116 protein-coding genes, 7 tRNA genes and 3 CRISPR repeat arrays (2 of these 126 running past the window's edge) are annotated in these 112,223 nt (G+C 52.7%); of the genes, 66 read left to right on the top strand and 57 right to left on the bottom strand.

Features of this window, described 5'->3' with window-relative positions:
- The 3 genes from J9253_RS12595 to erpA all read left to right on the top strand — a co-directional run.
- Window positions 1-127, top strand: the final stretch of a protein-coding gene (locus J9253_RS12595; protein ID WP_210221302.1) for a DUF6776 family protein. The gene continues 716 nt to the left of window position 1, outside the view; the window shows 127 of its 843 coding nt (coding positions 717-843); its start codon lies beyond the left edge, outside the window; the stop codon is at window positions 125-127.
- Window positions 128-133: 6 nt separating this feature from the next.
- Window positions 134-616 (top strand): bactofilin family protein, encoded by a 483-nt coding sequence (locus J9253_RS12590; RefSeq protein WP_210221301.1) that lies wholly within the window; start codon window positions 134-136, stop codon window positions 614-616.
- Window positions 617-685: 69 nt separating this feature from the next.
- Window positions 686-1,036: an iron-sulfur cluster insertion protein ErpA gene (gene erpA, locus J9253_RS12585; protein WP_210221300.1), complete on the top strand. Its 351-nt coding sequence runs from the start codon at window positions 686-688 to the stop codon at window positions 1,034-1,036.
- A gap of 59 nt (window positions 1,037-1,095) precedes the next feature.
- Here the strand turns inward: erpA and ppc are convergent, their stop codons facing one another.
- A complete protein-coding gene (gene ppc, locus J9253_RS12580; RefSeq protein ID WP_210221299.1) occupies window positions 1,096-3,918 on the bottom strand; it encodes a phosphoenolpyruvate carboxylase in 2,823 nt (940 codons plus the stop codon).
- 236 nt (window positions 3,919-4,154) lie between these two features.
- On the opposite strand from ppc, the gene J9253_RS12575 reads away from it, so the two are divergent.
- Window positions 4,155-4,658 carry a phasin family protein gene (locus J9253_RS12575; protein WP_210221298.1) on the top strand — a complete coding sequence of 168 codons (504 nt, stop codon included), beginning with the start codon at window positions 4,155-4,157 and terminating at the stop codon, window positions 4,656-4,658.
- Between the two features lie 158 nt (window positions 4,659-4,816).
- On the opposite strand, the gene J9253_RS12570 is transcribed toward J9253_RS12575, so the two are convergent.
- The 4 genes from J9253_RS12570 to J9253_RS12555 all read right to left on the bottom strand — a co-directional run bounded on the left by J9253_RS12570 (window position 4,817) and on the right by J9253_RS12555 (window position 7,878).
- Window positions 4,817-5,107 carry a hypothetical protein gene (locus J9253_RS12570; RefSeq protein ID WP_210221297.1) on the bottom strand — a complete coding sequence of 97 codons (291 nt, stop codon included), beginning with the start codon at window positions 5,105-5,107 and terminating at the stop codon, window positions 4,817-4,819.
- 93 nt (window positions 5,108-5,200) lie between these two features.
- Window positions 5,201-5,422 (bottom strand): hypothetical protein, encoded by a 222-nt coding sequence (locus tag J9253_RS12565; RefSeq protein ID WP_210221296.1) that lies wholly within the window; start codon window positions 5,420-5,422, stop codon window positions 5,201-5,203.
- Between the two features lie 155 nt (window positions 5,423-5,577).
- Window positions 5,578-5,829 carry a hypothetical protein gene (locus tag J9253_RS12560; protein ID WP_210221295.1) on the bottom strand — a complete coding sequence of 84 codons (252 nt, stop codon included), beginning with the start codon at window positions 5,827-5,829 and terminating at the stop codon, window positions 5,578-5,580.
- A gap of 341 nt (window positions 5,830-6,170) precedes the next feature.
- A CRISPR array of direct repeats spans window positions 6,171-7,045; the repeat unit is 36 nt.
- A gap of 230 nt (window positions 7,046-7,275) precedes the next feature.
- Entirely contained in the window at window positions 7,276-7,878 is a 603-nt protein-coding gene (locus tag J9253_RS12555) for a Uma2 family endonuclease (protein ID WP_228291367.1), read from the bottom strand.
- Window positions 7,879-7,928: 50 nt separating this feature from the next.
- On the opposite strand from J9253_RS12555, the gene J9253_RS12550 reads away from it, so the two are divergent.
- A complete protein-coding gene (locus J9253_RS12550) occupies window positions 7,929-8,126 on the top strand; it encodes a hypothetical protein (protein ID WP_210221294.1) in 198 nt (65 codons plus the stop codon).
- A 123-nt stretch (window positions 8,127-8,249) separates the two neighbouring features.
- A CRISPR array of direct repeats spans window positions 8,250-8,837; the repeat unit is 36 nt; unit sequence GTCTTAATCCCTTTTAAATCAGGGCGGTCTTCAGAG.
- Window positions 8,838-9,196: 359 nt separating this feature from the next.
- On the opposite strand, the gene cas2 is transcribed toward J9253_RS12550, so the two are convergent.
- The 7 genes from cas2 to csx16 form a co-directional block, all read right to left on the bottom strand.
- Window positions 9,197-9,520: a CRISPR-associated endonuclease Cas2 gene (gene cas2, locus J9253_RS12545; protein WP_210221293.1), complete on the bottom strand. Its 324-nt coding sequence runs from the start codon at window positions 9,518-9,520 to the stop codon at window positions 9,197-9,199.
- Complete coding sequence (locus J9253_RS12540) at window positions 9,520-10,299, bottom strand: CRISPR-associated endonuclease Cas1 (RefSeq protein WP_210221292.1); 780 nt, start codon at window positions 10,297-10,299, stop codon at window positions 9,520-9,522. The genes cas2 and J9253_RS12540 overlap by 1 nt, the downstream gene beginning before the upstream one ends.
- On the bottom strand, window positions 10,296-11,252 hold the full coding sequence (gene cas1, locus J9253_RS12535; protein WP_210221291.1) for a CRISPR-associated endonuclease Cas1: 957 nt from the start codon (window positions 11,250-11,252) through the stop codon (window positions 10,296-10,298). The genes J9253_RS12540 and cas1 overlap by 4 nt, the downstream gene beginning before the upstream one ends.
- 117 nt (window positions 11,253-11,369) lie before the next feature.
- Complete coding sequence (locus J9253_RS12530; RefSeq protein WP_210221290.1) at window positions 11,370-11,660, bottom strand: CRISPR-associated endonuclease Cas2; 291 nt, start codon at window positions 11,658-11,660, stop codon at window positions 11,370-11,372.
- On the bottom strand, window positions 11,653-12,198 hold the full coding sequence (locus J9253_RS12525; RefSeq protein WP_210221289.1) for a hypothetical protein: 546 nt from the start codon (window positions 12,196-12,198) through the stop codon (window positions 11,653-11,655). Before J9253_RS12525 ends, J9253_RS12530 begins: the two co-directional genes overlap by 8 nt.
- A gap of 74 nt (window positions 12,199-12,272) precedes the next feature.
- Window positions 12,273-13,424, bottom strand: a complete 1,152-nt coding sequence (locus J9253_RS12520; RefSeq protein WP_210221288.1) for a Card1-like endonuclease domain-containing protein — start codon at window positions 13,422-13,424, stop codon at window positions 12,273-12,275.
- A 21-nt stretch (window positions 13,425-13,445) separates the two neighbouring features.
- Window positions 13,446-13,736 carry a CRISPR-associated protein Csx16 gene (gene csx16 / locus J9253_RS12515; RefSeq protein ID WP_210221287.1) on the bottom strand — a complete coding sequence of 97 codons (291 nt, stop codon included), beginning with the start codon at window positions 13,734-13,736 and terminating at the stop codon, window positions 13,446-13,448.
- Between the two features lie 122 nt (window positions 13,737-13,858).
- On the opposite strand from csx16, the gene J9253_RS12510 reads away from it, so the two are divergent.
- Window positions 13,859-15,001 (top strand): ATP-binding protein, encoded by a 1,143-nt coding sequence (locus J9253_RS12510; RefSeq protein WP_210221286.1) that lies wholly within the window; start codon window positions 13,859-13,861, stop codon window positions 14,999-15,001.
- A gap of 191 nt (window positions 15,002-15,192) precedes the next feature.
- Here the strand turns inward: J9253_RS12510 and J9253_RS21170 are convergent, their stop codons facing one another.
- The 14 genes from J9253_RS21170 to J9253_RS12445 form a co-directional block, all read right to left on the bottom strand.
- Window positions 15,193-15,324: a hypothetical protein gene (locus J9253_RS21170; RefSeq protein WP_266097340.1), complete on the bottom strand. Its 132-nt coding sequence runs from the start codon at window positions 15,322-15,324 to the stop codon at window positions 15,193-15,195.
- A gap of 43 nt (window positions 15,325-15,367) precedes the next feature.
- A complete protein-coding gene (locus tag J9253_RS12505) occupies window positions 15,368-17,503 on the bottom strand; it encodes a TIGR03986 family type III CRISPR-associated RAMP protein (protein ID WP_210221285.1) in 2,136 nt (711 codons plus the stop codon).
- Window positions 17,503-18,006 (bottom strand): hypothetical protein, encoded by a 504-nt coding sequence (locus J9253_RS12500; RefSeq protein ID WP_210221284.1) that lies wholly within the window; start codon window positions 18,004-18,006, stop codon window positions 17,503-17,505. Before J9253_RS12500 ends, J9253_RS12505 begins: the two co-directional genes overlap by 1 nt.
- Complete coding sequence (locus J9253_RS12495; protein WP_210221283.1) at window positions 18,006-19,466, bottom strand: RAMP superfamily CRISPR-associated protein; 1,461 nt, start codon at window positions 19,464-19,466, stop codon at window positions 18,006-18,008. Before J9253_RS12495 ends, J9253_RS12500 begins: the two co-directional genes overlap by 1 nt.
- On the bottom strand, window positions 19,463-20,977 hold the full coding sequence (locus J9253_RS12490) for a hypothetical protein (protein WP_210221282.1): 1,515 nt from the start codon (window positions 20,975-20,977) through the stop codon (window positions 19,463-19,465). The genes J9253_RS12495 and J9253_RS12490 overlap by 4 nt, the downstream gene beginning before the upstream one ends.
- Window positions 20,974-21,558, bottom strand: coding sequence for an RAMP superfamily CRISPR-associated protein (locus J9253_RS12485; protein WP_210221281.1), 585 nt, complete (start codon window positions 21,556-21,558; stop codon window positions 20,974-20,976). Before J9253_RS12485 ends, J9253_RS12490 begins: the two co-directional genes overlap by 4 nt.
- Window positions 21,555-23,156 carry a Cas10/Cmr2 second palm domain-containing protein gene (locus tag J9253_RS12480; protein WP_210221280.1) on the bottom strand — a complete coding sequence of 534 codons (1,602 nt, stop codon included), beginning with the start codon at window positions 23,154-23,156 and terminating at the stop codon, window positions 21,555-21,557. The genes J9253_RS12485 and J9253_RS12480 overlap by 4 nt, the downstream gene beginning before the upstream one ends.
- Before the next feature lie 124 nt (window positions 23,157-23,280).
- On the bottom strand, window positions 23,281-23,463 hold the full coding sequence (locus J9253_RS12475) for a hypothetical protein (RefSeq protein WP_210221279.1): 183 nt from the start codon (window positions 23,461-23,463) through the stop codon (window positions 23,281-23,283).
- A gap of 22 nt (window positions 23,464-23,485) precedes the next feature.
- Window positions 23,486-23,827: a hypothetical protein gene (locus tag J9253_RS12470; RefSeq protein WP_210221278.1), complete on the bottom strand. Its 342-nt coding sequence runs from the start codon at window positions 23,825-23,827 to the stop codon at window positions 23,486-23,488.
- Between the two features lie 84 nt (window positions 23,828-23,911).
- Window positions 23,912-25,051, bottom strand: a complete 1,140-nt coding sequence (gene csm6, locus J9253_RS12465; RefSeq protein WP_210221277.1) for a CRISPR-associated ring nuclease Csm6 — start codon at window positions 25,049-25,051, stop codon at window positions 23,912-23,914.
- Between the two features lie 316 nt (window positions 25,052-25,367).
- Window positions 25,368-26,167: a CRISPR direct-repeat array (repeat unit 36 nt; unit sequence GTCTTAATCCCTTTTAAATCAGGGCGGTCTTCAGAG).
- 184 nt (window positions 26,168-26,351) lie between these two features.
- Window positions 26,352-27,338 (bottom strand): CRISPR system precrRNA processing endoribonuclease RAMP protein Cas6, encoded by a 987-nt coding sequence (cas6, locus tag J9253_RS12460; RefSeq protein ID WP_210221276.1) that lies wholly within the window; start codon window positions 27,336-27,338, stop codon window positions 26,352-26,354.
- Between the two features lie 6 nt (window positions 27,339-27,344).
- Window positions 27,345-27,797 (bottom strand): polyhydroxyalkanoate synthesis repressor PhaR, encoded by a 453-nt coding sequence (gene phaR / locus J9253_RS12455; RefSeq protein WP_210221275.1) that lies wholly within the window; start codon window positions 27,795-27,797, stop codon window positions 27,345-27,347.
- A gap of 192 nt (window positions 27,798-27,989) precedes the next feature.
- Entirely contained in the window at window positions 27,990-28,718 is a 729-nt protein-coding gene (phbB, locus tag J9253_RS12450; RefSeq protein ID WP_028490539.1) for an acetoacetyl-CoA reductase, read from the bottom strand.
- 26 nt (window positions 28,719-28,744) lie between these two features.
- On the bottom strand, window positions 28,745-29,929 hold the full coding sequence (locus tag J9253_RS12445) for an acetyl-CoA C-acetyltransferase (protein WP_210221274.1): 1,185 nt from the start codon (window positions 29,927-29,929) through the stop codon (window positions 28,745-28,747).
- Between the two features lie 187 nt (window positions 29,930-30,116).
- On the opposite strand from J9253_RS12445, the gene phaE reads away from it, so the two are divergent.
- The 5 genes from phaE to J9253_RS12420 all read left to right on the top strand — a co-directional run bounded on the left by phaE (window position 30,117) and on the right by J9253_RS12420 (window position 35,248).
- Window positions 30,117-31,352 carry a class III poly(R)-hydroxyalkanoic acid synthase subunit PhaE gene (gene phaE, locus J9253_RS12440; RefSeq protein WP_210221273.1) on the top strand — a complete coding sequence of 412 codons (1,236 nt, stop codon included), beginning with the start codon at window positions 30,117-30,119 and terminating at the stop codon, window positions 31,350-31,352.
- Window positions 31,353-31,381: 29 nt separating this feature from the next.
- Window positions 31,382-32,443, top strand: a complete 1,062-nt coding sequence (locus J9253_RS12435) for a class III poly(R)-hydroxyalkanoic acid synthase subunit PhaC (RefSeq protein WP_028490542.1) — start codon at window positions 31,382-31,384, stop codon at window positions 32,441-32,443.
- Between the two features lie 59 nt (window positions 32,444-32,502).
- On the top strand, window positions 32,503-32,922 hold the full coding sequence (locus tag J9253_RS12430; RefSeq protein ID WP_210221272.1) for a YqaA family protein: 420 nt from the start codon (window positions 32,503-32,505) through the stop codon (window positions 32,920-32,922).
- Window positions 32,923-32,974: 52 nt separating this feature from the next.
- Window positions 32,975-34,528, top strand: coding sequence for an AAA-like domain-containing protein (locus J9253_RS12425; protein ID WP_210221271.1), 1,554 nt, complete (start codon window positions 32,975-32,977; stop codon window positions 34,526-34,528).
- A 120-nt stretch (window positions 34,529-34,648) separates the two neighbouring features.
- Complete coding sequence (locus J9253_RS12420; protein ID WP_210221270.1) at window positions 34,649-35,248, top strand: Uma2 family endonuclease; 600 nt, start codon at window positions 34,649-34,651, stop codon at window positions 35,246-35,248.
- Here the strand turns inward: J9253_RS12420 and J9253_RS12415 are convergent.
- The 3 genes from J9253_RS12415 to J9253_RS12405 form a co-directional block, all read right to left on the bottom strand.
- Window positions 35,231-37,555: a 2OG-Fe(II) oxygenase gene (locus J9253_RS12415; protein ID WP_210221269.1), complete on the bottom strand. Its 2,325-nt coding sequence runs from the start codon at window positions 37,553-37,555 to the stop codon at window positions 35,231-35,233. The two genes, J9253_RS12420 and J9253_RS12415, sit on opposite strands and share 18 nt — an antisense overlap.
- 151 nt (window positions 37,556-37,706) lie before the next feature.
- Window positions 37,707-38,186 carry a hypothetical protein gene (locus J9253_RS12410; protein ID WP_210221268.1) on the bottom strand — a complete coding sequence of 160 codons (480 nt, stop codon included), beginning with the start codon at window positions 38,184-38,186 and terminating at the stop codon, window positions 37,707-37,709.
- Between the two features lie 51 nt (window positions 38,187-38,237).
- Complete coding sequence (locus J9253_RS12405; protein WP_210221267.1) at window positions 38,238-40,358, bottom strand: LruC domain-containing protein; 2,121 nt, start codon at window positions 40,356-40,358, stop codon at window positions 38,238-38,240.
- 447 nt (window positions 40,359-40,805) lie between these two features.
- Between J9253_RS12405 and nirB the strand changes: the two genes are divergently transcribed.
- From nirB to J9253_RS12390, 3 genes are read left to right on the top strand one after another with little or no spacing between them, the layout of a single operon-like run.
- Window positions 40,806-43,247: a nitrite reductase large subunit NirB gene (nirB, locus tag J9253_RS12400; RefSeq protein WP_210221266.1), complete on the top strand. Its 2,442-nt coding sequence runs from the start codon at window positions 40,806-40,808 to the stop codon at window positions 43,245-43,247.
- Window positions 43,248-43,260: 13 nt separating this feature from the next.
- Window positions 43,261-43,590 carry a nitrite reductase small subunit NirD gene (nirD, locus tag J9253_RS12395; RefSeq protein ID WP_210221265.1) on the top strand — a complete coding sequence of 110 codons (330 nt, stop codon included), beginning with the start codon at window positions 43,261-43,263 and terminating at the stop codon, window positions 43,588-43,590.
- A complete protein-coding gene (locus tag J9253_RS12390) occupies window positions 43,587-46,232 on the top strand; it encodes a molybdopterin-dependent oxidoreductase (protein ID WP_323128845.1) in 2,646 nt (881 codons plus the stop codon). Before nirD ends, J9253_RS12390 begins: the two co-directional genes overlap by 4 nt.
- A gap of 21 nt (window positions 46,233-46,253) precedes the next feature.
- On the opposite strand, the gene J9253_RS12385 is transcribed toward J9253_RS12390, so the two are convergent.
- The 3 genes from J9253_RS12385 to J9253_RS12375 all read right to left on the bottom strand — a co-directional run bounded on the left by J9253_RS12385 (window position 46,254) and on the right by J9253_RS12375 (window position 47,854).
- On the bottom strand, window positions 46,254-46,853 hold the full coding sequence (locus J9253_RS12385) for a glutathione S-transferase family protein (RefSeq protein WP_210221264.1): 600 nt from the start codon (window positions 46,851-46,853) through the stop codon (window positions 46,254-46,256).
- Window positions 46,854-46,875: 22 nt separating this feature from the next.
- Window positions 46,876-47,271, bottom strand: a complete 396-nt coding sequence (gene gloA, locus J9253_RS12380; RefSeq protein WP_028490211.1) for a lactoylglutathione lyase — start codon at window positions 47,269-47,271, stop codon at window positions 46,876-46,878.
- Between the two features lie 73 nt (window positions 47,272-47,344).
- Window positions 47,345-47,854: an HPP family protein gene (locus J9253_RS12375; RefSeq protein WP_210221263.1), complete on the bottom strand. Its 510-nt coding sequence runs from the start codon at window positions 47,852-47,854 to the stop codon at window positions 47,345-47,347.
- Window positions 47,855-47,982: 128 nt separating this feature from the next.
- On the opposite strand from J9253_RS12375, the gene J9253_RS12370 reads away from it, so the two are divergent.
- Entirely contained in the window at window positions 47,983-48,531 is a 549-nt protein-coding gene (locus J9253_RS12370) for a TetR/AcrR family transcriptional regulator (RefSeq protein WP_228291366.1), read from the top strand.
- 25 nt (window positions 48,532-48,556) lie between these two features.
- On the opposite strand, the gene J9253_RS12365 is transcribed toward J9253_RS12370, so the two are convergent.
- The 4 genes from J9253_RS12365 to J9253_RS12350 form a co-directional block, all read right to left on the bottom strand.
- Window positions 48,557-49,306 carry a transcriptional regulator domain-containing protein gene (locus J9253_RS12365; RefSeq protein WP_210221262.1) on the bottom strand — a complete coding sequence of 250 codons (750 nt, stop codon included), beginning with the start codon at window positions 49,304-49,306 and terminating at the stop codon, window positions 48,557-48,559.
- Between the two features lie 2 nt (window positions 49,307-49,308).
- A complete protein-coding gene (locus tag J9253_RS12360) occupies window positions 49,309-50,076 on the bottom strand; it encodes an arylamine N-acetyltransferase family protein (protein WP_210221261.1) in 768 nt (255 codons plus the stop codon).
- A 323-nt stretch (window positions 50,077-50,399) separates the two neighbouring features.
- Entirely contained in the window at window positions 50,400-51,554 is a 1,155-nt protein-coding gene (locus J9253_RS12355; RefSeq protein ID WP_210221260.1) for an ATP-binding protein, read from the bottom strand.
- A 101-nt stretch (window positions 51,555-51,655) separates the two neighbouring features.
- Window positions 51,656-52,546 carry a DMT family transporter gene (locus tag J9253_RS12350; RefSeq protein WP_210221259.1) on the bottom strand — a complete coding sequence of 297 codons (891 nt, stop codon included), beginning with the start codon at window positions 52,544-52,546 and terminating at the stop codon, window positions 51,656-51,658.
- Between the two features lie 93 nt (window positions 52,547-52,639).
- Between J9253_RS12350 and J9253_RS12345 the strand changes: the two genes are divergently transcribed.
- Window positions 52,640-53,059, top strand: coding sequence for an MAPEG family protein (locus J9253_RS12345; RefSeq protein ID WP_210221258.1), 420 nt, complete (start codon window positions 52,640-52,642; stop codon window positions 53,057-53,059).
- Here J9253_RS12345 and J9253_RS12340 read toward each other — a convergent pair.
- The gene (locus J9253_RS12340; RefSeq protein WP_210221257.1) at window positions 53,037-53,576 is read right to left on the bottom strand and encodes a DUF1697 domain-containing protein; all 540 of its coding nucleotides are present in this window, start codon (window positions 53,574-53,576) and stop codon (window positions 53,037-53,039) included. The two genes, J9253_RS12345 and J9253_RS12340, sit on opposite strands and share 23 nt — an antisense overlap.
- A gap of 18 nt (window positions 53,577-53,594) precedes the next feature.
- Complete coding sequence (locus J9253_RS12335; protein WP_210221256.1) at window positions 53,595-54,449, bottom strand: LysR substrate-binding domain-containing protein; 855 nt, start codon at window positions 54,447-54,449, stop codon at window positions 53,595-53,597.
- A gap of 113 nt (window positions 54,450-54,562) precedes the next feature.
- Between J9253_RS12335 and J9253_RS12330 the strand changes: the two genes are divergently transcribed.
- A complete protein-coding gene (locus J9253_RS12330) occupies window positions 54,563-54,964 on the top strand; it encodes a tautomerase family protein (RefSeq protein ID WP_210221255.1) in 402 nt (133 codons plus the stop codon).
- 155 nt (window positions 54,965-55,119) lie between these two features.
- Here J9253_RS12330 and lepB read toward each other — a convergent pair whose 3' ends face one another.
- The 3 genes from lepB to J9253_RS12315 all read right to left on the bottom strand — a co-directional run bounded on the left by lepB (window position 55,120) and on the right by J9253_RS12315 (window position 56,739).
- Window positions 55,120-55,902: a signal peptidase I gene (lepB, locus tag J9253_RS21245; protein WP_323128844.1), complete on the bottom strand. Its 783-nt coding sequence runs from the start codon at window positions 55,900-55,902 to the stop codon at window positions 55,120-55,122.
- A 67-nt stretch (window positions 55,903-55,969) separates the two neighbouring features.
- A complete protein-coding gene (locus J9253_RS12320) occupies window positions 55,970-56,200 on the bottom strand; it encodes a hypothetical protein (protein ID WP_210221254.1) in 231 nt (76 codons plus the stop codon).
- A gap of 2 nt (window positions 56,201-56,202) precedes the next feature.
- A complete protein-coding gene (locus J9253_RS12315) occupies window positions 56,203-56,739 on the bottom strand; it encodes an RNA polymerase sigma factor (protein ID WP_210221253.1) in 537 nt (178 codons plus the stop codon).
- Between the two features lie 120 nt (window positions 56,740-56,859).
- Here J9253_RS12315 and J9253_RS12310 point away from each other — a divergent pair, with 120 nt between their 5' ends.
- The 4 genes from J9253_RS12310 to J9253_RS12290 all read left to right on the top strand — a co-directional run bounded on the left by J9253_RS12310 (window position 56,860) and on the right by J9253_RS12290 (window position 59,469).
- Entirely contained in the window at window positions 56,860-57,294 is a 435-nt protein-coding gene (locus J9253_RS12310; RefSeq protein ID WP_210221252.1) for a putative toxin-antitoxin system toxin component, PIN family, read from the top strand.
- Window positions 57,287-57,562: a ribbon-helix-helix domain-containing protein gene (locus J9253_RS12305; protein WP_038141871.1), complete on the top strand. Its 276-nt coding sequence runs from the start codon at window positions 57,287-57,289 to the stop codon at window positions 57,560-57,562. Before J9253_RS12310 ends, J9253_RS12305 begins: the two co-directional genes overlap by 8 nt.
- Window positions 57,559-58,092 (top strand): methylated-DNA--[protein]-cysteine S-methyltransferase, encoded by a 534-nt coding sequence (locus tag J9253_RS12300; protein WP_228291365.1) that lies wholly within the window; start codon window positions 57,559-57,561, stop codon window positions 58,090-58,092. The genes J9253_RS12305 and J9253_RS12300 overlap by 4 nt, the downstream gene beginning before the upstream one ends.
- A gap of 228 nt (window positions 58,093-58,320) precedes the next feature.
- Entirely contained in the window at window positions 58,321-59,469 is a 1,149-nt protein-coding gene (locus tag J9253_RS12290; RefSeq protein WP_210221251.1) for an ISAs1 family transposase, read from the top strand.
- Here the strand turns inward: J9253_RS12290 and J9253_RS12285 are convergent.
- From J9253_RS12285 to J9253_RS12275, 3 genes are read right to left on the bottom strand one after another with little or no spacing between them, the layout of a single operon-like run.
- Complete coding sequence (locus J9253_RS12285) at window positions 59,466-60,458, bottom strand: serine hydrolase domain-containing protein (protein WP_210221250.1); 993 nt, start codon at window positions 60,456-60,458, stop codon at window positions 59,466-59,468. The genes J9253_RS12290 and J9253_RS12285 overlap by 4 nt on opposite strands.
- Before the next feature lie 12 nt (window positions 60,459-60,470).
- A complete protein-coding gene (locus J9253_RS12280; protein WP_028489699.1) occupies window positions 60,471-60,695 on the bottom strand; it encodes a helix-turn-helix domain-containing protein in 225 nt (74 codons plus the stop codon).
- A gap of 5 nt (window positions 60,696-60,700) precedes the next feature.
- Window positions 60,701-61,231 carry a DUF2975 domain-containing protein gene (locus J9253_RS12275; RefSeq protein WP_210221249.1) on the bottom strand — a complete coding sequence of 177 codons (531 nt, stop codon included), beginning with the start codon at window positions 61,229-61,231 and terminating at the stop codon, window positions 60,701-60,703.
- Window positions 61,232-61,311: 80 nt separating this feature from the next.
- Here J9253_RS12275 and J9253_RS12270 point away from each other — a divergent pair, with 80 nt between their 5' ends.
- Genes J9253_RS12270 through J9253_RS12260 form a run of 3 tightly spaced genes read left to right on the top strand, consistent with a single transcriptional unit; the run spans window position 61,312 to window position 63,726 of the window.
- Window positions 61,312-61,887 carry a hypothetical protein gene (locus J9253_RS12270; protein WP_210221248.1) on the top strand — a complete coding sequence of 192 codons (576 nt, stop codon included), beginning with the start codon at window positions 61,312-61,314 and terminating at the stop codon, window positions 61,885-61,887.
- Window positions 61,888-61,945: 58 nt separating this feature from the next.
- Entirely contained in the window at window positions 61,946-62,530 is a 585-nt protein-coding gene (locus tag J9253_RS12265; protein WP_210221247.1) for an ANTAR domain-containing response regulator, read from the top strand.
- Window positions 62,527-63,726: a CmpA/NrtA family ABC transporter substrate-binding protein gene (locus tag J9253_RS12260; protein ID WP_210221246.1), complete on the top strand. Its 1,200-nt coding sequence runs from the start codon at window positions 62,527-62,529 to the stop codon at window positions 63,724-63,726. Before J9253_RS12265 ends, J9253_RS12260 begins: the two co-directional genes overlap by 4 nt.
- Here the strand turns inward: J9253_RS12260 and J9253_RS12255 are convergent.
- Window positions 63,692-65,413 (bottom strand): bifunctional protein-serine/threonine kinase/phosphatase, encoded by a 1,722-nt coding sequence (locus J9253_RS12255; RefSeq protein WP_210221245.1) that lies wholly within the window; start codon window positions 65,411-65,413, stop codon window positions 63,692-63,694. The two genes, J9253_RS12260 and J9253_RS12255, sit on opposite strands and share 35 nt — an antisense overlap.
- Window positions 65,413-66,894: an MFS transporter gene (locus J9253_RS12250; RefSeq protein WP_210221244.1), complete on the bottom strand. Its 1,482-nt coding sequence runs from the start codon at window positions 66,892-66,894 to the stop codon at window positions 65,413-65,415. The genes J9253_RS12255 and J9253_RS12250 overlap by 1 nt, the downstream gene beginning before the upstream one ends.
- A 597-nt stretch (window positions 66,895-67,491) precedes the next feature.
- On the opposite strand from J9253_RS12250, the gene J9253_RS12245 reads away from it, so the two are divergent.
- On the top strand, window positions 67,492-68,910 hold the full coding sequence (locus J9253_RS12245; protein WP_210221243.1) for a CmpA/NrtA family ABC transporter substrate-binding protein: 1,419 nt from the start codon (window positions 67,492-67,494) through the stop codon (window positions 68,908-68,910).
- A gap of 48 nt (window positions 68,911-68,958) precedes the next feature.
- A complete protein-coding gene (locus tag J9253_RS12240; protein ID WP_210221242.1) occupies window positions 68,959-69,891 on the top strand; it encodes an ABC transporter permease in 933 nt (310 codons plus the stop codon).
- A gap of 59 nt (window positions 69,892-69,950) precedes the next feature.
- Here the strand turns inward: J9253_RS12240 and J9253_RS12235 are convergent, their stop codons facing one another.
- Window positions 69,951-71,102 carry an RNA-guided endonuclease InsQ/TnpB family protein gene (locus J9253_RS12235; protein WP_210221241.1) on the bottom strand — a complete coding sequence of 384 codons (1,152 nt, stop codon included), beginning with the start codon at window positions 71,100-71,102 and terminating at the stop codon, window positions 69,951-69,953.
- A gap of 141 nt (window positions 71,103-71,243) precedes the next feature.
- Here J9253_RS12235 and J9253_RS12230 point away from each other — a divergent pair, with 141 nt between their 5' ends.
- The 17 genes from J9253_RS12230 (at window position 71,244) to J9253_RS12150 (ending at window position 84,316) form a co-directional block, all read left to right on the top strand.
- The gene (locus J9253_RS12230; protein ID WP_210221240.1) at window positions 71,244-72,158 is read left to right on the top strand and encodes an ABC transporter ATP-binding protein; all 915 of its coding nucleotides are present in this window, start codon (window positions 71,244-71,246) and stop codon (window positions 72,156-72,158) included.
- A 99-nt stretch (window positions 72,159-72,257) separates the two neighbouring features.
- A tRNA-Pro gene (locus tag J9253_RS12225) sits at window positions 72,258-72,334 on the top strand.
- Window positions 72,335-72,351: 17 nt separating this feature from the next.
- Window positions 72,352-72,427, top strand: a tRNA-Arg gene (locus tag J9253_RS12220).
- A gap of 32 nt (window positions 72,428-72,459) precedes the next feature.
- Window positions 72,460-72,535 (top strand) — tRNA-His (locus tag J9253_RS12215).
- Between the two features lie 110 nt (window positions 72,536-72,645).
- Window positions 72,646-72,730 (top strand) — tRNA-Leu (locus tag J9253_RS12210).
- Window positions 72,731-72,803: 73 nt separating this feature from the next.
- A complete protein-coding gene (tig, locus tag J9253_RS12205) occupies window positions 72,804-74,111 on the top strand; it encodes a trigger factor (protein WP_210221239.1) in 1,308 nt (435 codons plus the stop codon).
- Between the two features lie 29 nt (window positions 74,112-74,140).
- Entirely contained in the window at window positions 74,141-74,755 is a 615-nt protein-coding gene (clpP, locus tag J9253_RS12200) for an ATP-dependent Clp endopeptidase proteolytic subunit ClpP (protein ID WP_210221238.1), read from the top strand.
- A 239-nt stretch (window positions 74,756-74,994) separates the two neighbouring features.
- A complete protein-coding gene (clpX, locus tag J9253_RS12195; protein WP_210221237.1) occupies window positions 74,995-76,281 on the top strand; it encodes an ATP-dependent Clp protease ATP-binding subunit ClpX in 1,287 nt (428 codons plus the stop codon).
- Window positions 76,282-76,365: 84 nt separating this feature from the next.
- The gene (gene lon / locus J9253_RS12190; RefSeq protein WP_210221236.1) at window positions 76,366-78,786 is read left to right on the top strand and encodes an endopeptidase La; all 2,421 of its coding nucleotides are present in this window, start codon (window positions 76,366-76,368) and stop codon (window positions 78,784-78,786) included.
- A gap of 100 nt (window positions 78,787-78,886) precedes the next feature.
- Complete coding sequence (locus J9253_RS12185; RefSeq protein WP_228291364.1) at window positions 78,887-79,234, top strand: HU family DNA-binding protein; 348 nt, start codon at window positions 78,887-78,889, stop codon at window positions 79,232-79,234.
- 18 nt (window positions 79,235-79,252) lie between these two features.
- A tRNA-Val gene (locus J9253_RS12180) sits at window positions 79,253-79,328 on the top strand.
- Window positions 79,329-79,349: 21 nt separating this feature from the next.
- Window positions 79,350-79,426: transfer RNA gene (locus J9253_RS12175), tRNA-Asp, on the top strand.
- A gap of 66 nt (window positions 79,427-79,492) precedes the next feature.
- A tRNA-Asp gene (locus J9253_RS12170) sits at window positions 79,493-79,569 on the top strand.
- Between the two features lie 113 nt (window positions 79,570-79,682).
- Window positions 79,683-81,569, top strand: coding sequence for a SurA N-terminal domain-containing protein (locus tag J9253_RS12165; protein WP_210221234.1), 1,887 nt, complete (start codon window positions 79,683-79,685; stop codon window positions 81,567-81,569).
- Window positions 81,570-81,578: 9 nt separating this feature from the next.
- On the top strand, window positions 81,579-82,874 hold the full coding sequence (gene mtaB, locus J9253_RS12160) for a tRNA (N(6)-L-threonylcarbamoyladenosine(37)-C(2))-methylthiotransferase MtaB (RefSeq protein ID WP_210221233.1): 1,296 nt from the start codon (window positions 81,579-81,581) through the stop codon (window positions 82,872-82,874).
- The gene (locus tag J9253_RS12155) at window positions 82,864-83,463 is read left to right on the top strand and encodes a hypothetical protein (RefSeq protein WP_210221232.1); all 600 of its coding nucleotides are present in this window, start codon (window positions 82,864-82,866) and stop codon (window positions 83,461-83,463) included. Before mtaB ends, J9253_RS12155 begins: the two co-directional genes overlap by 11 nt.
- Before the next feature lie 208 nt (window positions 83,464-83,671).
- The gene (locus J9253_RS12150; protein ID WP_210221231.1) at window positions 83,672-84,316 is read left to right on the top strand and encodes a hypothetical protein; all 645 of its coding nucleotides are present in this window, start codon (window positions 83,672-83,674) and stop codon (window positions 84,314-84,316) included.
- Between the two features lie 19 nt (window positions 84,317-84,335).
- Here J9253_RS12150 and J9253_RS12145 read toward each other — a convergent pair whose 3' ends face one another.
- From J9253_RS12145 to J9253_RS12115, 7 genes are all read right to left on the bottom strand, one after another.
- A complete protein-coding gene (locus J9253_RS12145; RefSeq protein ID WP_210221230.1) occupies window positions 84,336-84,788 on the bottom strand; it encodes an EVE domain-containing protein in 453 nt (150 codons plus the stop codon).
- A 19-nt stretch (window positions 84,789-84,807) separates the two neighbouring features.
- The gene (locus J9253_RS12140) at window positions 84,808-85,656 is read right to left on the bottom strand and encodes a 23S rRNA (adenine(2030)-N(6))-methyltransferase RlmJ (RefSeq protein ID WP_210221229.1); all 849 of its coding nucleotides are present in this window, start codon (window positions 85,654-85,656) and stop codon (window positions 84,808-84,810) included.
- A gap of 62 nt (window positions 85,657-85,718) precedes the next feature.
- Window positions 85,719-86,387 carry a hypothetical protein gene (locus J9253_RS12135; protein WP_210221228.1) on the bottom strand — a complete coding sequence of 223 codons (669 nt, stop codon included), beginning with the start codon at window positions 86,385-86,387 and terminating at the stop codon, window positions 85,719-85,721.
- A gap of 87 nt (window positions 86,388-86,474) precedes the next feature.
- Entirely contained in the window at window positions 86,475-86,963 is a 489-nt protein-coding gene (locus tag J9253_RS12130; RefSeq protein WP_210221227.1) for a hypothetical protein, read from the bottom strand.
- A gap of 71 nt (window positions 86,964-87,034) precedes the next feature.
- Window positions 87,035-87,655 carry a 5-formyltetrahydrofolate cyclo-ligase gene (locus J9253_RS12125; protein WP_210221226.1) on the bottom strand — a complete coding sequence of 207 codons (621 nt, stop codon included), beginning with the start codon at window positions 87,653-87,655 and terminating at the stop codon, window positions 87,035-87,037.
- Window positions 87,624-88,241: an FHA domain-containing protein gene (locus J9253_RS12120; RefSeq protein WP_210221225.1), complete on the bottom strand. Its 618-nt coding sequence runs from the start codon at window positions 88,239-88,241 to the stop codon at window positions 87,624-87,626. Before J9253_RS12120 ends, J9253_RS12125 begins: the two co-directional genes overlap by 32 nt.
- A complete protein-coding gene (locus tag J9253_RS12115) occupies window positions 88,238-89,455 on the bottom strand; it encodes a transglycosylase SLT domain-containing protein (RefSeq protein ID WP_210221224.1) in 1,218 nt (405 codons plus the stop codon). The genes J9253_RS12120 and J9253_RS12115 overlap by 4 nt, the downstream gene beginning before the upstream one ends.
- A 226-nt stretch (window positions 89,456-89,681) precedes the next feature.
- On the opposite strand from J9253_RS12115, the gene J9253_RS12110 reads away from it, so the two are divergent.
- From J9253_RS12110 to dnaQ, 3 genes are read left to right on the top strand one after another with little or no spacing between them, the layout of a single operon-like run.
- Window positions 89,682-90,491, top strand: a complete 810-nt coding sequence (locus tag J9253_RS12110; RefSeq protein ID WP_210221223.1) for a class I SAM-dependent methyltransferase — start codon at window positions 89,682-89,684, stop codon at window positions 90,489-90,491.
- On the top strand, window positions 90,472-90,915 hold the full coding sequence (gene rnhA, locus J9253_RS12105) for a ribonuclease HI (RefSeq protein WP_210221222.1): 444 nt from the start codon (window positions 90,472-90,474) through the stop codon (window positions 90,913-90,915). Before J9253_RS12110 ends, rnhA begins: the two co-directional genes overlap by 20 nt.
- Window positions 90,912-91,634, top strand: coding sequence for a DNA polymerase III subunit epsilon (gene dnaQ, locus J9253_RS12100; RefSeq protein WP_210221221.1), 723 nt, complete (start codon window positions 90,912-90,914; stop codon window positions 91,632-91,634). The genes rnhA and dnaQ overlap by 4 nt, the downstream gene beginning before the upstream one ends.
- On the opposite strand, the gene J9253_RS12095 is transcribed toward dnaQ, so the two are convergent.
- A complete protein-coding gene (locus J9253_RS12095) occupies window positions 91,631-92,323 on the bottom strand; it encodes an outer membrane beta-barrel protein (protein ID WP_210221220.1) in 693 nt (230 codons plus the stop codon). The genes dnaQ and J9253_RS12095 overlap by 4 nt on opposite strands.
- 204 nt (window positions 92,324-92,527) lie before the next feature.
- A complete protein-coding gene (locus J9253_RS12090; RefSeq protein WP_210221219.1) occupies window positions 92,528-95,422 on the bottom strand; it encodes an AMP-binding protein in 2,895 nt (964 codons plus the stop codon).
- Window positions 95,423-95,577: 155 nt separating this feature from the next.
- On the opposite strand from J9253_RS12090, the gene hypA reads away from it, so the two are divergent.
- The 19 genes from hypA to iscX all read left to right on the top strand — a co-directional run bounded on the left by hypA (window position 95,578) and on the right by iscX (window position 110,085).
- A complete protein-coding gene (hypA, locus tag J9253_RS12085; RefSeq protein WP_210221218.1) occupies window positions 95,578-95,919 on the top strand; it encodes a hydrogenase maturation nickel metallochaperone HypA in 342 nt (113 codons plus the stop codon).
- Window positions 95,919-96,719 (top strand): hydrogenase nickel incorporation protein HypB, encoded by an 801-nt coding sequence (hypB, locus tag J9253_RS12080; protein WP_210221217.1) that lies wholly within the window; start codon window positions 95,919-95,921, stop codon window positions 96,717-96,719. The genes hypA and hypB overlap by 1 nt, the downstream gene beginning before the upstream one ends.
- A 98-nt stretch (window positions 96,720-96,817) precedes the next feature.
- Window positions 96,818-97,033 carry a hypothetical protein gene (locus J9253_RS12075; protein WP_210221216.1) on the top strand — a complete coding sequence of 72 codons (216 nt, stop codon included), beginning with the start codon at window positions 96,818-96,820 and terminating at the stop codon, window positions 97,031-97,033.
- Window positions 97,034-97,118: 85 nt separating this feature from the next.
- Window positions 97,119-97,631 carry a glycine cleavage system protein R gene (locus J9253_RS12070; protein ID WP_210221215.1) on the top strand — a complete coding sequence of 171 codons (513 nt, stop codon included), beginning with the start codon at window positions 97,119-97,121 and terminating at the stop codon, window positions 97,629-97,631.
- Between the two features lie 12 nt (window positions 97,632-97,643).
- A complete protein-coding gene (locus tag J9253_RS12065; protein WP_028489737.1) occupies window positions 97,644-97,940 on the top strand; it encodes a HypC/HybG/HupF family hydrogenase formation chaperone in 297 nt (98 codons plus the stop codon).
- On the top strand, window positions 97,937-99,070 hold the full coding sequence (hypD, locus tag J9253_RS12060) for a hydrogenase formation protein HypD (protein WP_210221214.1): 1,134 nt from the start codon (window positions 97,937-97,939) through the stop codon (window positions 99,068-99,070). Before J9253_RS12065 ends, hypD begins: the two co-directional genes overlap by 4 nt.
- Window positions 99,067-100,092: a hydrogenase expression/formation protein HypE gene (hypE, locus tag J9253_RS12055; RefSeq protein WP_210221213.1), complete on the top strand. Its 1,026-nt coding sequence runs from the start codon at window positions 99,067-99,069 to the stop codon at window positions 100,090-100,092. The genes hypD and hypE overlap by 4 nt, the downstream gene beginning before the upstream one ends.
- 19 nt (window positions 100,093-100,111) lie before the next feature.
- The gene (locus J9253_RS12050; protein ID WP_210221212.1) at window positions 100,112-100,738 is read left to right on the top strand and encodes a YkgJ family cysteine cluster protein; all 627 of its coding nucleotides are present in this window, start codon (window positions 100,112-100,114) and stop codon (window positions 100,736-100,738) included.
- Between the two features lie 131 nt (window positions 100,739-100,869).
- Window positions 100,870-101,313 (top strand): hypothetical protein, encoded by a 444-nt coding sequence (locus tag J9253_RS12045; protein ID WP_210221211.1) that lies wholly within the window; start codon window positions 100,870-100,872, stop codon window positions 101,311-101,313.
- A 114-nt stretch (window positions 101,314-101,427) separates the two neighbouring features.
- Window positions 101,428-103,773, top strand: coding sequence for a carbamoyltransferase HypF (hypF, locus tag J9253_RS12040; RefSeq protein ID WP_210221210.1), 2,346 nt, complete (start codon window positions 101,428-101,430; stop codon window positions 103,771-103,773).
- 41 nt (window positions 103,774-103,814) lie between these two features.
- A complete protein-coding gene (gene cysE / locus J9253_RS12035) occupies window positions 103,815-104,597 on the top strand; it encodes a serine O-acetyltransferase (RefSeq protein WP_210221209.1) in 783 nt (260 codons plus the stop codon).
- 69 nt (window positions 104,598-104,666) lie between these two features.
- Entirely contained in the window at window positions 104,667-105,137 is a 471-nt protein-coding gene (locus J9253_RS12030) for a Fe-S cluster assembly transcription factor (RefSeq protein ID WP_210221208.1), read from the top strand.
- Between the two features lie 21 nt (window positions 105,138-105,158).
- Window positions 105,159-106,382 (top strand): IscS subfamily cysteine desulfurase, encoded by a 1,224-nt coding sequence (locus J9253_RS12025; RefSeq protein ID WP_281169649.1) that lies wholly within the window; start codon window positions 105,159-105,161, stop codon window positions 106,380-106,382.
- Window positions 106,383-106,403: 21 nt separating this feature from the next.
- On the top strand, window positions 106,404-106,790 hold the full coding sequence (gene iscU, locus J9253_RS12020) for a Fe-S cluster assembly scaffold IscU (protein WP_028489746.1): 387 nt from the start codon (window positions 106,404-106,406) through the stop codon (window positions 106,788-106,790).
- A 2-nt stretch (window positions 106,791-106,792) separates the two neighbouring features.
- Window positions 106,793-107,113, top strand: coding sequence for an iron-sulfur cluster assembly protein IscA (iscA, locus tag J9253_RS12015; RefSeq protein ID WP_425426769.1), 321 nt, complete (start codon window positions 106,793-106,795; stop codon window positions 107,111-107,113).
- A complete protein-coding gene (hscB, locus tag J9253_RS12010; RefSeq protein WP_156946875.1) occupies window positions 107,110-107,655 on the top strand; it encodes a Fe-S protein assembly co-chaperone HscB in 546 nt (181 codons plus the stop codon). Before iscA ends, hscB begins: the two co-directional genes overlap by 4 nt.
- Before the next feature lie 8 nt (window positions 107,656-107,663).
- The gene (gene hscA / locus J9253_RS12005) at window positions 107,664-109,526 is read left to right on the top strand and encodes a Fe-S protein assembly chaperone HscA (RefSeq protein WP_210221207.1); all 1,863 of its coding nucleotides are present in this window, start codon (window positions 107,664-107,666) and stop codon (window positions 109,524-109,526) included.
- 4 nt (window positions 109,527-109,530) lie between these two features.
- The gene (gene fdx / locus J9253_RS12000; protein WP_210221206.1) at window positions 109,531-109,869 is read left to right on the top strand and encodes an ISC system 2Fe-2S type ferredoxin; all 339 of its coding nucleotides are present in this window, start codon (window positions 109,531-109,533) and stop codon (window positions 109,867-109,869) included.
- Between the two features lie 12 nt (window positions 109,870-109,881).
- Window positions 109,882-110,085, top strand: a complete 204-nt coding sequence (gene iscX / locus J9253_RS11995) for a Fe-S cluster assembly protein IscX (RefSeq protein WP_028489751.1) — start codon at window positions 109,882-109,884, stop codon at window positions 110,083-110,085.
- A gap of 68 nt (window positions 110,086-110,153) precedes the next feature.
- Here iscX and J9253_RS11990 read toward each other — a convergent pair whose 3' ends face one another.
- Window positions 110,154-111,695 carry a M23 family metallopeptidase gene (locus J9253_RS11990; protein WP_210221205.1) on the bottom strand — a complete coding sequence of 514 codons (1,542 nt, stop codon included), beginning with the start codon at window positions 111,693-111,695 and terminating at the stop codon, window positions 110,154-110,156.
- Window positions 111,696-112,000: 305 nt separating this feature from the next.
- Between J9253_RS11990 and tyrS the strand changes: the two genes are divergently transcribed.
- On the top strand, window positions 112,001-112,223 hold the 5' end (the start) of the coding sequence (gene tyrS / locus J9253_RS11985) for a tyrosine--tRNA ligase (protein ID WP_210221204.1). The gene runs 977 nt beyond the window's last position; only the first 223 of its 1,200 coding nucleotides appear in the window; its start codon is at window positions 112,001-112,003; its stop codon lies off the right edge, out of view.

The following is a 112,223-nucleotide window of genomic DNA, read 5'->3' as shown; positions in this document are numbered from 1 at the left end:
GAAAGTTAAAGTGAACCCTGATTCCGGCGACATCCCAGAGCGCCTGTCCAAGAGTTATGACTGGTCTAGTTTCAATAAAATCAGTGCCACCAAGTCTGATTTAACCGTATCCACCACAAAGGAGTAAACAAGCATGTTCGGAAAGTCCGCCAAAAGTAGCGGTGGTAGTATGCCCGCCAGCAGCAGTAGCAATCACAACCACGGCGACCAGAAAATTCGTAGCGCGACGATTGATACCATGATCGGCAAAGGCACAACCATTGACGGTGACTTACGTTTCTCCGGGGGCTTGCATGTGGAAGGTGTCATTAAAGGTAATCTGGCAGCAGACGGCGATGATGCTACCCTGATCCTGAGTGAACACGGTCATATTCAAGGGGAAGTTCGCGTACCTAGCATGGTACTGAACGGCATGATTGATGGTGACGTTTTCGCGTGTGGCAAAGTCGAGCTGTTCGAGAAAGCCCGCATTTGCGGTGATGTGTATTACAACTTGCTGGAAATGGCGGTTGGTGCAGAAGTGAACGGTAAGCTGGTACGCCAGAAGCCTGAAACGGGCAAGTTCGCTACTCCGCCAACACCCCTAATAGCACCGGTTTCCACTGACGACGAATAAGGCTTTTTGCCTTGTGGCTTAAGCAGTGATAACGTCACATCATACAATCATTTTGCAGGAGATATTTGCATGACCGTTGAAACCGCCATTCCTTCCCCGCTGGTCTTTACTGATGCAGCGGCAATTAAGGTAAAAGCACTGATTCAGGATGAAGGCAATGATGCGCTGAAACTGCGCGTATTCGTACAAGGTGGCGGTTGTTCCGGCTTCCAGTACGGCTTCACCTTTGATGAAAATATGAACGAAGATGACACGGCTGTGGAAAACGGCGGCGTGACGCTGCTGATCGACCCGATGAGCTTCCAGTACATGGTCGGTGCAGAAATTGACTACACCGAAGGTCTGGAAGGGGCGCAATTCGTGATCCGTAATCCGAATGCGACCACGACTTGTGGTTGTGGGTCATCTTTCAGCCCGTAAGTAGCAGATGGCAAGCATCTAAAAAAGGCCGCTTTCGCGGCCTTTTTTATGGTTTAGGCTTAGCCTGTATTGCGCATCCCTGCCGCAATGGCATTGATGGTGCGTAACAAGACTGGCAGCCACGGCGAGTCGGTATTGCCGGTTTCTTCCACATACTGGCGATGCCGCCGGATCAGGGTGATCTGGATGTGGTTCAACGGGTCAAGGTAAGGGTCACGGCGTTGCAGTGAATATTGCAGCAACGGAGTGTCTTCCATCAGGGCATCCAGATGCGCTGTTTTCAGCACCTCATCTACCGTGAGGTTATATTCGGTGCGGATATTGGCAAATATTGCCTGAGCACTGGCCTGATCGGTGGCCAGTTCGGCGTATTCACTGGCGGTATCCATTTCCCCTTTGTACAGCGCCATTTGGGTGTTGCTGAGCAGGGAACGGAACGCAGGCCATTCGTTATACATACGTTCCAGCAGGGCACTGTTGTCCGGGTGGGCTGCGCGGAAGGTGCTGAGTGCCGTGCCGATGCCGTACCAAGCGGGCAGGGTGTGGCGCGATTGTGCCCAGCCAAATACCCACGGAATCGCGCGGATCGAGCCTTTGTCCCGCACGGTTTTCTTGCGGTGCGAGGGGCGCGAGCCAATGTTCAGCAAGGCAATTTCCTGCACCGGGGTAGCTTCGTAGAAATAGTCCATCAAGCCCGGTGTCCAGTCGGTCAACTGGCGGTAGCTGTGTTCACCCGTTGCGGCGATTTTGCTCATGGCATTGAGGAATTCTTGCGGGTAAGAGCCACGCTTTTTCAGCAAGCCGATGCTGGCTTTGAGCAGGCCGGTAGTGCCGACCCCCAGCTCATACACGGCTGTTTCCACGTTACTGTATTTGGCTGCGAGGACTTCACCTTGTTCGGTGAATTTGATTTGCCCGTGAACGGTGTCGGGTGGTTGTGCCAGAATTGCTTCGTGGGTAGGGCCGCCGCCACGCCCGACTGTGCCGCCACGCCCGTGGAACAAGCGGCATTTGACGCCGTATTTGTCGGTGAGGGCAATGACTTCTTTCTGGGCGTTGTACAAATTCCAGTTGGAGGCGAGGATGCCGCCATCTTTGCACGAGTCGGAATAGCCGAGCATGACTTCCTGCATATTGCCGGAAATTTCCAGCAGGGTGCGGTAGGCATCATTTTCCAGCAGGTTGGTGAGCACGCTGCTGATGTGTTTGAGGTCTTCGATGGTTTCAAACAGCGGCGAAATCTGGATATTGCAGAACAGTTCGCGGTTTTCGTCGTAACCCACCAGACCCGCCATGTGTGCCAGCAGCATGACTTCCATGATGTGGCTGGCCTGATGGGTCATGGAGATGACGTAAGTGCCGAAGATGCCAGCACCCGCTTCGTTGCGCATTTCCAGCATACTGTCGAAAATTTCCAGCGTTTCGGCGGTGCGTTCGCTGAGCTTGGTGCGGTGTGGCATCGGCAGGCGCGGGCGCAGGATGAGCTCGGCGAGGATGTCCAGACGTTCGCTTTCGGGCAGTTCCAGGTAGTTGTGGCACAAGCCGGAGAGCTTGAGCACTTCTGCCACGGTTTCGCTGTGGATGGTGGATTCCTGACGGATGTCGAGTTTGTACAAACCAAAGCCGCAGGTTTCCGCGAGGCGAATCAGGTCTTTGAGTTCGCGCCCGGCAATGACGTGGTCGCCGTGGCTACGCAGCGAGTCGCGGATCAGGTACAGCTCTTGAATAAATTCGGCCACATCGGTGTAAGCATTGGCTGCCAGTGTGGCGGCTTGTTCGTTTTTGAGGCGTGAATTGACCGTTTTCAGGGTTTCAGTGAGTTTGTGGTGCATGAGGCTGAGCAGGCGACGGTAAGGTTCCTGCTGGAAACTTTCGTGGGCGTAGTGGAACAGGACATCGCCAAGGTTGATGCGCTGGTCTTCCTCTTGCAAATAAGTGGTGAATTCGGGCGTCGGGGTGATGAATTCCAGCGAGTGCGACAGGATGGTGCGCAAGTCTTTCACCCGGCTGATGTATTCTTCCAGCGCCAGTTGCATCTGCATACGGATGGCTTTGCGGGTCAGGGCAGGGGTGACGAAGGGGTTGCCGTCACGGTCGCCACCTATCCACGAGCCGAAGCGCAAAAAGCTGGGAACGCTGACCGCACCCCAACCGTAGGCGATACGGGTGGCGCGTTCGTAATAGCGGTACATGGTCGGAATGGCATCAAACAGCGATTCGCGGAAGTAGTACAGGCCGTAACGGATTTCGTCTTCCACCGTGGGTTTGCGGGTACGCACTTCGTTGGTGCGCCACATGAGCTGGATTTGTGCTTTGAGGTGGCGGATCAGGGATTCGCGTTCCGCCGGGTCTTGATTGAGGTCGAGTTGGTCGATGACCAGGAAGATGCGGCGCTGGATTTCCATCATGGTGCGGCGACGGGCTTCGGTCGGGTGCGCGGTGAACACCGGGGTGTAGCGCATCTGATCCAGCAGAAATTGCAGCTCTTCCGCACTCATACCCTCTTGCTTCAGTTCCAGTATGTTACGGCGGATCGAGCCTTGCCATAACTGGCTGTCGGGTTTTTGAATCTCGCGGCGGCGTTCCCGATGCTGGAAATCTTCCTCAACGATATTGGTGAGAATGTAGAAGGTGTTGAAGGTGCGGATGACCTGTTCCAACATATCCACGTCCAGCCCGTCGATGAAATTCATCATGTCGGTGCGGATGGCATCATCGTTGCTCTTACGCAGGCTTATGTAGCCACGGCGCAGTTTTTCAACAGCAGCGTAGACGGCTTCGCCTTCCTGCTCCCTGATGATTTCACCGAGTAGTTCGCCGAACTGGCGGCTATTTTCCTGCAATTTGGCAACGTCGAATGGCTTGTCTGTGGTGGTATTCATAATGTGTGATCTTCCCAGCTAGTTGATGCATTAATACATGCAAAAATGAGGCCTTCATTATGCCTTAAGTGCTACCTGCGACAAAGGGGGGTGACAATTTGATGAAATATTCCGTTTTTGCTGCATCGCAACAAAAAACTGATTGACAGTGTTTTCAGATCGCGTTATTGTGCACTGCATCAAATGCAGAAACGCACGAAGAAACCAAACTTAAAAACCGCACTAGGAGATATGACATGCAAAACGAAATGATGAACATCGTAAAACAATTCAATGACAGCGCTATGGCTTCTGCCAAGAAAATTGGCGAACTGAACATGAAGACTTTTGAAACACTGTCCAGCAAGCAAGCTGAACTGGTTAAGTCTTGTGTTGAAATGGGCACTAAAAATGCTGAAGCAGCTACCAAAGTAAAAGACCTGTCTGAGCTGAGCACCATGCAGCAAGAAGTTACGCGCACTTGCGGCGAAAAATGGGTTGCTAACATGCGTGAAGCCACTGAAATGCTGACTTCTGTTCGTGACGAACTGACAGCGATCATGGAAGAAGCTGCAAAGTACACTCAATCTGGTGCTGAGCAAGCTGTAGAAGCTGGCAAGAAAGCAGCAACTGAAGCCGTTGAAAAAACCACTGCTGCTGTTGAAAAAGCTTCTGCTGAAGTTGTTGAAATGACTAAAGAAGCGGCTGACAAAGCTGTTGATGCAACTAAAAAAGCCGCTGCAAAAGCTAAAGTTGCTTAATTAAGTTTTCAGGATTATCGATTTTAATCGGCAGTGGGCTGGGGTGTAACTCCTCCTCCTCTCCTCTCTCTAGCGACTCAGCCCACTAATCCTCTATTGCCCGCTCTTACAGCGGGCAATTTTTTGCCTATTCGTCATGCTCCAATGACAAGCCATCCTCAAATTCCAGCGCTGTTGGCGGCGGCAATGTGTTGCTGGCTGCTGCTGAGTTGTTGCTGGAGCAGGGCAATGTCTTGCAGGGCTTTGCTTTGCTGGTCGGTGACTTGCTGTTGCAGGGTTTGCAACTCGTGCTGGAGGCGTTCCTGCGCTTGTTGCTCGGCACGGGCGGCAGCGGCACGGATCGCCTGTTGCTGTTCAACGGCGAGTTCCTGACGCATTTGCCCGCGCAATACTTCGGAAATGGCAATGGTTGAGCCACAGTTGTGGCATTCGATGGTGTTGTCTTGCATGGTGCTTAGCCCCTAGGTTACTCAGTGATCAGGGTATAAGTGCTGCGGGGGTGAATGGGCAGCTTGACAAGCTTGTGGGGTGTGAGGGGTGCGTCAGTCGCCGATGGTGATCAGTACTTGGGCGTTGTAGTCATTCAGGCCGTATTCCAGCACCTTTTTGGCATTCAGCCCGAATTGCGCTTCAAAGTCGGCGGCGCTGTATTTTACGCAGCAAATGTCGGGGCAGTTTTTCGCAATGTAGAGGTCGGCGTAACGTTCGTCGGTGAAAACGATGGCTCGCTTCCATTTTTCGCCAATAAGCACGTAATTTTTCATGAGAGAGTACCTGTATTGAATCTTGATCTGTCTGTTGTCCGAAGTTGGACGCATCGGAAAGGTTTAGGGTTCACCCCTAGCGTAACAATTTTGATGCAATGCAGCAAATTTAAGGTAACAGTCAGTGCAATTAATAAAAACAGGTGTTTAGGTACTCAGATTTGTGGTTCGCGGCGCTGTTGGTTTGGGCGCGGTGTGGTGGTTTCGCCGGGCTTGGCGTGCAGGTAGCAGGCGTGTTTGCCATCGCTGTAGCCCATGCGGTAAAACAGGCCGAGTGCGGCTGTGACCACTATGCTGGCGAAGGTTTGGAAGAGGCCAAACGATGCAATGGCAGTGCCTAGCACCCAAAACAGGCCGACGCCTGCGAGTATTGCCCCTATGAGCAGGAAGGATAAACGGATTCCCATCAGAAGCCCCGAGCTATTTTTTTGTTAATAAGTTGAGCTAATCATAGCAGTGGGGGAGGGTGGGTGTATAGGGGGAGGAAGAAAATCAGGTCAGCAAAAGAAACCCCTCCCCAGCCCTCGCCTTATCAGGGAAGGGAGCAAGAAAGGGACTGCGTGTCTTGTTCCTCCCCTGATAAGGGGAGGTTAGGAGGGGTTTCTTCGGGGATTGTCTGAACTGTGATTCATAGGATGACTGTGATTAATCGGATGCGGGTTGTCCTCTTTCATCACACTAATTCTTTAATCATGGAAATCAAGGTTCAGACAATTAAATCAGGGCGGTATCAAGTTCAACTGCGCCTGTCTTAATCCCTTTTAAATCAGGGCGGTATTCAAACTGGGTGGGGTTTATGATACCTCTACTGTTTGTCGTCTTAATCCCTTTTAAATCAGGGCGGTATTCAAACGTCGTATTGTAGTAATGTCCTCGTTCTATTGGGGTCTTAATCCCTTTTAAATCAGGGCGGTATTCAAACACGACCCGGAACTGCTGGAGTTGGCAGGTCAATACCGTCTTAATCCCTTTTAAATCAGGGCGGTATTCAAACCGCTCTTGATTTTTTATACAGCGATATATAGTTGGTCTTAATCCCTTTTAAATCAGGGCGGTATTCAAACGTTTCAGGGTTGGGAGTGGGTCACCCAGTTTCGTCTTAATCCCTTTTAAATCAGGGCGGTATTCAAACATAGGTTGCTAAGAAATTAGCAACCTATAAAATGTCTTAATCCCTTTTAAATCAGGGCGGTATTCAAACTAACAACACTGCTAACACAATGACCGATGAAGCGGTCTTAATCCCTTTTAAATCAGGGCGGTATTCAAACACAGTAAGTTAGGTTTTGGTACAGTGGGAAACGTCTTAATCCCTTTTAAATCAGGGCGGTATTCAAACGGTCGATATGATTCAGGGTAAGTGGAAGACTACAAGTCTTAATCCCTTTTAAATCAGGGCGGTATTCAAACCGAAGGCTATTGGCAGATCGGCATCTACGTGTACGGTCTTAATCCCTTTTAAATCAGGGCGGTATTCAAACACGAAGAAGCTTCTATTCGTATGCGCGAAGCAGGGAGTCTTAATCCCTTTTAAATCAGGGCGGTATTCAAACGTTTGAAAATCGACACAGCGGCACGTGCTGCACTGTCTTAATCCCTTTTAAATCAGGGCGGTATTCAAACCCCGCCGTTCGTCGGAAACGCTTTGGTTTCAACAACTTGCGGTGTATGAATTTTGACATCAAATTGGTATTTCAAAGTTAGCATTTTCAGGCTCGTAGAATGAATACAATTAGACTGGTTTTTCAGCAAATGTAAGCAAGTCAGTTGTGAAATAACGGCAAGTAACCGAGTACCTGTATACGCCTATTGTAACGGATAAGAGCTGATGGCGCTATAAATTTTAGCAATGATTACGCCTCAGGTTCAGCGGGTTGCGTAAAATCAATACCTTTGTAAATATTAGCCAGTGACAATGGCGTGTCGATACAAGGCAACATAATCACCTGATCCAACGCATCATAAGCACTCACCCACCATGCGCCATCCACTTCCCGATAATAGAAGGTCACATGTGGCTTATCTTGCACAATGATGAGATACGCCTGCAAGGATTCTAAGGCTTGGTAAGCCAACAACTTTTCACTGCGATCTTTCCAGTCCGTTGATTTTGAAGTCACCTCCACAATTAAACACGGCTTCTCCACATAACAGTCATCCATATTATCCGGTTCGCAGCTTAACACCACATCAGGGTAATAAAAGGCTTTGTGCCGCCGCGCCCTGACTTTCACATCGGAAGTATAAGCATCACACGGTGTGCCATCTTCACGCTGCAACGGCAAAGCCCGCACAATATTCAACGCAATACGATTATGCCGCAACGAAGCCCCCGCCATCGCGTACAACACACCATCCACATACTCATGGCGCTCTTCCGCGAGTTTCTCACCCTCCAAGTATGCTGCCTCGGTGATATAAGCCGAATTTTCAGTCGTCATTTTGACTGTTAGCATGGTATTGCCCCTATCGCTACTTGAGCTTTAATCATAGGGTAAGTCTAGCGTTGCGGCAACGCCATCTGCACACTGCGCCCGCGCCGGTAGCTGCGATTACCCACAACCCGGTTGTTCAACAGTTTTATGGCAAATTGCTGGATCAAAAGAAGCATCAACGGGCAGCGATGACCGCTGCCATGCGTAAACTGGTGCATATCTGTTTTGGTGTGCTGAAGAACCAGCAGGCGTTTTCACCAACGATGTAGCGTATTTAAATAGCGGGGTTAATAAAAAATCCCTATGGATTTTTTGTTGACCTCAACACGATACTCTTTTAAATCAGGGCGGTCTTCAGAGGTAAATCAGGCAAGAATGTCAGCATCAGCACACGTCTTAATCCCTTTTAAATCAGGGCGGTCTTCAGAGGATTCTAGATGAGTGGGAAGAGCGCAAGTTGCAAGGTCTTAATCCCTTTTAAATCAGGGCGGTCTTCAGAGTGTGAAGACTTCTATTATGAGACACGCGATGCGTCTTAATCCCTTTTAAATCAGGGCGGTCTTCAGAGGAGGTGTCACCACGTAACGGCTATTGCGCCGTGTCTTAATCCCTTTTAAATCAGGGCGGTCTTCAGAGAACCACAATGGGGACTAGACCATGCCACGCTACGTCTTAATCCCTTTTAAATCAGGGCGGTCTTCAGAGCATTCACCACGACGATGATGTGTTCATGCTGGACGGTCTTAATCCCTTTTAAATCAGGGCGGTCTTCAGAGTGATGAAATGGAATGGTCAGATTTGCCTGACAGTCTTAATCCCTTTTAAATCAGGGCGGTCTTCAGAGCTTTCAGAGGTGTAAGCGGGTTTATCAAGGCTGTCTTAATCCCTTTTAAATCAGGGCGGTCTTCAGAGCCAAACTTGCGCTGCAAAAGGCTTTGGGATGGGTCTTAATCCCTTTTAAATCAGGGCGGTCTTCAGAGGGCTCGTGTCTAATCAGCCTTTTGAATCAGTGGGTTACAGAGACCCTTAGCAGGAAATGGGCTGTATAAAAAGTTGCCTTGAGAAAAAATTATACAATCTGGATTTTTAAAGAGGCTACACGACTTGGTTTTTCGTGTTAATGGATTGATTCTACTGCTATTTAGCTGCGGATGGAAGGATTATTCAGCAGATTGGCTGAAATCAATCCCCTCGTAAATTTCCGCCAGTGTCAGCGTGCTATCAGGGCAAGGCAGCGTAAGGGTTTGTTCCAACTCATAAAACAGCGTCAGCAGCGGTTGATCTTACGCCGAATTTTCCGGGGTCACTTTTGCTGCCAGCATATTCATACCTCTTCCTTCTACAACGTATCCCGATTATAGCGCACTTCAGCAGGCAACTTCGCCCCGGTCAATAGCAGCCCATCATCCCACAATGCCTTGCCCAACTTCACCCATTCCGGCTCATTCGGCAACGGATAAACCCGAATATCATCTTGCTTGGGGTGGATCAAGGTACGCAAATGCTTCAGCACCTTCTCGCGCCGTTCCGCATCCAGCTCCACCAAAAACACCGAATACTGCAACGGTAACGCAATTTTTTTCAGGTAACGGTGTACCCGCCCCAGCCGCTTGGGGTTGGCAATATCATACGCAATAATATGCGGCAAACGCCGATGTGCCATCAGTCAGCCTCCTCGTGTTTCAAGGTGCGCCACAAACGGTTTAACGCAATCCGCGCCCGCTCCTCAAAATGCCCCTGATGACTTTCGTAAAAATGTACCACGCTGTAACGCAAACCCCTGTCAGCAAACAGGTGGGGTACTTCGCCACGCACCACCAGCCAATACGCCTCCAGCAATAATAGCTTTTCCATTTCCCGCGACAAATGCACCCGTCGCGTCAACGGCAACTGGATATTATCGCTGAAACCATACGCCGCCAGCACTTCCACCACATGGCTGGCAATCGGCGCTTGCAACTGCCCGGCAAACTGCCCGAAACGGCACGGCAACCGTGCTTGCACCAAAGGTTCTACCTGCGGCAACACGCTATGCGCCACCGAGCCTTGCAAGGTAAGCTGACATGCCCGCTCCATACGTTTTACCCACCGCATTTCTTCATGCACCCGCCAGTTATGGTAAAGCCTGTCGCCCTCTGGTGAGTCTGCCGCCGCGTGTAACAAGGTTTCCAGCGACGTTTGGCTGCTGCGATCTGACAAGCAATGCCCGACCAACACTCCATCGCGCCCTCGAAACGCGACCGGAATCCCGTATTCCAGACACGCCAATAACGCCGCAGTTTGCCATTCCACCTTGCCTGTTACCACCACACGCGAAATGCGCCGTAACGGGTAAAAGCTATCCGCCCGCTCATGCGCTTTCACCCGCAACGCCACTGCTTCCAGCTCCACTTCATTGGCCTGCGCCACATCCAGATACAAGGGTTTACGTGCTGCATTCATACCGCCACCTCTGTTACTTCCCACTCGCGCATCGCCTGCACCAAGCCGCGCACCTGCCAACGCATTGCCCGACTCAGCGGACGTAAGCGACCTTCCAGACCCGCAAAAAATACCTGCCGCCCCGATTTATCGAGAAAACAGCCGTTCGTATCCGTCTTGAAATGCCCCACCCGCAAGGTCTGGCTGCGGAAACTTTCCCACACCCATGCATCAATGTGCGGTCTCCACACCTCAATCAAGTCCGACGCCAGCGATTCTCGCCCGAAGCTGGTTTCATGGTAAAAGCCCAGTAACGGTTCCAGACCATGTGCATGGATAATCTGCACCGCGCGGTTATGCAACATTGTGTAAGCCAGCGACAACGTAGCATTCACCGGGTCAGGCGGCGGGCGACGTTTACGCCCAGCAAACCCCAATGCAGCCGGTAACACCGCCCCGAATGCACCAAACACCGCCCGTGCCGCCGCGCCTTCCATCCCCAGCAGTGATGCCAACCCAGCCGCCGTCGGCAAATTAGCCTGTTGTGCCGCAAGCTGCTGTTGCGCGTCAGTAATGGCTTTGCGCTGGTCAGGTCGATCAGTCAGCATGTCACCCAGCAAGCGCGAATGCGCCGCAAACTTCGCCGCCAATAACTGCCGGGTAAACGCCAAACGCCAGTCAGGGTTTTGCGCCAGCCGGTAATGCAACAATCGAATGCTGGCATCGTTATGCCCACTTCCCAACAATACTGCGCGGCGCTGCGGCTTGCGCTGACTGGCAATGCTGAAGGCAATCCCGTTTTCAGCCAATGTCCCCAACACGGTGGTATCCAGTTGCACATTGGTCAGGCACACCACCCGCTCCAGCAAGGCGAGTGGCACCGGCCGTTGGCGTCTGTCGCCGAGACGCGCGACCAGCGTTGCGCCTTCCACTTCCAGCGTGGCGTTTTTATGGTCAATGTATAAAGTTGTCATAATCCCTCTCCGTTAAGAAAATCCCCCTCAGTCCCCCTTTTTCAAAGGGGGAGGCCGGAAAGTGCCCATTTCTTGCACCCCTCCTTTGCAAAAGGAGGGGTTGGGGGAGGATTTTCTTCACCCCAAATAAAACCAGTCCGGGTCAATCGGCGCTATCCCCAATCCCAGCGTATGCACGGTCTGACGCGGGTCGAGGCGGATCAACATGAAACTGTCGTCATCCTCATCCAAGATGAAGCTCATGTCGCCAATCAACTCACCCTTTTCCGCATCGGTTAGCCAGACTTCATGCACCGATTTTTGCCCACCTGTGGCATACGCCCGCACGCAATGCAGCGCAGCCCGCAAGCGCCCGGCATCGCTCACATCATAGGCCGCAAGGTACAACACGCGGGCAGCTTCAGGCATGTTCCACCCCGCTATAAGCCGGTGCAGCGGGCAGCTTCAATAAGCCGAAGTTGTGGTAGCCATCGCCTTCGTGGTGATACAACAGCACAGGGCAACCGTTGCCGAGTTCCGCGCCCACCATTGCGGCTGCCATACTGGGGCCTGCGTGGAAATAGTGGATACGGTCAATGCCTTGCGCGTACATTTCCCCCGCCAGTTTGCGCACATCGGCTTTGAAGGTATCCAGTTGGTAAACCCCGACGCCATCGCGTTGCAGGTAGAAAATGCGTTCGCGGGGAATATCACGCAGCCCCTCACGTTGTTGGCAGTAGTTTTCCACCGCCGCACGGATGTTTTTGCCCGCTAGCAAGTCGATGATGAGGATGGCAGGGCGATTACCCGGCGCATTGCGGATGGCTCGCAGGTATTGGCGGTAACGGCGGTGGTTGCCCCATACCACCTGATACCACGTCCAGAATACCGGGATGGTCAGCACCAGCCCGAGCACGATGCCGATCGGGTCGAGGATGGTGTTGATGAGAGTGAGTAGTGCTTGCATGATGCCCCCTATTGGCCGTTGTTATGGGGGGATCATGCCGCAAATGACGGGGGAATGCAGTGATGACAAGCTTGTCAGGCGGGTATCATCCAGCGGAGGATTTCCTGGCGTAAGCCTTTGATCTGTGAAGGGCTCAGAATGCGGATACTGCGGTCACTAGCGCGATCCAGCATGTCACTCGTGGGTTCACGCGCACTGATTAGCCATGTTTGACCAAACAAGCCTTTAAGGTCAGCACCTAGACTGTCGATTTTGTAAAGGATGTCGCTATCCTTTTGAAAATCGCGCCCCAAACGCAAGGTTTTGCATTCGATCACTAACATGCGATTGTTGTGGGTAATGAGCACGTCCAGCTCGTTGCGGGTATTTTTACTGTTGTCCCAAGTGATTTCGACGCTGGTGCGCACATCATCCGGCTGGGCATCGCGGGCAATGTGGTAAACATATTCTTCCAGCCAGATGCCACCGACATAGCGGGCAGATTCTGCATCGCCAAAGGTGATGGTTTTGCTGCCATCCCAAGCGAATACCTGCGTTTCTGCCAGCTTACGCAAAGCCTCGCGCCATTGCCCGCCGGGGTGGTCATTTAGTTGCTGTTGTGGTGTTACTAACACTTCGCCATTGTCAGACAAAGCATTGTTGGCGAGGAAATTCAAAGTGCCAATCAAGCCCGCCAACTCCTGAGCATGTAAGGCCAGATATTTGGTGGAAGGCTTACGTTGCCCAATGCGAATTTGCCATGCCTGATCATCAGAGGCAGCTTTGCGATAGGTTGCCCCATAAGCCAGCAAGTATTCGGGAATCGCCAGCACCGCTTCCAGCGGCTCATTGGTATTGTCGTGTAAGCATTCGATCACATTATTGGCGGTGTCGGTGTAGATAATGCGCTGCACGTCGGGGCGGAAAATTTCCAGCATTCCCAACATCATCAGCTTGTTGCCGCCCGTAATGTTCAGGGTGATCTGGGCATCGGTAGCGGTTGCCTTAATGGTTTCCTGCAATTCCAGCGCGTACTCGTGGATAGCAGCGATGAAAGAATCTGGCATGTCGGGGTGGATGATGGTTTCAATTTGCTGTGCCTGCAACATGCGCTGAAAACGTGCGGTCATGCCGTTACGCTGCATTTCAGCAGAACTGACCAGATGCACTTGATCCGGCTTGTCCATGCGGATGGGGATGTAGTTCGCCAGCAATTGTGCTGATACCAGACAGATGTGAATGTGCATAAAAAGCCCTGTAGTGTTGGTTTAGTTTTTCTGTGCCGAATAGCCTTCCAGCCGCGCCTCGTAGGTGCGCATATTTTCCGCTGTCAGCTCCTTGCCCCGCGCATCCGCTGGCAGCTCCAGCGTCAGGTGGAAATAGTCCCCGCCGCGTGCATTCACTTCCGCCACCAGATTGATCGGCAGCGTGCCGAGTACCCGGTCGCCCGGCTGCACGATGTCCACATCGAAATGCGCCAGCCGCTCATCAACGTGGAAGCCTTCCGATTCTGCCCAAGCGACCGCGCCGGGGTGGCGCGAGATGAAATAGGTGGTCATGTGTTCCCCTTGTTGTGGTGTCAGCAAAAAACGCAGTGTAATGGCAGGGGCTGGGTTTGGCGAGTTTGGCAAGCTTGTCTGATGCTATACTGGGAGCATCCACTTTAGACAGGCTTGACGGCATGGAAAATTTACTCAACCTACCCATCGGTATCCAGAGTTTCAGCGAGTTACGTACCCGCAACATGCTGTACGTGGATAAAACCCAACCAATCCATCGGTTGATCAATACCGGCAAGTACTATTTTCTATCACGCCCGCGTCGTTTTGGAAAATCGCTGACACTTTCCACCCTCCGCGCCATTTTCGAGGGCAAACGCGAGCTATTCAAAGGGTTGTGGATCGAAGACCAATGGGATTGGTGCCAGATACACCCTGTCATCCACCTATCCTTCAGCAGCATCGGCTACCGTGAGTTGGGGTTGGAACAAGCTATCCGTCAAGAACTGATGTCACAAGGCAAGTACTTCGGCGTGACTTACAGCCAACAGGTGAGTATTGCCGTCATGTTCGAGGAGTTGATACAACAATTGGCTCAGCGCGACGGCAAAGTGGTGGTGCTGATCGACGAATACGATAAGCCGTTGATTGATTACCTCGACGACATTCCGCTGGCGAGAGCCAACCAGCAGGTGATGAAAACCTTTTACTCGGTGATTAAGGACTGCGACCCTTACTTACAATTCCTGCTGATCACGGGCGTGTCCAAATTCAGTAAAGTGTCGATCTTTTCTGACCTGAACCACCTGTTTGACCTGACCTTTGCACGGGAAGCCGTCGCCTTGACGGGCTACACCCAAACGGAACTGGAGCATTATTTTTCCCCCTACATGCAGGAAGTCGGTGAAAATCTGGGGCTTGAGCGCCCCGTATTGCTCGAAAAAATGCGCGAATGGTACAACGGCTACAGTTGGGATGGGCGCACACGGGTGTATAACCCCTTCTCCATCCTCAATTTCTTCCGTGCGGGCGATTTTCGCAATTTCTGGTTTGAAACCGGCACGCCGACTTTCTTGCTCAAACTGTTGCGCGAACAAAATCTGTATAAGCTGGATAGCCTCACCGTGCATGAACGCACCTTTTCCAGCTACGATATTGAGTATTTGCAAGCGATTCCGATCCTGTTCCAGGCGGGCTACCTGACCATTAAAGCCAAGCAGGAATTCGGGTTGTATACCCTCGACTACCCCAATAGCGAAGTGCGCGAATCGTTACGCGGAAAAGTATCGCGCCGACCCACGCCCGAAAGTGTTGGTCGGCATTAACTTTAGCAGTGAGGCGAAGACGGTGGAAGGGTGGAAAACTGAGGTGTTGGTTTAATCACATTCGGAAATGTTCCGGCAAAAGTTTCCAGCCCGGTTAAAACACCTTTGTTACGCCCGCTTTTGACCTCAATGGCCAGCGCTCGCCATCCTGCCGTGCGCTTGGGTAATCGAAGCTGTGTTGGGCAGTAAGGTCAGATAGTGCGCTCAAAGCCGATGCTGAAATGGGGCGTGATGGGCTGGCCTGCTTCGAGTTGTTGCAGGGTGGAGCCGAAGGTGTCCAAAGCTTTGCTGGTGGACTGGATGCAGATATTCAAGGTTTTCATTTGAATATCATGCATCGGGGTGTGGGGTGTGTAAAGCCCTATGCTAAAAAAACGCCTTGATTTTGAGGGCGTTACCCCTACCCTCAACAGAAACTGACTTCAGTAATTGGTTATTCTTGGCCTTCTTCTGTTCGCCACCTGATAAGGTATTAACCAAACTCTTGGCATCAGCACCATTGAGAGTGGCCTTGCCTTGTGCCGTAGTTGCGGTCAATGTTGATTTACTAGGGTCGTATTGGATTTTGGCGTTTTCCCAAACCTCATTCGTTTCCTCGATTTCCACTTCATACTTTGAATCAGAAGGTGCTGCAAACAATGTTATCGAGACATGACTGGAGCGCTTGAGTTTGCGTTCATCCTTGACGTAGGACTCCAGCACAAATGCGTTTTGTTTAGCTGTCACAAAATCATTATTTTTCCCCATACCCATTACCATGTGCTTCAAATCACCTGCAAACTGATGTCGACAAGCAGGATCAGCCATAGCAGTCAAAGCTTCAATTGGTGTGGATGTTCTCCAGTCCTTTCCGAGCTGCCCAGACATATACTGTTTGAATTCACTGATATAATCATCAGCTTGAGTCTGAGGTGCTCTTTTAGGATCATTGCAAACAAGTTTGCTCGTATCCCAATCTAATTTGATACTAATCTGACCGTAGCCAAACGATTTTGCCATGCCAAGGTTGTGGCGCTTACCTTCAAATTGCAAAGCCCACAGCAATGCACCCAATTCCTGAGGTTTCAGGTTATGGAACACCAAGCGCCCCTTGAAGGTTGAGCCTTTTGCCAGCGTATGTAAGCAGGTTTGTACCTTGGTAGTTTGTTTATCACCCAAGGGTTGGGTTGCCACCTCATTATCTGCACGTACTGGATAACGCTTCCAGCCCCTCAGTTCTGGAGCTGGGTTACTAGAACTATACACATAAGTGGCGTATTGGCCTGATGCGAGTTTTTCACCTGACCTATCGACAGTTTGATAGATGTAATTCGGGAAATAACTGGGCTTTGCACCATTTAGAATGGTTTCATTAGGTCGTTGATTGACGTTGGCTTGCCCCTGCAAAAAAGCTGGCTCAAAGTAAACACGCCCTTTCAAAGCATCTTCTGGTTTATCGCCAACGCGCCCAAATAGCAGCGCCGCGAAGTCTGGCTTTGTCTCATCGATATGCGCTTTATCAGTGTGTTGTAGCATGTCATGGATAGAAAAGTCCCCCGCCAGTTTGGGCATATAAGCTAATCCAATCTGTAGCCGGTCTTTACCCTTAATATAGAAAACAGGAACTCGTTGTTTATCCCAAAAGCGCTTTTTCCAGAATCCTGGCCATGACATATCCGGTTTGCCATCCTCTTCGCCATGGATGAACAGGAAGTCACGCCATGCGGCTTTGTCTATCTCATCCAGTATAAATGTCTCGTTTGATCGTTCAGAATGAAACACGAAGTCTTTGTTTTTGGGACGGCCTTTGTACTTTGTACCAAAGCGGTTATCAGTAGGGTTTTCAGCATTAATCTGCCCCGTAAATACAGGGAATCCCTTGAGTTGACCCAGCCCGATTTCTGATACTTCAAGAGAATCATGGCTAAACGAAAGGTCATAGGCATCTGCAATCGCATTTGTCTTGCATAGCTGCTGCCATAGCTCATATTTTTGTTTTACGGATGTTCGAGCTGCAAATACGGGTGCTCTAATGTTCCACCATTTTTCAAGTTCACGGTGGCTCAAGCGAACCATGCTGCAAGGCGTGATCGACGGTTTGCCTTGAGCATTCAGGTGCAGAAAGCCATAGCTGACATTGTTGCGTACCCGCCCGGCATAAGAATCAGCGACATATCTTCCTGAAATATCTCGCAGGCCATAGCGTTTATCGTCAATCCGGTTCATCCGTGAAAAGGTTGCGATTTCGGTTACACTACGAATAACACCTCGCACACTGGAACCGGGAATGGCATAACGCTTGTCCGGTGTCTGGAAAAAGTGGACTTGCCCGGATTCCCTTTCTGTTCCCTGCTTTTGTTCGCCGCCGACCATGATCGGTGCTAAGGCTTCAATCGTCAGTTCCAACTCCCCGCTCACCCCATCCCGAAACGGCAGGTCATGTGAAACCTTGTCACCCCACTCAGGGATAACCACTTTGTCGGAAAGCGGCACAAAATTATAAGGTGCATTGATCTGTTCCATTACGCTTTACCCCCAAATCCAACAAAACAAGCAAACACAGGGTTCACACCCAACACCTCGGCCTTTTCCTGCCAGAACCGCAAATACTGCAAGGTGGTATTACCGTCTTTATCAAACGAAGCCACGTGCCGAACCTTGTCGGCCAGATAGTCATTGCCTGCCGAATAACCATATTCTGTTACTACCCAACCACCATTACCGTTGTAGCGCACGTGCAGGGAAGCCCCTTTACCATTGGTCACTTCAGCGTTCAGCAACTGCCCGTAATTTGCCCCGGCTTTTGGTAAAGGTTCATGGTTGAAATGCTGATTACCCGACTGAAACCCCATCCAGCCCGCGACCGGGTTGAAACTATCCAACACGGCATATGCACTTTCCGCTGAGTTCTCAGTTTTATGCATTACAGTTAACTGGTAAGCATCAGCTTCCAAGGCAGGCAGTTTCGCATCGGGCATGGCTCTACGCAGCCCTTCATATTGCTTCATAATTTCTTGTGCATTCATCAGGCTTGCTCCCCAATCCATTTGCCATCATCTGACCATTTAATCGTGCCGGTAAATAAGCCGTGTCCTTTGGAAACACCTGCACCCAGAGCCAAGCGCCCCTCATACAAATCAGCTAAAGCCTGTTGCAAGGCTTGCTTCGCCACGCTGGAAATCTTGTCGTCTTTTTTGATGGTCAACTGCAATTCAATGCCTTTACCCCACACCATTTCTTCGGAAAACAGCATGTGGTCACGCACACTGCCAGAGAAACGGTCAATCGAGTTGTGCATGATCATTTGCAAATCCGTGTTGGAAAATTCACGGTAAGCATCGTCAATCAGTACGCGACCGGCTTGTCCCTTGTACTTGTCTTCACGTTGCTCGTCGTTGGCAAACCCGAATAATTCCTTGACGGCTTCACAGTGTTCCGATTTGTCGTAGATCTTCAGTTCATCCTCAGTCATGTCATCTGCCCAGCGGGGTTGTTCGCTGAAACGGTTAGCATGAAAAGCAATGCGATGTGATAGTGCACCTTTCACTGAAGAACCAGGGATCAATAGCTTTTCGGTAGCAGGTTCAGCCTGATGTTGCTTGTTCCAACTGATGCGTTGTTCCAGTTTTGGTAGCAGGTCAGCGGTTTTGCCGTTGCTGTCTGCCAGATTAGGCTTCTCACCCTGACCGATACGCCAATAGCTATTGGGCTTCAGGCTGAGGGTTGCCGTGACAACTTTTTCGTCTGACTGCCAAGTGGGCAACTTACGTAACTTGAAACCAGTACGATCATCCATATCGCGCTTCATGGCAGTAAATATTTTTCTGCCTGACTCTTGGGAAAGATCGCTGACAAGCTCTTGCACTTCAATCACGCTTAGTTTGCCTAAGCCAGCGCGGGTTGAGCCGCCCAAACGGAACAGGGGGTGATTCAATAATTCCAACACCCGTTCCCATTGCGCGTCATGTGCTGTGTCGCTCCACAAGGAAAACTCTACGGTAAAACGATAACCCGCCGGTAATACGGCACGGTCAAATTTGCCTTTATCAGCCGCTGCACCCTTATGGTTAAGGCGGACACGATCGCGGTTAGCGGGGGCATCAGCTAAGCCTAATGCCACCTTCAAAATCAGGTCACTCTCAAGCTTGGTGCGATTGCTTCCCAAGGCTAAACCTTGAATCGCTTTGCCCTTGCTGTCCTGAATGCAGCCCCACGACACTTGCAAACGTGACGGTTGGCTGTCTTCACTTTTCTGACGGTTCTGATAACCGAATACCGCATTTGAGCCGGGTTCGTCGTGCTCGGTCTGATACAAATGGCGCAATACGCCCGTCAGACTGGAGCCGGGAATAGTGGGAAGGCCGTTGGCATCCATCACCAGACTGGTATCGAATACGCCGTTGGCTTTGCCTGTGGCAATCGACAAGGGGGTAACGGTTTCCAATGTTACGCGGGCAACATGAAAAACGGGTTGTTGTGATTTCATGCCCGGCCTCCTTTATCGGCATTCAGCTCTGCCATGAGTTCGCGTACCAATTGCTGGATGAACTGTGCGTTCGGCTGTTTGGTGTATTCAGCTTTGAACCAGTTGTAGAAGCTGACAGGTTGCTGCGTTGTTTCACTCCAGAACTCATCTTTCCAGCCTTCGCCTTTAGCCTTGAATGAGCCATCGGTGGCATTAAATAGCTTGTCCAAATCCTGCCGACTCTTGGCTGCGGCAAGCACTACACCCCATTGGCTGTGCGAAGGCCCCACATGCACGCTGGCATCCAGACCTTTCAGCTCGCGCACACCTTGCATCAATGCTCTGTAGCCGCGTGCAATTTGTTTGGCTTGTTTTGCAAAATCTTGTTTGCTCACTTTCTGGCTCTGTCGTGATTCCAACCATGCGATTAGCTCTGGTTTCTTCGCGGGTTCTTTCAGCTCTATCGGCTTGCTTGCAAGAGATGTTGCTGATTTTTCGAATTGAGGTTTTTCACCCGCTAGCAATGGTGGATTCAGCCACACCTGCCCCAAGCCTGCCTGCCGTTCCACGCCTAAACCGGCAGCAATCATTTTCAGGTGTTCATCTGTCAGGGAGGTATCCAGTTGATACACCAGCACGCTGCCCTTGCTGATCACTTGCCGTTCCATTTCGTAGCCTTGCTTGTGGGCATTCCACGTTGAATAACGGCGGGTACGCAGGAAGCTGTTTTCTGCAAGCAGTTTGCCGGTTGGCAAACCTAAATCCTGTGGGGCAGGTGATAAGGTCGGTTGACCGTATTCATCCAATGCCATCAGGTCGGATAGCAACCAGAGAGTGATTTCTGTATTGCTGGACTTGGCTGGACGAATTGCTTGTGGGGTTGTGAGTATTTCAATGTTTGCCCGACCATATTCGGCACTGCGTGACCGCCCTAACAACACGGGTTTGCTAAAAACAGTTTTCAGTTTGCTAATGTCAGCATCAGTAATGGTAGCGTCACAACTCACTTGAGCATAAAAACGTTGCCCTGCCTGAAGTGCATCGTAGCCAAACAGGGCAGACTCTTTTGCCCTGCCTTTTTCCGCATCAATAGCGGTTTTCATGCGGAAGGATTTGTGTGTTTCGGCCAGCAGCCCATTCAGCGACACATAACCAGCGCGTAATTGCTGAGGTTGCTTATTATTGGATAGGTTGTTTTCCTTACACTTATCCAACCGCCAAACTTTTCCATCATCAACCTTGTCACCCTCAACCGCACTTTCACCTTTGGCCTGATGCCAGCAGGCAGGCATGGGGAAAGTTTGTTGCCCGCTTGCGGTTAAGGGGTAAGCATTGCCAAACCGTACTTTTCCGGCATGAAACCAGTCAAACGCTTGTGCGTTCTCCATCATCGGGTAAAGCTGTGCCGCGACTGCCCCGAGTAATGCACCGCCCGGAATATAATCCAGTGCCTGATGTGCACCTTCGGTGGCATTGCGTTCGCTGAAAATGCAGTCATCCAGCAAGGTAATCACTAAATCCAGTGTTTTCATTTGTTACCCTCCACCAGCGTGACGACAGCTCGGCCTAAACCGCGTGTACGGTGCGCACCCACGGCTTGAATCAGGCCGAGTGTTTGCTCAATGGCTTTATGCCAGTTGGCAACTTTGTGTGGTGCATTGGGGACTTCATCCAGTGTCGCGTAGAGGGTTAGCGGCACGATTACTTCCATGCCGCGCAGGCTTTGATCTACCGCTGTTCCCGTTTCGTGCTTGATGGCAGTCGCGTGGATGCTGCGGTACAAGCCCGTTAACAGGTTTTTATCCTTCAGCAGGTAATAGCGGATGTCATCGGCTAACACCGCATCGCTTACACGTACTGAACCCAGCCACTTTTCTTCGGCATCGGTTCCTGCACCAAACAATTGCTCTGCCAGTGTTGGTTGGCTGCTGGATTGTGTGAATTGCTCCCAACGTGTGACCGCATCGCGCAAAATGCCTTTGATGGTTCTGCCCGGCAGGATCGGCAAACCATGCGCATCACGGTGAGTGAGGGCATCCACATCGCTACCTTGCCCGCGCCCAGTGCCGGGATGCCAGTAACTTTGAATATCAATTTTGAGCTGATAACTCATGCGTTCGCCCCCTCTGCGGTATTCAATACATCAACATTGCTGACGGCACTGAGTGACAGCACATCTTCAAATGGCACTGCTTGTTTGTGGTTTACGTCAAAGTCGCTTTTTGGTTCGCTGAGCTTGCGGAATAGCTCATTAAACGTGTTCCAGTTGTTTTGATCACGATCTTGCATCACTTCTTTCCAGCGTTCGTAGCGGCGTTGTGCTTGTTCTGGTGACTGGTGTAGCAAACCTGTGACCTGACGCAACGCCCCTCGTGATACTTCGGACTTCGCCAGAAATACCTGCAATGCTAGCAAGTCTGGCAGGTTGGGCAGCTTGTCATGTGCATCCAGCGTGTAGCAGCCACGGCTTAAGCAAATGTTCCTTGTGGTTAATTCATTCTTGAGAATGTCTTTGAAGTCATCAATCAAGGAAGTTGTCACGCGATAGAACGTCAGGGAGGACGGCACTTGCTTACCCAATAGGTTGTCAGATCGCTTGGCAATCGTTTTGGTGTGCTTACACAAACCTTCTGCCAGATCATGTAACAGTGAGAACGGCTGGCTGGATTTGGCATAAACAATGCCTGCGCACGCAGTCAATCTTTCAGGAATGATGCCTTTCAAGTTTGGATAATTGCTTCTAAGCAGTTCAAATTGATTATGGCTCTCTTGTTCAAACGCCTTTAGGAATGCTTGCGTAAAGGGTAAGGCAAGATCAGCACGCACGATCATGGTCAGGTCGTCACCACCCAATACGATAGGGCGAGCGGGAAACAAACCACCGTCCATTTTCGGAAATAGAACTTTACTAACCGCATTGGCTGCCGCTGCTTCCGTGGCGGTTTTAATCGACTCTGAAATGTTACGAAATACGTCGATATACTGTTCATTAGTGATGATTTTTTTATCTACGTTATCTTTCAAATCCATCAGCAACTGTCCAAATCCATTGCCATCGGCATGAATCAAACCAACCAGACGGTTATCGTTGGTAAAGGGAAGGTTTTTGCCGTCCTGTCCTTCTTCGGGGGTGAGGTTGACCGGCCACTCACCCCGATGAGAGTCCCACATGACTCGTTGAGCCAGTGCTTCACTGTTGGAAAAAGCCCGTTTTCTTAATGTGATCTGGTCGAAACATTCACGCTTCTCACCCGTGCCCTTACAATCCGTTACAGGTTCGCCTGTGCGGCCAAAGCGCAAGGTATATACGCCTGCTTGCGGTAATTTCACTTTAGGACGGTTACGGTCAGCCATTAACGCATCATGTGCCGTTTTGAAAGCATCAACCGCGTTTTTGCCTTCTGCCATAGCGTGGATAAACTCCATATCTGGCGCGTACTGGCGAAACACTAAAGGCCAAAGATTGGCGAGTTTTTTGAGGTTTTCTTCGTTCTCGCTAAAGGCATAGAAGGCAGCACCACCACAACGGGACAGGCGAATATCAGCATCTTCTTCAAACCCCAGTGATATCAGTGTTTGTCTGAGCAATCCGTCATTAGCAGTTAATCGTTCAATCAACTCGCTACCACCGATGATTTCTTTGAGTTTGTTTGTGGCAAAGATGTAGGACTGGATCGATTTTGCCTCGAACAAGTAAGCGTAATAAGCCATGTGCAACCCTTGAGGAGCGTTAACAGCCCCTTTGTGATAAACCCAATAAATGATATTTATGATTATTAACTAAACAGCCGCGCCTGTCACTCATGACAAGCTTGTCAAACCCGCCCCGGTTTTTTCAGGTATGCCAAGCCGACCAGCTTTTACTGGCGGATTCCAGCGCTACCCCCCAGCCTTGCGGGGGTGACAGTACCGGCACGGGGGTTTTGTCCCATGGGTCACTGAAAAAGGTGGCTTCAAATTTTTGTAAACTTGCCGCTGCCCAGCGGCTTAGCCAATACGCATACACCAGCATTCCCATGCGCCATCTCTCTCTGAATTGGTTAATAAGTTGAGTCGAAACCCACTATGCTGCCCCACAACCACAGTACCGTCAGCGCGAGGATCACCCACGCCAGCCATGACGACTTTTCTTTTTTCTGTGCCTGTTTCGGTTGGATAGCACCCTGGAGTTCTTCGCGGACTTGGAATAAAGCCTCGATGTTGTAACTGCCACCCAATGCCTTGGACTCGATGAGTTCTTTACGCAGGTATTCTTTCATCCCTTCCTTGACACCATCATGTTTGCCTTTGACTAGCCCTTCGCGGTAGCCGCTGTAATGACCCAGCCAAGAACCCGCTGCCGCACCCAGCAGCAATACAAATAAAATGGTGAGAATATCCATGAGTAGCCCCCGAAATTTGCCCGACGTAAGACTTGCTTGAATTATCCCTGAATAATGGTGTGGATACCGTGATAGCGGTCACATTCAGTTAAGGTTCGGGTGAAAGTCGAGTGCATCCAGCAGCAGGTTGAGGCCAAAGTGGGTACGTGGTTTGCTGCCGTGCGGCTGGATAAGGTAAGGCTCGGCCGCTGCCATGCCCAGCGCTTTTTTCAGCGCTTTGTGGGTGTGGGATTTGCGTTCCTCAAACCACGGTTTGGTGATGCCGTCGCGCAAGGCCAGCGCGACTTGCTCGTAACTGCCGGTTTGCCCGTGCAGGCGTTGGTAAATGTGCAAAAATTGGCTGGCCAGATCGGGGGTTTCTGGCGTTGTCCAATGCACTGGGGGTTGGTTTTGCGCACAGCGGTGCAACATCCACGCATAAAACGCCAGTTGCACCGGCGGCATGGGGACGGCAACCCCGCCGCAGTGCAGGCTGGCTTGCTGCCAATCCAATCGCACTTGCACCGGGTCGAAGCGGCGTTGCGCGGCGTGGATCGTGGTGCTGAACGTGCTGTTGCCTTCGAGTAACTCGGTCGGTAAACCTTCACGCAAGCGCACGAAGGGAATGTCCGCCAGCGTGACCTCCACCTTGGCGGCATCAAAGCCGCTGCCATCTTCGCGCATCACCCAGACCGGGCGCGGTGGCGGGTAGTAAAATTCGCGGTTGAAATAATATTCGTCTTCGATCAGCACATGGCTGAGGCGGTCTTGCGGCCTGCCGAACAGCGACAGCGCGTAGCCGATGTAATACGTCATAGTACGGCGTCCGCCCGACAGCGAGACGTGCAGGCTGGTGTGCGGGTCAGCGGTAAAGCGCCGCACCGTGCGGGTGATGAAATCGGCGGCGTGGGTGTTGTCGGTGCCGTTGCGTACATCCTCCAGCGCTATGCCTTGCGCATCGGTAATCAGGTGGATGTGGCTGGAGTCGAAAGCTGGCGGAGGCAAGGCGTAATCCGCACACAATTTCCCCAGCTCATTCTGACGAGTGGCGCACAAACCAGCACGCACATACTCAGCACCGCGTTGGGTGGTGATGATATGCACTTCGGTGGGCAGCCACGGCGGGTCAGTTTGCAGCGCCAGCGCGTAACAGGTTTCGGTCACAATTTGCGGGGAATAGGCGGCGACCGCGAGCAGGATGCGGCGCGGGTACGTATGGGGCAGAGTAGGATCAGGTTGGTTCATGAGGGGAATTATAAGCGGAAGTGGGGAGAAAATCCCCCCAACCCCCCTTTTGCAAAGGGGGGCTTAAGAATGGGTCTGTTGGTGGATTTGGGTGAGGGCGGTGTCGAGTTCGGTGAGGATTTAGAAGTTAACGATGAAGTTTATTCCCCTAAATCCCCCTTTTGCAAAAGGGGAGACCAGACAACACCCTGAAGAATTAAGTGGATACATTGTCTTGCTCCCCTCCTTTGCAAAAGGAGGGGCTGGGGGAGGATTTTCTTCTTTAAATCAGGGCGGTCTTCAGAGGGTTTTTTTACGCCTTGGCGATAGTGGCGGTGTCTTAATCCCTTTTAAATCAGGGCGGTCTTCAGAGGAAACAAAAAACGCGCCATTGCATTAATGTCGGTCTTAATCCCTTTTAAATCAGGGCGGTCTTCAGAGCCGCAGCGAGCACAAATGCCCTTGGTACGTGTTTGGTCTTAATCCCTTTTAAATCAGGGCGGTCTTCAGAGACCTTTACGCCAAAGGTGGGAATCTTTCCCTCGTCTTAATCCCTTTTAAATCAGGGCGGTCTTCAGAGGTCAGCATGACTGAAGTTAAAGTGGCTCTTGCCAGTCTTAATCCCTTTTAAATCAGGGCGGTCTTCAGAGCTGTTCTCACACGGTGATGTTGAGGACGCTAACGTCTTAATCCCTTTTAAATCAGGGCGGTCTTCAGAGACTTACAAGGACACCACCATGATTCTTTCAACAGTCTTAATCCCTTTTAAATCAGGGCGGTCTTCAGAGGTTGCATTCGCTGATGAAGACTGTGATGCAGCGTCTTAATCCCTTTTAAATCAGGGCGGTCTTCAGAGGCGGAAAAGACGTGGTATTGATGTTCCGCGCCGCGTCTTAATCCCTTTTAAATCAGGGCGGTCTTCAGAGCGCACCTGCTTTGCTGAATACGAAATCCAGCCGATGTCTTAATCCCTTTTAAATCAGGGCGGTCTTCAGAGGTGGTCAATTGGCAAAATGCGCTGAAGCTGGTGGTCTTAATCCCTTTTAAATCAGGGCGGTCTTCAGAGCATCAATCGCTTGGTTATACGCCAAGGGCGGAAACGTCTTAATCCCTTTTAAATCAGGGCGGTCTTCAGAGGGCTCGTGTCTAATCGGCCTTTTGAATCAGTGGGTTACAGAGACCCTTAGCAGGAAATCGGCTGTATAAAAAGTTGCCTTGCTATAAAATTAACCGAGTTAGGTTTTTAAACAGCTCACACCGTGCGCCGACTGTGTGGATAGATTGATATTATACCAAACGCTTGCCCGATGAAAGGTCGATTTCAATCTTCCTTTGCAGCAGGTGGGCAGAGGGGATTTTCTTCTCCCTCGCCATGCAGCGCATACTCGCCCATGCCCATCACCGCCCCTTTACCCGCGTGTACCCATTGCCCCAGCCACAACCACGGCCAGAAATCTTCCAACCCCGCGCCCACCAAGGCAAAGCTGCCCACCAGCCCGCCCATTTGCACCTTGTTTTGCTGGCGGTTGGAATAGCGCGACCACTCATGCCAACGCAAGTCCACCGCGTGCAACGCCACGCCCGCCGCCTGTTGGCTCAATGCCTTGAAATCGCCCGGCAGCTCCACCCCCGCATGATAAGCGTGCAACAAGGAAATCCGCCGCATCACCGTATTCATGAAAAGCTGAAAATTGAAACGCCCGCTGCGGATCGGCGTTCCCTCCTGCAACAAGCGTAACGGCGTCTGCAACACCACCCGCACCTGTTCCGGCAACGGCGGAATCAGCGGCACACTGCCCGGCAATGCCTGCAAACTGCCACCGGGTGTATGGATAGTTTGCCACACATCGCTCCCCGCCACGGTTTCCTGCGCTACCGCCTCCAGCGCATAACGCCCATCACCCTTACCGATACCGCGTTCCCCCACCTGCCGCATGGCATGGATAAGGTAAGGCAAATGCTCAATCGCCGCCCCCAACAAGGTCAAATGCAGCACAAAGCTTTCCCCCGGCGCATATTGCCGCCCCGACGTAGCCAACGGTTGCATAATATAAGGGTGGGGCGCGGCGCTGACCTTTTGCAGCAAAGGCTCATGCCCCGCTGGCGTCTCAAACACCTGACTGTAAACGCACGAACGCCACAACAAACAGTTGCGGCAATCAGGTTCACGGGTAATACACACGGTATGGCGCAGTGCATGACCAAACGCGCCCCGCCACGTCGAGCCAGCATAAGCCGGGAATTGGATGGAAGTCAGCGCCCGAAACGTAAAACGGTAACGGGCGACAGGTAAACTGAAATCAGGCATGAGAATCTACTTCTTCGGCTTCAACGTACCCATAATGCTTTCCTGCATTTTCTGCCAAGTTTGCACGTTTTGCTCGCCAACTTTCATCCACGCATCCAGCGGTGTGCCGGTCAAAACTTTATGCATTTGTTCCTGCATAGCGCTTTGCTGGCTGGTAAACAAACCGACACTTTGCTCCATGTATTCCATGAAACCCTTGCGGGTAGCATCACTGTAATTGCGGATGAATTGTTCCAGAATATCGGCGCTAAACAACGGTTGCCCGCCCGACTCCTGTTCCATAATGATTTGCAGCAAGATGCTGCGGGTAATGTCATCGTTCGATTGCCGGTCGATGACTTTGAAAGGCGTTTCCGCCAACACCAAATCGCGGACATCGCTCAGCGTGATGTAACAACTCTGGGTAGTGTCGTACAAACGGCGATTCGGGTATTTCTTAATAATGCGTTCTTCGGCCATAGGATCTTCGTCAGTGCTACTGTGATGAAATAAATAAAATTAACGGCTGCTGCGTGAAAGCAGCTTCTGAGGGGGATTTTATAGGTTAACGTTTTGTTATGTACACAAAAACAGTATGGCAATGCACAAAAGTGGTGAATAGAAGGGGGGGAATTGGGGTAGGGGCGTATTGAATACGCCCCTTGAACAATATCAGTGAATGAACTGACCACCGTTGGCAGAGATGTTCGCACCAGTGATGAAGCCCGCTTTGTCGGATGCCAAGAAGGAAACGATCGCAGCCATTTCTTCAGGTGTACCCAAACGGCCAACCGGGATTTGCGCAATGATTTTGTTACGCACTTCTTCAGCAATCGCCATCACCATTTCAGTCGCGATGTAGCCCGGTGACAAGGTGTTGATGGTCACGCCTTTGCGAGCGACTTCTTGAGCCAACGCCATGCCGAAACCGTGTACGCCTGCTTTGGCAGCGCTGTAGTTGGTTTGGCCAAACTGGCCTTTTTGACCATTGATGGAAGAAATGTTGATCACACGACCAAAACCACGCTCAGCCATTTCGTTAACGAACTGGTGAGTGACGTTGAACACGCTGTCGAGGTTGGTTTTCATGACCGCAGCCCAATGTGCTGGGGTGATTTTCTTGAAGGTCGCGTCACGGGTGATGCCCGCGCAGTTCACGATAATGTCAACTTGACCGAAATCAGCAATAACCGATTCTTTCAGTTTGACGCAATCGTCATAGTTGCTGACATCGCAAGGGTAGATGGCTACTTCGTAACCCTGCTTAGCTTGCCATGCTTTGGCTTGCTCTTCTGGCTCGAAGTAAGTGGTGACAACTTTGTAGCCATCTTCTGCGAATTGCTTGCAAATCGCGTTACCAATACCGCCTGTACCGCCTGTTACCAGTGCAACTTTACTCATATTCAATACTCCTCAAAAATTATCAATTAAACCGCTTCAACGGCCATCGCTACGCCTTGACCGCCACCGATACACAGTGTCGCCAGACCTTTTTTCGCGCCCGTGCGCTTCATGCCGTGCAGCAGTGTGACCAGTACACGAGCGCCGGATGCACCAATCGGGTGACCCAGTGAAATCGCGCCGCCGCTAACGTTGACCTTGCTCAGGTCAAAGCCAAGGCTTTCATTGACCGACATAGCTTGTGCTGCAAAGGCTTCGTTGGCTTCGATCATGTCGAGGTCGCCAACGCTCCAGCCTGCTTTTTCCAAACATTTAGTGGTAGCAGGGATCGGGCCAGTGCCCATGATCGCTGGGTCAACGCCCGCGCTGGAGAAAGACACGATACGCGCCAGCGGGGTCAAGCCGAGTTCTTTAGCCTTGGCTGCGGTCATCACGATCACGGCGGCTGCACCGTCGTTGATGCCGGAAGCATTGCCCGCTGTGACCGAGCCGTCTTTCTTGAAAGCCGGGCGCAGTTTGCCGAGGGAAGCCGCTGTTGTGCCAGCGCGTGGGAATTCGTCCGTGTTGAACACGACCGGGTCGCCTTTGCGCTGCGGGATGACGACAGGGATGATTTCGTCGTTGAACACGCCCGCTTTTTGCGCCGCTTCAGTCTTCTGCTGTGAACCAGCCGCGAATTCGTCTTGCGCTTCACGGCTGAAGCCGTATTTGTCAGCAATATTTTCAGCGGTAATGCCCATGTGGCAATCATTGAACGCACACCACAGGCCGTCTTTGATCATGGTGTCGACCATTTTCCAGTCGCCCATTTTTTGGCCGTTACGTGAATTAGGCAAAACGTGCGCGGAAGCACTCATGGTTTCCTGACCACCTGCGATCACGATGTCAGCATCGCCGCAAGCGACCGCTTGGTAAGCCAGATGCACGGCTTTCAGGCCGCTGCCACAAACCTTGTTGATGGTCATGGCCGGAACTTCATTGGGCAGACCTGCTGACAATACGGTTTGGCGAGCCGGGTTTTGGCCAACGCCAGCGGTCAGTACCTGACCCAGAATGACTTCATTGATTTGCTCAGGTTTCAGGCCGGAACGCTCCAGCAGCCCTTTGATGACGGTTGCACCGAGTTCAGAAGCAGGAATGGCAGCGAGTGCACCACCAAAAGTACCAACTGCAGTTCTGCCTGCGGCTACGATCACTATATCTTCGCGCATGAAACGTTCTCCTAGAGTATTAAAGTAGCTAAATCTTTGTGGTATATGTTCAGGTTGTCAACAATAAGCTGAGATGCTTGCTCTTGGCAAGTCGTAAAGTAGGCGACTGTCAACATTGTTGCGATGCACAAAGTAGCATGTTAAGCTGCTAAAAGACACTATTTTTACGTGGAGGATGGGTACTGTGATGGTAGATTGGTCTGAAGATATGATGAAAAACTGGTCTGATGCACAACGTCGCTATTGGGATGCGTGGTCAGATCTTTCCAAAATGGGGCAACCCGGTCATTCACCCGCTGGGCTTGGTATCCCCGGACTTGGCGCTCCTGGATTCGGTGCTCCTGCCTGGACGCAAGGTCTGGAACAATGGTGGAAAGCCGTCAGCCCACATACAGTACCCGGTGCGTCTACCGACGCTTTCCAGCGCATGGTTGAAATGGGCAAGGTGTACATGAACCTTGCTGAAAATGCTTACAATGCCCAACAAACAGGCAACGCCGATAAAGACACCATCACAACGTGGATGGATTCGATGGAAGCCGGTTTCCGCCAATGCTGCGGTCAGCTTGAAATGGGCAAGTTTGGCGCTCACGGTTTCGGCGTAGGCCAGTCGGCGCTGGATAGCTGGCAGCGCGTGCTCAACAGCATGGGAATGCAGGCATTTCAGGAAATGGGCGCGGGTGGTTTCCACATGCCAACGTCCGAAAACTGGAGCGAGCAACTGCGCAAAGTGCTAGGGACGCCTGCTGTCGGTTACAACCGCGAATCGCAGGAACGCTTGCAAGCACTCTCCCAACTGAGTGCTAACTATCAGGAAGCGATGGATGATTACCTGAAAGCCTTTGCTAAACAGGGGATCGAATCGGTGCAAGCCTTGCGCGAACGGGTTGAGGCAATGCGTAACGATGGCAAAACAATCAATTCCCTACGCGAACTCTATGATTTGTGGGTCGATGTCAATGAACAGGTGTACGCCAAGTTTGCCATGACGGATGAATATCAGGTGGTGTACGGCGATTTGGTCAATGCATTGATGGCGCTGAAGCAAGGCATTAATGCCGAGCTGGATAGCGTGTATGCATCCGCTAACCTGCCCACTCGCACAGAGATGAACGCGGCCTTCGAGAAACAGCAAGCCTTGCGCCGTGAAAATCGCGCTTTGCGTAAACAGTTACAGGAATTGTCCCGCAAGGTCGATGCACTGGCAGCGGCACAAGCAGCACCTGCACCTGCACCTGTTGCCCCCAAGGCTGTCGAGCCTAAGCCAGCGCCTGTTGCTGAGCCGCCGCCGATCATGCTGGCAGAAGCTACCCCTCCGGTGGCAAAACCTGCAATCAAAGCGACTGTCGCCACAGCAGCCCCGGCAAAGCCTAAAGCAGCGGCAAAACCCAAAGCCCCTCGCGCTAGCACCAAGAAAGCCTGATCAGCACTGGATATTCAAGGAGAACGAACATGCCGTTTCAAATGCGTCCAGACGAAATTCTGAACGAAGTAAAAACCTTCAATGAAAAGCTCGCGCAGGGTATGACCAATCTGATGGAAGTCGGCGAGATTTCCACCGGCGTTACCCCGTTCGAGGTGGTGTACACCGAAGACAAGCTCAAACTGCTGCATTATCAGGGCACGGCGGAACCGACCAATAAAGTGCCGATGCTGATCGTGTACGCGCTGGTGAACCGCCCCTACATGACCGATATTCAGGAAAACCGTTCTACCATCAAAGGTTTGCTGGATGCCGGGCAGGATGTCTACCTGATCGACTGGGGCTACCCGGATGCTTCCGATCGTTACCTGACTATCGACGATTACCTCAACGGTTATCTCGATAATTGTGTGGATGAAATCCGTGCACGTCACAGCGTCGATGCGGTCAACCTGCTGGGGATTTGCCAAGGCGGTGCTTTCAGCCTGTGCTACAGCGCGATGCACCCGGAAAAGGTCAAAAATCTGGTCACAATGGTCACGCCCGTTGATTACCACACGCCGGACAATATGCTCAGTCACTGGGTACAAAATGTCGATATTGACCAACTGGTCGATACCATCGGCAATATTCCCGGCGAAATGCTCAACTGGACGTTCCTCAACCTGAAACCGTATCAGTTGATGGGGCAAAAGTACCTCGGTATGGTCGACGTGATGGGCGATAGCCAAACCCTGAAAAACTTCATGCGCATGGAAAAGTGGATTTTCGACAGCCCGGATCAGGCTGGTGAGACTTTCCGCCAGTTCATCAAGGACTTTTTCCAGCAAAACAAGCTGCTGAAGGGCGAGGTGCAAATTGGTGATTATACCATCGACCTGAAAAACGTGACTGCGCCGGTGCTGAATATCTTTGCCGAACAGGATCATCTGGTGCCGCCGGATGCTTCACGGGCGTTGAAAGGCGCAACCGGCAGCGACGATTACACCGAACTGTCGTTCAAAGGTGGTCACATCGGTATTTACGTCAGCGGCAAAGCGCAAAAGACGATTCCGCCCGCGATTGGCGAGTGGTTGACGGCGCGTAGTTAAATCCTCCCCCAGCCCCTCCTTTTGCAAAGGAGGGGTGCAAGCGGCAAGTTTTCTCGCTTATGTCTTACCTCCTGCTGTTTTTCTCGGCGCTGCTGGCAGCTACCCTGATTCCTGCCCAATCGGAAGCTTTGCTCGTGAGTTTGCTGCTCAACGGGAAGGATTTGTTTTGGCTGCTGATTGCTGTCGCGACGTTTGGCAATACGCTGGGGTCGGTGATTAATTGGTGGCTGGGGCGCTATCTGGAGCATTTCCGGGAGAAGCGTTGGTTTCCAGTTAACGCAGTGACCTTGGAGCGGGCGCAACAGCAGTTTCAGCGCTATGGGTGGTGGGTGTTGTTGTTGAGTTGGTTGCCGATTGTGGGTGATCCACTGACTATGGTGGCGGGGGTCATGCGGATGCCGTTGTTACCGTTCGTGGCGGTGGTGGCAGTGGCGAAGGGCGTGCGGTATTGGGTGTTGGGGTGGTTGGTGATGGGGTAATCCACCCCGCTCATGCTAAACTTGTGCCACTCCAATGATTTCTGTGGCAGCCATGAATAAACATTTCACCACCTCCGGCCCCGTTGTCCCCAGCAAGCATTACTGCATTGACCCGATGCAGCGCCTCGACTGGGAAGAAATTCGCTACCTGATTGATGCAGAAAAATACTTCGTGCTGCACGCTCCGCGCCAGACGGGTAAGACCAGTACCCTGCTGGCGATGATGGAGGTATTGAACCAAAGCGGTGAATACAACACCCTCTACGTCAATATCGAAGGGGCACAAACGGCTAGGGAAGATGCCGACAAGGGCATGACTACGGTTTGTCAAACCATCGCAGCGCGGGCGCGTGACTACGGTATTGAACCGACGTTGCCAGCGTTAGCACAATCCATCTTAGAGCACATCAACCCTGGTACTGCCATTACGGAATTGTTGTCCCGCTGGGCGCAACTCAGCCCCAAGCCCATCGTGCTGATGCTGGATGAGGTGGATACCCTGATCGGCGACACGCTGATTTCCCTATTGCGACAAATCCGTGCCGGTTATGCGCAACGCCCGCGTGCTTTCCCGCAAAGCATCATCCTCTGCGGGGTTCGTGATACCGGCGGCAGTGCCTTCAATATTAAGGCGGAATCCCTGTGCATGGGCAATTTCAGCCTTGCGGAAGTCAAGTTGCTTTACCAACAACATACGGATGCTACCGGACAGATTTTTGACGAAGCTGTTTTTCCAGCTTTGTGGGAAGATACCCAAGGTCAGCCGTGGCTGGTGAATGCCCTTGGGCATGAGATGACGTGGAAGGATAAAACGGCTCGTGACCGCAGCACGCTCATCACGCAGGAACGTTACCAAGCTGCTCGCGAACGCCTGATCCGTTCCCGCGCCACGCACCTTGACCAACTGACCAACCAGCTCAAAGAGCGCCGGGTACACGCCGTGATTGCTGCGCTGTTAGCGGGTGAAAGCCGGATTGCCAATTTGCAGAATGATGACCTGCAATACGTGGAAGACTTGGGGCTTATCCGAACAAGCCCGCAAATCGCCATCAGCAACCGTATCTATCAGGAAATCATCCCACGTGAAATTACCTGGCAATGGCAGGCGACCATAACCCATCAGCAGGCATGGTATCTGACCCCGGAGCGCCGTTTGGATATGGTGAAATTGTTGACGGCTTTCCAGCAGTTTTTCCGCGAAAACTCGGATGTGTGGCTGCAAGGTTTGCCCTACAAGGAAGCGGGGCCGCACTTGATCCTGCAAGCGTTTTTGCAGCGTATCGTGAATGGGGGCGGGCGTATCCACCGTGAATACGCTTTGGGACGCAAGTACACGGACTTGTACCTCGAATGGCCGCTGGATGAGGTCAAAGGCTTTTACGGTGAAGTGCAGCGCGTGGTGTTGGAGCTAAAAATCCTTTACGCCAATCTGGATAAAACCATTGCGGATGGGCTTAGCCAAGTTGGCGGGTATGCGCGTCACTGTGGGGCGACGGAAGCGCATTTGGTGATCTTCAATCGCAACCCGGATGTGAGTTGGGATGAGAAGACTTGGCATGAGGTGCGCCATGATGCGGCGTTGCAGGTGGAGGTGTGGGGAGCGTGATAAGTATGGCGTTATTGGGTTGAAATATAACGACGAATCAAGCACACATCCGCAGCAAAATACCGCCGTTTTGGTACGTGTGTTAACATCAAGCGAAGAACTCGTTTAGGAGCAAACCTAATGCCACCACTAGCACATCAATTCGATTACCTCAGCGTCGAAGACTACCTTGCAGGCGAACACGAGAGCGAACAGAAATACGAATACGTCGATGGGAAAGCGTATGCAATGGCGGGGGCAAGTGCCAACCATAATTTCATTGCTGGCAACTTGTATGCGTTGATCTGGAATCACCAGCGCGGTAAAGCGTGCTTCCCAATGACTAGCGACATGCTGGTAAAAACCACCGCCAAGCGTTTTCGCTACCCCGACTTGATGGTGGTGTGTGACGATGACCCCTCGCAAGATACCTATGTCCGCGAAAGCCCGATTCTGATTGTGGAGGTGCTATCTGGCAGCACGCACCGCCAGGATAAAACCGAAAAACGTGCCGAATACCTCGCCTTGCCCAGCTTGCTGGAATACGTGCTGATCGAGCAAGACATTGCCGAAGTGGTGGTGCAACGGCGTAGTGAGGCATGGCGTTCTACCTATTACTACCCCGGCTCAACGGTGACGTTGGAATCCATCGGCTTGACTGTCCCGGTCGAGGCGATTTATGAGCGCGTGGACAATGCGGACATGCGCGTATTCTGGGCGGAATCAACCATCAACACGTAAGCCCAGCAAGCGTTCCCGATTCGCCTCATCCCGCTGGCGCTGTGCCACGTTGCGCTCATAGCTGGCTTGCGTCTTGACGAAGCGCAACGTATAAGGTCGCCCCGACTTAATGGTGGTTATGTCGACATCCAGCTTGGCTTGCTGAACAATTCTTCCCAGTGCGTTACGGCGATCTTCAGCAGCGGCGAAATTCCAGCTTGTCTCCTGCGGGTCGAGCATGAAGCGTTTCAATGCCTCACAGTCCGCATTGTTATCCTTACGCCAACTGCTGCTGGAGCACTCGAAACTGGCTTCTCGCGTCCAATCGGTGGGCGCTGCCAGCGGCAGGCTAAGGCAGGATTCCAGATAAGCCAGACACTGCTGCTGCAACAAAGCCAGCACCACCGGCGGGTGATCGCTGGCTTGCGCTGCCAACAACACGGCGGGAATCAGGCGCTCATCCATCGGGAAGCGTTGGCGCTGAGCCAGCAAATGCACCACCGCCTGTTTGCCCAAGCCTTCATCGACATTACCGATAGCTATCAGGACATCGACCACCTGCTCAACCGTTAACCGCTCAATCGACCGATAAGAGCCGGTGACCGGTTGGGTATTCGCCAAACTCTCCAGCAGGGCTTGCGCGGCGGGCAGGAAAGGTTCTGTACCTGTCTGCGCATAACGCGGTAAAGCCAGCCGCAATAATTGCCCACACGCCGCCAGACTGTCCGCCGCGCGTTTTTCGAGCAGTGTCGCCAGCAATTGCCGCGCTGGTGCGTCTGGCAACAACGCCAACGCCGCCAGCAGGGGAAGATTATCCTCTCGCTGGTAGGATTTCCCGCCAATGGGAATGCGGGTCACGGCGGCTTCGATCAGGTGGGTATCCGCCAGTAGCAGCAAGTGGCTGAGCAGGCGACTCAGGTAAGGCGCACCCGGCAGACTGGGATGCCAACCGCTGCCCGTGTCTTCCCAGTTGGCGATGACACCTTTGGCGAAATGCAGCGCTTCCTGCCATTGGGGCTGTGCGCTTGCCCCACCAGCCGCTTGCCAGTCCGCCATCAAATGGGCGAGATAGTCCAGGTTTATGTCCACACCGCCCACACTCAAGGCGTCGGCACGGTAGACGCGAGGCCACATCACCAGCGCGGCACGGCGGTAGGTGCGTTCAAACGATGCGCCTTCGTTGCCAGTGGCTTCGTGGAAGTGTAGGGCATCGGCGGCGAGGCTGTACAAGCGGTTGGGCAGGCACAATTCTTCATTCTCAAACGGTAAATGCCCCATAGTGCTGACTACCCCTTGCGGGGTCTGCCAATGGGAAATGTACTGTTCCTCCTCGGTGACTTCGCCGATTTCAAAGTCATCATCATCCTCGTCGTCATCTTCCCAGTAGCGCTTTTTGCGTCCATACGAACCGCCGTATTCCGCATAGCCGGATTCTTCCACCGACACCAAAGCCAGATACAGGTCGCAATCGGCTTGTTCAGCAGCGGGAATCATCACGCTGGCAATGGCGGCATCCCCGTTTTTCAGTGCATCGAACGCCAAGCCTTCCGGGGTGTAGGCGTGTTCCAGCAAATACACCAGCTTGAGCGGAATGTCCTCCCCGGTGTGTTCCATCGTCACCCACTGCTTTAAACAGGCAGCAGCTTGCATCTGTTCACGCTGGTAATCGGGTGGCTGCGGCAATTCTCCTTTCCCGCTGCGGCACAGGTTATACACCAGTACTAACCGGCAACCGCTGGTGATGGGCAGGACTTCGTGGATACAATCGGCATAAAACGCGGCAAAGCTGATTTCTGACGGGTCATCCGCTTGCAGGTTCAGCGAGACGTTATGCCCGGCATGTTCGATACGCAATTCTCCGCCCGTATACACCGCTGGCAAAGCCACGATCAGGGTGGCAAACATGCCGTCCGCTTTTTCGGTGTCGCGGTGATTGACGAAGAAACTGCCTGCGTCATACACCAGCATTTTGTACAGATCGGCGTGGACTTCACCGCTGACACCCAAGCCATCCACCGCTTGCGTCACGATGTCATCCAGCATGGTTTGCCAGTATTTGCCGCTGATGTGGACTTTATCGGGGGCAATCTGCCAGGTTTTGCGTACCGTAGTGTCGACCAGCGTCTCCTCCCCTTTGCCATAAGGCGCTTGCTCGGCAACCTGCACCAACGGGCTGATTTGTTGCGGCAACAGCGGTAGGGCAATGTTGCCCACACCCTCCACTTCAAGGCGCGGCATCGCGAGGTCGGCTTTGCCGGTTGCGTAAAAACTGCCGGGGCGTTGTACCCGGTTGAGGATGGAGACCAGTTGGGTGTTGAGGTCGGTCATGGGGCAGGCTCGTGGCAAATAGGAATAGTAAGAATTGTAGACTGGGCAGAGATGATCTGCCACAGGCATCATTGGGCTGATCAGCGGAAAATTGCAGTTAAAAAAGCCCGCTTGAAGCGGGCTTTTGTTGATCAGGTTGCCTTTAACTCACTTAGTGCCAAGCCATGGTTGGGATATTGGATGCATCCGCCGGGCGTGAGCTAGCCGCTGTTGTCGTAGCCAAGGTAAATTCCTTATAGACAGGTGCCAAAGCGGTATCTGCAAACCAGACAACGCCTACTACGGAGTTGACATCGTTAGTTAATTCCATTTGCGATTTATAAGCACCATTCACCAATGTCGCTTGCACCATACAGCTGTCGTAATTGATATCAAATGTACCATCGTCTTGCGGGCTGTATTTGGTGCATAACGACAACATGCCTTCGACTGTACGTGCCTCGGGGACATCGAAGTCAATATTGATGGTGCGTGCTGCCGCGAAATCAAATTCCGGGGTGGCAACAAGCTCTGCTGTGCTAGTGACTTGGGCACTTTCCACGGTAGTCGTGTTGTTACTGGCTGTGGTAGTGCTGCCAGTCGAATTATCAGCAGCGGTACCGCCGCCACCGCATCCGGTCAAAAGCATCATCAAAGAAACTGCTGTTATGATCTTTTTCATGCTATACGTCCTTTATCATTCTTAGTTTTTGAACAGGTGTGCTGGATTCGACTTGGCATCACTGAACCAGTCTGCGTCTTTAGCACCTTGCGTCGTTACAAAGCTAGGAAACTTCTGATAGCCTGAAATTAGATCATTATATTCCAGTGGGTACTGCCAACGGTTTCCCATTTCCATTGCCCAAGGCATACCGTTTTTCGTCAGGAAGTACAGGTTATTGGCTGGATCCGAGGCATCTGCACCTGAACCATTCATCAGTGCCATATTAAATGCCTCTGTCGGCTCATGGTTCTTCAGGTGGATTTCATAAGTACGGCCTGGCGGTTGAGCAAAGTGCGCACCATGAGATGCCCCCGGCGTTGCGAATATGAACGGATCAAAGACGCCCGCCAAATCACTTTCAATCGATTCCTTGAAGGGAATCACCAAGTTAAAGTTCATCTGGATATCAGAACCGCAGCCTGCTTGTGTACGGTAGTAAATACAATTTTCACCTCCACTGACGTAATTCCAAACATTATAGGTTGGAATAAAGATCGCCTCATTACGCCCAGCCTCCAAAGGATTGTAAGGCGACACGTCACGGTCATTAACCGTGTATTGAACGTTTGCCTCATCAATTTGGCTACGCAGAATACCCGGTAAACGGATACCGAAACCGTTATGATACGCCGCGCCAACCGCTGCAAGTTGCCCCGAGATATTCACTTGTGTGATTTTGCCTTCAGTACGGTACACCGCAGTACGCAGGTAGGTGACCATATCATTCATATCGTAATCGCCTTCAAACGGCCAGTTATCTTCAAAGGCTACCGTTGACCAACCCGTGCTGGAGGGGTAATACGTGACATTTGAACTATTCGCACGAATATCGACTTGATAGTCTTCAACCTCGCCATCAGGTGCTCCACCTGTTGGTTCTAGACCCGTTGCTGATGACAAACGGAAACGCGCCCACGTTGACCCTGGTTTTGCATCGGCTGGAATTTTGATGTAAAGCGGCTTACGACCTGCTGTCACCGGCTGATCCGTCATGACTTGTTCATCTGCATCGAACTGACCATTTTGGTTAGTATCAATCCACGCGCTCAAGTTGCCTGGTGCAGATGCTTCAACCATGACGACTGCTGATGAACCTGCTGTCAGATTCGTTGCAAACTGGATGCCGTCTTCATCATCGCCCACGCCGACATCATCGTCAGACATCGGGAACGGGGTCGCATCACTTTCTCCGTCAACACTCTTGCCTAGGAACAAGCTTGCGGGGCTTTTTAAACCATGACGCGCGCCATTGTCTTTCAGGTAAGTTCCATAAGAACTGGGTGCATCACTAAAGTCGATATTACTATCGGCATTATCCACCACCTCTGCTAAGGCACAGCGGGCACCATCATTTGAACTGGATGAAGGGCCTTGCGCAAATAAGACAGCCGTATACTTCGCACTGTTAATATCAACGCTAAAGACTTTGCCATCATTATTGCGGCTGAAGTACAGATGTCCATTCACATCGAAATAAATGGCACCGAAAGTACCAGAAACGCCGGTTGCTCCCAGTTTCGTGGCTGTGCCACTGGTGGCGTTAATTTGGTAAAGGTTGCCCTTGTTATCCACTGAGTAAGCTAGGCCATTAGAGGGGTGGAAGGCGAGATCATAGATCGTGAGATTCAAGGTTTTACCATCTACAACACGTACCATTTTGTGGTAATTGGCGTTGTTCTTATCCAGTGAGATGCGGTAAAGGCCAGAGTCAGCCCCGCTATTGTAAACGTAGTAAGCATTCTCAAGAATCGAGATATCACCCACAAAGAAGTTCTGTTCAGTCGGATTGGCAACATCGCTCAAGCTTTCAATCTTGAAATCATTGCCAATGCGCCCCGGCTTTTTATCTGCGTAGTTCCAGCCATACATGAAACCATCATTCGGGTTGAAGCCCACCGCATTGATATTCGCTTTCGTGCCCATATCATCCTGTGCGAGATCGTAATCGCCTGTCACCAGATTGACGGCGTAGGTTTTGGGTACAGCGCCCTGTATAAGAAAAGCCTTCGATGGACAAGTCTCAAAGGGCGCAGTCGCAGCGAGTATAGCCTGACTACAACACAGCAGTACTGTGCCAGTTAACAAATGACGGATCATCATAAAGGTTGAGTCCTTCTTGTTATAAATTGACTTAGGGTTTTAGCGTAACGACTGGTTCAAGTGATTTTGGTATTAACGGCACTTAAATTTCGATAAGATAAATTTATCACTACTGATTCGACTTACAAGCTCAGACGGATGAGTGGTATTAGCTTGCTTAGAAATAGTTCTGCTTGCCTCATTTCAGTGCAACACTTCCTAGCCTATCCCTGAATTAGCGCACACTTATACAGATTGCGCCTGAAATAATGGCGTAGCGCTGTCCCAATGCCCTTGGCACATGCTTTGCATAACTCCTCTCAACACACTGCACCCGGTCAACGGCGACCGAGGCACAGTACCACCACGCACCGTTGCGTGACACACATTCGGGTAACGAAGCCCTGAACCTTCTGGCCTATCTGAGCCTTGAGGTTCAGGGCTTTTTTGTTTTCAGGAGACGCAACAATGCACAAAGAAAATCTGGTACTGATCGGCAACGGCATGGCGGGTGTCCGCACCCTTGAAGAACTGCTCAAACTTGCCCCCGACCATTACAACATCACGGTATTCGGTGAAGAACCTTACGGCAACTACAACCGCATCATGCTCTCGCCGGTACTCGCCAGCGAAAAGACCATCGAGCAGATCATGCTCAACGGCGAGCAGTGGTATATCGACAACGGCATCACGCTATACAAAGGCAAAAAGGTCGAAGAAATCAACCGCGCCCGCCGTGAAGTCATCGCCACCGATGGTACAGTTGCGCAATACGACCGTCTGATCATCGCCACGGGTTCCGTCCCCTTCATGCTGCCGCTGCCCGGTGCTGACAAGCAAGGCGTGATTGGCTTCCGCGACATCAAAGACGTGGACACCATGCTGGCAACCGCCAGCCAATACAAAAATGCCGTCGTCATCGGCGGCGGCCTGCTGGGGCTGGAGGCTGCTAACGGCCTGATGAAACAGGGTATGAACGTCAGCGTTGTCCACCTGCTCGACACCCTGATGGAGCGCCAGCTCGACAAACCCGCCGCCGCCATGCTGCAAAAATCGCTGGAAGAGCGCGGCATGACCTTCCTGATGGAACATGCCACCGCTGAAATTCTCGGCGACGAACGTGTCACGGCAGTACGTTTCAAAAACGGCACTGAAATTCCCGCCGATCTGGTGGTCATGGCTGTCGGCATCAAACCCAATACCGACCTCGGCAAAGCTTCCGGCTTGTACTGCGAACGCGGCATCGTGGTCAGCGACACCATGCAAACCATCACCGACCCGAAAATCTACGCGATTGGTGAATGCGTGCAACATCGCGGCATTGCTTACGGGCTGGTCGCGCCGCTGTTCGAGCAAGCCAAAGTTGCCGCCAACCACCTCGCCAAACACGGCATTGCCCGTTACGTCGGCACGGTGACATCCACCAAACTGAAAGTGACCGGCATTGAACTGTTTTCCGCTGGCGACTTTACCGGGAATGAGAAAACCGAAGACATCGTGTTCAAGGATGCGGCTTCCGGCACGTACAAAAAAATCGTGCTGCAAGGCAATCAAATCAAAGGCGCGGTGCTGTACGGCGATACCGTGGATGGCAGTTGGTATTTCCAGCTCATGAAAGACGCTACGGATGTTTCCGCTTTCCGCGACACCCTGCTGTTTGGGCAACACCATCTGGGCGATTCTGGGCATAACCCAGAAACCCGCGTGGCCAGCTTGCCCGACACCGCCGAAATTTGCGGCTGTAACGGTGTTTGCAAAGGCGACATCGTAAAAGCCATCACCGAAAAAAAGCTGTTCACGCTGGATGACGTCCGCGCCCACACCAAAGCCTCCGCGTCGTGCGGCTCGTGTACTGGCTTGGTCGAATCGCTGCTGGCACACACCGTCGGCGGCGACTATTCCACCACACCGAAAACCAAGCCGCTGTGCAAATGCACCGATTACACCCATGACGAAGTGCGCCACGGCATTATTGAGCATAGCTTGAAAACCATGCGGGAAGTACGCAGCCATTTTGAGTGGCGTACTCCCGACGGTTGCCCCTCTTGCCGTAACTCGCTGAACTACTACCTGTTGTGCGCTTTCCCGACCGAATACGTGGACGATGCGCAATCGCGTTTCATCAACGAACGTGTCCACGGCAATATCCAGAAAGACGGTTCGTATTCGGTCGTGCCGCGTATGTTCGGGGGGATGTGTACCTCCGACCAGTTACGCGCCATTGCTGACGTTGCCGACAAATACGAAGTGCCGACCATGAAGGTGACAGGCGGGCAACGCATCGACATGTTCGGCATCAAGAAAGAACAGTTGCCAGCGATGTGGAAGGATTTGAGCGATGCCGGTTTCGTCTCCGGTCACGCTTACGGTAAAGCGATGCGTACCGTGAAAACCTGCGTAGGCAGCGAATGGTGTCGTTTCGGTACACAAGATTCCACCGGCCTCGGCGTGAAGCTGGAAGAATTGACGTGGGGTTCGTGGATGCCGCACAAGTTCAAGCTGGCGGTTTCCGGTTGCCCGCGCAACTGTGCAGAAGCCACCATCAAAGACATTGGCGTGGTCTGCGTCGATTCCGGTTACGAGCTGCACATTGGCGGTAACGGCGGTATCAAGGTGCGCGTCACCGACCTGTTGTGCAAGGTGGAAACCGAAGAACAGGTGCTGGAATACACCGGCGCGTTCTGCCAGTTCTACCGCGAAGACGCGCATTATCTGGAACGCACCGCGCCGTGGATCGAGCGCGTCGGGCTGGAAAAAGTCAAAAAAGCCATCGTGGATGACGCCGCCCAACGCAAAGCCTTGTACGAACGCTTCCTGATTTCGCAAAAGCCTGCGCAAATTGACCCGTGGAAAGCCCGTGCCGAAGGTGCCGAAGCCGACGAATTCACCCCGATCATGATCGAAGCCTAACGAGGACATCACAATGAGCAAATGGATAGAAGTGGTTGAACTGAACAAAATCCCTGTGCTGGGTTCGCGCCTGATCAAAACCCGCGATATGGACATCGCCGTGTTTCGTGGCTCCGACGATCAAGTGTTCGCGATTCGCGACGCGTGCCCGCACAAAGGGGGGCCTTTGTCACAAGGCATCATGCACGGCACGAGTGTTACTTGCCCGCTGCACAACTGGAAAATCGACCTCACCAGCGGCAACGCGCTTGCCCCGGATAACGGTTGCAGCAATGTGTTTCCGGTGAAGGTGGAAGGTGGCAAGGTCTATCTGCAATTGGTCATAGAGGAAACTCCAGCATGATGAATCCTACCCGCACCACCTGCCCCTACTGCGGCGTAGGCTGCGGGGTCACTGTCGAACAGGACGCAGCGGGCGCATTCAAAGTACGCCCCGACAAGGAACACCCCGCCAACCTCGGCAGGCTCTGTTCCAAAGGCACAGCACTGGCGGAAACGCTCGACCACCCGCAACGCCTGCTTTACCCCGAAATCCACGGGCAGCGCGTGTCGTGGGAAACAGCCACCACCACCATCGCCAGCCGTTTCCAGCAAATCATCGCGGAACACGGCGCGGAAGCGGTAGCCTTCTACGTTTCCGGCCAGTTGCTGACCGAAGATTATTACGTCGCCAACAAGCTGATGAAAGGTTTCATCGGTGCGGGCAATATCGACACCAATTCGCGCCTGTGCATGGCCTCAGCCGTGGCAGCTTACAAACGTGCGTTCGGTGAAGACCTCGTGCCGTGCAGTTACGAAGACTTGGAATCCGCGCAACTGATCGTACTGGTGGGCAGCAATGCCGCGTGGTGTCACCCCGTGCTGTACCAGCGCATGGTCAAGGCGAAGAAGTACAACCCGGCGCTGAACGTCATCAATATCGACCCGCGCCGTACCCAAACATCTGATCTTGCTGATGTGCACCTAGGGCTTGCTCCCGGTACAGACGCTATCCTGTTCAACGGCTTGCTCGCGTGGTTGGCGGAAAACGGGCATACCGATCACGCCTTCGTCAGCCAGTCCACCACAGGCATGGAACAGGCCGTGGCGATGGCAAAAACCACTGCGCCCAGCGTGCAAGCCGTGGCAGAACAATGCGGTTTGCCATTGGCAGACGTGGAACGCTTTTTCACGCTGTTCGGCAGCACCGCGCAAGTGGTCACGGTGTTTTCGCAAGGCATCAACCAATCTTCCAGTGGCGTGGATAAGGGCAATGCGCTGATCAATTGCCACCTGTTAACCGGGCGCATTGGCAAGCCGGGTATGGGGCCGTTTTCCTTCACCGGGCAACCCAACGCGATGGGCGGGCGCGAAGTCGGCGGGCTGGCGAACCAGTTGGCGGCGCATCTCGACATCGAAAACCCGGAACACCGCGCTTTGGTGCAAGATTTCTGGCAAGCCCCCGTCATGGCAACAGGCTCGGGCTTGAAGGCTGTCGATTTGTTCCAAGCCATCGGCACGGGAAAGGTCAAAGCGGTGTGGGTCATGGGCACAAACCCGGTGGTGAGCTTGCCGGATAGCGAACGCGTGCGGGCAGCCTTGGCGCAATGCGAACTGGTGATTGTCTCCGATTGCGTCAGCCACACCGACACGCTGGAACTGGCGCACATTCGCCTGCCTGCTCTCGGTTGGGGCGAACGTGACGGCACAGTGACCAACAGTGACCGCACGATTTCCCGCCAGCCGCCGTTTTTGCCTGCACAGGGCGAAGCCAAACAGGATTGGGAGATCCTCACCGCTGTGGCACACGCGATGGGCTTTGCAGCGCAATTCCCGTATCAGGCGGCGCATGAAATTTTCCGCGAACATGCCACCTTATCTGCCTACCGCAATACGGGGACGCGCTGCTTTAATATCGGTGCATGGCAAGATTTATCCGCAGCGGAATACGATGCGCTGCCGCCCACGCAATGGCCGCTGGATGCAGCGGGGCAGGGTACGGTACGTTTGTTTACTGACGGCAAGTTTTTTACCGCATCCGGCAAGGCGCAATTCATTGCGGTGCAAGCGCGTTTGCCGCACGCGGTACGCACGCCTGCATTCCCGTTTGTGCTGAATACTGGGCGGGTGCGCGACCATTGGCATACCTTGACGCGCACCGGAATTTCCCCGCGTTTGTCGGCACACGTCGCTGAACCTTACGTGGAAATTCACCCCTGTGATGCACGGGATCAAGGTTTGCAGAATGGTGGCATTGCCCGCATCCACAACGGCACGCAGCACATTTTGGTCAAGGTTAAAACCAGCCGTGACCAGCAGCGCGGCAGCTTGTTTGTGCCAATGCACTGGAGCGGGCAATTCAGCAGCGCGGCGGGAGTCGGGTGCTTGATTCCAGCCGTGGTTGACCCGATTTCCGGGCAGCCGGAAAGCAAGCACGCGGTGGTGGCGATTGAGCCGTATCAGGCGACGTGGCAGGGGTTTCTGATTTCGCGAAGAAAAATCGCTTCTCTAACGGAGTATTGCACCACCATCAAGGTCGAGAATGCTTGGCGTTACGAATTCGCTAGCGCCAGCCCGATGACGGACTGGGCAGCCTTTGCCCGCGAACTGTTGTGTCAGGACGATGGCGGGGTGAACTGGACGGAATACCTCGATACGGCTCGCCAAACCTACCGGGCAGCGCGTTTCACCGGGGAGCAACTGGAAAGCTGTTTGTTTATCAGTGCTGCCGGGGGCGTGTTGCCTGCGCGTGATTGGTTGGTGGGCTTGTTTGCACACGATGCACTGCCAGCGGCTGACCGCGCCAGTTTGTTGGCGGGCAAACCGGCGGTGGCGGGTGAAGACAAGGGGCGGACGGTGTGCGCGTGTTTCAACGTCGGTGAAAACACTATCCGCAAAGCCATTGCCGAGCAGGGACTGGATTCGGTGGAAAGCATCGGGCGCTGCTTGAATGCGGGGACGAATTGCGGTTCGTGTTTGCCGGAATTGCAGGCTTTGTTGGGGTAGGTGGTTAGGCTGATGCTTTATTCAGGCAGTCATTGGAACCCAACCCGGCAAGGCTTCCACCCGAGCCAACCACTGCTGCACATGGGGATAATCTTCAAGGCTGATTTCACCAGCGGGAGCTAACATCACATACGGATAACACGCAATATCCGCAATCGTCGGCCTGTCGCTAGCCAGCCAGTCACTCCCGGCAAGCTGCTGTTCCAGCACCGCTAGCCCGGCTTTGCCTTCTGCCTGACACTGTTCCAGGTTGAAAGGGCGTTTCAACACGAGTACTGCCCGCGCCCGTGCCAGCCCGTATAGCAATTCGTTTTCGGAAAGTGCCAGCCATTGCATCACTCGCGCTTCTGCCGCCACATCTGTCGGCAGCCACTCGCCGTTACTGTAACGGCGGGCGAGGTAGACCAGAATTGCCATCGAATCCCAGATCACGGTGTCGCCATCTGCCAGCACTGGAATTTGCGCTCGTGGATTGAGCTGCTTGAATTCGGGTGTGAGGTTTTCACCCGCTTTCAGGTCGATGTTCACTAGCGCGTAGTCCAGCCCCAGCAAGGCGAGCAGCAAGCGTACCTTGTAGGCGTTACCGGAAAGAGGGTAGTTGTAAAGTTTGCGTTGGCTCATGGGGTGTTCCGCTTGGGTTTGTTCAAGTACGCTGGTGATCCGCGCCGATCAGTTCGATTTGGTAGCCATCCGGGTCTTCGAGGAAGGCGATGATGGTGGTTCCGGCATTCATCGGCCCCGCGTCGCGGATGATTTTGCCGCCTGCTGCCCGCATTTTTTCACAGGCGGCGTAGACATCAGGCACTTCCAGCGCGATATGGCCGAAGGCTGTGCCGAGTTCGTACTTGTCCTTTCCCCAGTTGTAGGTGAGTTCCAGCACGGTGTTGTCGGTTTCGTCGCCGTAGCCGATAAAGGCGAGGGTGAATTCGCCCGCTGGGTAGTCTTTGCGGCGTAACAGTTTCATGCCGAGGACATTGGTGTAAAAGGCAATCGAGCGTTCAAGATCGCCGACGCGCAGCATGGTGTGTAGGATTCGCATGGTAAAACTCCGGTAGTGGGAATGGGGTCATTCTGCCTACATCCACCGCAGGCGGCAACGCTTGGTTGAAACGTCAAATCCAATACTTCGGGTACGAGCGTTCTTTGGGGATATTATTGAAAACCAAAGCTACCAGCACCAACACAACCGCACCCAGCAAGGTAGGTGTCAGCAAAAATTCCCACGCGGGGGCTGTTAGCATCACAATCACTGGATTCGAGCCAGCCGGGGGATGAACTGTCCGGGTAAGCTGCATCAGGGCGATGGTTGTACCCGTAGCCAAGGCCATACTCCACCAATGCGCCCCAAATACGGCCAAAAACACCAGCCCCGTTAAACTTGCCAGAAAATGGCCTGCGATCACATTGCGGGGTTGGGAAAAAGGGCTGTCAGGAAAACCAAACAGCAACACGCAACTTGCGCCGAATGACCCCAGCACCAAGGGCAAATGGCTAATATCAGCAAGGTAGTCAACAGCCGCAATAGCCAGCACACCACCCAACCAAGAAATCATAACCAGTCTGACATTGGCTCGTGGTGGACACTCACCACCGCCGCGCATTTTTGCAAAATAAGGCTGCATGATATTTTCCCTTTCAATTATGTATAGACAGGTCTGTATACTAGCAATCAAATCCAAGTCGTGGCAAGCTCAAACTAGACAAACCGTTCTACCCTGAAAAAGGAGTTTCCTGACCGCAGGAAAATGCCATGATGCGCAACAAGAAAAATACCTTGCTCGACAAGGCAACCGAGCTTTTTGCTCAAGGCGGTTACACCGCTGTCGGGATTGACCGCATCATCGCGGAAGCGGGCGTTGCCAAAATGACTATGTATAAACATTTTCCGTCCAAGCAACATTTGATCCTTGCTGTGTTGCAGGAACGTGACCACACATTCCGCGCTTCCCTGAAGGCTTATGTGGAACAGTACAATACGCCACTGGAAAAAGTCCGGGCAGTGTTTGCATGGCATGGGGAATGGTTTCAACGCCCCGACTTTTCGGGATGTATGTTTATCAATGCATCCGCAGAATTTCACGATAGCACGACTGAAATCCATCAAGCCGCTGCCCATCACAAACAGCTACTGATACGTTATCTGGAAACGCTGTTACACGAAACTTACCCATCAACGGCGAAACAACTGGCGAAACAGCTCAGCATCCTGCTGGACGGTGCGATTGTCGCTGCCCACGTCACAGGCAATCGCAACGCGGCGGTGGATGCGTGGGAAATCGCAGCGTTATTCATTCAATGAGGTGAATGCAGCTTACTCAATTGCCTCATTTCATCAACAATATTTTGCGGTAGCCGCACTGCATCAACGCGTTGGCTTGTGCGGATACGTCGGCTTGCAGAACGGCGCTGATAGTTGCGCTATCGACTCCTGCTTGAATCGCATCCAGATAACGCAAACACAGCGTCCAGTCGTGGCTATTGTCACGGATACGCACTTTCAGTTTCCCCTGTTTTTGGCGTGCCTGCCGCAAGCTACCGAGTTGCAGGCGGGCGGCTTCCAGTTGTTCCGGTAGTGACAGCCGCAGGTCGAAGTGCAAGGTGGCGAGGTGTGCCGCTGCGGGATGTTGCTGCGCTTCTGCCGCGATGCTTGCCAGATCAAGCTCCTGTTCGCGCCACAGCAGTTCGTTGGGTACGTCGGGGGCGGCGTAATCCGGGTCGAGCGGGAATTTGTAGAAGCCCCATTTCGCCCCCATCCAGCATTCGATCAGGATTTTGTTGTCTTCGATGATGCAGGCAGCACCAAGTTCGTCCGGGCAAATCAGGTCGGTATCCTGTTCAGACACATAGGCGCGTGGGTCGTTTTTCCAGCGTGAAAAATCGCGGTTAGGGGCTTTGCCGTAATCGGCTTCCAGCGAGCACCAGCGGGTGATGAAGGCTTGCCAGTCGTGGCGGTATTCGGGGTTGCGACGCAGGAATTCCCACGCCCAACGTTCGGCAGACAGCGCGGCTGTGTAGCTGTAATCGTTCGGGTGACGCCAGTCGGGTGGTGTTGCGTTAGCCGAAGGTTGCGCCATGTTTATGCCTCCATCGTCAAACGGAAATGCTCCGCCAGCAACATTGCCTGTTCTTCCGCAGCAATGGTGCGTTTGGTGACCGTGTGACCCGCAATCTGTTTGAAAGCATCGCCAAACAGGATGTTGCGCCCATCTTCCGTGAAGCGCACTACCAACGGTTTTTGGGTAAACACCGCATCCGGGTGGGTCGAATTCATCCAGTTAGCGGGGGCGAAATCAATCCATTCTACCGGGCAACGGTTGAAACTGTACTGCCTCGCCCATTCGCCTTCCACCAGCGCTTTGAGGATCAAATCGCCGTTTTCTTCACTGAGCATGAAGGTATCGGAATCTTGCTGCACCGGCGTATCCAGCACCTCCAGCCGCAATGGTGCGCGGATGCCGTAACTGCCAAAACCCAGATCGCACAGCCATTCCACCCCTTCCACTCTCACTAGCAAGGCCGCATGGGTGCGGGGGCGCTTGACCGGGTAAAATAGCGGGCGGGCTGCTACAAACTGCCATTCAATCCCCAAGGCTTGTAGCGCCAGCGCGAACAGGCCGTTGATTTCGTAGCAATAGCCGCCGCGCTGTCGATCGACGATTTTCGCCACAATATCATCGGGGTTTAGGGAAATCGGTTTGCCTGCCAGTACATCCAGATTTTCAAACGGCACGCTGCGTAACTGGTACTGCATCAGCGCTTGCACGGTGGCAAGGTCGGCATGTAATTCGCCTGCGTAACCGATGCGCTGGCAGTAATCGGTGAGGTTGAATGTCTCGGCAATCATGAGTATTCCTTCGTGTCGTCAAAAGATTGAAATAAGGGTGAGCTATTCATACGCTTTACCATCCTTGTGGGTGAATAACCATTGCCCATCGACTAGCGCGGCCTGAAGATCATCCCTTGCTGGATTCTGCCTTGATGCGCCCCCGGCAACGGTTTTCCTACGCGCCGGAATCCACGCTGTTTGAACTTGCCGCTGCTTACAGCTTCGGCATTGCTAAAAATCATCCTTAATAAACTGCACCACCAAGTTAGTCTGTTTGCTCCAGCCGTGGACGGCGGGTGGACAGGCTTTGGTGATACTGGGTAGTCTCGTTGCTTGCTCAATCAATGCGGGGAAGTAGGAGCCAAGTATTGCGCCATTCCCTGTAAAAAGGTTACGACGGGGATCACGCGAATACCATCAATTTCCAGTACATCCTGCCCGCCGTACACCAGATAGGGGGTTGCTTGCGGGTAATCTTCCCGGAAGCTTTTGAGGCCGCTCAAATGTTTGTTTGAAATGGTGCGGTTGCGCTTGACCTCAATGGCGTAAAATCCCTCATCCCCGTAGCACACAATATCGACTTCAATCCCCGTAGCTGTGCGCCAGAAAGATAGGGTGTAACCCCAGTCGTGGTAGGCATTCAAGGCGCGGATTTCTTGTAATACCAAGGATTCAAGACAGACACCTTCTAGCTCTTCCGGGCTATCCAGTACACCCTTGGGACGCAGGTGGTAATAAATGCCGGTGTCGAAAAAATAGAATTTCCGGTGTTGGGTCATTTTGCGTTTGGCGCGTTTGGTGAACACGGGCAACCGATAAGCAATCAATAAATCTTCAAGGATGGAAAAGTAATTTTCCGCCACCTTGCGGTTGATGTGTGCCTCTCGCGCTACATCGGTAATGTTCAGCGATTCCCCTTGGGAGAAACTGGCGATTTCCAGAAAGCGGCTGAATGCCCCGATATTGCGGGTCAGCCCTTCTTGCTGAACTTCCTGTTCCAGATAGGTTTGGATGTAAGCTTGCAAATAGTGCTTGGGGTTATCTTCGGTGAAAATGGAGGGCAGCATCCCAAATTTAAGTGCATTGAGCAGGTCAAAATCCTTGCCCACTTCCGCCACGGTTAGCGGGAAAAAATAGTACTGCAAGGCTCTGCCTGCCAGCAAATTGACGTTGCTGCGGCGCAGTTTGCGAGCGCTTGAACCTGTGAGAACAAAGCGCAGATTTTTGTTGCTCTCAATCAGGCGATGGACTTCATCCAGCAGGTTGGGGATTTTCTGGATTTCATCGAGTATCACCCACCCCGCATAATCGGCTGGAATGTATTCTTCCAGCCGATTTTCCGACCCTAACAAGCGTTGAAATAGCTCTGGCCTGAGAAAGTCGAGGTAGATGGCATCGGTAAAACAAGTTTTGAGCCATGTGGTTTTTCCAGTGCCACGCGGTCCAAACAGGAAGAAACTTTTGTTGTTGGGCGGGGAAAACAAGCGTTTATACATAACATTACCCACTAAAATGGATGTTAAAACGCCATTTTACAGGGTTTTTTGGAATTTCGACAGCCAAAAATGTAAGAATCCATCCTCGTTATAAAGCACTCTCAAGCCGCAGTACGCCCCGCCATACCGGGAAGCCGCAACACACCTGTTGCCAATGCTGTACCCACAATCACCACGCCACCACCCAGCAACATACCGGCGTTCAGCGTTTCATGCAGAAACAGGTAGCCCCACACTATGCCAAACAGCGGAATCAGAAACGTAACGGTGATGGCGCGGGCAGCCCCAATATTCGCGATCAGGCGGAAAAACAACAGCAGCGCTAGCGCGGTACTACCTGCACCCAAGCCAATGACCGCAAGCCAAGCGGTCAGCCCCGGCATTTTCGCAGGCCAGTACCACCATGCCAGCGGCGTCAACAACACTGCTGATGTGAGTGAAGCACCCGCCGCATTGACGAGTGGCGGAATCTTGCCCAGATAACGTTTGGTCAGGTTGGTGGAAAAACCGTACAGCAACGCTGCCAGCAACATGGCAATAATCGCCCAGCCTGAGCCACCCGGTTTGAAATCTGCCTTATCCGCCGCCAGCAGCGACACGCCGCCAAAGCCAATGACCAACCCCAATATTTGCGAATAGCTCAGCTTGTCGCGTAGCCACACGGCAGCAACTATCGCGGTAAAAATCGGTGTCGCCGCATTCAGGATAGAGGCCAGCCCCGAGGTAATCGACAGCATTGCCCATGCAATCAATACATAAGGCAGCGCGGTACTGGAGACCCCCAATAGCGTAATCATGCCCGCGTGTTCCCGCAGCACCTTGCCATGCCCCCGCCACAACAACAGCGGCATTAGGCAAGCGGCGGCAATCGCCATCCGCAGCCAGATCAGCGGCACAGCGCCAAAGGCTGGTGCATCGTAGCGCATGAACAAAAACGACCCTCCCCAGAGTGCCGCTAGCAGAATCATGTCAAACAGGTCGCGTGGTTTCATGGGTTATTTGCCTGCAAACGGTTTTCGCCGAGTAATGGGGGTATGATCTTGAGCATCCTATTAGTATCGACAGCAAAACCCAAGGAGAAAATCATGTCGCAAACACTCGTGCTATACCCCGCCTTCGTCATGGCACTGCTGACGTTCACGGTCGCCATTTGGTTGCTGCGCTGCCGGATCAAGGCTGTCAAAGCCGGTTTGACGCCCACCTATTTCAAGCTCAACCACGGTGCAAGTTTGCCGGATTATGTGGTGCAGGCCACCCAGCATTACGACAATCTGTTTGAAATGCCGCTGCTGTTTTATGTCGTGGTGGTGCTGACTTATGTGACACAACGGGCGGATTGGGGCTTGGTGTTGCTGGCTTGGGCATACGTTGGCGCACGTATTGCCCACACTGCCATTCACTTGACCCACAACAAGCTGCGCCAGCGGATGCGGGTGTTTTTGCTCAGTTATGCGCTGTTGGTGCTGATGTGGGTTTGGTTGTTTATTCGCTTGGTAACAGCTTGACCATAGCCAACAACTTGCTGACTGTATTCCAGTTGCGGGCGGTGGTAGGTACACCCAGAATGCTTTCCACCTTTGCAGCCAGTTTGGAGCGACCTATGCCATCGGGCGCATACAGGTAAAATACGTTCTGATAGAGTCGGAAATCTTCGCTGGTTGACTTCAATGCTGTCAGTTTTTCCAGATCAGGGCTGGGTGGAATAGTTTCCATGAAAAACAGGTGTAGCGCTTTGCCATCTTCAGTCGGGAACGGGTTATTGGCGGCAGCAGCTTCCAGTTCCATGACCTCCAGCAACAATACTTTGGGATTAAAACCACGTGCTTCGGCTATTTTGGCACTGATGGCTTCCGCCAGCTCGTCGCGTGATTGCTCGGCTTGAAGCACCACGTTTCCGCTCTGGATGTAGGTTTGCACGTTTTTACAAGCCGATTGCTGTAACAGGTTCGTCAATTCTTTCATCGGCAGGATGTTGTTACCGCCAACATTGATGCCTCGGAACAGGGCGATGTATGTGTTCAAAATTACTCCTTTTAGGACTTACGCTGCTGGTAAACCAGTTTTTTGCAAAGCTTCTGCCAGCCATTCACTGGCTTCACTCACTGTGCGGTTGCGTAATACTACGTTAATGGTAGGCAGCTCAGGCACAACAGGTGGAGGGGTGAGCATGACCAAGCCAGCAGAAACCGCACAATGGGCGCGTACTGTGACAGCCAAGCCTGCTCGTACCGCAGCCATCAATGCTGCCAAGCTGTTAGTGCTGTAAACAACCTGCCATGGTATGCCCGCCTGATCGAGGGCGTGTGTGGCGGCTTGCCGGAATTCACAGGCGCCTTGATAGCCAGCCAGTCGCATGGGATGAAAGCTTGGCCATTCGCTCCCCGCCTTGCCAATCCAGACCATTGCAGTAGTACCCATGACTTTTCCCGCTAGCGGCTCACGTTCTAAAGTCAGGATGAGATCATAGTCGCCACTATCATAGCGCTGGATTAAATCATTACCATACCCCGTTTCCACGATCATATTGACGTGGGGATAAGTGCGGGAGAATTGTGCTAATAATTCCGGGAGGATGCCCTCGCTTAAGCTGTGGCTGACACCCAGACGAATGTCTGCGGTAATGCTGGTTTGTGCCAGTGAAAACAAGGCTTCATCCTGCAATGCCAACCAGCGTTTGGCATACCCTAGAAACTGTTCTCCGGCTGACGTCAGCACTCGTCGCCGCCCCGCAGTGGCGAACAGGGCGGTATTCAGTTCTGTTTCCAGCTTGCGGATTTGCTGGCTAATGGTAGATTGTGTTTTGTACAAGTGCTGCGCGGCACGGATAAAACCACCGGATTCGACCACGGTCACAAACGTTTGCAGCAGCTCTGTACTGACATTGGCCTGCTTCATGACAATACCTTGATTGATCGTTAACAACGATTAATTTAACCAGAAAACATCGTTATACACGAACACTAGCAGAAGCTAAAGTGGAGCCACGTTTAACCGACAGGAGCTTCATCATGCCTTACATCGCAGTCCGTATCAGCAAAACCGTATCTGCCGCACAAGTCCAGCAACTGGCTAGCGGAATCACCGACATCATGACGGATACCTTGTGTAAGCAGCGGTCTTTGGTCGCCGTTTCCATTGAAAGCATTCCCGCCTCCCACTGGTTTGTTGCCAGTCAGAACATGGCGGAACTGCAAAATACCACCGCTTTTGTTTCCGGCATTATCACAGAGGGTACGAATACTGAGGCTGAAAAGTCCCATGCCATTGCCGCCATCTTTGCGCTGTTGACCGAGGTATTGGGTGTGCTGGCGGAGGCCAGTTATATTGTGTTGGATTGTGTACCTGCAACCAACTGGGGCTACAGCGGCAAAACGCAGGCAAACCGCAAAGCGACAGGTGAAAAATCGTGACGCCAGCATGGGAGGATGTCAACCAAGCTAGTTGACGGGGTATTTATTGTCATGAAGGTGGATGCCCAAAGAGGGCATCCTGTCATGTCCAATCGTATTCAAATTATCCACGAACCATGTGCCGACCCAACCAGCATCTGACCTGACTCCCGAGATCATTCCACCACCTTGCCCAAACGTTCCCAACGTATCGTGCCCTTGTCGCTGGAAAACCAGAGCTGCCGCGCTTTGCCGACCACATCTTGCAAGGGCACGGTGCCAAAATTACGTGAATCTTTGCTTGCGGTGCGGTTATCGCCCATGACATACACCTCCCCGGCGGGCACGGTTAATTGGCCACCGTCAACATCGACCACATCCCCCGGCAAACCGATGATGCGTTTGATGTAATAGTTCGTGCGGTCATTCGGGTACACGAAAATGGCAATATCGCCGCGTTGTACTGCCTGCTTGAAGCCGGGGCGGTTATAACGTTTATCGGCAAACAAAATATCCCCCGGCAGCAGCGTCGGCTGCATACTCGCGGAGGGGATGTGAAACGATTCCACCCAATGGTCGCGCACAAAGTCGGTGAGCAAGGGCAGAGTAATACCATTGCACAGCAGCAATACCAGCACATACAAACTGCCACGTTGCCACGGCTTTAGCACGTAATCCTGCAAGCGTCGGGCGGTACGGAATGCATCCACCACGCTATACCCCCACAACCCGATGATAGTGAGCAAACTCAGTAACAGGGTAGGAAATGTCCAACTGACGGGCAGGTACAGCGCAATCACCACCATCACAGGAATGGCAAGCAGCGAAAAGCCCAGAAACAGCCAAGTCGCCTTATTGATGTCGCCATTATACAGTTGCCCATAACCGGGCAGGATGAGGGACATGAATGCCGCAAACCACGGCTGGCGGCGTTTGTAAGTCAGTGTGTCGGGTTGCATGAAAAGCTCCAGTGTTTGTGATTCATACCTGTTTATACCGCCGGGGTAGGTAATGGTTACAAACGTTTTAACCTGCCGTACTGACTGCCCAGACGCCGAAGACAAAGCTCAGTAATTGCCCGATGCCCGCCAATGCACCACCTGCCAACGCCAACCATTGCAACCATTCCAGCGGTTGGCTACCGGGTGCGGGTAAGGGCAGGGTGGTGATATGTTGCATGACCCGTTCGCTGAAACCTTGCGGTACGTGCAACGGCTCGGTTTGCAGTAATTGTTCCAGTGGATCGTTTGTCGCCATGTTTAAGCTCCCAGCCATTGGCGTAATTGTTCACGGGCGCGATGTAAGCGGACTTTTGCCGCCCCTTCGCTACAGCCTTCGATGTGTGCAATGGCTTTCATGTCCAAACCCTGACTATACGCCAAGGCCAGCAGGCTGCGCTCTGATAGCGGCAAGCGTTGCAGGGCAATTTGCAAACGGCGTTGCTGTTCGTGTTGTTCGGTGTGTTCCAGCGGGGTGGGTTCGTGGCTGGCAACGTCAGGCGGGTTGTCGCCCCAGTGGGTTTCCAGCCGATTTCCGGCGCGTTCCAACTCGTTTAATGCCAGACGGCGGGCGATGGTGAATAGCCAGGTGGAAAATTCCGCCCGCTGTGCATCGTATTGCTCCAAGTGTTGCCAAGCACGGGTGAAGGTTTCTTGTGCGAGGTCTTCCGCCTGTGCCTGCGTGAAACCCATGCGCCCCAGATAGCTGAACAGCGGGCGCTGAAAACGCTCTACCAGCAGCGCGAATGCCTGCCGATTGCCGTTGGCGATGTGCTGGAGGGTGGTTTGGATGTCCACAAAGGTTCCGGGCTAGTGGGTGATACTGGTTATACAGGGGATTGGGGAAAAGGTTACAAGTAACCGTCAACTTTTACATTTTTCGTGAATGTTGTATGCGTATACGCTATCATCAAAAGCATGATAGTCACACTGGATACCAACGTATTACTGGTCGCATTGATCAGCGCGAATGGTGCGTCGAATTTTATTTTTCAGTTGATTTTAGAGGAAAAAATCAGGCTTGCACTGTCTACGTCAGTGGTTCTGGAATACGATGATGTACTCAAGCGCCCTGATACCCAGCGATTACACCAACTGAGTTTTTCGGACGTTGATGACATCGTGGATACCTTGCTGTTATTGGCGCGAAAACATGCCATTTACTATCGGCTTCGGCCTAATTTGGTGGATGAGGGTGACAATCTCATCTTTGAATGTGCGTTTACGAGTAATAGCCATTACCTGATTACTTCCAATATTAGAGACTTCAAACAGGCGGAATGGCGAGGCGCAGCCTTCGAGGTTGTAACCCCGAGTGATTTTTGCAAACGATGGAGAAGTAGCCATGAGTGAAGCCAGCCTACTTAAAACACAAGTTGTTACCTTGCGCGTACCTAATGAATTAAAAAGCCGCTTGGAGCAACAGGCGAAATCTCAAGGTGTTTCGCTGAACAATTTAGCCAATTATCTGCTGACAACGCAACTTAGCCAGCTTGAAACTTTGTCGGGTATTGAGCAGCGGTTACGCGGTAGAAACCTCAATGACTTGAAGCAAAAAATTGCCTTTCTGTTGAATAAAGTGCCACATAATCCTGATCTGCCAGAGTGGGACAGATTGTGAGTTCCGGCATTTTTTTTCAAACGTGGGATGCGCCAGTGGGGCGGCTGTTTATCGCTGCCGATGCCGAGGCTTTACGCGCAGTGGCATTTGAAGGCAACTGGCCGCGCATTCGTTCCACCCTAGGCAATGTGCAGGAACAAACCCATCCGCTGATTGAGCAAACCATAGCGCAGTTGCAAGCCTATTTCGCAGGGAAACGTCAGGCATTTGATGTGCCTTTGCTGCTGGCTGGCACGGATTTCCAGCAACGCACTTGGCAAGCCTTGCGTACCATTCCCTATGGCGAAACCCGCAGCTATTCCGAACAGGCAGGTGCTATCGGGCAGCCGCAAGCCGTGCGGGCGATTGGGCATACCAACGGCTTGAACCCGATCAGCATTGTGGTTCCCTGCCACCGCGTTATTGCCAAATCGGGCAAGCTGGCGGGGTATGCAGGCGGCTTGGCGGCGAAGCAGTTTTTGCTGGATTTGGAGCAATCCGCTAGCTTAGGTTCTTTATTGGGAAGGCAGCCAGCTTTGCGTTCTGAGTAGGCGCATCAGCATCATGCCCAGCATATTCCTGTCTACCGACTGTGCGGAAAGCACAACGACCCCGGTATTGGTCTGCGGGTCAAGTGCCAGATACGCACTGTAACCGCCTACTTGCCCGTCATGCCAAACGATGGAAGCGTTGCCGACAAAGCGGTTAGGGCAATCGCATTAAAATACTCTTGACAAAACCACGATAAGCCCGTTTCCTATCAGGCTTTTTGTAGCCCCATGAAACAACTCCATTCAACGGCGTCGATAGTCGACCATTTTGCTTCAATCCCTGATCCGCGAATGGATCGTCGCAAGCGGCACAAACTGAGCGATATTTTCTTCATCACCTTGTGTGCGGTGATTTGCGGTGCGGATGACTGGGCATCCATCGAACAGTTTGGCAAAGCCAAAGAAAAGTGGTTCACCGCCGTACTGAATTTGAAACAAGGCATTCCGTCACACGACACGTTTGGGCGGATTTTTGCGCTGATCGATACCCAGAAGTTCAGTGAGTGTTTTAGCCGTTGGGTGGCAGACCTGTCCGGTCTCAGCAGCGGCGAGATCATCGCGATTGACGGTAAATGCCTGCGCCGTAGCCTCGATCGTGCCTCCGGCAAGTCCGCCATTTACATGGTCAGTGCATGGGCAAGCCAGAATCAGCTAGTGCTGGGTCAGCAGCGGGTGGATGACAAGTCCAATGAAATCACCGCCATCCCTAAGTTGTTGATGCAGCTTAATATTGCGGGTGCGGTGGTGACCTTGGATGCGATGGGCTGCCAAACGGCGATTGCCCAGCAGATCGTGGATCAGGGGGCTGATTACCTGCTCAGCCTGAAGGGCAACCAAGGCACACTCCATCAGGACGTGAAACTGTTTTTTGAATCCGCCAACACCTGCCCGCCGAGTGGGCACACCAACGATGACGGCGGGCATGGGCGAATTGAAACCCGCATCGTGCGGGCTACCTCGGACATTAAGTGGCTAAAGAAAGACCATCCCCATTGGACTAAGCTCACCAGCATCATTGCCGTCACCGCCATCCGCGAATGCAAAGACAAAACCACTGAGGAAACCCGTTACTTCATCAGCAGCATGGATGCTTCCAACCCTGAACGTTTGGGGCAAATCGTGCGGGCGCATTGGGGCATTGAAAACAACCTGCATTGGGTGTTGGATTATGCTTTTCGTGAAGACGACCAACGGATGCGCTCCGGCAATGGCGATGCCAACATGGCAGTTGTCCGGCACATTGCCCTCAATTTGGTCAAAACCGAGAAAACCGTCAAGCTCGGTGTAAAGAACAAGCGTCTCAATGCGGGCTGGGATGAGGACTATCTGCTAAAAATCGTCACAGGCAGACCGGGGGCTACCAAGCCTAAAATTTAGAGCTTTGTAAAACAAGATGTTTTTAATGCGATTGCCCTGACAAAGCGGTCTAGCAGGCTGGCTTGTATCCAACCGATACCAGTCTTGCCTGAGCCTTGCCGGATATGCGTGCGTTTGAGCAGCGGGGTAAGCGGGTGATTGCCGTCCAGATTGGCACGAATGAAGGACAGCATATCCGCCGCGCAGGAATGGAAGGCACCGGCACCCCCCAAAGCTGCGAATGTCCAGAGGCTGGCAGGTTTGCCTTGTCCGTCATAGCCTTGCACTAGGCGTTCCTGCATGACAGGGGGCAGGTCGATGCTGGTGTGGGGCATGTTGAGTGGGAGCAACAGGGTTTCTTTGACCAAGGCGTCCAATGGTGTGCCTGTCACCTTTTCCAGCAGATGGCCGAGCAGGCCAACCCCGTAGTTGGAATAGGCAAATTGCCCCGGTTTGCGTAACCCCACCGGGTTCTGCAAATACGCAAGAATTTCGGGTACGCCAAGGTGGCTATAGGGGTTTTCCATTAGCTGGTCTTTGCCTACGCGTGCTTCCAGCTTCGTCAGTAGCGGTTTGGGGACACGGGGAAAACCGGCAGTGTGGGTGGCGAGTTGCCGCAAGGTGAGGGTTTTTACCCTTGGGTCGAGTGAGTGCGAGTCATCCAACAAGGTTTCCAGCGTGGTATCGAGTGTCAACTGGCCTTGATCGCACAGTCGTTGCAATGTAGTGGTTGTCAGCACTTTACTGATCGAACCTATCTGAAAAATGGCCTCGGCATCCGGTGGCCTTGGGTTTTGCGTGCTGACTGATCCATAGCCTTTAGCCCATGTTTTACCCTGTTTATAAACACCGACGATCAGGCCGCCAGTCAGCCCTTTGCGGGTGAGCTTGTGGATTTCCTGTTCCAGTGCAGCTTCCAGGTCGCCGTTATCTGGGGTGCGGTGCAGGCGATAGCGCAAATACAACACAGCAATCGCCAGTGCCAATATAATGAGGAAGACATAAATCATGGGCTTGTTCCTTTATTTCATATCGTTTGGATTGTCCGCTTCAAACACCAGAATATCCCCCGGTTGGCAGTCCAGCACCTCGCAAATCTTCGCCAGTGTTTCAAAGCGGATGCCTTTGACCTTGCCGGATTTGAGCAGGGAAACGTTTTGTTCGGTAATGCCGATGCGTTCCGCTAACTCTTTCGAGCGCATTTTGCGTTTGGCGAGCATTACATCAAGGTTCACAATAATAGACATAGGGGTCACACGATCTGGCGGTTGTCTTCGGCGATGGCGGCGGCTTCTTGCAGGGCATGGGCAAGCATAACCATTAGCATCCCGATTAACACTACCAACACGTCATTCATGACGATACTGATCGCGATAGCCTTGTGACCTGCCGGATTTTCAAGCGTGACCGCCAACACCACCAATAAACGTACCAGTGGGTTAGTCGCCCCAACGACCAATAACACCAGACCAAAACGCCGCAATTGTGCCGCAACCTGCGGGTGGAAATATTCGCCTTGCGCCAATAAGCGAAACACACTCGCCATCGCCCAAATCCCACACGCCATAATGCACAGATGCAGGGTGGAAATTCCCCAACCCATCCACACGGCAAACGGCGTCATCTGAATGGTTTCAGTGGTCAATGTTGCAAAGTTTTTTACCACGATAGCTTGCCCATCTGGCAGCCACCACAGCAAGGCGTTGGACAAGAGCAGCAGTACTGCAATCCATTTCGCCACAGGGGCGAGCCAGTGTTTCAGACGAGTGGTAGTAAAGCGCATGAAGGCAACCTGAGATTCTTGTTGAAAGTGAAAATATTATCGTAATACAATCATTTTTTCAAATGAAACGGTATGCTCTCATGAAGAAACTATTTGCTGTCGGAGCCGCTTTATTGCTGGGTGCTTGCACCTCCATCCCCGTCAAAACCTTGTATAAACTGGCGACCGCTGATTTGATGACGGTTGACCCAAGCGTCTTGCGGGTAGCCGCACAAATGCCGGACTGGGTTGCGCCGCGCCCCGAGGGTGTGAAGCTGGAGCTGGGGCTGAAGCGTGACGGCGAAACACCGATTAACGAACGTTTCAACCTCGAAGCCGTCCCATTGGCGTTGGAGGGCAAAACACTTGCCGATGCCGCCAAATCGGACTACACCCTGTATGCGTATCGGCTTGCGTCGGTGGACATTCCGCGCTTGCAACACTTCCGCGACACACTGAAAGCGAAAAAAGCTGATGGTGGTAAGAAGCCGGAAAGCACGATGGGGGTGAGTGTGGATGCGTGTCGAAAAACTGAGTTACCAGCGGGGAAAATACTGGCAACGACTTACCTGCAATTGGATAGGGAGTCAGGTTATTTACCCTTGCTGGTGGATTACGACCTCAAGCAAGAGGTGGATGGCAAAGATTTGGCAGCATTAATCCCGCCCTGCCAGTAGTACTGATGGCATGTAACTTGCACCGATTTGGGGATAACAACCATCACGCAAGGTACACATGCACAAACTCATGCTGGTCGATCATGACCCCGACCGTTCCGCCAGCTTGGAAGCGGCTTTGTTGGTGGCGGGTTACGCCCACATTATCCGCGTCGGGCAGCACGACAACCTGCTGAATGCGGTGCGCACTCACCAGCCGGACATTATCCTCATCGACATGCAAAGCCCCGATCGCGACACGCTGGAATCGCTGCGCAATGTCAGCCGCGAAATGCCCAAGCCCATTGTGTTTTTCGCCGAACAAAGTGACCTCGAAACCACCCGCGCCGCCATCAGTGCCGGGGTTAGCGCCTACATCGTTGATGATTTACCCGGTAAGCGCCTGAAGTCGGTGCTGGAAGTGGCGATTGCCCGCTTTCAGGATCACCAGAAATTGCGCGAAGAACTGGAAGATTACAAAGGCCGCTTGCAAGATCGCAAAGACGTGGACAAGGCCAAAGGCATCCTCATGCAGCACCGCAACCTGTCGGAAGATGAGGCATACCAACTGCTGCGCAAAATGGCGATGGATCGCAACATGAAAATTGGTGAAGCCGCTCGCAATTTCGTCGCCGCAATGGCCTTGCTGGGGGATAAACCATGAAGCAGGCATTACGCATTGGCTTCCTGCCGTTGACCGATTGCGCGGTATTGGTCGCGGCGCTGGAACGCGGTTTCTTCGAGAAACACGGCCTGCAAGTGACCTTGCACCGTGAGGTCTCGTGGGCAAACATCCGTGACCGGGTAGCGTTCGGCGAACTGGATGCTGCACACATGCTTGCCCCGATGCCGCTAGCAGCGACGTTGGGCATTGATGGTCTGGGTATTCCTATGCAAGCAGCCTTCAGTCTGGGCTTGAATGGCAGCGCGATTACCCTCGCTAGTTCCCTGATGCAGGCGATTCGGGAACATTTTCCGCAAGAGTTATGCACTACACCGATGCGGGCGCACGGTCTCAAGCGTCTTTTAAGTGCACAAACCCCGCGCAAACTGGTTTTCGGCTGTGTTTACCCTTTTTCGCAGCACCACTACCTGTTGCAGGCATGGTTGCAGGATGCTGGGCTGGTATTGGGGCAGGATGTGGAAATCCGTGTTATCCCCCCGCAGCAAATGGTCGAGTCCTTGGCGCAAGGGCAAATTGATGGTTATTGCGCGGGTGAACCGTGGAATCAGCAAGCCGTCAGCCGGGGTATCGGGCACGTCGCCGTCACCAGTTACGATCTGTGGAACAACGGCCCCGAAAAAGTGCTGGGTGTGACGCAAGCTTGGGCAGAAGCCAATCCGAAAACGCATCAAGCTTTGCTGTGTGCCTTGCTCGAAGCCGCACAGTGGCTGGATAATGCTCACAATCGGCTGCGTATTGCCGAATTACTGGCACGCCCGGAATATTTGGATGTGCCCTTGAGCTTGGTGCAGCCGCCATTGCTGGGGCGTTATCGCTACGCACCGGATGAGCCGGAACGTTTGCTGCCCGATTTTAATGTGTTTACGCGTTATGCCGCCAATTTCCCGTGGCATTCGCACGGCACGTATTTTTTGGCGCAAATGCACGCCACGGGGCAATTGCCAACACTGCCCGCCGACCCTGCGACGTTATTGGCGAAGGTTTACCGCACGGATTTGTACCGTGTGGCTGCTGAAACCCTGAGCCTGCCGTACCCAACGGTGGATTATCTGCCCGCGCAGCAGTGCATGGCTCCGTGGGTATTGCGTGCTGCCAGCCAGCCGATGGCGATGGGGAATAATTACGTGGCGTTGCAGTGCCTCACTTCGCCAATGCATACAACAAAGCCAGAATAAGCACGGCTTCCAGCGCCGCCAGCCCTTTCCAGAATGCCAACGGATTGCGCTCCAGCAAGGGGCGGCTGTGCTTGCTTGCTAATAAGCTATCGTTCGGTTTGGTTAAATCCGCAACAAATTCTGAGAGCACTTCGTAGCGTTTTTCGGGGTTGGGGTGCGTGGCTTTTTCCAGTGCAGCATCTACCCATTCTGGTACTTTGGCGTTGAATAGGCAGGCGGAAGTGTAGCTAAAGGTCTTCTTGTGGGCGCGTTCTGGCTCGATCTCACCGTAAGGCAGTTGCCCGGTGAACATTTCGTAAGCCATTACCCCTAGCGAAAAAATATCGGAACGGTTGGTGCCGCGTGCGCCCTGAAAATATTCAGGGGCGGAATAATTGGCTGTACCCACAATATGGTTGTGTTGTAACACGCTTTGGATTTCCATCAATCCGGCAATGCGGGTTGAGCCAAAGTCGATGATTTTCAGGGTATTGTGATGGTCGATCAGGATATTGTCGGGCTTGATGTCTTGATGGATCATTTCCAAACGGTGCATGGCGCGTAAGCCGCGTGCAATCTGGTCAACCGTGGCGCGTACTTGTGTCACGTTGGGGGCGGGGTTATCCAGCATCCATTGGCGCAGGGTTTGCCCTTCGACGTATTCCACCACGCTGTACAGAAAGGTGTGGTGGCGGGCGCTGCGTTCGTGCATCTTGATTAAGTGTGGGGAGTTCAGACGACGTGCCACCCATTCCTCGTGCAAAAACAGGTCGATGTAGGCGGGGTCATCGTTGAAGTTTTGCGACGGGGTTTTAATCACCACCTTGTCGCTGCTGGGGTCGAGGGTGTCTTCGGCAAGGTAAACTTGGCTGCGTGAGGTGGCATTCAATTCGCGTAAAATCAAATAGCCATCCATGACTTGTCCCGCTTTCAAGTCGGGCGGGAAGGGCAGTTTGCCGAGCTGTTGGTAGAATTCTTCGCGGTTGACGCGGGGTAATTGGTCAATGCGTACCACTTGGCAGGTAATATTGTCCTGACTGCCTGCTTGCAGGGCAGCTTCCACGAGCTGTTCCGCACAGGTTTGTGGGTCGGGGTGTTCACGTAATAATTCGGCAATCCGCGTATCACTCAGTACGTCGTGGATGCCGTCGGTAGAGAGCATAAATATATCGCCTGGCTGCAACTCCAGCACTCGAAAGTCAATGTCGAGGCGGGTATCAATGCCCAAGGCACGGGTTAAATAGGAACGTTCCCCACTGAATTGCACGCGATGGTCTTGCGTCAAACAGTCGAGCGTTTGCTGTTGCCAGCGGTAAATGCGGCTGTCCCCAATGTGGTAGATGTAAGCGGTATGCGATTTGAATATCAGTCCGCTAAAGGTGGTGGCCATGCCGCCCGACCCGCCATACTGGCGTTGCCCTTGGCTGCACAGCCACAAATTGAGTGCACCCACGACCTTGTTAATCGCCGTTTTGACCGACCATGAGTCGGGGGTGCTGTAGTAATCGTTGAGGAATTGCTTTACCGCGATTTCACTCGCTTCCTTGCCACCTTCGCTGGCGCTCACGCCGTCGGCAATCACTACCGCGATGCCTTGGCTGTCGAGGCTGGCTCCTTTAGGGGTCAGTGCGCCGTAAAAATCCTCATTCACGGGTTTGACACCCGCAATTGAGTGTTGGCCTAGCGTGATGGCAAGGGTGGTTTGCATTATTTTACCTCAATCATTTGCACCGTGCCGTCCGGCAGTACTTCGACCATATTGCCGCTAGGCTCCCGCAGGAATAGCAGTACAAACGCCAATACCGCGATGGCTGTTGCGCCGATCACCATGAAAAAGCCTTGCGGTGAGGTGCTCGCCAATACGGTAAGAAAGACCACGCCGCCGACATTGCCATACGCGCCGGTCATGCCTGCGATTTGCCCGGTCAGGCGGCGTTGAATCAACGGTACCATGGCGTACACAGCGCCAGAGCCTGCTTTGGAGAAAATCCCGCCAAATGTTGCCGCTGTAATCACCATGAGTACTGACCATTCCTGGCTAACCTGCCCCAGCAGCATGAAGCTTGCGCCAATGCCGAGGAAGACGATAATCAGGGTAATCTTGCGTCCAAACTTGTCGCTGATCAAACCACCGGCCGGACGTGCCACCAAGTTGATTAATGCGTAAGAACCCGCCAGCAAACCGGCCGTGACGTTATCCAGCCCAAACATATCCACGTAAAATAGGGGTAGCATCGACACGACTGCTAGCTCGGTTCCAAACGTCACCATGTACGCCAGATCCAGAATCGCAACTTGGGTAAAGGAATAGCGTTGCAGTTCTGGCACGGGTTCTTTCAGTACATGCGAATTCAATTGCCAGATTTTCCAGACCTGAAACAAGTAAGTTGCCAGTAATACGATATAAATGGTGGTGGTGGTGTTGGCTGATAACAATTTCATGCCAGTAGGGGAGAGCTTGTAGGTCAGCATGGCCAGCGCGGCATACATGGGGATGTTCATGATGATGTACAGCACTAGGTCGAAACCGCTGGTGACTTCCAACGCGCCGGTTTTCTTCGGCTTGAAGTAGGTCGAGCCTTTGGGAGTATTGCGGACGCGCCAGTAGAAAATCAAACCGTAAGCAATCGCAATCACCCCAGTCACCGCTACGGCGTAGCGCCAGCCATTATCGCCACCAATCGTGACCGCGATGAAAGGCAGTAGCCCTGCCGCACCTGCTGAGCCAAAGTTACCCCAACCACCGTAGATGCCTTGCGCTATCCCTGTTTGGCGTGCCGGAAACCATTCCGCAATTAGGCGAATCCCGACGACAAAGCCTGCACCGACGAAGCCTGATAGAAAGCGCATGAAAGCCAGTTGTTCATAGCCTTGTGCTAGTGAGAACCCAATGCTCACGATGCCGCCAATGATCAGAATGCTGCTGAACATAATGCGTGGGCCGTAACGGTCAACCAGCATTCCCACCACGATACGCGCGGGAATAGTCAGCGCCACGTTCAAGGTCAGCAGGACTTTTGCCTGCAAATCGGTCAGTTGCAAGGCTTCCCGAATGAAAGGCATCAGCGGGGCATGGGCAAACCACACCATAAAGCTGATGAAAAAGGCAAACCACCCCAAGTGGAGGGTGCGGATATTCGCCTTCGATAGATCAAGCAGGTTAAACCGCTCGCTGGCTGTAGTGGCCATGTTTCACCTCAAATTTCCGTTTTCAAAAACAAAAAAGCCCCGCTAAACGTTGGTGGAGGAGGACTTCAACGTTTAGCGGGGCAACATTACCCAGTGGTGTAGCACAAGCATTGTGCGGATTTTGTGGTGCATTCGCCGTTGAACACACCCCTTGATAGTGATTAAGCAAAAACTGTGCCACTGCGCAAAGCCCAGTCCTAGGGCAATTTGGCGTAAATGTCGGTAAAACTGTGCACCAGCGATAGGCTTAAATGGTGTTGTCAGCACTGTGATGGGGATGTGCCGCGATTTCTCACGCACTATGATGCGGCGCACCAAAAAGATTCTGGTGTAACGGTATTAGTGCAGCTTAATCTGTGTATTTTCAGGCAATTATTTTCCAAGCAATTGATTTTAATTATTTTTAAGTTGTTGGCACACTGTTTGCTATTACTGAAGGTAAGCAGTCAACGGCGACTGCGTAGTGATGAAGTGACTCCTCTCCTCCTAACCGTGCGATGTAGTACGGCATTTGGGTAAAGCTGCCCTGACCGCTGTTGGTTCCTCCTCCCCAACAGTCGTCAGGGCTTTTTTTTGGCTACGAAAAAGGTTTTAACGATGAGCAAGACACCAACAAGCGGACGCCGCACCTTCCTCAAAAAGGCTACGCTGGCACTGGCATTAAGTATGAGCATGAGCACTGGCCTGCTGATCAATACCACCGTACAAGCTGCTGCGGATACAGACAAAATTGGCAAACCGGAAAAAGCCGACCTGAAATTCGGTTTCATCAAACTGACTGACATGGCTCCCCTCGCCATCGCTTACGAAAAGCACTTTTTCGAAGACGAAGGTTTGTACGTCACTCTTGAAGCGCAGGCCAACTGGAAAGTATTGCTGGATGGTGTCATCGACGGCCAGCTTGACGGCGCACACATGCTGGCAGGCCAGCCGCTCGCCGCCACCATCGGTTTCGGCACCAAGGCTGACATCGTGACCCCGTTTTCGATGGATCTGAACGGCAACGGCATCACCGTTTCCAACGCCGTTTGGGAAGCAATGAAAAAGCACGTCGAAATGAAAGACGGCAAGCCTGTCCACCCGATCAAGGCCGATGCACTCAAGCCGGTGGTCGAGGACTTTAAGAAGGAAGGCAAGCCGTTCAACATGGGCATGGTATTCCCGGTTTCCACCCACAATTATGAGCTGCGTTACTGGCTGGCAGCGGGCGGCATCCACCCCGGTTTCTATGCGCCGAAAAAGGATGACATCAAGGGCACTATCAAGGCTGACGCGATTCTTTCCGTTACCCCGCCACCGCAAATGCCCTCCACCTTGGAAGCTGGCACTATCAACGGCTATTGCGTCGGCGAACCGTGGAACCAGCAGGCTGTATTCAAGGGCATCGGCGTGCCGGTCATTACCGACTACGAAATCTGGAAAAACAACCCGGAAAAAGTGTTCGGCTTGACCAAAGAGTTCACCGAAAAGAACCCGAATACCACTGCCCGTATCGTCAAGGCACTGATCCGCGCCGCTTACTGGCTGGATGAAAACAATAACGCCAACCGTGCTGAGGCAGTGAAAATCCTTTCCAAACCGGAATACGTCGGGGCAGATGAAAAAGTCATCGCCAATTCCATGACCGGCACCTTCGAGTATGAGAAAGGCGACAAGCGTGACATACCGGACTTCAACGTGTTCTTCCGTCATAACGCGACTTACCCGTATTACTCTGATGCGGTCTGGTATCTGACCCAGATGCGCCGCTGGGGGCAGATTGCTGATAAGAAAGAGGATAAGTGGTACGACGAAACGGCGAAAAGCGTTTACCTGCCAGCCATCTACAAGAAAGCGGCTGAAGCCCTGATCGCCGAAGGCAAGATGAAGCAGGAAGACTTCCCTGACTTTGGTGCAGAAAGCGGTTACAAGCCTGCTACCAATGAGTTCATCGACGGCAAAACCTATGACGGTACGAAGCCGAATGATTATTTGGATGAGTTTGAAATTGGCTTGAAGAAAGACGACGCCGTGTAAGCAACAGGAGGTGGGTATTCCCCACCTCCTCACCCATAGGATAATCCCATGAACACCAAACACATATTCCAGACTTTTGCAGCGCCTTTCCTCGGTATCTTGCTGTTTCTGGCGATCTGGCAGATAGGTGCACCCAAAATTGTGACCTCGCTCGGCGCTGTTCCCGGCCCGGTGCAGGTGTTCGACCAGTTTGAAGGCTTGGTGGAAGAGCATCAGGCCGCTCGCCAGAAAGAGGCTGATTTTTATCAACGTCAGGAAGAACGTAACACCGAGGCACTGAAAGAAGACCCGAAAGCTGACGTGACGATTCGCCCCTACACCGGTAAGGCAACGTTTTTTGACCAGATTTGGACGAGCATTTTCACTGTGATGACGGGCTTTGTGCTGGCGGGGTTGATTGCGATTCCACTCGGCATCGTTGCCGGGTTGAGTCAGACGGTGTATTCCGCCATCAATCCGCTGATCCAGTTATTCAAACCCGTTTCACCGCTGGCGTGGTTGCCGATTGTGACCATTATCGTGAGCGCGGTTTATGTGTCGGATGATCCGATGTTTGCCAAATCATTCGTTACTTCGGCGCTGACGGTACTGCTGTGCTGCTTGTGGCCGACCATTATTAATACCACCGTCGGCGTAGCCAATATCAGCAAGGATTTGCAGAACGTCAGCAAGGTGCTGCGCCTGAGCTGGTGGACGCATGTACGCAAGATCGTGCTGCCTTCCGCCATTCCGATGATTTTCACCGGCCTGCGCCTGTCACTGGGCATTGCGTGGATGGTGTTGATTGCGGCGGAAATGCTCGCGCAAAACCCCGGTTTGGGCAAATTCGTGTGGGATGAGTTCCAGAACGGCAGTTCCAATTCCCTCGGGCGCATTATCGTGGCGGTGATTGTGATCGGCCTGATCGGTTTCGCGCTGGATCGTGGCATGTTGCTGCTGCAACGCCATTTTTCTTGGGATAAAAGCGCCGCGCTGCGTTAATGGATTGAAGGAGAATACACTTGACTACTCCCCACGGCTAAAGCCGGGGGATTCCTAATTCACCGAGAACAGGACGACGACACCGAAATGCCATCGCCACTAACATTCTCTCCAAAGGCTAACACCGCCAGCCCGGCGGCTAAAATGTTACGTGCTGCATTCACGTCACGGTCGTGGGTTGTGCCGCATTCGGGGCACTCCCACGATCGCACGTCCAGCGGCATGTTTTCTTTCACGAACCCACAGCAGGAACAGCGTTTAGTGGACGGGAAGAATCTCCCTATCTCAACGTATGTCCTCCCGTACCAGCCAGCTTTGTACGCAAGCTGGCGAGTGAACTCACCCCAACTTGCATCCGCAATGTGCTTGGCTAACGTTGGGTTCTTAATCATGTTCTTCACGGCGAGGTTTTCAGCACAAACCACTTGGTTCTCGTTAATCAGTTTGCGGGACAACTTGTGCAAGTTGTCCGAACGGTCATCGGAAATTTTCGCGTGAACACGGGCGACCTTGCGTTTAGCTTTCAACCGGTTCTTGCTGCCGAGTGTCTTCTTGGCAAGACGGCGTTGGTACTTCGCGAGTTTAGCCGCGTGTTGTGCGGTGTGGCGGGGATTACCGGATTTAAAACCGTCAGAGGTAACGAACAAATCCTTGATGCCCACGTCAATGCCTGCCTTTTTATCGGTGACGGGCAACAGCGTGGGTTCAAATTCACACAAGCAAGACACAAAATAGCGTCCGGCCTGATCTTTGGAAACAGTAACCGTGGTGGGGTCAGCCGGAAGTGCCTGACTCCACTTGATATTCAGCGGTTTATCGCACTTCGCCAGTTTCAATTCACCGTCACGGTAGCTGAACGCGCGGTACGTGAATTCAGCCGATTGGCGGTGCTTTTTAGATTTGAAGACAGGGTATTTTGCCCGACCTTCAAAGAAGTTTTTGAACGCCGTTTGCTGATTCCTCAAGCATTGTTGCAGCGGAACACTGGAAACGTCGTTCAGGAAAGTAGCTTCAGGCAGTTTTTTGATGGCAGTCAGTTGGGAACTCGCTTTCGTGTACCCAACTTTTTCCTGAGCCTGATAGTAGGCATCCGTGCGGTAACGCAAGATGCTGTTGTAAACGTAGCGCACACAACCGAACGTCTGAGCCAGCAACGTTTCTTGTTGTGGGTCTGGGTAGAATCGGAATTGGTAGGCGCGTTTAGTTTTCATTATTCACAAAATATCGTATATTTCGTGAAGAGTCAACAACCGAAGATAGCAAACCAAACGGAGGAGCGAGAAGAGGGTCGGCTGTCGCCGACGCGCTATCCCTACCCATGCCTAAAGGCAGGGGTATCTCGCGCACGACTGATGACAACCACGACAAACCAAGCAGATCATCTGTTGATTTCACAGGTATCCATCGACTTCCCAACGCCACAAGGGCCGTACCGGGCGCTGGATAAGGTAAATCTACGTATTAACAAAGGCGAATTCGTGTCCATCATCGGGCATTCCGGCTGCGGCAAATCGACTGTGTTGAATATCGTCGCCGGGCTGTATAAAGCCACTGAGGGCGGTGTGATCCTTGACGGGCGGGAAGTGGATGAGCCGGGGCCAGAACGCGCCGTCGTGTTCCAGAACCATTCCCTACTGCCGTGGCTGACCGCGTATGAAAACGTCGAGTTGGCGGTGAAGCAGGTCTTCAAAGGCAAAAAGTCCAAGGCCGAAATGAAGGCATGGATCGAGCACAACCTGCATCTGGTACACATGGATCACGCCATGCACAAGCGCCCGGATGAAATTTCAGGGGGTATGAAGCAGCGTGTGGGCATTGCGCGTGCGTTGGCGATGGAACCACAGGTGCTGCTGCTGGACGAGCCTTTCGGCGCACTTGATGCCTTGACTCGCGCTCATTTGCAGGATTCTATGATGGAAATCCAGGCCGACTTGGGCAACACCGTGATCATGATTACCCATGATGTGGATGAAGCCGTGCTGCTTTCCGACCGTATCGTGATGATGACCAATGGCCCTGCGGCGTCTGTGGGTGAGATTCTGGAAGTGAATCTGCCACGCCCGCGTAATCGTGTGGAAATGGCGGAATTGCCTGAATACATTCGTTGCCGTCATGCGGTGCTGAAATTCCTCTACGAACGTCACGGGCGCAAAGAGGAAGTCGCAGCACCAGCCAGCCAAGCGGATGCCACGGCCGATGATGGCGAAAGCGAGCCTGAGAGGGGAAATGTTGTAGCCTTGAAAGCGGCTTCAGCGAAAGCTGCATAAAAAGTCTGATGCAGGGCTTGACGCAAACACCTATACTACGTATAGTTCGCGCTCTTGATCGAGGAACAAAGTACAGCGTATTTTGTAACGCTTGAGCATCGGAATATAGCGCAGCCTGGTAGCGCACCTGTTTTGGGTACAGGGGGTCGGGGGTTCGAATCCCTCTATTCCGACCAATTTTCACCTCTTACTTGCGCCCGTAGCTCAACGGATAGAGCAACGGCCTTCTAAGCCGTAGGTTGCAGGTTCGAGCCCTGCCGGGCGCGCCATTTCGTAGCCCCGCAGATGACAATGTTTTATGGTGACTGTAGCTCAGTTGGTAGAGCACTGGATTGTGATTCCGGTGGTCGTGGGTTCGAGCCCCATCAGCCACCCCACTTTTTCCCGCTTCAAATATTATGCAAAAGCCGATACGCTGTGTATAATTGCCTCCTTTGTGATTCCCTGCTTTGGTTTGCTGCCCGGAGTCCATCTTTTATAGATACATGCGAAAATGGCGGAATTGGTAGACGCACTGGTTTTAGGTACCAGCGCCGCAAGGCGTGAGAGTTCGAGTCTCTCTTTTCGCACCATATCTTACCCCTTGATTTTAAATGACAAGCTGCCCTGCATCGGCAGATGCCAGGCCCGTAACGAGGTTTTTACATGCAATTTTCTGTCGAAACAACCGGTAACATCGACCGCAAAATGACTGTGGCAGTACCTGCCCAACAGATTGATCAGGAAGTGGAAAAGCGCCTGAAGGGCATGGTCGGTAAGGTCAAGATTGACGGTTTCCGTCCTGGTAAGGTGCCCTTCGCGGTCGTGAAAAAGCGCTATGCAGATTCGGTACGTTATGAGGTGGTTGAGAAATTGCTTGGCTCCACCTTTCAGGATGCAGCCAAGCAGGAAAATCTGCGTGTAGCGGGTTTGCCGGAAATTGACCTGAAAACCATGGAAGCGGGTAAGGATCTTGAATTCGTCGCTAGTTTCCAAGTTTACCCGGAAGTAGTGATTGCGGGTGTTGAAACCCTGAGCATTACTCGTCCTGTTGCAGACATTGCCGATGCTGACCTCGACAAAATGATTGATGTCATCCGCAAGCAAAATCAGGCATGGAACGACGTTGACCGCGCCGCTGCGGTTGGCGATATGGTGAACGTTGATTTCGACGGTTCCGTTGATGGCGCAGCCTTTGACGGCGGTGCTGCTCAAGACTATTCAGTGGAACTTGGCGCAGGTCGCATGTTGAAAGACTTTGAAGAAGGTCTGGTTGGCATGAAAGCTGGCGAAGAGAAGACCATTGATGTGGCTTTCCCTGAGGACTACCACGCTGAGAACCTGAAAGGCAAAACGGCTCAGTTCAAACTGACCCTGAAAAAAGTGCGTGAGTCTGTGCTGCCGGAAGTGAATGCTGACTTCATCACCAAGTTTGGTCTGGAAGGTGGTTCGGTTGACGAATTCCGTGCTGAAGTGAAAAAGAACATGCAGCGCGAACTCAGCAATGCCATCAAAACCCAGCTCAAGCAGCAGGTGATGGATGGTTTGGCTGATCTGCACGCCATTGATATTCCTAAAGCACTGGTGACGGATGAAATCCGTTACGTTCGTGATGAGTTCTCGCAAAACACCGGTTCCAAGGCTGATAATATTCCCGACGAGTTGTTTGCACCGCAAGCAGAGCGCCGCGTGAAGCTGGGTTTGATTGTGGGTGAAGTGATTCGTCAGAACAGCCTGCAACGTGACCCTGCACGCGTAGAGGCAATGCTGGAAACCGTAGCTGCCAGCTATGAAGATCCAGACGAGCTGAAAAACTACTATCGCACTAACCGTCAAGCCATGCAGACCATTGAAGCCGCTGTCATGGAAGAAATGATTGTAGATTGGGTGATGGAAAAAGCCACTGTGACGGATGAAACCCGCGACTTCGATAGCGTCATGAACCCTAAAAAGCCAGAACAGGCTCAAGCCTGAATTCCAGCACGCAAATAAGGTAGGTTGTAATGTTTGTAAGAAACCCGGATGAACCACGCGCCGTTGGCGTTCCCATGGTTATCGAGCAATCCGCTCGTGGCGAACGCGCTTTTGACATTTACTCGCGCTTGCTGCGGGAACGGGTCATTTTCTGCGTGGGTGAAGTCGAAGATTACATGGCGAACCTCATCGTGGCGCAATTGTTGTTCCTCGAATCCGAAAACCCAGAAAAAGATATTCACTTGTATATCAACTCTCCGGGTGGCGTGATTACCGCAGGTATGGCAATTTACGACACTATGAAGTTCATCAAGCCGCATGTCAGTACGTTATGTATTGGTCAGGCAGCTAGCATGGGTGCTGTGTTGTTGGCAGCGGGTGAGCCGGGCAAGCGTTTCGCATTGCCACATTCCCGCGTCATGATTCACCAGCCGTCAGGTGGTTCACGTGGTCAGGCATCGGACATTGAAATACAAGCGCGTGAAATTCTTAAAATGCGGGCGGTATTAAATAAAGTATTGGCCGGGCATACGGGGCAAACAGTCGAGCGTATTGAGCAAGATACCGACCGTGACAACTTTATGGATGCGGAAGCAGCACGCGAATACGGCCTGATTGATGAGGTCTTGATGGTTCGCACCTAGTCATTTTGATGTTACTACCCACCATTTGTCAGAAAACAGCCTGTATTTACAGGCTGTTTTCGCGTCTGGACAGGTGTTTTTCAGGAAAAGAAGCGTAAAATACTTGTGAAAGCCGAGTATTCTTGTCAAAAGGCAAGTTTATTACAATAATAGCGCTTGAAAATAGGCATACGGACACAACATAGTCCTTTGGTTTACATCGTTGATGTGTCGGGAAACGGCACAGGATAGAGGTTCTGATGAGTAAAGATAGAAGAGGCGATCAAGATAGCGGCAAATTGCTGTATTGCTCTTTCTGCGGGAAAAGCCAGCATGAAGTGCGTAAATTGATCGCTGGCCCTTCGGTATTCATTTGCGATGAATGTGTCGATTTGTGTAATGACATTATTCAAGAGGAAATGCACACCGCTCAAGGGGCTGATGAACAATCTTCCCTGCCGACGCCGCGTGAGATCAAAGGCAATCTTGATGAATACGTCATTGGTCAGGAATTGGCTAAGCGGGTACTATCCGTTGCCGTTTACAACCATTACAAGCGCCTGTACAAAAAGACAGGTGGTAAGGACGAGGTTGAACTGGCAAAAAGTAATATTTTGCTGATTGGCCCAACCGGTAGCGGTAAAACCTTGCTGGCAGAAACGCTAGCGCGTTTGCTAAATGTACCGTTCACCATCGCCGATGCAACCACCCTGACCGAAGCCGGTTATGTGGGTGAGGATGTGGAAAACATCATCCAAAAATTGCTGCAAAAATGCGATTACGATGTGGAAAAAGCCCAGACCGGCATTGTCTACATCGACGAAATCGACAAAATTTCCCGCAAGGCTGATAACCCGTCGATCACCCGTGATGTTTCCGGTGAAGGCGTGCAGCAAGCACTGTTGAAGCTGATTGAAGGTACGGTTGCTTCTGTACCACCACAAGGTGGGCGTAAACATCCGCAACAGGAATTCCTGCAAGTGGATACCCGTAACATTCTGTTCATCGTTGGCGGTGCCTTCTCCGGGATGGATAAAGTCATCCGTCGCCGTACTGAAAAGGGCAGCATTGGTTTCTCCGCCAAGGTCAAAACACCGGAAGAAGGACGCAGTTTCGGTGAAGTCATCAAGGACATCGAAGCAGAAGACTTGGTGCATTACGGTCTGATTCCTGAGTTCGTCGGGCGTTTACCCGTGATTGCAACGCTGGAAGAGCTGGATGAGACTGCACTGGTACAAATCCTGACCGAACCACGCAACGCCTTGACCAAACAATACGGCAAGCTGTTCGAGATGGAAGGCGCTGAACTGGTCTTCCGTGATGATGCACTGCATTCCATTGCCCGCAAGGCGATGGAGCGCAAAACCGGCGCTCGTGGTTTACGTTCCATTCTGGAAAAAATCCTGCTGGATACCATGTATGACCTGCCATCAGAACAAAACGTCAGCAAAGTAGTGGTGGATGAATCGGTCGTCAAAGGCGAGTCCCAACCCTACCTGATCTACGAAAATGTCGAGCCGCAGCAACAAATGGCATCTGGCGAGTAACCTTGCCCAGTAACCTTTGTTGGTTGTGTCGGGGTGATGTGCCCCGGCACACAACCTTTCTATCCGCCACAGTGAGTGCTTATTATGGCTGAATCAATCATCGTTCCTGTTTTACCTTTGCGTGATGTCGTGGTCTATCCACACATGGTTATTCCCTTGTTTGTAGGGCGCAATAAGTCCATCCAGGCGCTGGATATGGCCATGGACAGCAATAAGCAAATCCTGTTGGTTGCGCAAAAAAGTGCCGAGGTCGACGCCCCTGATCTGGATGATGTGCATACCATGGGAACCCTTGCCACGATTCTGCAATTGCTGAAGTTGCCGGATGGTACGCTGAAAGTACTGGTAGAAGGGCTGGAGCGTGCCGAAATCATCTCCATTGATAATGATGGTGATTTCTCCGCTGCACGGGTCAAGGTGTCTGCTTCCGTATCGGGTGACAGTCGCAAGATTGATGTGCTGAGTCGCTCACTGGTCAGCCTGTTTGAGCAATACGTCAAACTCAACAAGAAAGTCCCACCGGAAATCCTGTCCTCACTGTCCAGTATTGATGACCCGGTACGCTTGGCAGATACCATTGCTGCCCACCTTGGTCTGAAAATTGCTGAAAAACAAAAGATTCTGGAAATGCTGGATGTGGAAGAGCGCGTTCAGTACCTGATGGAACTGGTAGAAGGCGAAATCGACCTGTTGCAGGTAGAAAAGAAAATCCGTGGGCGCGTCAAGCAGCAAATGGAGCGTAGCCAGCGCGAGTATTACCTGAACGAGCAGATCAAGGCTATCCAGAAAGAACTGGGTGAGATGGACGATGCCGCGCCCAATGAAATGGAAGAGCTGACGCGTAAGGTCGAAGCGGCTGGTATGCCTAAAGAGGCCAAAGACAAAGCCGAAGCCGAACTGAAAAAACTCAAAATGATGTCGCCGATGTCAGCCGAAGCAACCGTCGTGCGTAACTATATCGACTGGCTGGTCAATCTGCCTTGGAAGAAAAAATCCAAAGTTAACAATAGCCTGCCTGATGCTGAAAAGGTTCTCAACGAAGACCATTTCGGGCTGGAAGAAGTCAAAGAACGCATTCTCGAATTCCTTGCCGTGCAACAACGGGTCAAAAAAATTAAAGGACCTATCCTGTGTTTGGTAGGGCCGCCGGGTGTGGGTAAAACCTCACTGGGGCAATCCATCGCCCGTGCGACTGGGCGCAAATTTACCCGTATGGCGCTGGGCGGAGTACGTGATGAAGCTGAAATCCGTGGTCATCGCCGCACTTACATTGGCTCATTGCCGGGTAAAATTGTCCAGAACCTGACCAAAGTAGGGACGCGTAACCCCTTGTTCTTGCTGGATGAAATCGACAAAATGGCGACCGATTTCCGGGGTGACCCATCCTCTGCTTTGCTGGAGGTGCTTGACCCGGAACAAAACCACACGTTCGCCGACCATTATCTGGAAGTCGATTTCGACCTGTCCGATGTCATGTTCGTGGCGACATCCAACAGTATGCGCATTCCTGGGCCATTGTTGGATCGTATGGAAGTGATCCGCATCCCCGGTTATACCGAAGATGAAAAACTCAACATTGCCAAAAATTACTTGGTGCCGAAACAGCTCAAAGCCAATGGCTTGAAAAAAGGCGAGTTGACCATCAGTGACAGCGCGATTATGGACGTTATCCGCCACTACTCCCGTGAGGCGGGGGTACGTAATCTGGATCGTGAAATATCCAAGCTGTGCCGTAAAGCTGTCAAAGACCACTTGTTGAATGACAAGAAAAAGACTTCCGTTACCCCGCGTAACATTGAAAAGTATCTTGGCGTGAAACGTTTCGACTACGGTCGCGCTGACAAGAGCAATCAGGTGGGTCAAGTCACCGGGCTGGCGTGGACTTCAGTGGGTGGTGAATTATTGACGATTGAAAGTGCACTGCTGCCCGGTAGCGGCATGATCAAAAGCACTGGGCGCTTGGGTGAGGTGATGAAGGAATCCATCCACGCGGCTGAAACAGTGGTTAAAAGCCGTGCACGCTTGCTGGGCATTACCCGCAAGTCACTGCGCAAGAATAATGTCCATATCCATGTGCCGGAAGGGGCAACGCCTAAAGACGGCCCTAGCGCGGGTGTAGGCATGGTAACGGCGATGGTATCCGCTATGACGCAAATTCCAGTGCGTGCTGATGTGGCGATGACCGGTGAAATCACCTTGCGTGGTGAAGTGTTGCCCATCGGTGGACTGAAGGAGAAATTGCTGGCTGCACACCGTGGTGGCATCAAGCTGGTGCTGATTCCCAAGGAAAACGAAAAAGACCTCGCAGAAGTGCCCGACAATGTGAAAAAAGGTCTGGAGATTCGCCCGGTCAAGTGGATTGATGAAGTGTTGGCACTGGCTTTGGAGCACCCTCCAATACCGTTAGCTGACGATGAAGACCTGGATGATGATGCTGAAAATCAATCTTCAACGCCCGCTGTGGCTGCCGAAGAAGAGGAAACCAATCCCGCAAGACAGCATTAATATGTTTACACTGAGATTTGAAATGTTTCTGTGTGCTTGAAGTCCGTCATTTTGTTGACATATTTTAGATGTCGCTGGTATAACTGTCGGGCGTATCCGCATGGGTGGCTCTGCTGACCGTAGTGGCAGGAGTGTTTTGGTTTTCCCCTATAATGAATTCATAAGGAAAGTTTCTATGAATAAATCAGAATTGATTGATGCAGTAGCAGAGAAGTCCGGTCTGACCAAGGCCGATACCGATCGTGCATTCAAGGCTTTCGTTGAAGTTATCAGTGATTCAATGAAAAATGGCGACCAAGTGGCTTTGGTTGGCTTTGGTACATTCCTGGTGCGTGAGCGTCAAGCACGTTCAGGCCGTAATCCGCGTACTGGAGAAACAATTTCTATCGCTTCTGCAAAAATTCCTTCATTTAAGGCTGGCAAAGCGCTAAAAGATGCTGTACAGTAGCGGCCTCTGATGAACGACGGGTAGTTAGCTCAGTTGGTAGAGCGTCGCCCTTACAAGGCGAATGTCGGGGGTTCGAGCCCCTCACTACCCACCATCGTCATTCAAGTTTTATCGCGGAGCGGTAGTTCAGTTGGTTAGAATACCGGCCTGTCACGCCGGGGGTCGCGGGTTCGAGTCCCGTCCGCTCCGCCAACTATTTAGATTAAGGATGCTCTTGCAGCATCCTTTTTATTTGTTTCAAGTTGTTTACAACATCGCGGAGCGGTAGTTCAGTTGGTTAGAATACCGGCCTGTCACGCCGGGGGTCGCGGGTTCGAGTCCCGTCCGCTCCGCCAACTATTTCCATTTCATCCCCCCCTTTCTTCCTGTATGATTGCGTTCTTGCGTGCGTGGGGCGTGCGCATTAATCGTTCATCAATCAACATTACTCACAAAAACGTAAAAGACCATGCTGCAATCAATTCATGACAAAGCCAAAGGCTGGATTGCTTACGCTATCGTAGGCATCATCATCGTTCCATTCGCACTTACCGGCATTTATGACTACCTGCAAGGGGGCGGCGGCAAACTGTCGGCAGCAGTCGTCAACGGTGAAGAAATTCCCGTAAAAACCGTGCAAAACGCCTTATTGCAAATGAAGCAGCAATTTGGTGGCAAGTTACCCGATGGCATGGATGAAATGCTGAAAGGCAATGCACTGGATTCCGTGATCAACCAGACACTCGTCCAGCAAAAGATTCGTGAGGGTGGCTACCGCGCCAGCAATCAGGAAGTGGCGGATGCGATCTCCGAGATTGAGGTTTTCCAGAAAGACGGAAAATTCGATCAGGCGACCTATGAAAACTTCCTCAAGATGCAACGCCGCAGCCCGGTCGAGTTTGAGGCACAGGTACGTGCTGACCTGACTCAGCAGCAATTACGTGAGTCTGTGTTGGGTACAGCGTTCTTGCCGAAAGCCGAAGCAGAGCAGTATCAGGCATTGCGTAACCAGCAGCGTGACGTGGAAGTGTTTACCTTGAAACAGGCTGATTTCCAGACGCAAGCGCAAGTCACGGATGCCCAGATTGCCCAGTACTACGAGCAAAACAAGGCTGCCTACATGACCGATGAGCGTGCGCAGTTAGCCTATGTGGAACTTAAGCGCGGTGATCTCGCCACTAAGGTGCAAGTGGATGAAGCAGCACTGAAAGCCTGGTTTAATGATAACGCTGCCCATTACGCGCAGCCGGAAGAGCATATCACCAGTCATATTTTGGTGAGTGTTGAAGACCCCGCGAAGGATGCTGATGCCAAAAAGCGCATTGACGCGCTATATGCTGAAATCAAGGCTGGAACCCGTACTTTTGAAGCGATTGCACGCGCCGATTCTGATGACAAAATCACCGCCGAAAAAGACGGTCAGATGGGCGCTATTGTCGCGGGCGATTGGGGGCCTGAGTTTGAGAAGGCTGTGTTTGCCCTGAAAGCGGGGGAAATGTCCGAGCCTGTTAAAACCGAAGCCGGTTATGAAATTATCCGCGTCACCGCCATCAACCCGGTCAAGCCCCAAACTTTTGAAGAAGCGCGTGCTGTCGCTGAAGAAGATTACCGCAAGGATCAGGCAGAAAAAGCCTTCCTCGACAAGGGTGAGATTCTGGGGCGTGTTGTCTATGAGCAAGACGGTGATTTAGCGCCAGCCGCCAAGGAAACGGGGCTGAGTGTGCAACAAACTGACTGGATCACCCCGGTGCAAGGGCAGGGCATTGCCGCGAACAACAAAGTACGGGCGGCTGCCTTCAGTGAAGACGTACTGAAGTCTGGCAAAAATTCCGACTTGCTGGAGTTGGAGGACGGCAGTGCGGTGGTCATTCGTGTGGTCAATCATGAAGCAGCAACCCAAAAGCCGTTGGATAGTGTACGCGAGGAAATTCGTACTGCACTGTTGGCACAGGAAACCCGTAAGCTCACTGCCCAAAAAGGCGAAGAGTTACTGAAAAAATTGACAGAAACCCAAGCGTGGGGTGCTGCTTTGAGCGCTACCGGCTTGGGTGTAGAGACAGCGGTTGAAAAGCCGGGTCTAGTGGGGCGCACCGATACCAAGCTCTCCCCGGAAGTGCTGAATCAGGCATTTTCCTTGGCACATCCGACTGCAAGCAAGTGGACATGGGGGAGTGTTGCCTTGGCTAACGGTGATTATGCACTGCTTGCTGTGAAAGCAGTCAAAGCAGGCGATGCCACTTTGGGTGCAGATGCTGATGTTATTTACAGCCAAAGCACCGGCTCACGTGAACTCGAAGCCTTTTTGAAAGGGTTGCGTGAGACAGCCAAGGTTGAGACCCACCCTGAGAATTTGTAAAGTAGGTACATGAAAGTCCATTTAAAAGCATTGGGATGCCGTCTGAATGAGGCAGAATTAGAACAGTGGTCGCAACAGTTTCGCGCAGGCGGACATGACATTGTCCCGGATGCGCCGGATGCCGACGTGCTGGTGCTCAATACCTGTGCTGTGACCAACGAGGCGTCGGGCAAGTCCCGCCGCCTCATGCATCGCCTCTATCGAGAAAACCCTGCTGCCAAACTGGTGGTAAGCGGTTGTTACGCTAGCCTGCAAGCTGCTGAAGTTGCCCAAACCTTGGGTGTCGATTTGGTAGTGCCCAATACCGAAAAAGACCAGCTTCCGCAAACCGTCATGCAACACTTCGCGTTGCCGGTCATGCCCGCGATTGCCACTGAGCCGGGCGAAGCACCACTCTTTATCCGTGGGCGTCACCGCGCTTTCATCAAGATTCAGGATGGTTGCCGTTACCGCTGTACCTTTTGCATTGTGACGGTGGCGCGGGGTGATGAGCGCAGTCGCACTGAAGCCGATATTATTGCCGAAATCAATACGCTACATCAGCAGGGCATTCAGGAAATTGTCTTGGCTGGGGTGCATGTCGGTGGGTATGGCAGCGATACCCAAACATCCCTGTATGCGCTGGTGCAGGCTATCCTGCGGGAAACCGATATTCCCCGCATCCGCTTTGCTTCGGTGGAACCGTGGGATTTGCCGGACGATTTCTTTGCGTTGTTCAGTAATCCCCGTCTGATGCCGCACATGCATTTGCCGTTGCAAAGTGGTGCCGATTCAGTATTGCGACGTATGGCGCGGCGCTGCAAAACCACCGAGTTTGCGGCACTGGTTGCAGAAGCGCGGCGCAGTGTGCCCGGTTTCAATGTGACCACTGATATTATCGTGGGTTTCCCCGGCGAAACCGATGAGGAATGGGAACAGACGCTGGCGTATGTCGAATCCGTCGGTTTTGGTCACCTGCACATTTTCAGTTATTCCATCCGTGAAGGTACCAAGGCAGCGCGTTTGCCCGATCAAGTGACTGATGCGCTCAAAAAAGCCCGCAGCCAAGCCCTGCATGGCCTTGGCGAACGCCTGAAGTACGTTTGGTTGCAACAACAGCTCGGTCAGACCGTGCCAGTATTATGGGAATACGGACGGGTCAGTGACGATGGGCAGCGTATTTATACCGGCTATACCCCTAATTACTGTAAAGTCAGGGTATCAGTCGCCGATAATGTCCTACTGGAAAACACCATTCGGCAAACCTTGCTGACGGGTGTCGATGATGATGCTGTACTTTGCGGGAGTCTGAGCGATGCACACTAAACGTTGGTTATCCGGGGTCTATTTACTGATGATCAGTTTGTGGCTGTCTGGTTGTATCTTTTCTTCGGAATCGCAACAGGCTCGTCAAGTGGCTGATAAGTTCTGGCAAGCTGTGTTGAATAATGACATGAACACTGCAAAAGACCTGACAACGTGGGAAAGTGCCCAATACTTGCAATTTCTGGGCAGCAAGAGTGTCTTCGCCAAACGTTTTGAAACCGGTGAAATCAAGGTGGAGGGTACAAGCGCTGAAGTCGCCACCGTATTGTATGGTGGTGAGAAAGGTGACATGATCATCCCGGTGCGTACCGTTCTGGTGCGCAATAAAGATGTCTGGCAAGTTGATGTACAAAAGACCATGGGCTCGATGGTCAGCGGTGCGATGGGAGCCGTGGTCGACCAATTAAATATTTTCATGGAAAATGGTCTGAAAGATCTTGATAGCTCATTAGCTAAAAGTGTGGATGAGTTAAACAAGAGCCTGAAACAAGGCGTTGATCAGTTGAAGAAGGAACTGACAGCCCCGCTGGATACGCCCCCTGCACCATCCACTGTTCCCCCCGCGCAGCCTAATAGTCACGCTATTTAAGTCTATATTTTAAGCAAAAAGCTACCTTCCCCGGTAGCGTTGCTTATTTGTATTGCATTCAGAGCGCATTCAGGTTTATATAAGTCCAATCTCCCGTATACACGTAAAACCCCGCGTTTTGTCCATCAGCGACTGGTAGAAAAATAGAGAAATGTTATGTTGGCATAATGCTGCTGCAATGAGTCAGATCAATCAGGTGGAACCCCTCATGCCAAAATTAGTTATTAAACAAGACTTGCCAGAACCTTCCATCCAGGAAAAATTGGAGGGTGTGTTGCGGGTTATTTTGCCGTTACTGCTCTTCGGTATTGCCGCGATTGCGGCCTTGTCGCTTTACGTTTCGCACGATTCTGCGGTGTCGGAAGTGGTGGTTCAGGATACCCCTCAAAGCGGGATTGTGCTGCCGCTGGCGTATAAACAGCAGGAGACCCTACTGGGTGACTTGGAGCATGAGTTCGAGGTGCAAGAGAAAATGGCGCTGGAAGGGTATGATAAACATTCCAGTCTGGTTGCCAAGGCAGACGCTATTTTACTGCAACTGTCGGCAATGGATAACGTGGTGGAAGGCTTGGGTTTGACTGCGGAAAATCAGCAGGAAGTGTTGGCTAGCCACCAATATCAAAAGGATTATTGGGAGGCCAAGCGTGTTTTCCATAATTTACGCTTGTCACGTTTTAATGCTAGCAAGCCAGAATCTACCCACACCGTTGCGACTAGTCGGGGAGGTGTTGAAGCAGTACCGGATACTGCACCAAAAGTTGAGTTGCCTGCTGACTTACCCGCCGACTTTTGCCCGCTGTTTGGCCCTGGCGCAGCCGCCTGCAAGCCCGGTGCTGGCGACAAGAAACCGTAAAAACCCGGGGGTGGGTGTGCTATTCGAGGGCAAGGATGGCTTGCCACTCGTCAGCCGTGACCGGCATGACAGACAGGCGGCAACCTTTACGTACCAGTGGCATGTTTTCCAGAGCCGTTTGTTCGCGTAACTCGCGCAGGCTGATGGTGCGTTTCAGTTTACGCCCAAACTTCACATCGACCCGATACCAGCGTGGTTTGTTGGGGTCACTTTTGGGGTCAAAGTATTTCGCCTCCGGGTTTACCGCAGTGTCATCGGGGTAACCTTGGGTGGCAATTTCGGCGACACCGACAATACCGGGTACGTCACAGTTGGAATGGTAAAAGAAGACCTGATCGCCGACCTGCATTTGATCCCGCATCATGTTACGCGCCTGATAGTTGCGCACACCGTCCCACGGTTCGATACCCACTTTTTGTAAGTCGTCAATGCCGAACACATCGGGTTCTGATTTCATCAGCCAGTATTGCATGTGTTTGTCCTTTGGTGTGTCAGGTGTTTTTTTCGGGGGTGATGTGAGTCACGGTAAAATGCCCGTTGGCGTCGGCCATTTTCTGGTGTAACCACGGTAATAGGGTTTGCATCTGTTTAGCTAATAACCACGGTGGGTTGATGACGAACAGGCCACTGCCACTCATCCCCAGCCCGGCGCTATCGGCTACTGGGCAAAACTCAATCTGCAAGATGCCTGCAATGCCGGTCTGTTGCAATCCCTGGATCATTTGCTTGACCCGCTGGCGTTCAATGACCGGATACCACAGCAAGTAAGTGCCAGTCGCAAAGCGTTGGTAGGCTTTGGCAAGTGTGGTCACAACATCGCTGTAATCTGTTTTCAATTCGTAAGAGGGGTCAATCAGAGTAACAGCCCGCCGGGTAATCGGTGGCAACAAGCCCAGTAAACCCTTCAGGCCATCCTGTTTGCTGATTTGGATGCGCTTGTCATGCCCCAGATTGTTATCCAGTGCGCTGAAATCGTTGGGGTGTAATTCAAACAGGCGTAACTGATCCTGTTTCCGCAGTAACTGCGCTGCCAGCCACGGTGAGCCGGGGTAATAGTCGAGTGACGGCGGCGGGTTGAGTGAGCGGATCAGGTTTACATAAGGCAGCAATTCATCGGGCAAGTCACTGGCATTCCACAATGTCTGGATGCCGTGGGCAAATTCGCGGGTTTTTTGGGATTCCGCGCTGCTTAGCCGATAAAGGCCGCTGCCTGCGTGAGTATCAATGTACCAAAAAGGTTTGTCTTTGCGCTGGTAGTAGTCCAGCGTCAACACCAGCACCAGATGTTTAATGACATCGGCATGATTGCCCGCGTGAAAGGCATGTCGGTAGCTTAGCAAGGTGTTTCCTTCCTTGGAAAATAGAGGGCGTGATTATACGCACGCCCTCAGTGTTACCGGGTTTAGTGTGCAACAGGTCCGGGTGCTGTGGATGTTGGAGGTGTGGTGTCCGGCGTTGTTGGCATTGCACTCGGTGCAGTCGCAGGGAATGGCGCGGGAGGTGTTGGAGCGCCGGAAGCCGTGCTTTCAGAAGCTGGTGCGGGAGCTGCTGCGCCTGGAGCAGTGGGTGCTGCGGGTGGTTCTGGTGGAACCATGAACGGTGGCAAACCATTATTCAGGTTCATGCCGTTCATATCGGGCTGCATCCCGAAGGGGGCTACCGGACGTGGGTAGCGTGAGGGGAAGTTATGGCCACTGTTAAACGACGGACCATTACTCCAGTTGAAGGGCATGTTGGAGCCATTCCAGGAAGGGCCGTTGTTCCAGTTGAAGGGCATGTTGGAACCGCGATTGTTCCAGAAGGGCATACTGGAACCGCTGTTCCACGGCATAGTATTGTTGCCCCAGTTGAAAGGCATACTGGAACCGTTACCCCAGCCCATGTTCGGGCCGCCACCCCATGATGGGCCGCCGTTGCCCATGTTGAAACCGTTGCCGGGGCCATTGCCCCATGACTGGTTATTGCCCCAATTCATGTTCGGGTTCATATCGAAATTGTCAAAGCCCCAACCGCCTGCATTGGCGCTGCCTGCGATGCTTGCCAGGACGATGCTTGCAATCATTTTTTTCATGGTTTTCCTCTCCCTTCTAGTGGGTCACGCTAATACGAAAACAGGCCGGATAAACCGGCCTGTGTAGTATAACTGCTCTTGCTGGAATTAGTTAGCAGCAGGGCCTGGTGTTGCGCCCGGTGCAGTTGGCATTGGCATTTGCTGCGGCATTGCCTGCATCGGCATCGGTTGCATCTGCGGCATTGGCTGCATCATTGGTGCTTGCATGGGAGCCATCGGCATGGGTGCGCCCATCATCGGAGCGCCATAACCCATCGGTGCACCGTAGCCCATTGGAGCGCCGCCCATCATTGGGTAGTTGTTATTGTTGCCCATGAACGGCATATTGTTGTTACCCATGAATGGCATACCACCCATGAAACCATTGTTGCCGCCATAGTTGTCATCGTTGTTGTCAAAGCTGTCCGCCATTTCTTGCATCCAGTACATCGGTGTCCACTCTGGCCAGTCGCTTTCATCGTAGTAAGGGCCGTAAGGACCCATTTTCCACTCGCCGTTATTGCCACCAAAAAAGTCGTTTGCACTTGCGGTAGCAGTCAGAGCCAGCAGGCTCAAGCCAATCAGTAATTTTTTCATTTCAATGTCTCCTATAGCGGTTATTCGTATCAGGCTAAGCGCTGATCATGGAAACACTATATCAGCATATTCTAATATATGCCAGTGCCCAAATGAAAAAAACCAGCGTCTGAAGTGGCGGCATCCAAGGGAATATCCCATCGTTGTCGGCATAAATGCTCGGCTTTTTGGAAGTGATAAGCGAAGCCGCACAAACGTGGGCGTTGTGGCTGCCGTTGGGTACGCTTGAAGGCAAACGTCCGGTCATAAAATCCCCCGCCCATGCCCATGCGTGTACCATTTGCATCAAAGGCCACCAACGGGGTAACCACCATATCCAGCCAGCGGGCAGGGCGGCTATGCCGATAAACGGGGTAAGGCTCGGGAATGCGAAAACGGTTCAAGCGGAAACGGGTTTTTGCATCCCAACGTACAAACCAAAGACGGCTATCCCGGAAAGGTGATAGCACCGGCAGGTAGAATTGTTGGCGGGGTAATGCCTGATAACGCAGTTTGCGCGGGTCGGCTTCCCCCCTGACAGGCAGGTAAAGGGCGATATGGCGGGCATTGCGGAAACAGCGTTGTGTTTTGAGGTGGCGTACTGCTTGTCGGGATAAGCGGACTTGTTCAGATGGAGGGAGGGCAGCACGTTGCTGCTGCAAGGTACGTCGCAACGGCAGTTTAGTTGGGGGCAAGTGGGGTACTGTTGGCATTTTGCTCCTTTAAGCAAAACTGGAAATTAACCCCTTCCACTGTGAAGGTGTTTCCGGGGGAAAGGCTTTGGTTGCGATGATTATTCATCGTACCGTTTTCCCGCTTAATATACTGCCCCTGTAGCGAACGCTCAATCAGGATTTGCCCGGTCGTTTGGTTGCCCAGCACGACCCGCTCGTCTTTTAGCGGGATAATGTAACCTGTTTTACTGCCATTCATCACTTGTAGCCAAGCGTCATAGCCTGAGTCCATCAGCTTGGGGTGCAGGCTCAGACGTTTGAGTTGCACCCCCAGCCCTTGTTCAGAGCGGAAGACGATGTGATATTTTCCCAAGCTGATAATATCGCCATCTTCGAGTAGATGGCGGTCAACCAATAAGCGATTGACGTAAGTACCATTGGTGCTGTGCGTATCTTCCAGAAAACAGTCATCCCGCAGTATGGTAATACGGGCATGGTGGGTGCTAATGGTGCGATCGGGCAGGGTAATATCGCACTTGCCATGCCGCCCCAAGGTAATGCTGGTCGTTTTGATCGCAATACGCTTGAGGATTTGTTTGTCCAGCATGACAATTAATTGGCTCATGAGGCGTTTCTCGCTCCCGACAGTGAGGCGATAACATCCAGATGTTCACCCACTTTTAACTTGGAAGAGTGTTTGCGGTTGTATTGCATCAATGCCTGCACGGTTGTGCCATGCTTTTGGGCGATGGCTTGTAGCGTATCACCCCGGCGTACCGTATGGGTTTTGGTTTTTGCCTGGGCGTAGGTGCTACTTTTTTTCTTGATACGGGTAGTGGCCAGCTTGTTATAGCCGGTAGCGGAATTGCTGGCATAAATCTGCCGACTACCTGCGGGTGGTAGTGCGTCAATGACCTGCACCAGCTTGTTGGCGTGCTGACGTGGAAAGACGATACGGTTGGAATATTGCGGTGTGGTGATGCCAGTGCGGAAACAGGGGTTCAAATCCAGCAGTGTGTCCGGTTCTAGCCCGGCCTGTAAGGCGGCTTGACGCAAATCCACTGGCTTGTTGACCAGTAATTGTGCCAGACGGGCGCGGTTCGGCGTATTCGACAGGGTGATGCCATACTGCTTGGCGTTGCTGGTCAGTTCCTTGAAAGCCAGCAAGCGTGGGACGTATTCACGGGTCTCCTTCGGCAGAGAAAGGTGCCAGAACGTGGTGGGCAACCCCTTAGCCCGGTTGCGATCAATCTCACGCTGTACCCGGTTTTCGCCGCAGTTATACGCTGCTAATGAGAGTAGCCAGTCACCGTTAAAGTCGTTGTTGAGCTTTTGCAGGTAGTCCAGAGCAGCACTCGTGGCGGCGAAGGGATCCATTCGCGCATCGTAAGATTTGGCTTGTTGCAGCCCATAACGTCGGCCGGTGTCGGGAATAAATTGCCATAAGCCCGCTGCGCCTGCATGGGAAAAAACATCGGCGTCAAAAGCACTTTCTACAAATGGCAGCAGCGCCAGTTCGCTAGGCATTCCCCTGCGGTCAGTTTCATACACAATCATGTGCAGAAACACGCTGGCACGTTCTGACAACAGATTGAGCTGGGCAGGGTTGCGCCCGTAATGGTTGATGAAGTGTTGTACGCTGGGGTGTTTGCTGTATTCATTGTTGATCTTGAAACCTTGGAATACCCGATCCCAAGTATCAAAGTCTTCATCCACCACAGATTTTTGATTCTGTGCTTGCAGTGCTTGCTGGGCATCGTTGGCGGCAACTGTGTTGCTGGTGTGTAGGGATGCCTTGCGCAATACAGACTTGTTGCTCGCGAGATCGGGCTTGTTCATGTTGCTGGAGCAACCTGTGCTGGTAAGCACGGCTACAGCAGATGCCGCTAGGAGAGCATATTTGCTTATTGTTATCATGTTTAAAACCCCATGAGCCTTGTAGTTCTTATGTTGGCTCAGATTCATCGTTATAATGCTGGTCAGGATCGCGTTGGAACAGACCAAGCACTTAGCATAATTTTTTATAATGAGTCTAACTGACGCGAATATAATACGTATAATGCTAATGAACAAGGAAAAATCGCTGAACGTTACACCCACAACCTCATTATCCCCATCTGGTGTCAATGCTTGTCGGGATTGGTATGCCAGCGCCGCAGGTCAAGCGACCTTGGCGCGAGTGCAAAGTATTGTCAGCAGTATGAGCACCGATATTTTCGGCTATTACGCGCTGGAAATGGGGGTTCTGGCGGGTAGATGTTCCTTTTTACAAGAGTCCCGCATTGCCAGCCAGTTCTCCTTGGGGTCTGTGCCGGGTGAGGCTGTCAGTATGGTGGGGACACCCGAACACTTGCCTTTTGCCTTACACAATCTTGATCTGGTGATTGCCACCCATGCGCTGGATTGCGCTACTCATCCGCATCAGGTTTTGCGTGAAATTGAGCGGGTATTGGTGCCTGAAGGGCATTGCATCCTGATTGCGTTTAACCCGGTGAGTTTCCGGGGCTTGGGGCAATTACGCCATTTGTTCAAACCTGCTGCCCGGCATTGCGAATTTTATTCGACCTTGCGGGTGCGCGAATGGCTGAGTGTGTTGGGGTTTGAAGTGTGCGAAACTGTTTCGGCGGGTTTTTGTCCCGTATTGAGTGGTAATTACCTATTTAAACATGCCCGCTGGTTAGATCGTTTAGGCAGCAAATTCCGTCTGATGACGGGAAATGTGTATATTATTCATGCCCAGAAAAAAGTTTCCAACATGACGCCACTGCTGCCTTCCCGTAAGGTCAAACCCGTGCTGCGGCCGGGTATGGTTGTGAATCCGGGGGCGGGGCGTCTTGTCCGTAAAGAGTCAAATAATGTCACACAAGATAGTTGAAATTTTCACCGATGGGGCGTGCCGGGGGAATCCGGGGCCAGGGGGGTGGGGGGCGTTGCTGCGCTATAATGGCACGGAGCGCGAACTCTACGGCTATCAGCCAGTTTCCACCAACAACCAGATGGAACTGATGGCGGCGATTCAGGCGCTGGAAACCCTCACTCGCCCGTGTGAGGTGGTATTAACCACCGACTCACAATATGTGCGTCAAGGCATTACCGAATGGATGGCGGGCTGGAAGCGTAAAGGCTGGAAAACCGCTGCCGGGAAACCTGTCAAAAATCAGGAACTCTGGCAACGTCTGGATGCCGCAGCAGCCCAACACCAAATCGACTGGCGCTGGGTGAAAGGCCATAGCGGGCACGATGAAAATGAACGGGTCGACCAACTGGCCAACAAAGCCATTGATGAGAAGAAACTATGAGCCGCCAGATTATCCTTGATACCGAAACCACCGGCCTTGACCCCAAGGAAGGCCACCGCATTATTGAAATCGGTTGCGTGGAAATGGTTAACCGCCGCCTGACGGGCAGGAATTTCCATCAGTATTTACAGCCTGACCGTGAAATTGATGCAGGTGCGATCGAAGTCCACGGCATTACCAACGATTTCCTCGCTGACAAGCCGCGCTTTGACGCGATCATGGGGGCGTTGTTGGACTATCTGAGGGGGGCGGAGCTGATCATCCATAACGCGCCCTTCGATATTGGCTTTCTCAACCATGAATTGCGCCTGGTTAACTCGAATCACCCACCGCTAACCGATTTATGTACGGTCACGGATACGCTGCGCATGGCGCGGCAATTGTTTCCGGGGCAGCGTGCCAGTCTGGATGCGTTGTGCAAACGTTACGAAATCAACAATACTCACCGTACTTTGCACGGCGCTTTGCTGGATGCCGAGATTCTGGCAGATGTGTATCTGGCGATGACGGGCGGGCAGGTCAGCCTGCTGCTGGGGGGGGAAGAGGAAGGCAATAGCGGCAATGTTGGGGGGGCTGGCATCCGCCGCGTGTTGGCGGATGTCAGCCGCTTGCGTGTCATTCCTGCCAGCGGAGATGAACTGACTGCACACGCCGAACGTTTAGCCGCTATTACCAAAGCGGCTGGGGGCAAGTGCTTGTTTACCACCAATGCGACCTAGAAATTGAAGGTAGCACCGACATAAACCATATCCGTATCGGTTTTCACGCTACGCAGGTCAGCGTAGTTTTTGTTTTCATCCAGATGCAGGAACTGGTTGCCCTTGCCGTTGTTGAAGGTGCGATCCCAGCCTACCCGGATACTCATGTGGTCGGTGATTTCATGCTCGATACCCATACCCAGTCTTGGGCTGACGCCACGATCCTTGGTTTTGTAGGTTTCGCTGATGCCATCAAGGTTGGTGTAGTCCATCTGGTTTTTGTTTTCCCACGCGAAGGCACCGGCTTTGCCGTAGACTGAAGTTTTGCGGGTGATACGGCGGTTAACCTTAGCGCTGACCCCAACACCACGGGTTTGTTGCCAAGCGTGGGCGCGTTCGGCACGACCATCCAGCGTTGGGCGATACATGTCAGCATCATAGGTTTTGCCAAGGTCGGTATAGTCCACCTCGACACCAAGATTTTGGGTAAGGTTTGTACCGCCGTAGACCTTGTAGCCACGGTTATCACCTTTGTCGTTACGCATTTTGAACTGCGAGCCATCACAGGCTGGACAAAACTGGCTTTCGTTACCGTTATTGCCTGTCGCACCAAGGCCAGCACCGCCGTAATACGGTGAGTATCCTGCTTCAGCCATGCCTGAACCCAACAGAGCGACAAGGCCAGCATTCACAACAAGTAATTTTTTCATCGAAATGATTCCTGATGGTTTTTAGCCAACAAATATTTTTATCAATTTCATTGTAAGGATAATTAGCAGTGAGGTGGGCTTGTGGAATAGATGGGTGGTTTTATCTGCCCGATAGACTGTGTAGGTTGGTATCTGAAGATGGATGAAATGTGGCGGCATTGATGCAGAAGAGGGCGTATGCAATACGCCCCTACAGCCTTTCAGCTACAAACTCTCCGCCACCTTCCGCGCCGACCCAAAGTCCGTCTTGCCACTCCCCAGCTTCGGAATTTCCGCCAGACTGCGGATCGTCGATGGAATCATCAGCGGATTCATCCCGCTCGCCAACAACTCGCGTTTCACCGCCGCTTCATCATGCGCACCCGCCATCAGCAACACGATCTTTTCGCCCTTTTTATCATCCGGTAAATTGACCGCCACCATTTCCAGTTCCGCATCCCCCAGTATCTGCCGTACTTGTTGTTCCACCGCCGTCAAGCTGACCATTTCCCCGCCCAGCTTGGCAAAACGTGAATAACGGTCGACGATGGTGAGGAAGCCGTCTTCATCCACATGCCCTTTGTCGCCGGTTTTGTACCAGCGTTGCCCGTCGATGTCGGCAATGGCTTGCGCGGTTTTTTCCGGCGCATCCAGATAGCCTTTCATGACTTGAGGGCCGCCAATCAGGATCAGGCCATCCGTGCCGGTCGGCAATATTTCCAGTGTGTCGGGGTCGACGATGCGGAAGCTGGTTCCGGGTATAGGCAAGCCTACCGTACCCTCGCGGTTGGCAGCTTGCACTTTCCAGTAGCGCATATCGAGCTGGTCGGGCAAGTTAACGGCGGCGACGGGTGAGGTTTCGGTCGCGCCATAGCCTTCCAGCAGTTTCTTGCCGAATTTGTCGAGGAATAGGCGGCGGACTTCCGGCGCAAGTTTTTCCGCGCCCGCGACCACGTAGCGCAAAGACTGGAACATCAGCGGGTGCACGCGGGAATTTTTCGCATATAAACGCAGGAATGTGCCTGTGCCAAACAGCAGAGTCGCTTCGTAACGCGCCACACCCTTGGCGATGTTCACCGCATCGGTCGGATCGGGGTGGCACACGACGGGGATGCCTTCCGACAGTGGCATCAGCGTACTCGCCAGCAAACCGAAGGCGTGGAAGGTTGGCAGCGTGCCCATGATCACGTCGTTGTCGAGCGTATTCAGCGCATCCGCCACCTGCCGCGCATTCACTGCTAAATTGAGGTGCGACAGTTCAATGCCTTTGGGCGCACCTTCGCTACCGCTGGAAAACAGAATGGCAGCGGTGGCATCGAGGTCGATTTTCGCGATATAAAGCCATTGCAGCAAACGGGTGGGCAGCAACATTGCCATTAATAACGTGGTCAGCAATTGGTGCTTGGGGATTTCAGCCTTTAAATCTTCCAGAAAGGTCAGCGGGGTATTAGGCAGGATCGCCGCAATATCAATCCCGCGCTCCTTGAGCTTGTCGAGGAAACGCTTGGAGGTGTAAACCCGTTGCAAATGGGCTTGTTGCACCGCGCTTTGGATGGATTCGGCGCTGGCGGTGTAGTTCAAATTGACGATGGTTTTGCCCAAGGTCAGCACTGCCATATTGGCAATTGCCCCGCCCGCACTGGTGGGTAATAACAGGCCGATATTTTGTTCCGGGCTAAGTTTTTTGATCAGCGCGGCAAAGCGGAACACCGCCGTCATGAATCGGTGATGGCTCAACGGTTCGCCGATCACATCCGCCGCCGCCATGCGGAAACTCTGCCGTTTGGCGGAGCGCAGCCAGTTGACCGGGATCGGGTCGATCATATGCGAATACGCATCCCACGAGGCAAACGACAGGTCGAACACTTTCTGTTTCAATTCGTGCGCTGGAATGTTACTGGGCAAGGCTTTGCCAAACGATACCACGATGTCACGCTTGAACCCGGACTGACGGTTTTCGCGCAAAAATCCGCTGGAACGTGAAAAGCGACTGCCCCACAAACCGTGCAGGTAAAACGGCACAATCACTGCGCCGGTATCTTTCACCGCTTTTTCATAGCCGCGCTTGAAATCGGAAAGTTGCCCAGTACGGCTGATCGAACCTTCGGGGAACAGGCAAACCACTTCGCCCGCTTTTAGCATTTCGGTGACTTTTTCCAGCGAATCGGCGCTCGCACCGCTGCTAATGGGAATCACCCCGAACCAGTTGAGGAAACCTTTCAGATACCAGCGTTCGTAATAGCCTTTTTCGATCACGAAATGCAGTTGGCGCGGATTAGCCATTTGCACCAACGCCCAGTCGATGAAACTGATGTGGTTGCCCAGCAGCAATACGCCACCCGCCGCAGGCAGGTGTTCAAAGCCGATCACTTTCAAGCGGTAACGCGCTCGGAACAAGCGGCTGAACACAAAGCGCAGTAAGGATTGCGGCATGTGGTACAGGGTATACAGCGCCCCCGCGACGGTGGTAGCGGTCAACGCTGTCATCAACAGCGTGCTGCCCAAGCCTTGCCAAGCGAGCAGGGCAGTAATGCCCACGAACCCCAGCATCACCACTGTTTGGCTCAAATGGTCGATGGAGGTCGCTTTGGGTAATTGTTCCTCTGCAACGTGGTAGCGCCGCAAAGCGTGCAACGGTGCAACAAACAGCCCGCCCATCATGCCCAAAAACAGCAGCAACGCCGCTTGCAAGGTGGCGGAAGATTGCCAGCCCAGCACAATAATACTGGCCATGATGCCCAGTGCGCCCACCGGAATTAGCCCGGTTTCAATATGGGTAGCCGACATGCGTTGCGCAATCTGCATCCCGATCAATAAGCCAATAGCCGTCAATGTCAGCAATCCCCAATGTGCGGGGTAAATCGCCAGCAGCACCAGTATGATGCCCCAGAATACGGCTTTACCCATAATGGTAAGCCATAGATCAGGGTGTCGGCGCACTGCCTGCCAATCGTCACGGGTACAGCCTGCCCGCCGATACTGGATAGCGCTGAACAAGGCAAAGGGCAGGGTGATCAGTAACACCGCCGTTGCTTGCCCTGTCCACTGTTGCAGGAAGGGTGTGATAATCAGTGCGGCAATAAAAATCATTAACCCGTAGACGCGCATGGCTGGCAACATGGGTTTGTTTCTCCTCTTCTGGTGTTATTGTTTGGTGTCGTTGTTATATGCCTGAACGATAACGTTGAATGGATTTGTTATGCAAGGGAAACGCGGAAAGTTGCGTGTGGCGCAACGTGGGGTATTATGGTTGCAACAACTGGAGATTATCCCCGATGCATGAAATGTCCCTGTGCGAAGGCGTATTGCAAATACTGGAAAGCGAAGCCAACCGTCAGCACTTTACCAAAGTGAAAACGGTTTGGCTGGAAATCGGCGCAATGTCAGGTGTGGAAATCGAAGCGATGCGCTTTTGTTTTGACGTAATCGTGCGACATTCGCTGGCAGATGGGGCTAGACTGGAAATTATCGAGGTTCCCGCTGAAGCATGGTGTCTGGATTGCGCTCAGAATGTCGCCATTCAGCAACGCTACGATGCCTGCCCACAGTGTGGCAGCTATCAGCTACAAGTCACCAGCGGGGAAGCCATGCGACTCAAGGAACTGGAGGTAGAATAATGTGTACTGTCTGCGGCTGCGGCGAAGGCGAAGTCAACATCGAAGGCCAACCTCAACGCCATGTACTGATTCGCGGTTTACAACCTGCGCATGATCATACCCACGATTACGGGCAAGGCGCGGCTCACGCTCATGCCCCCGGCATGACCCAATCCCGCATGGTGCAAATCGAACAGGACATTCTCGGCAAAAATAACCAGTATGCTGCCGACAATCGTCAGTGGCTGGCGGAACGTGGTGTTCTTGCACTCAATCTGGTGTCCAGCCCTGGTTCGGGTAAAACCACCCTGTTGACCGAAACCCTGACCCGCTTGCAAGGCAAAGTGCCGATGGCGGTAGTCGAAGGCGACCAGCAGACCAGCAACGATGCTGAGCGCATTCGTGCTACAGGTGTTCCTGCCTTGCAAATCAATACCGGCAAAGGCTGCCATCTGGATGCGCACATGGTCGGGCACGCACTCGAATCCCTGCCTATCGAACAGGGCGGTATCCTGTTTATCGAAAACGTTGGCAATCTGGTTTGCCCCGCCGCTTTCGATTTGGGTGAGGCGCACAAGGTGGTGATCCTCTCCGTGACTGAAGGCGAAGACAAACCGATCAAGTACCCCGACATGTTCCACGCGGCTGATCTGATGATTTTGAATAAGGTCGATTTGCTGCCTTACCTGACATTTGATGTGGCGAAATGTGAAGATTATGCCCGCCGGGTTAACCCGTCTATCCAGATCCTGCATGTATCGGCGACCAGCGGCGAAGGCATGGAAGGCTGGCTTGACTGGCTGCAACAGCAACGTCATTAAAACACCACGGGATAGCGGTACATTGTTTCAGCGTGCCACTTAACGGATAATGCTGCTTTAGGTAATTTATTAAGCAACTCTCAAGAGGAGAATAGATCATGGCAGAATGGCGTAAAGTAGCAAAAGGCTTTGTTTTGGCTGACGGTCACATCAGTACTAAGGAAGTCGACCTGCTGCGTGAATTGGTGCTGAAAGACGGCGCTGTCAGCAAAAGCGAGTTGGATTTCCTGAAAGAAATCAAGGCAGAAGCTAAAACAGCCGTCAAGGTACTTGACGAGCTGATCACGGAATGCGAGGCAATGGTTAAGAGCTAAAAGTCTCGCGTTCTTCCTGTGAGGGGTGGCTTGTGTTTGCCCCTCACTGCCCTTGCAGTCTTAATAATAATCACAGGGAGTTTTTATGCAATCATCACTCGTCCTCACTGTCCTTAGTTCTGACCGCGCGGGTCTGGTCAAATCCATCGCCGAAGCGGTTAAAGCCCATCACGGTAACTGGCAGGAAAGCCGTATGGTACACCTTGCCGGGCAGTTCGCCGGGCTTGCCCATGTCACCCTGCCACAAGAAAACGTTGCTGATCTGAAACAAGCGCTGCAAGCCTTGCAAAACGATGGTCTGCAAATTCTAGTGACCAACAGTGACACCACTGCCTCGCGCTCGATTACCCCACTGACTTTAGAACTCTTAGGGCTAGACCGCCCCGGCATTATCCATGACATTACCCGCCAGCTCGCCGCGCTCAACGTCAATATCGAAGAGCTGGAAAGTGAGCAACGTGCTGCGCCCATGTCCAGCGAAATGCTGTTCTATGCGAACTTGCGCCTCGGTTTGCCGGATGGCGTGACGGCGGATGATGTACGTGGCGTGTTTGAAGCCATGCCCGACCCACTTACCGTGGATATTACTTTCAGCTAACAGGAAATCATCATGTGCCTTGGAATTCCCGGACAAATCACCGAATTGGTCGACCTTGACCTCTTGGTTGCCAAGGTGGACATCGGTGGTGTGAAACGCGATGTGATCATCACCTGCGTGGTGGATGACGAACACCCAGCGGAAGAGTGCGTCGGCGCTTGGGTGCTGGTTCACGCCGGTTTCGCCATGAGCCGTCTGGATGAGGATGAGGCTGCCCGCACCCTCGCTTATCTGGCGGCGATTGGCGATATGGATGCAGAGCTGGAAGCCATCCGCAACATTGCTGATGCGCTGGAACGTTCGGCATGAAATACATCGACGAATTCCGCGACCCTGCCACCGCCAAAAAGCTGGTGGAAGAAATCAACCATCTCGCCCCACTGGCGCGTGCTCAGCGTGATATGCCTCTGCAAGTCATGGAATTCTGCGGCGGTCATACCCACACTTTGTTCAAATACGGCATCGAAGGCATGTTGCCCGCCGACATTGAAATGGTACACGGCCCCGGCTGCCCAGTGTGCGTGTTGCCGATGTCGCGGGTGGATGATTGCGTCACGATTGCGGAACAGCCCGGCGTGATCTTCACCACTTTTGGCGATGCGATGCGTGTACCCGGTACGCGCAAAAGCCTGTTGCAAGCCAAAGCTGATGGCTGCGATGTGCGCATGGTGTATTCGCCGATGGATGCGCTAACCATTGCCCGCAAAAATCCTGAGCGTGACGTGGTGTTTTTCGCACTGGGGTTTGAAACCACCATGCCCAGCACCGCGCTCACCTTATTGCAGGCGCACCGCGAAGGGCTGCAAAACTTTTCGCTGTTCTGCAATCACATTACTACGCCTGCGACCATGCGGGCGATCCTCACCGACCCCGACTTGAAACTTGACGGTTTCCTCGCGCCCGGACACGTCAGCATGGTGATCGGCGCACACCCTTACGATTTTGTGACCCGTGACTACCACAAGCCGCTGGTGATTACCGGCTTTGAACCGCTCGATATTTTGCACGCCCTGTGGATGCTGATGAAACAGCTTGCCGAAGGCCGTTGCGAAGTCGAAAACCAATATGCGCGGATTGTGCCGGAAGCGGGCAATGTCGCAGGCTTGAAAGCCATTGCCGAAGTCTACGAAACGCGGGAACACAGCGAGTTTCGCGGCTTGGGGAATATCGGCGATGCTGGCGTGCAGATTCGATCAGCCTACGCGGCTTACGATGCCGAGAAGAAATTCAACCTACAGGCTGCGGCCAGTTCCCACGACCCGGAACACCTCAAATGTGCCGAAGTATTGCGAGGGGTTATCAAGCCGTGGGATTGCCCCGCGTTCGGCAAGGATTGCAACCCACAACATCCGCTGGGGGCGCTGATGGTATCGCCGGAAGGTTCGTGCGCGGCGTATTACGCTTACGGCAAATTGGCAAAACGCAAGGAAACCGCATGAATCTCACCGGAACCATCACCCTCGCCCACGGCAGCGGCGGACGCGCCATGCACCAATTGGTCGACGATTTGATCCGCCGCACTTTCAGCAATCCGCTGTTGGAAGAGGGCGAAGACCAAGCGCGTATTCCGCTCGCGCAATTGACGGCACAAGGCGATCGTTTGGCCTTCACCACCGATTCCTACGTCGTCACCCCGCTGGAATTTCCCGGCGGTAATATCGGCACACTCGCCATCAACGGCACGGTCAACGACCTTGCTGTTGGGGGCGCGAAACCCTTGTACCTGAGCTGCGGTTTCATCATCGAAGAAGGCTTACCGCTGGAAACGTTCGCCCGCATCCTGCAAGCCATGCGCTTGGCGGCGGATGAGGCAGGCGTGCAAATCGTGACCGGCGACACCAAAGTGGTGCAACGCGGCGGCGCGGATAAGCTGTTTATCAATACCGCAGGCGTCGGTGTGATTCCGGCAGGCTTCAACCCGTCGGCAGGGCGGGCGCAAGCGGGTGATGTAGTGATCGTCAACGGTTGGTTGGGCGATCATGGCGCGGCTATCCTCAATGCCCGTGGTGATTTGGCGTTGGATGCCGACATTGAAACCGATTGCGCCCCGCTCAATCGGCTGGTGGAAGCCATGTTTGCCGCCTGCCCGGATATCCATTGCTTGCGCGATGCGACCCGTGGCGGCTTGGCGACGGTGCTGAATGAATTTGCGGAACGTTCCAGCGTCGATATGTTGCTCAAGGAAGCCGCATTGCCGATCCGCACGCCCGTGCGCGGCATGTGTGAAATCCTCGGCCTCGACCCGCTATACCTTGCCAACGAAGGCAAACTGGTGGCGGTGGTTCCAGCAGACACAGCAGATGCTGTATTGGCAGCGATGCAACGTATCCCCGAAGGTTATCACGCCTGCATCATCGGCACGGTGGAAGAGGGCGATGGGCATGTTATCCTGAAAACAGCCTTCGGTGGGGAGCGGATTGTTGATATGCTACCGGGAGAGCAGTTACCCCGCATCTGCTGAATGCACCCCGGAGCCTGAGATGAAAGCCAAGAAAGCCGCCTACGGCAAACCCCAACGCCTGAAATTTCCTGCCGAACAAGCCGCTAACCCTTGGCTGGTTTACGCCTTCGAGGCTTATTACCATGCTGATGTGGGCGTCGCCAAAGGTATCCAGCAAGAAGAGCATAATGGCAGGAAACTCGCCTGCGCCAAGGGTTGTTCCAATTGCTGCAAGAGCCACACCACCATCCCTATTTTTCCGCTGGAACTGTTGGGCTTGTATTGGTATGTGACCAAAATCATGCCTGCCGACACCCGTACCCGCCTCAAGCCGCAACTTGCTAATCATGTGGCGGGCACGCCTTGCCCGTTTTTGCTGGAGGGGGTGTGTTCGGTTCACCCGATGCGTCCGCTAGCTTGCCGCCATTTCAATGTGTTTGGCAAAACTTGCGCGGAGGGTGAAGATGCTTTTTACACGCGCCGTGAAGATGTGCTGACCCCGCTCAAGTTTCATCAGGATGCCGCCTATGCAGCCATGCTGCCGTTTCATGGGATGGTGACACCTGAGCAGAAACAAGCAGCTATGCAACAATCTTACGTGCAACAACAGGCGCGGGTCTTGCAGGAAATCGACTGGGCGCATCTGGCAGCGCGTATCGACACCTGAAAATGCTGTAACGCTTCCTTGATCTTTGCACAATCCGCGCATAATTGTTGCTTGATTCGCGCATAAAGTTACACCTGTCGAAAGGGAAAACCTGAAACGAAACCTTATTAAAATTAACAGGAGTAATATTTATGAAAGCAACATCTATTTTTTCAGGCGCATTGGTTGCCAGCGTACTGTTTGCCTCTTCTGCGGCGATGGCTGCACCACAAGGCAACCATAACCGTATTGATGTGAATATTCCCAAGCTGGACATGCGCATTGATGCGGGTGTAAAAACCGGCAAACTGACTTCGACAGAAGAGCACCAATTGCGTACCGAACTGCGCCAACTGGGTGTTTCCATCAAGGCAGCGATGAAAGACCGTCAAGTCAGCAAGTGGGAACGTAATAGCCTGGAAAATAAAGAAGCAGCGTTGAACAAGCACATCACCAAGCTGACCAACAACAATGTGGTTGTTAAAAAGCAGGATCGTGATCACAAAGGTTCAGACAAGCGCGATCAGAATGACCATAAAGCGCAATCCAAGTTCGATAACAACCAGAAAGCACCAAACGTACAATATAAGCATTAATTTTCGGCACAAAATAACAGGGCTAGGGGTCAACCTGCATTAGTGGGTTGGCCTTTTTTGTGTGCAGTGCGGTACTATCCCCTCAGTTTTATAAACGCTTAGGGGAATAATAGAATGGTAGCCTGCCGCATTCGCATCACTGGTTTGGTTCAAGGCGTCGGCTTTCGCCCCACTGTTTGGCGGTTGGCGCAGGCGTGCAGTATTGCTGGAACAGTACGTAATGATGGCGCGGGTGTGCTCATTGATGCGTGGGGCAGTGAAGCTGCACTGGATGCTTTCCAGCAACAACTCCAGACAGATATTCCCCCCTTGGCGCGGTTGGATGCTCTGCACATTAGCCCGTTGGCAACGGTTTGCCCGCATCCTGATTTTCGTATTATCGCCAGTGCATCCGGCGAGATTCATACTGGTATTGTGGCAGATGCGGCGATGTGTCCGGCGTGTCGTGCCGATATTTTTGATCCAAAAAACCGCCGTTACCGCTATCCCTTTACCAATTGCACTCACTGTGGTCCACGCTTGAGTATTGTTCAGCGCATCCCCTATGACCGCGCTAATACCAGCATGGCAGATTTCTCGCAATGCCCAGAATGCTTGCACGAATACACTGACCCTGCCGAGCGCCGTTTTCATGCTCAACCCAATGCTTGTGCTAGTTGTGGCCCTCATGTTTGGCTGGAAAATAGTGCAGGGCAGGGCATTAGCCCCGCCGTTACGGAGCGTGATTGCCTCGATACTGCCAGCCGTTTGTTACGCGAGGGCAATATTCTGGCGGTAATGGGTTTGGGGGGTGTACATCTGGTGTGTGATGCCAGTAATGAAATAGCCGTGGCGACGTTACGGCAGCGTAAACGCCGTTACCAGAAAGCGCTGGTACTGATGGCACGTGATCTGGATGTGATCCAGCGTTATTGCCATGTCAGCGAAGCTGAAGCCATTTTGCTGCACAGCAAATACGCGCCGATTGTATTACTGGAGCGTAGGGTGGGTGGAGCGCAAGCGATACCCAGCGTTGCCTTATCCATCGCCCCTAAGCAACATTCCCTTGGCTTCATGCTCCCCTACACCCCGCTCCATGCCCTGCTGCTGGAGTCGTGGGATACGCCCTTAGTCATGACCAGCGCCAACCTCAGCGAAGAGCCGCAATGCATCAGCGTCGCCGAAACCCGTGAGCGGATGCAGTCCATCGCCGATTATTTGCTGCTGCATAACCGCCCGATCGTCAACCGCGTCGATGATTCCGTGACCCGTATTCTCGCAGGTAAACCGCGCTTGTTGCGCCGTGCCCGTGGTTATGCGCCGGAAACGCTGGCGTTACCTGTCGATTTCGCCACGGCTCCCGCCCTCCTTGCGATGGGCGGCGAACTCAAAAATACCTTTGCGCTGCTACGTGATGGTCAAGCTATTCTTTCCCAGCATTTGGGGGATTTGGAAGATGCCCGTACCTGGCGCGAGTATGAACACACCTTACAGCTTTACCACGATTTGTTTGAGCACCAGCCGCAGGCGATGGTGGTGGATAAGCACCCCGGCTACCGTTCCACCCAATGGGGGCAGCAATGGGCAAAGCAGCAAGGTTTGCCCTTGATCGAAGTGCAGCACCACCACGCCCACGTTGCTGCGTGTCTGGCCGATAACGGCTGGGGGCGCAATGACGGCAAAGTGCTGGGCATCGTGCTCGATGGGCTGGGTTACGGGGATGACGGCACGTTGTGGGGCGGTGAATTCCTGTTGGCTGATTACGCGACTTATCAGCGGGTAGGGCATTTCAAACCGATGGCTATGCCCGGTGGTACGCAAGCCATTCTGCAACCGTGGCGCAATACGTGGGCGCATTTACATGCACTTGGCTGGCCTGAAGTTGTTGAAGAATTTGCCGATCTGGAGCTGATCCAATACCTGCAACAACAACCGCTGGCAACGTTGGAAACCATGCTGGCACGCGGCCTGAATGCGCCATTGAGCAGTTCGTGCGGGCGTTTATTTGATGCAGTTGCCGCTGCGCTGGATTGCAACCGCGCTAGCATCAGCTACGAAGGGCAAGCGGCGATTGAACTTGAAGCGCTTGCCCCCGCTTGTTTGCTTAACATTGTTCCGGCTTACCCTTTTACCATCGCTAAGAATGCTGCTGACCGTTGGGAAATTGACCCTGCGCCGCTGTGGTATGCCTTGCTCAAGGACTTGCAAACCGGCTATTGCCGTGAAGCCATCGCCGCACAGTTTCACCAAGGTTTAATCCACGTTGTCGTGGATTTGGCACAGCGTGTGTGTGTGGAATACCCGGACATTCAGGCCGTTGCGCTGTCGGGAGGCGTGTTTCAGAACGCCCCGTTATTCGTGGGGGTGCAACGGCGCTTGGAAAGTGCTGGTTTGCGGGTATTGACCCACCAACACGTACCGTCCAATGACGGGGGTATTGCCTTGGGTCAGGCGGTGATTGGCGCAACGACACAGATGTAGGCATACTAAGCAGCCCAATTTGCCACAGCCTGAGGAACCGCATGTTCGAGCGTATCCGTGAAGACATTAACTGCATTTTTGACCGTGACCCAGCGGCTCGCAATGTGTTTGAAATTGTCACGACTTACCCCGGTTTGCACGCCATTTTCATCCACCATCTTAGCCATTGGTTGTGGAAAAACGGTTTCAAATGGTTAGCGCGGGTATTGTCGAATGTTGCACGCCTGTTCACGGGTATCGAAATCCACCCCGGCGCAACCATCGGACGGCGGTTTTTCATCGACCACGGCATGGGCGTGGTGATCGGTGAAACCGCTGAAATCGGTGACGATTGCACCCTCTATCACGGCGTTACCTTGGGTGGAACCAGTTGGCAAAAGGGCAAACGTCACCCGACTTTGGGCAATGATGTGGTGGTTGGTGCAGGTGCAAAAATCCTGGGGCCGATTACACTTGCCAACGGTGCGCGGGTCGGTTCTAACGCCGTGGTGGTCAAAGACGTGCCAGAAGGTGCAACGGTTACGGGCATTCCGGGGCGTATTGTTACCCCGCGTAAGCAGCAAGAAAAACGCCGCGAGGAAATTGCCCAGAAGATGGGTTTTGACGCTTATGGGGCAACGCAGGATATGCCTGATCCCGTCTCCAATGCAGTTAACCGAATGCTGGATCACATCCACCTGATGGATGAGCGCATGGATAAATTATGCGAAGAAGTTCACCGTTTGGGTGGCCAGTTGGACATTGTGCCATTGCCTGTATTACAAACGGAAGGGTTTGGTGGTATGAGTGGTGGTAGTCAGGACTCTGCCAAAAGAGATAAATAAAACCTTAATACTTGACTAGTTTTGTCGGGTATTGATAGGATGCACTCAGCTTGAATGGAGAGCATCAATATGAAACTGACTACCAAGGGTCGCTATGCGGTGACAGCCATGCTGGATCTGGCCTTGCATAATGGGGATCAGCCAGTGTCGCTGGCGGAGATTTCTGAACGGCAGGATATATCACTTTCCTATCTGGAACAACTGTTTGCCAAGTTACGCAAAGCCGGTCTGGTGGTGAGTATGCGTGGCCCCGGTGGTGGTTATCAGTTGAACGGTGCGCCAGAAGCCATCGTGATTGCTGACATCATCAGTGCTGTTGACGAAAATGTCGATGCCACCCGCTGCGGTGGTATGGGTGATTGTCAGGACAACAAGCGTTGCCTGACCCACGATTTGTGGATGGACTTGAGCAACCAGATTCGTGTATTCCTGTCGGAAATTACCCTAGCCGACATGACAGCGCGAATGGAGGTGCAAGAAACCGCCGCCCGCCAAAAAGACAAACGCATCGACTTCCGCTCCCATTCACATTCCCATTAATGCTAGTGCAGGACAAGCCCCATGAGTGAACTGAAAATGCCCATTTACTTCGATTACGCCGCCACTACTCCGGTAGACCCGCGTGTTGCCGAAAAAATGATGCAATACCTAACCCCGACTGGTGTGTTTGGCAACCCGGCTTCCAAAAGCCACGCTTTCGGCTGGGAAGCAGAGGCAGCAGTAGAGGATGCCCGTGGTCATATCGCCGCGCTAATCAACGCTGACGCCAAAGAAATCGTCTGGACTAGCGGTGCAACCGAATCCAATAACCTTGCCATCAAAGGTGCGGCGCACTTCAACGAACGCCGTGGCAAGCACATTATTACCTGCAAGACCGAGCACAAAGCAGTGCTGGACACTTGCCGCCAACTGGAGCGCGAAGGGTTTGAAGTCACTTACCTTGACCCGGAACCCAATGGCCTGATCGACCTCGACAAGCTGAAAGCGGCGATGCGTGAAGACACCACGGTGGTTTCCATCATGCACGTCAACAACGAAACCGGCGTCATTCAAGACATTGCTACCATCGGTGAAATGTGCCGCGCCAACAAAACCATCTTCCACGTTGACGCAGCTCAAAGTGCAGGCAAAGTCCCCATTGACACGGAAGCGCTCAAGGTTGATATGATGAGCTTTTCCGCCCACAAGATTTACGGCCCCAAAGGCATTGGTGCGTTATATGTACGTCGCAAGCCGCGTGTCCGTATCGAAGCACAAACCCACGGCGGTGGTCATGAGCGTGGGATGCGTTCCGGCACTTTGCCTACCCATCAGATTGTCGCGATGGGTGAAGCCTTCCGCCTTGCCAAGCTGGAAATGAATGCTGAAAATGACCGTATCCTGATGTTACGCAACCGTTTGTACGACGGCTTGAAGGACATTGAAGAAGTTTACGTGAATGGCGATCTGGAGCACCGTGTTGCGGGTATCCTCAATATCAGCTTCAACTACGTCGAAGGTGAAAGCCTGATGATGTCTTTGAAAGATTTGGCGATGTCGTCCGGTTCAGCCTGTACCAGTGCGAGCCTTGAGCCTAGTTACGTACTGCGTGCGCTGGGACGTAGCGATGAATTGGCACACAGTTCCCTGCGCTTGTCGATGGGACGTTTCAGTAAAGTTGAAGAAGTGGATTACGCGATTGGGCGCATCCGCGCCGCAGTTGATAAACTGCGTGAGCTTTCCCCGTTGTGGGAGATGTTCCAGGAAGGCATCGACATTAGCAAAGTTGAATGGGTTTCTCATTAAAATTTCCAAGAGGTATAGATCATGGCATACGGTGAAAAGGTCATTGACCATTATGAAAATCCACGCAACGTCGGTAGCTTCAGCAAAGCTGACTTGAATATCGGCACTGGCATGGTCGGCGCACCCGCGTGCGGCGATGTAATGAAGCTGCAAATCAAAGTGAACGAGCAAGGCATTATTGAAGATGCCAAGTTCAAAACTTACGGTTGCGGTTCGGCAATTGCCTCCAGCAGCTTGTTGACCGAATGGGTCAAAGGCAAGACGCTGGAACAAGCCAAGCAAATCAAGAACACGGATATTGCCGCTGAGCTGGATTTACCCCCGGTGAAAATCCACTGTTCGGTGCTGGCAGAAGATGCGATCCGCACCGCGATTGAAGACTACCAAAAGAAACAGGCAGGCGCGTAATTATGATTACCTTGACTGAATCCGCTGCTACCCGCGTTAGCAAATTCATTGCCAATCGTGGCAAAGGGTTGGGTTTACGCTTGGGTGTCAAAACCAATGGTTGCTCCGGGATGGCTTACGTCATGGAGTTTGTGGATGACCTTCAAGCGGAAGACACGGTATTTGAAAGCCTTGGCGTGAAACTGATTGTTGACCCCAAAGCCTTGGTGTATCTGGACGGCACTGAAGTCGACTACGCCAAGGAAGGTTTGAACGAAGGTTTCAAATTCACCAACCCCAACGAGAAAGCGCGTTGCGGGTGTGGTGAGAGCTTCACGGTTTGACGCTGCTGCCGGAACTGCAACAGGATTATTTCACCCTGTTCGGCTTGCCCCGGCAGTTTGCGGTGGATGGCGCTGCTTTAAGCCAACGTTTCCGTGAACTGCAATCGCAGTATCACCCTGATCGCTTTGCCAGTGGCAGCGATCAGGAGCGGCGCTTGGCGGTGCAAATTACCTCATTGCTGAACGAAGCCAACGATACTTTGCGGCAACCACGCTTGCGTGCCCGTTACCTGTTAGTATTGGCGGGTGTGGAAATCAACGACGACCGCGATACCTCTTCCGACCCCGAATTTTTAATGCAGCAGATGGAATTGCGCGAGGCAATCGAAGAAGCGGAAAGCAGCGACGAACCGTTTGAAGTGCTGGATACGCTCAGCACGCAGGTGCGCTTGGCGATACGCGATCTGGAAAGCGAGTTTACAGAAAGCTGGTCGCAGCAAAACTACGTCACCGCTAAAGATACGATGCTCAAAATGCGCTTTTTCGAGCGCCTGCTGGAAGACATTCGCCATCGCGAAGAACGTCTCGAAGAAAGTCTCTAGGATTACTCATGGCATTACTGCAAATTTCCGAACCCGGCATGTCCACAACTGCCCACCAGCACCGGCTGGCGGTAGGCATTGACCTCGGCACGACCAATTCCTTGGTGGCAACCGTGCGCAGTGGGCACGCTGATACTTTGGCGGATACGCAGGGGCGGCATTTACTGCCTTCTGTGGTGCGCTATCAAGTGGGTGTTGCGCCCGTCGTGGGGCATGACGCTAAAGCCGCGATGACTGAAGACCCGTTTAACACCATTGCTTCCGCCAAACGCCTGATGGGGCGCGGGGTGGAGGATATGAAGCAGCTTGGTGGGCATTTGCCCTACCGCTTCGTGACTGGGGATTCAAGTGTGCCACGCATCCAGACGGTGACGGGCGACGTGTCTTCGGTGGAAGTGTCGGCGGAAATCCTGCGCACCCTGAAACGTCAGGCAGAAGTTGCCCTTGGCGGTGATTTGATGGGGGTGGTGATTACGGTTCCGGCGTATTTCGACGATGCGCAACGGCAGGCTACCCGCGATGCGGCGACTTTGGCGGGGTTGAATGTTTATCGCCTGCTGAATGAACCCACGGCGGCGGCGGTTGCTTACGGGCTGGATCAGAATGCCGAAGGCGTGATTGCGGTGTATGACCTCGGTGGTGGCACGTTCGATATTTCCATCCTGCGTTTGCACCAAGGTGTGTTTGAAGTATTGGCAACGGGCGGCGATTCCGCGCTGGGTGGCGATGATTTCGACCATGTGGTGGCGGAATGGTTGTTGCAGGCATCCGGTTTGCAGGGCAGTGCTGATCAAAAGGTATTGCGTACTGCTTTGGTGGTTGCGCGTGATGCTAAGGAAGCGCTGACAACCGTGGAAACGACACCCGTGACCTTGGGCGCATGGCAGGGGGAGTTGAGCCGCAGTCACCTGAACGAATTAATTGCTCCCTTGGTGAAAAAGACCTTGATGGCGTGCCGCCGTACCTTGCGTGATGCGAATCTGAGCAAGGAAGAGGTCAAGGATGTCGTCATGGTGGGCGGTTCCACCCGTGTCTTGGCGGTGCGTGAACAAGTCAGTGCGTTTTTTGGTAAGCCGCCGCTGGTGAATATTGATCCTGATCGGGTCGTGGCGATTGGCGCAGCGATTCAGGCGGATGTGCTGGCGGGTAATAAGCCCGACTCCGATATGCTGCTGCTGGATGTGATTCCGCTCTCCTTAGGGCTGGAAACCATGGGCGGTTTGGTCGAAAAAGTGATTCCACGCAACACCACTATTCCGGTAGCTCGTGCTCAGGAATTTACCACCTTCAAGGATGGGCAGACGGCGATGTCGATCCATGTCCTGCAAGGTGAGCGTGATACTGTGGAAGCTTGCCGTTCGCTGGCGCGTTTCTCGTTACGCGGCATTCCGCCGATGGTGGCGGGGGCAGCACGTATCCGCGTGACGTTTCAGGTGGATGCCGATGGCTTGCTGAATGTGACCGCACAAGAACAGACCACCGGCATTACGGCGGGCGTGGAAGTGAAACCTTCCTACGGCCTGAGTGATAACGAAATTGAAACCATGTTGCGTGATTCCATGACCCATGCCCGTGAGGATATGGATGCGCGGCGGCTGCGTGAGCAGCAAGTGGAAGCAGATCGTGCGATTGAAGCACTGGATGCAGCGTTGTTGGTCGATGGCGATGCCTTGCTGACAACGGAAGAACGTGTTGCGATTCTGGCCGCCCGCGATAAACTGGCGCTGCTGCGCCAGGGAACCGATGCCCGCGCTATCGAAGATGCGACCAAAGCACTGGAAAAAGCGGCCGAAGCCTATGTGGATCGGCGCATGAATGCGAGTATCCGTGCGGCCATGACCGGCCATCGGGTTGATGAATTCAAAGGATAACACCATGCCAAAACTGATTTTTTTACCGCATGAAGACATTTGCCCTGAAGGGGCGGTGCTTGATATTGAGCCGGGAACCAGTATTTGCGATGCGGCTCTGGCGCATGGCATTGCGATTGAACATGCCTGTGAAAAATCCTGCGCGTGTACCACTTGCCACGTTTACATCCGCGAAGGGTTCGACACGCTGGCAGAAGCGACCGATCTGGAAGAGGATTACCTTGATAAAGCGTGGGGCGTTGACCCTGATTCACGCCTGAGCTGTCAGGCCAAGGTCGGGAACGACGATCTGGTCATCGAAATACCCAAATACACCATCAATATGGTGTCGGAAAACCACTAAGGAGGCTGGGTGATGGACGAACTCAAATGGACAGATACGCTGGAAATTGCCATTCAATTGCTGGAAGCACACCCGGATGTTGATCCCAAGTACATCCGCTTCACCGACTTGCACACTTGGGTGCAGGCATTGGATGGTTTTAGCGATAACCCGGAAAAATCCAACGAAAAGATTCTGGAAGCGATCCAGATGGCGTGGATTGAAGAGGCTGAATAAGCTGGAATTCTGAAGATGAAGAACGAGGCCGGGCGGGTAATCTGCCCGGCCTTGTTGCTTTTTGGGGGTTAACCGCCGTTTTGGTTACGCCCTGACTGATCTGCTGAGGCCAGTTTGCGCAAGTCGGCGAGTTCTTGCACCATCGCTGATGCGCGGTTTTTGAATGTCTGCATTTCTTCGGCTGACATGATGCCTACTTGAGGTAGTTCAACCGCCATCGGGTTTTGCGGCTCGCCATTGACGCGGAATTCGTAATGTACGTGGTTACCGGTGGATGTGCCAGTGGAGCCAACATAACCAATCACGTCGCCGCGTTTGACTTGACTGCCGGGCTTGAACTCCGTGTTGAAGGCTGACATGTGACCGTAGCGGGTCGTAATATTGTCGCTATGGCGTAATTCCACCAGATTGCCATAGCCGCCTAAGCGCCCCATTTCTTTCACAACACCATCAGCGGTGGCATGTATCGGCGTGCCACGTGGTGCGGCAAAGTCTGTACCTGCATGGTTTTTGCGCAGGAAAAACACTGGGTGGTTACGCATTCCGAAACCAGAGCTTAAACGTCCGTCCGTCAGCGGTTTGCGGTCAAAAGCAGCACGTTTCAGCTCAGTATCACCATCGGGTCTGAAGTAGTCTGTTTTACCTTCTCCTAAGGTGAAGCGGATGCGCTGATAAGTGGTTTTTCTGGTGGTGTATTCAGCAGCTAGTACCTTGTCGGTATAAATGCTTTCACCTTGGTAACGAAAGTCTTCAAAGATCACACCGACTTTATCGCCAACTTTTGCGCCTTTATTAACATCTACGTCTTTCTGGAAAACCTGGCTGATTTGGCGAATCACTGACGTGCTCAAGCCAGCAGCCTTGCCATCGCGGAGCACGGAGTGTTTGATTGTAAAAGCAATTTTGGCGTTACGGCTGTCGAGCGCGTCGGATTCCCATTTACCGATATAGCCGTCGTCAGTGGCGGACACAATGTAGGTTTCACTCTTGCTTTTGGCGTAAATCAGTTGTTGCAGATTGCCATCAACCACTTGGGTGAATACGCGGCTATCAGTCTTCAACTTATTAAGTGCTTGCTTGATGGCAGAATCTTTCAGTAACCTTTCTGATGTTTTGGTTAATTCCAGTCCGCCGAGAACGGTCTCTAGGGTGTCGTCAGCGCCAACGGTGCGCATTGACCAGCTACCTTGGGTAGCATCCGGCAGTATATCAACCGTATAGCCGGAAAAGGATTCCACCGCTACTGCTGGTAAATTTAGATCCTTGATAACCTGGGCTGGTGAATTGCCATCCAGCAGGGGATCAGTCAGGTTGATGATTTTGCCGCTGTCCGAGGTGTTGATCATCGAATATACCGGCACGTTGCCTAAGGTGGCGAGGCCACACGCTAGCAGCAGTGAACGGGTAGCAAGATAGCGCAGGGGTTTTCTGGCTGATGCATCAGGCTTTGCGGTGGGTGGTTTTTTTTCTGGCCTGTTTTTGGCAGGTTTGATCCTGACGTTGGCAGGTGCAGCTTTGAAAAGGTTCTTCACGGGCTTGGAAGATGACTTGGCAAGCTCTGCTTTGTGGTCCACGGGGATGTATCCACCGGGGAAGTTAAAGCCTTTCATGGCTTCATCCCAACTTTTCTTGGGTTGCGGCCTTCGAGTAAACGATGACAAGGTTTTCACTCCATACTTGTAATCAAGTTATGCATTTCTGTATAAAAAACAACACAGAAATCCGCTAATACAGCGGAGGTTAGCGAGTATGTACTGAATCATTCCTGAACTCAATAGAGGTTGACTCACCACGTTTATCAGCCAAGAATTACGACACTCTCTAGGCTGGCTTGACCTTGCACCTGAGAAAACTGATAAACTTACCCGTCTATGTAGATCAAAATTAAAGAATTGTCAATTCTGGAGCATGTTAAATGGATTATGTTGCTGACCTAATGCAAGAGCTGGTACGTGGAAGTGAAGAGGTGCTTGTTGAAGCTGAGTTTGTGGCAAAGCTCAAAAAAGGCCAACCGCTGCGGGTGAAGGCTGGTTTCGACCCCACTGCACCTGATCTGCATCTTGGTCATACGGTACTCATTAACAAGATGAGACAGTTTCAGGAAGCCGGACACCAGATTTTATTCTTGATCGGTGATT

The sequence above is a fragment of the Thiothrix litoralis genome (assembly GCF_017901135.1).
GTDB classification, from domain to species: Bacteria; Pseudomonadota; Gammaproteobacteria; order Thiotrichales; family Thiotrichaceae; genus Thiothrix; species Thiothrix litoralis.
This window is presented reverse-complemented; position numbering and strand designations above follow the sequence as displayed.

Excerpts from the sequence above, each read along its gene's own strand:
- J9253_RS12590 (WP_210221301.1), top strand. The coding sequence starts at position 134 with ATGTTCGGAAAGTCCGCCAAAAGTAGCGGTGGTAGTATGCCCGCCAGC.
- erpA (WP_210221300.1), top strand. The coding sequence starts at position 686 with ATGACCGTTGAAACCGCCATTCCTTCCCCGCTGGTCTTTACTGATGCA.
- ppc (WP_210221299.1), bottom strand. The coding sequence starts at position 3,918 with ATGAATACCACCACAGACAAGCCATTCGACGTTGCCAAATTGCAGGAA.
- J9253_RS12575 (WP_210221298.1), top strand. The coding sequence starts at position 4,155 with ATGCAAAACGAAATGATGAACATCGTAAAACAATTCAATGACAGCGCT.
- J9253_RS12570 (WP_210221297.1), bottom strand. The coding sequence starts at position 5,107 with ATGCAAGACAACACCATCGAATGCCACAACTGTGGCTCAACCATTGCC.
- J9253_RS12565 (WP_210221296.1), bottom strand. The coding sequence starts at position 5,422 with ATGAAAAATTACGTGCTTATTGGCGAAAAATGGAAGCGAGCCATCGTT.
- J9253_RS12560 (WP_210221295.1), bottom strand. The coding sequence starts at position 5,829 with ATGGGAATCCGTTTATCCTTCCTGCTCATAGGGGCAATACTCGCAGGC.
- J9253_RS12555 (WP_228291367.1), bottom strand. The coding sequence starts at position 7,878 with ATGCTAACAGTCAAAATGACGACTGAAAATTCGGCTTATATCACCGAG.
- cas2 (WP_210221293.1), bottom strand. The coding sequence starts at position 9,520 with ATGGCACATCGGCGTTTGCCGCATATTATTGCGTATGATATTGCCAAC.
- J9253_RS12540 (WP_210221292.1), bottom strand. The coding sequence starts at position 10,299 with ATGAATGCAGCACGTAAACCCTTGTATCTGGATGTGGCGCAGGCCAAT.
- cas1 (WP_210221291.1), bottom strand. The coding sequence starts at position 11,252 with ATGACAACTTTATACATTGACCATAAAAACGCCACGCTGGAAGTGGAA.
- J9253_RS12530 (WP_210221290.1), bottom strand. The coding sequence starts at position 11,660 with ATGCCTGAAGCTGCCCGCGTGTTGTACCTTGCGGCCTATGATGTGAGC.
- J9253_RS12525 (WP_210221289.1), bottom strand. The coding sequence starts at position 12,198 with ATGCAAGCACTACTCACTCTCATCAACACCATCCTCGACCCGATCGGC.
- J9253_RS12520 (WP_210221288.1), bottom strand. The coding sequence starts at position 13,424 with ATGCACATTCACATCTGTCTGGTATCAGCACAATTGCTGGCGAACTAC.
- csx16 (WP_210221287.1), bottom strand. The coding sequence starts at position 13,736 with ATGACCACCTATTTCATCTCGCGCCACCCCGGCGCGGTCGCTTGGGCA.
- J9253_RS12510 (WP_210221286.1), top strand. The coding sequence starts at position 13,859 with ATGGAAAATTTACTCAACCTACCCATCGGTATCCAGAGTTTCAGCGAG.
- J9253_RS21170 (WP_266097340.1), bottom strand. The coding sequence starts at position 15,324 with ATGAAAACCTTGAATATCTGCATCCAGTCCACCAGCAAAGCTTTGGAC.
- J9253_RS12505 (WP_210221285.1), bottom strand. The coding sequence starts at position 17,503 with ATGGAACAGATCAATGCACCTTATAATTTTGTGCCGCTTTCCGACAAA.
- J9253_RS12500 (WP_210221284.1), bottom strand. The coding sequence starts at position 18,006 with ATGAATGCACAAGAAATTATGAAGCAATATGAAGGGCTGCGTAGAGCC.
- J9253_RS12495 (WP_210221283.1), bottom strand. The coding sequence starts at position 19,466 with ATGAAATCACAACAACCCGTTTTTCATGTTGCCCGCGTAACATTGGAA.
- J9253_RS12490 (WP_210221282.1), bottom strand. The coding sequence starts at position 20,977 with ATGAAAACACTGGATTTAGTGATTACCTTGCTGGATGACTGCATTTTC.
- J9253_RS12485 (WP_210221281.1), bottom strand. The coding sequence starts at position 21,558 with ATGAGTTATCAGCTCAAAATTGATATTCAAAGTTACTGGCATCCCGGC.
- J9253_RS12480 (WP_210221280.1), bottom strand. The coding sequence starts at position 23,156 with ATGGCTTATTACGCTTACTTGTTCGAGGCAAAATCGATCCAGTCCTAC.
- J9253_RS12475 (WP_210221279.1), bottom strand. The coding sequence starts at position 23,463 with ATGGGAATGCTGGTGTATGCGTATTGGCTAAGCCGCTGGGCAGCGGCA.
- J9253_RS12470 (WP_210221278.1), bottom strand. The coding sequence starts at position 23,827 with ATGGATATTCTCACCATTTTATTTGTATTGCTGCTGGGTGCGGCAGCG.
- csm6 (WP_210221277.1), bottom strand. The coding sequence starts at position 25,051 with ATGAACCAACCTGATCCTACTCTGCCCCATACGTACCCGCGCCGCATC.
- cas6 (WP_210221276.1), bottom strand. The coding sequence starts at position 27,338 with ATGCCTGATTTCAGTTTACCTGTCGCCCGTTACCGTTTTACGTTTCGG.
- phaR (WP_210221275.1), bottom strand. The coding sequence starts at position 27,797 with ATGGCCGAAGAACGCATTATTAAGAAATACCCGAATCGCCGTTTGTAC.
- phbB (WP_028490539.1), bottom strand. The coding sequence starts at position 28,718 with ATGAGTAAAGTTGCACTGGTAACAGGCGGTACAGGCGGTATTGGTAAC.
- J9253_RS12445 (WP_210221274.1), bottom strand. The coding sequence starts at position 29,929 with ATGCGCGAAGATATAGTGATCGTAGCCGCAGGCAGAACTGCAGTTGGT.
- phaE (WP_210221273.1), top strand. The coding sequence starts at position 30,117 with ATGGTAGATTGGTCTGAAGATATGATGAAAAACTGGTCTGATGCACAA.
- J9253_RS12435 (WP_028490542.1), top strand. The coding sequence starts at position 31,382 with ATGCCGTTTCAAATGCGTCCAGACGAAATTCTGAACGAAGTAAAAACC.
- J9253_RS12430 (WP_210221272.1), top strand. The coding sequence starts at position 32,503 with ATGTCTTACCTCCTGCTGTTTTTCTCGGCGCTGCTGGCAGCTACCCTG.
- J9253_RS12425 (WP_210221271.1), top strand. The coding sequence starts at position 32,975 with ATGAATAAACATTTCACCACCTCCGGCCCCGTTGTCCCCAGCAAGCAT.
- J9253_RS12420 (WP_210221270.1), top strand. The coding sequence starts at position 34,649 with ATGCCACCACTAGCACATCAATTCGATTACCTCAGCGTCGAAGACTAC.
- J9253_RS12415 (WP_210221269.1), bottom strand. The coding sequence starts at position 37,555 with ATGACCGACCTCAACACCCAACTGGTCTCCATCCTCAACCGGGTACAA.
- J9253_RS12410 (WP_210221268.1), bottom strand. The coding sequence starts at position 38,186 with ATGATGCTTTTGACCGGATGCGGTGGCGGCGGTACCGCTGCTGATAAT.
- J9253_RS12405 (WP_210221267.1), bottom strand. The coding sequence starts at position 40,358 with ATGATGATCCGTCATTTGTTAACTGGCACAGTACTGCTGTGTTGTAGT.
- nirB (WP_210221266.1), top strand. The coding sequence starts at position 40,806 with ATGCACAAAGAAAATCTGGTACTGATCGGCAACGGCATGGCGGGTGTC.
- nirD (WP_210221265.1), top strand. The coding sequence starts at position 43,261 with ATGAGCAAATGGATAGAAGTGGTTGAACTGAACAAAATCCCTGTGCTG.
- J9253_RS12390 (WP_323128845.1), top strand. The coding sequence starts at position 43,587 with ATGATGAATCCTACCCGCACCACCTGCCCCTACTGCGGCGTAGGCTGC.
- J9253_RS12385 (WP_210221264.1), bottom strand. The coding sequence starts at position 46,853 with ATGAGCCAACGCAAACTTTACAACTACCCTCTTTCCGGTAACGCCTAC.
- gloA (WP_028490211.1), bottom strand. The coding sequence starts at position 47,271 with ATGCGAATCCTACACACCATGCTGCGCGTCGGCGATCTTGAACGCTCG.
- J9253_RS12375 (WP_210221263.1), bottom strand. The coding sequence starts at position 47,854 with ATGCAGCCTTATTTTGCAAAAATGCGCGGCGGTGGTGAGTGTCCACCA.
- J9253_RS12370 (WP_228291366.1), top strand. The coding sequence starts at position 47,983 with ATGATGCGCAACAAGAAAAATACCTTGCTCGACAAGGCAACCGAGCTT.
- J9253_RS12365 (WP_210221262.1), bottom strand. The coding sequence starts at position 49,306 with ATGGCGCAACCTTCGGCTAACGCAACACCACCCGACTGGCGTCACCCG.
- J9253_RS12360 (WP_210221261.1), bottom strand. The coding sequence starts at position 50,076 with ATGATTGCCGAGACATTCAACCTCACCGATTACTGCCAGCGCATCGGT.
- J9253_RS12355 (WP_210221260.1), bottom strand. The coding sequence starts at position 51,554 with ATGTATAAACGCTTGTTTTCCCCGCCCAACAACAAAAGTTTCTTCCTG.
- J9253_RS12350 (WP_210221259.1), bottom strand. The coding sequence starts at position 52,546 with ATGAAACCACGCGACCTGTTTGACATGATTCTGCTAGCGGCACTCTGG.
- J9253_RS12345 (WP_210221258.1), top strand. The coding sequence starts at position 52,640 with ATGTCGCAAACACTCGTGCTATACCCCGCCTTCGTCATGGCACTGCTG.
- J9253_RS12335 (WP_210221256.1), bottom strand. The coding sequence starts at position 54,449 with ATGAAGCAGGCCAATGTCAGTACAGAGCTGCTGCAAACGTTTGTGACC.
- J9253_RS12330 (WP_210221255.1), top strand. The coding sequence starts at position 54,563 with ATGCCTTACATCGCAGTCCGTATCAGCAAAACCGTATCTGCCGCACAA.
- lepB (WP_323128844.1), bottom strand. The coding sequence starts at position 55,902 with ATGCAACCCGACACACTGACTTACAAACGCCGCCAGCCGTGGTTTGCG.
- J9253_RS12320 (WP_210221254.1), bottom strand. The coding sequence starts at position 56,200 with ATGGCGACAAACGATCCACTGGAACAATTACTGCAAACCGAGCCGTTG.
- J9253_RS12310 (WP_210221252.1), top strand. The coding sequence starts at position 56,860 with ATGATAGTCACACTGGATACCAACGTATTACTGGTCGCATTGATCAGC.
- J9253_RS12305 (WP_038141871.1), top strand. The coding sequence starts at position 57,287 with ATGAGTGAAGCCAGCCTACTTAAAACACAAGTTGTTACCTTGCGCGTA.
- J9253_RS12290 (WP_210221251.1), top strand. The coding sequence starts at position 58,321 with ATGAAACAACTCCATTCAACGGCGTCGATAGTCGACCATTTTGCTTCA.
- J9253_RS12285 (WP_210221250.1), bottom strand. The coding sequence starts at position 60,458 with ATGATTTATGTCTTCCTCATTATATTGGCACTGGCGATTGCTGTGTTG.
- J9253_RS12280 (WP_028489699.1), bottom strand. The coding sequence starts at position 60,695 with ATGTCTATTATTGTGAACCTTGATGTAATGCTCGCCAAACGCAAAATG.
- J9253_RS12275 (WP_210221249.1), bottom strand. The coding sequence starts at position 61,231 with ATGCGCTTTACTACCACTCGTCTGAAACACTGGCTCGCCCCTGTGGCG.
- J9253_RS12270 (WP_210221248.1), top strand. The coding sequence starts at position 61,312 with ATGAAGAAACTATTTGCTGTCGGAGCCGCTTTATTGCTGGGTGCTTGC.
- J9253_RS12265 (WP_210221247.1), top strand. The coding sequence starts at position 61,946 with ATGCACAAACTCATGCTGGTCGATCATGACCCCGACCGTTCCGCCAGC.
- J9253_RS12260 (WP_210221246.1), top strand. The coding sequence starts at position 62,527 with ATGAAGCAGGCATTACGCATTGGCTTCCTGCCGTTGACCGATTGCGCG.
- J9253_RS12255 (WP_210221245.1), bottom strand. The coding sequence starts at position 65,413 with ATGCAAACCACCCTTGCCATCACGCTAGGCCAACACTCAATTGCGGGT.
- J9253_RS12250 (WP_210221244.1), bottom strand. The coding sequence starts at position 66,894 with ATGGCCACTACAGCCAGCGAGCGGTTTAACCTGCTTGATCTATCGAAG.
- J9253_RS12245 (WP_210221243.1), top strand. The coding sequence starts at position 67,492 with ATGAGCAAGACACCAACAAGCGGACGCCGCACCTTCCTCAAAAAGGCT.
- J9253_RS12240 (WP_210221242.1), top strand. The coding sequence starts at position 68,959 with ATGAACACCAAACACATATTCCAGACTTTTGCAGCGCCTTTCCTCGGT.
- J9253_RS12235 (WP_210221241.1), bottom strand. The coding sequence starts at position 71,102 with ATGAAAACTAAACGCGCCTACCAATTCCGATTCTACCCAGACCCACAA.
- J9253_RS12230 (WP_210221240.1), top strand. The coding sequence starts at position 71,244 with ATGACAACCACGACAAACCAAGCAGATCATCTGTTGATTTCACAGGTA.
- tig (WP_210221239.1), top strand. The coding sequence starts at position 72,804 with ATGCAATTTTCTGTCGAAACAACCGGTAACATCGACCGCAAAATGACT.
- clpP (WP_210221238.1), top strand. The coding sequence starts at position 74,141 with ATGTTTGTAAGAAACCCGGATGAACCACGCGCCGTTGGCGTTCCCATG.
- clpX (WP_210221237.1), top strand. The coding sequence starts at position 74,995 with ATGAGTAAAGATAGAAGAGGCGATCAAGATAGCGGCAAATTGCTGTAT.
- lon (WP_210221236.1), top strand. The coding sequence starts at position 76,366 with ATGGCTGAATCAATCATCGTTCCTGTTTTACCTTTGCGTGATGTCGTG.
- J9253_RS12185 (WP_228291364.1), top strand. The coding sequence starts at position 78,887 with ATGGGTGGCTCTGCTGACCGTAGTGGCAGGAGTGTTTTGGTTTTCCCC.
- J9253_RS12165 (WP_210221234.1), top strand. The coding sequence starts at position 79,683 with ATGCTGCAATCAATTCATGACAAAGCCAAAGGCTGGATTGCTTACGCT.
- mtaB (WP_210221233.1), top strand. The coding sequence starts at position 81,579 with ATGAAAGTCCATTTAAAAGCATTGGGATGCCGTCTGAATGAGGCAGAA.
- J9253_RS12155 (WP_210221232.1), top strand. The coding sequence starts at position 82,864 with ATGCACACTAAACGTTGGTTATCCGGGGTCTATTTACTGATGATCAGT.
- J9253_RS12150 (WP_210221231.1), top strand. The coding sequence starts at position 83,672 with ATGCCAAAATTAGTTATTAAACAAGACTTGCCAGAACCTTCCATCCAG.
- J9253_RS12145 (WP_210221230.1), bottom strand. The coding sequence starts at position 84,788 with ATGCAATACTGGCTGATGAAATCAGAACCCGATGTGTTCGGCATTGAC.
- J9253_RS12135 (WP_210221228.1), bottom strand. The coding sequence starts at position 86,387 with ATGAAAAAAATGATTGCAAGCATCGTCCTGGCAAGCATCGCAGGCAGC.
- J9253_RS12130 (WP_210221227.1), bottom strand. The coding sequence starts at position 86,963 with ATGAAAAAATTACTGATTGGCTTGAGCCTGCTGGCTCTGACTGCTACC.
- J9253_RS12125 (WP_210221226.1), bottom strand. The coding sequence starts at position 87,655 with ATGCCAACAGTACCCCACTTGCCCCCAACTAAACTGCCGTTGCGACGT.
- J9253_RS12120 (WP_210221225.1), bottom strand. The coding sequence starts at position 88,241 with ATGAGCCAATTAATTGTCATGCTGGACAAACAAATCCTCAAGCGTATT.
- J9253_RS12115 (WP_210221224.1), bottom strand. The coding sequence starts at position 89,455 with ATGAACAAGCCCGATCTCGCGAGCAACAAGTCTGTATTGCGCAAGGCA.
- J9253_RS12110 (WP_210221223.1), top strand. The coding sequence starts at position 89,682 with ATGAACAAGGAAAAATCGCTGAACGTTACACCCACAACCTCATTATCC.
- rnhA (WP_210221222.1), top strand. The coding sequence starts at position 90,472 with ATGTCACACAAGATAGTTGAAATTTTCACCGATGGGGCGTGCCGGGGG.
- dnaQ (WP_210221221.1), top strand. The coding sequence starts at position 90,912 with ATGAGCCGCCAGATTATCCTTGATACCGAAACCACCGGCCTTGACCCC.
- J9253_RS12095 (WP_210221220.1), bottom strand. The coding sequence starts at position 92,323 with ATGAAAAAATTACTTGTTGTGAATGCTGGCCTTGTCGCTCTGTTGGGT.
- J9253_RS12090 (WP_210221219.1), bottom strand. The coding sequence starts at position 95,422 with ATGTTGCCAGCCATGCGCGTCTACGGGTTAATGATTTTTATTGCCGCA.
- hypA (WP_210221218.1), top strand. The coding sequence starts at position 95,578 with ATGCATGAAATGTCCCTGTGCGAAGGCGTATTGCAAATACTGGAAAGC.
- hypB (WP_210221217.1), top strand. The coding sequence starts at position 95,919 with ATGTGTACTGTCTGCGGCTGCGGCGAAGGCGAAGTCAACATCGAAGGC.
- J9253_RS12075 (WP_210221216.1), top strand. The coding sequence starts at position 96,818 with ATGGCAGAATGGCGTAAAGTAGCAAAAGGCTTTGTTTTGGCTGACGGT.
- J9253_RS12070 (WP_210221215.1), top strand. The coding sequence starts at position 97,119 with ATGCAATCATCACTCGTCCTCACTGTCCTTAGTTCTGACCGCGCGGGT.
- J9253_RS12065 (WP_028489737.1), top strand. The coding sequence starts at position 97,644 with ATGTGCCTTGGAATTCCCGGACAAATCACCGAATTGGTCGACCTTGAC.
- hypD (WP_210221214.1), top strand. The coding sequence starts at position 97,937 with ATGAAATACATCGACGAATTCCGCGACCCTGCCACCGCCAAAAAGCTG.
- hypE (WP_210221213.1), top strand. The coding sequence starts at position 99,067 with ATGAATCTCACCGGAACCATCACCCTCGCCCACGGCAGCGGCGGACGC.
- J9253_RS12050 (WP_210221212.1), top strand. The coding sequence starts at position 100,112 with ATGAAAGCCAAGAAAGCCGCCTACGGCAAACCCCAACGCCTGAAATTT.
- J9253_RS12045 (WP_210221211.1), top strand. The coding sequence starts at position 100,870 with ATGAAAGCAACATCTATTTTTTCAGGCGCATTGGTTGCCAGCGTACTG.
- hypF (WP_210221210.1), top strand. The coding sequence starts at position 101,428 with ATGGTAGCCTGCCGCATTCGCATCACTGGTTTGGTTCAAGGCGTCGGC.
- cysE (WP_210221209.1), top strand. The coding sequence starts at position 103,815 with ATGTTCGAGCGTATCCGTGAAGACATTAACTGCATTTTTGACCGTGAC.
- J9253_RS12030 (WP_210221208.1), top strand. The coding sequence starts at position 104,667 with ATGAAACTGACTACCAAGGGTCGCTATGCGGTGACAGCCATGCTGGAT.
- J9253_RS12025 (WP_281169649.1), top strand. The coding sequence starts at position 105,159 with ATGAGTGAACTGAAAATGCCCATTTACTTCGATTACGCCGCCACTACT.
- iscU (WP_028489746.1), top strand. The coding sequence starts at position 106,404 with ATGGCATACGGTGAAAAGGTCATTGACCATTATGAAAATCCACGCAAC.
- iscA (WP_425426769.1), top strand. The coding sequence starts at position 106,793 with ATGATTACCTTGACTGAATCCGCTGCTACCCGCGTTAGCAAATTCATT.
- hscA (WP_210221207.1), top strand. The coding sequence starts at position 107,664 with ATGGCATTACTGCAAATTTCCGAACCCGGCATGTCCACAACTGCCCAC.
- fdx (WP_210221206.1), top strand. The coding sequence starts at position 109,531 with ATGCCAAAACTGATTTTTTTACCGCATGAAGACATTTGCCCTGAAGGG.
- iscX (WP_028489751.1), top strand. The coding sequence starts at position 109,882 with ATGGACGAACTCAAATGGACAGATACGCTGGAAATTGCCATTCAATTG.
- J9253_RS11990 (WP_210221205.1), bottom strand. The coding sequence starts at position 111,695 with ATGAAAGGCTTTAACTTCCCCGGTGGATACATCCCCGTGGACCACAAA.